At 63.5% G+C, this 112183-nt stretch carries 113 protein-coding genes, 1 tRNA gene and 3 pseudogenes (2 of these 117 cut by a window edge); 55 read left to right on the top strand and 62 right to left on the bottom strand.

The window, feature by feature from the left end:
* Positions 1-1683 carry the 3' portion of an ATP-dependent DNA ligase gene (locus tag QN084_RS12140; RefSeq protein ID WP_069696042.1) on the top strand. Its footprint begins 837 nt before the window's first position, so 1683 of the gene's 2520 nt are visible here — the last part of the coding sequence; its start codon lies off the left edge, out of view; its stop codon occupies positions 1681-1683.
* Positions 1684-1754: 71 nt separating this feature from the next.
* Here the strand turns inward: QN084_RS12140 and QN084_RS12135 are convergent, their stop codons facing one another.
* Both QN084_RS12135 and QN084_RS12130 read right to left on the bottom strand, forming a co-directional pair.
* Positions 1755-2015: a hypothetical protein gene (locus QN084_RS12135; protein ID WP_021471247.1), complete on the bottom strand. Its 261-nt coding sequence runs from the start codon at positions 2013-2015 to the stop codon at positions 1755-1757.
* A gap of 45 nt (positions 2016-2060) precedes the next feature.
* Positions 2061-2258: a hypothetical protein gene (locus QN084_RS12130; protein WP_069696041.1), complete on the bottom strand. Its 198-nt coding sequence runs from the start codon at positions 2256-2258 to the stop codon at positions 2061-2063.
* Positions 2259-2527: 269 nt separating this feature from the next.
* Here QN084_RS12130 and QN084_RS12125 point away from each other — a divergent pair, with 269 nt between their 5' ends.
* Both QN084_RS12125 and QN084_RS12120 read left to right on the top strand, forming a co-directional pair.
* Positions 2528-3298 carry a putative protein N(5)-glutamine methyltransferase gene (locus QN084_RS12125; RefSeq protein WP_021471249.1) on the top strand — a complete coding sequence of 257 codons (771 nt, stop codon included), beginning with the start codon at positions 2528-2530 and terminating at the stop codon, positions 3296-3298.
* A 275-nt stretch (positions 3299-3573) separates the two neighbouring features.
* Entirely contained in the window at positions 3574-5196 is a 1623-nt protein-coding gene (locus QN084_RS12120) for an MFS transporter (RefSeq protein ID WP_182264026.1), read from the top strand.
* A 116-nt stretch (positions 5197-5312) separates the two neighbouring features.
* Here the strand turns inward: QN084_RS12120 and QN084_RS12115 are convergent, their stop codons facing one another.
* The 6 genes from QN084_RS12115 to QN084_RS12090 all read right to left on the bottom strand — a co-directional run bounded on the left by QN084_RS12115 (position 5313) and on the right by QN084_RS12090 (position 12287).
* Positions 5313-6467 carry a fumarylacetoacetate hydrolase family protein gene (locus QN084_RS12115; protein WP_062094690.1) on the bottom strand — a complete coding sequence of 385 codons (1155 nt, stop codon included), beginning with the start codon at positions 6465-6467 and terminating at the stop codon, positions 5313-5315.
* Between the two features lie 7 nt (positions 6468-6474).
* Positions 6475-7965 carry an aldehyde dehydrogenase (NADP(+)) gene (locus QN084_RS12110; protein ID WP_021471252.1) on the bottom strand — a complete coding sequence of 497 codons (1491 nt, stop codon included), beginning with the start codon at positions 7963-7965 and terminating at the stop codon, positions 6475-6477.
* Between the two features lie 51 nt (positions 7966-8016).
* Positions 8017-9204 carry a mandelate racemase/muconate lactonizing enzyme family protein gene (locus QN084_RS12105; RefSeq protein ID WP_062094688.1) on the bottom strand — a complete coding sequence of 396 codons (1188 nt, stop codon included), beginning with the start codon at positions 9202-9204 and terminating at the stop codon, positions 8017-8019.
* A 10-nt stretch (positions 9205-9214) separates the two neighbouring features.
* On the bottom strand, positions 9215-10048 hold the full coding sequence (locus QN084_RS12100) for a carbohydrate ABC transporter permease (protein ID WP_069696039.1): 834 nt from the start codon (positions 10046-10048) through the stop codon (positions 9215-9217).
* Positions 10045-10920 (bottom strand): carbohydrate ABC transporter permease, encoded by an 876-nt coding sequence (locus QN084_RS12095; RefSeq protein ID WP_062094684.1) that lies wholly within the window; start codon positions 10918-10920, stop codon positions 10045-10047. Before QN084_RS12095 ends, QN084_RS12100 begins: the two co-directional genes overlap by 4 nt.
* Positions 10921-11027: 107 nt before the next feature.
* Positions 11028-12287, bottom strand: coding sequence for an ABC transporter substrate-binding protein (locus tag QN084_RS12090; protein ID WP_021471256.1), 1260 nt, complete (start codon positions 12285-12287; stop codon positions 11028-11030).
* A gap of 110 nt (positions 12288-12397) precedes the next feature.
* On the opposite strand from QN084_RS12090, the gene QN084_RS12085 reads away from it, so the two are divergent.
* Entirely contained in the window at positions 12398-13138 is a 741-nt protein-coding gene (locus QN084_RS12085; RefSeq protein ID WP_021471257.1) for a FadR/GntR family transcriptional regulator, read from the top strand.
* 17 nt (positions 13139-13155) lie between these two features.
* Here QN084_RS12085 and QN084_RS12080 read toward each other — a convergent pair whose 3' ends face one another.
* Positions 13156-14565: an aminotransferase-like domain-containing protein gene (locus tag QN084_RS12080; RefSeq protein WP_069696038.1), complete on the bottom strand. Its 1410-nt coding sequence runs from the start codon at positions 14563-14565 to the stop codon at positions 13156-13158.
* Here QN084_RS12080 and QN084_RS12075 point away from each other — a divergent pair.
* Together QN084_RS12075 and QN084_RS12070 are read left to right on the top strand one after the other, a co-directional pair.
* Complete coding sequence (locus QN084_RS12075) at positions 14564-15496, top strand: DMT family transporter (protein WP_069696037.1); 933 nt, start codon at positions 14564-14566, stop codon at positions 15494-15496. The genes QN084_RS12080 and QN084_RS12075 overlap by 2 nt on opposite strands.
* Before the next feature lie 22 nt (positions 15497-15518).
* Positions 15519-16142, top strand: a complete 624-nt coding sequence (locus QN084_RS12070; protein WP_021471260.1) for an FMN-binding negative transcriptional regulator — start codon at positions 15519-15521, stop codon at positions 16140-16142.
* Positions 16143-16199: 57 nt separating this feature from the next.
* Here the strand turns inward: QN084_RS12070 and QN084_RS12065 are convergent, their stop codons facing one another.
* Complete coding sequence (locus QN084_RS12065; RefSeq protein ID WP_225740067.1) at positions 16200-16748, bottom strand: GNAT family N-acetyltransferase; 549 nt, start codon at positions 16746-16748, stop codon at positions 16200-16202.
* Positions 16749-16926: 178 nt separating this feature from the next.
* On the opposite strand from QN084_RS12065, the gene QN084_RS12060 reads away from it, so the two are divergent.
* A complete protein-coding gene (locus tag QN084_RS12060) occupies positions 16927-17970 on the top strand; it encodes an FUSC family protein (protein ID WP_021471262.1) in 1044 nt (347 codons plus the stop codon).
* A gap of 135 nt (positions 17971-18105) precedes the next feature.
* On the opposite strand, the gene QN084_RS12055 is transcribed toward QN084_RS12060, so the two are convergent.
* The 8 genes from QN084_RS12055 to QN084_RS12020 form a co-directional block, all read right to left on the bottom strand.
* On the bottom strand, positions 18106-18891 hold the full coding sequence (locus tag QN084_RS12055) for an SDR family NAD(P)-dependent oxidoreductase (RefSeq protein ID WP_069696036.1): 786 nt from the start codon (positions 18889-18891) through the stop codon (positions 18106-18108).
* A 124-nt stretch (positions 18892-19015) separates the two neighbouring features.
* Entirely contained in the window at positions 19016-20851 is a 1836-nt protein-coding gene (locus QN084_RS12050) for an IucA/IucC family protein (RefSeq protein ID WP_069696035.1), read from the bottom strand.
* Complete coding sequence (locus QN084_RS12045; RefSeq protein ID WP_069696034.1) at positions 20848-21438, bottom strand: GNAT family N-acetyltransferase; 591 nt, start codon at positions 21436-21438, stop codon at positions 20848-20850. Before QN084_RS12045 ends, QN084_RS12050 begins: the two co-directional genes overlap by 4 nt.
* Positions 21435-22769, bottom strand: a complete 1335-nt coding sequence (locus tag QN084_RS12040; protein WP_069696033.1) for a lysine N(6)-hydroxylase/L-ornithine N(5)-oxygenase family protein — start codon at positions 22767-22769, stop codon at positions 21435-21437. Before QN084_RS12040 ends, QN084_RS12045 begins: the two co-directional genes overlap by 4 nt.
* Complete coding sequence (locus tag QN084_RS12035; RefSeq protein WP_069696032.1) at positions 22766-24328, bottom strand: pyridoxal phosphate-dependent decarboxylase family protein; 1563 nt, start codon at positions 24326-24328, stop codon at positions 22766-22768. The genes QN084_RS12040 and QN084_RS12035 overlap by 4 nt, the downstream gene beginning before the upstream one ends.
* A 187-nt stretch (positions 24329-24515) precedes the next feature.
* Positions 24516-24935, bottom strand: a complete 420-nt coding sequence (locus QN084_RS12030) for a hypothetical protein (RefSeq protein WP_069696031.1) — start codon at positions 24933-24935, stop codon at positions 24516-24518.
* The gene (locus QN084_RS12025) at positions 24932-28471 is read right to left on the bottom strand and encodes a CLIPPER-2 domain-containing protein (RefSeq protein WP_264398792.1); all 3540 of its coding nucleotides are present in this window, start codon (positions 28469-28471) and stop codon (positions 24932-24934) included. The genes QN084_RS12030 and QN084_RS12025 overlap by 4 nt, the downstream gene beginning before the upstream one ends.
* A gap of 381 nt (positions 28472-28852) precedes the next feature.
* Entirely contained in the window at positions 28853-30466 is a 1614-nt protein-coding gene (locus QN084_RS12020) for a sigma-70 family RNA polymerase sigma factor (RefSeq protein ID WP_069696053.1), read from the bottom strand.
* 139 nt (positions 30467-30605) lie between these two features.
* Between QN084_RS12020 and QN084_RS12015 the strand changes: the two genes are divergently transcribed.
* On the top strand, positions 30606-31208 hold the full coding sequence (locus tag QN084_RS12015; RefSeq protein WP_069696029.1) for a hypothetical protein: 603 nt from the start codon (positions 30606-30608) through the stop codon (positions 31206-31208).
* A 3-nt stretch (positions 31209-31211) separates the two neighbouring features.
* Here the strand turns inward: QN084_RS12015 and QN084_RS12010 are convergent, their stop codons facing one another.
* Complete coding sequence (locus QN084_RS12010; RefSeq protein ID WP_021471272.1) at positions 31212-31568, bottom strand: GNAT family N-acetyltransferase; 357 nt, start codon at positions 31566-31568, stop codon at positions 31212-31214.
* Positions 31565-32905, bottom strand: a complete 1341-nt coding sequence (locus QN084_RS12005; protein WP_069696028.1) for an acyltransferase family protein — start codon at positions 32903-32905, stop codon at positions 31565-31567. The genes QN084_RS12010 and QN084_RS12005 overlap by 4 nt, the downstream gene beginning before the upstream one ends.
* Positions 32906-33074: 169 nt before the next feature.
* Between QN084_RS12005 and QN084_RS12000 the strand changes: the two genes are divergently transcribed.
* Positions 33075-33494, top strand: coding sequence for a VOC family protein (locus QN084_RS12000; RefSeq protein WP_031216166.1), 420 nt, complete (start codon positions 33075-33077; stop codon positions 33492-33494).
* Between the two features lie 14 nt (positions 33495-33508).
* Here the strand turns inward: QN084_RS12000 and QN084_RS11995 are convergent, their stop codons facing one another.
* From QN084_RS11995 to QN084_RS11975, 5 genes are all read right to left on the bottom strand, one after another.
* Positions 33509-33901 (bottom strand): DUF1304 domain-containing protein, encoded by a 393-nt coding sequence (locus tag QN084_RS11995; protein ID WP_069696027.1) that lies wholly within the window; start codon positions 33899-33901, stop codon positions 33509-33511.
* Between the two features lie 55 nt (positions 33902-33956).
* Positions 33957-34832: a class II fructose-bisphosphate aldolase gene (locus QN084_RS11990; RefSeq protein WP_021471276.1), complete on the bottom strand. Its 876-nt coding sequence runs from the start codon at positions 34830-34832 to the stop codon at positions 33957-33959.
* Positions 34832-36301 carry a GntP family transporter gene (locus QN084_RS11985; protein WP_021471277.1) on the bottom strand — a complete coding sequence of 490 codons (1470 nt, stop codon included), beginning with the start codon at positions 36299-36301 and terminating at the stop codon, positions 34832-34834. The genes QN084_RS11990 and QN084_RS11985 overlap by 1 nt, the downstream gene beginning before the upstream one ends.
* 141 nt (positions 36302-36442) lie before the next feature.
* Entirely contained in the window at positions 36443-37342 is a 900-nt protein-coding gene (locus QN084_RS11980) for an NAD(P)-dependent oxidoreductase (protein WP_069696026.1), read from the bottom strand.
* A gap of 23 nt (positions 37343-37365) precedes the next feature.
* Entirely contained in the window at positions 37366-38880 is a 1515-nt protein-coding gene (locus QN084_RS11975) for a four-carbon acid sugar kinase family protein (RefSeq protein ID WP_069696025.1), read from the bottom strand.
* 120 nt (positions 38881-39000) lie between these two features.
* On the opposite strand from QN084_RS11975, the gene QN084_RS11970 reads away from it, so the two are divergent.
* On the top strand, positions 39001-39804 hold the full coding sequence (locus QN084_RS11970) for an alpha/beta fold hydrolase (RefSeq protein WP_021471280.1): 804 nt from the start codon (positions 39001-39003) through the stop codon (positions 39802-39804).
* 71 nt (positions 39805-39875) lie between these two features.
* On the top strand, positions 39876-40577 hold the full coding sequence (locus QN084_RS11965; protein ID WP_069696024.1) for a FadR/GntR family transcriptional regulator: 702 nt from the start codon (positions 39876-39878) through the stop codon (positions 40575-40577).
* A gap of 73 nt (positions 40578-40650) precedes the next feature.
* Here QN084_RS11965 and QN084_RS11960 read toward each other — a convergent pair whose 3' ends face one another.
* Positions 40651-41622: an AraC family transcriptional regulator gene (locus QN084_RS11960; protein ID WP_259362786.1), complete on the bottom strand. Its 972-nt coding sequence runs from the start codon at positions 41620-41622 to the stop codon at positions 40651-40653.
* A 161-nt stretch (positions 41623-41783) separates the two neighbouring features.
* On the opposite strand from QN084_RS11960, the gene QN084_RS11955 reads away from it, so the two are divergent.
* From QN084_RS11955 to QN084_RS11930, 6 genes are all read left to right on the top strand, one after another.
* Positions 41784-41939, top strand: coding sequence for a hypothetical protein (locus tag QN084_RS11955; RefSeq protein ID WP_021471283.1), 156 nt, complete (start codon positions 41784-41786; stop codon positions 41937-41939).
* Positions 41940-42084: 145 nt separating this feature from the next.
* Entirely contained in the window at positions 42085-42873 is a 789-nt protein-coding gene (locus tag QN084_RS11950) for an SDR family oxidoreductase (RefSeq protein WP_069696022.1), read from the top strand.
* Between the two features lie 58 nt (positions 42874-42931).
* Complete coding sequence (locus tag QN084_RS11945) at positions 42932-44170, top strand: styrene monooxygenase/indole monooxygenase family protein (RefSeq protein ID WP_069696021.1); 1239 nt, start codon at positions 42932-42934, stop codon at positions 44168-44170.
* Positions 44171-44212: 42 nt separating this feature from the next.
* Positions 44213-45931 carry a flavin reductase gene (locus tag QN084_RS11940; protein ID WP_069696020.1) on the top strand — a complete coding sequence of 573 codons (1719 nt, stop codon included), beginning with the start codon at positions 44213-44215 and terminating at the stop codon, positions 45929-45931.
* Positions 45932-45944: 13 nt separating this feature from the next.
* Positions 45945-47549, top strand: coding sequence for a phytoene desaturase family protein (locus QN084_RS11935; protein ID WP_069696019.1), 1605 nt, complete (start codon positions 45945-45947; stop codon positions 47547-47549).
* Positions 47550-47556: 7 nt separating this feature from the next.
* Positions 47557-48348, top strand: a complete 792-nt coding sequence (locus QN084_RS11930) for a cyclase family protein (RefSeq protein ID WP_069696018.1) — start codon at positions 47557-47559, stop codon at positions 48346-48348.
* Between the two features lie 68 nt (positions 48349-48416).
* On the opposite strand, the gene QN084_RS11925 is transcribed toward QN084_RS11930, so the two are convergent.
* On the bottom strand, positions 48417-48848 hold the full coding sequence (locus QN084_RS11925; protein ID WP_062094639.1) for a universal stress protein: 432 nt from the start codon (positions 48846-48848) through the stop codon (positions 48417-48419).
* 154 nt (positions 48849-49002) lie between these two features.
* On the opposite strand from QN084_RS11925, the gene QN084_RS11920 reads away from it, so the two are divergent.
* Together QN084_RS11920 and QN084_RS11915 are read left to right on the top strand one after the other, a co-directional pair.
* Positions 49003-49809, top strand: coding sequence for an SDR family oxidoreductase (locus QN084_RS11920; RefSeq protein ID WP_069696017.1), 807 nt, complete (start codon positions 49003-49005; stop codon positions 49807-49809).
* Between the two features lie 94 nt (positions 49810-49903).
* The gene (locus tag QN084_RS11915; RefSeq protein ID WP_031216171.1) at positions 49904-50113 is read left to right on the top strand and encodes a dodecin; all 210 of its coding nucleotides are present in this window, start codon (positions 49904-49906) and stop codon (positions 50111-50113) included.
* 67 nt (positions 50114-50180) lie between these two features.
* Here the strand turns inward: QN084_RS11915 and QN084_RS11910 are convergent, their stop codons facing one another.
* Positions 50181-51062: a helix-turn-helix transcriptional regulator gene (locus QN084_RS11910; protein ID WP_069696016.1), complete on the bottom strand. Its 882-nt coding sequence runs from the start codon at positions 51060-51062 to the stop codon at positions 50181-50183.
* A gap of 185 nt (positions 51063-51247) precedes the next feature.
* On the opposite strand from QN084_RS11910, the gene QN084_RS11905 reads away from it, so the two are divergent.
* The 5 genes from QN084_RS11905 to QN084_RS11885 all read left to right on the top strand — a co-directional run bounded on the left by QN084_RS11905 (position 51248) and on the right by QN084_RS11885 (position 56058).
* Positions 51248-52069, top strand: a complete 822-nt coding sequence (locus tag QN084_RS11905) for an aldo/keto reductase (RefSeq protein ID WP_069696015.1) — start codon at positions 51248-51250, stop codon at positions 52067-52069.
* Positions 52070-52095: 26 nt separating this feature from the next.
* On the top strand, positions 52096-53067 hold the full coding sequence (locus QN084_RS11900; protein WP_021471294.1) for an aldo/keto reductase: 972 nt from the start codon (positions 52096-52098) through the stop codon (positions 53065-53067).
* Positions 53064-54050: an SDR family oxidoreductase gene (locus tag QN084_RS11895; protein WP_374978456.1), complete on the top strand. Its 987-nt coding sequence runs from the start codon at positions 53064-53066 to the stop codon at positions 54048-54050. The genes QN084_RS11900 and QN084_RS11895 overlap by 4 nt, the downstream gene beginning before the upstream one ends.
* 128 nt (positions 54051-54178) lie before the next feature.
* Entirely contained in the window at positions 54179-55009 is an 831-nt protein-coding gene (locus QN084_RS11890) for an aldo/keto reductase (RefSeq protein WP_069696014.1), read from the top strand.
* Positions 55010-55032: 23 nt separating this feature from the next.
* Positions 55033-56058, top strand: a complete 1026-nt coding sequence (locus QN084_RS11885; protein ID WP_170828576.1) for a lactonase family protein — start codon at positions 55033-55035, stop codon at positions 56056-56058.
* Positions 56059-56130: 72 nt separating this feature from the next.
* On the opposite strand, the gene QN084_RS11880 is transcribed toward QN084_RS11885, so the two are convergent.
* The 12 genes from QN084_RS11880 to QN084_RS11825 all read right to left on the bottom strand — a co-directional run bounded on the left by QN084_RS11880 (position 56131) and on the right by QN084_RS11825 (position 64392).
* Positions 56131-56361, bottom strand: a complete 231-nt coding sequence (locus QN084_RS11880) for a hypothetical protein (RefSeq protein ID WP_069696013.1) — start codon at positions 56359-56361, stop codon at positions 56131-56133.
* On the bottom strand, positions 56358-56546 hold the full coding sequence (locus QN084_RS11875) for a hypothetical protein (protein WP_079941604.1): 189 nt from the start codon (positions 56544-56546) through the stop codon (positions 56358-56360). The genes QN084_RS11880 and QN084_RS11875 overlap by 4 nt, the downstream gene beginning before the upstream one ends.
* Positions 56547-56685: 139 nt before the next feature.
* The gene (locus QN084_RS11870; protein ID WP_021471299.1) at positions 56686-57708 is read right to left on the bottom strand and encodes a hypothetical protein; all 1023 of its coding nucleotides are present in this window, start codon (positions 57706-57708) and stop codon (positions 56686-56688) included.
* A gap of 5 nt (positions 57709-57713) precedes the next feature.
* Positions 57714-58223, bottom strand: a complete 510-nt coding sequence (locus tag QN084_RS11865; RefSeq protein WP_021471300.1) for an RNA polymerase sigma factor — start codon at positions 58221-58223, stop codon at positions 57714-57716.
* 69 nt (positions 58224-58292) lie between these two features.
* A complete protein-coding gene (locus tag QN084_RS11860) occupies positions 58293-59348 on the bottom strand; it encodes a HoxN/HupN/NixA family nickel/cobalt transporter (protein WP_069696012.1) in 1056 nt (351 codons plus the stop codon).
* Entirely contained in the window at positions 59348-60226 is an 879-nt protein-coding gene (locus QN084_RS11855) for an urease accessory protein UreD (protein ID WP_069696011.1), read from the bottom strand. The genes QN084_RS11860 and QN084_RS11855 overlap by 1 nt, the downstream gene beginning before the upstream one ends.
* Complete coding sequence (ureG, locus tag QN084_RS11850) at positions 60223-60840, bottom strand: urease accessory protein UreG (protein WP_069696010.1); 618 nt, start codon at positions 60838-60840, stop codon at positions 60223-60225. Before ureG ends, QN084_RS11855 begins: the two co-directional genes overlap by 4 nt.
* 14 nt (positions 60841-60854) lie before the next feature.
* The gene (locus QN084_RS11845; protein ID WP_021471304.1) at positions 60855-61535 is read right to left on the bottom strand and encodes an urease accessory protein UreF; all 681 of its coding nucleotides are present in this window, start codon (positions 61533-61535) and stop codon (positions 60855-60857) included.
* The gene (gene ureE / locus QN084_RS11840) at positions 61516-61992 is read right to left on the bottom strand and encodes an urease accessory protein UreE (RefSeq protein WP_021471305.1); all 477 of its coding nucleotides are present in this window, start codon (positions 61990-61992) and stop codon (positions 61516-61518) included. The genes QN084_RS11845 and ureE overlap by 20 nt, the downstream gene beginning before the upstream one ends.
* Before the next feature lie 7 nt (positions 61993-61999).
* On the bottom strand, positions 62000-63730 hold the full coding sequence (gene ureC, locus QN084_RS11835) for an urease subunit alpha (protein WP_069696009.1): 1731 nt from the start codon (positions 63728-63730) through the stop codon (positions 62000-62002).
* Entirely contained in the window at positions 63727-64080 is a 354-nt protein-coding gene (locus tag QN084_RS11830) for an urease subunit beta (protein ID WP_069696008.1), read from the bottom strand. Before QN084_RS11830 ends, ureC begins: the two co-directional genes overlap by 4 nt.
* 9 nt (positions 64081-64089) lie before the next feature.
* Entirely contained in the window at positions 64090-64392 is a 303-nt protein-coding gene (locus QN084_RS11825) for an urease subunit gamma (RefSeq protein WP_031216174.1), read from the bottom strand.
* Positions 64393-64630: 238 nt separating this feature from the next.
* Here QN084_RS11825 and QN084_RS11820 point away from each other — a divergent pair, with 238 nt between their 5' ends.
* The 4 genes from QN084_RS11820 to QN084_RS11805 all read left to right on the top strand — a co-directional run bounded on the left by QN084_RS11820 (position 64631) and on the right by QN084_RS11805 (position 67711).
* Positions 64631-65830, top strand: a complete 1200-nt coding sequence (locus QN084_RS11820; protein WP_069696007.1) for a pyridoxal phosphate-dependent aminotransferase — start codon at positions 64631-64633, stop codon at positions 65828-65830.
* The gene (locus QN084_RS11815) at positions 65827-66789 is read left to right on the top strand and encodes a 2-hydroxyacid dehydrogenase (RefSeq protein ID WP_021471310.1); all 963 of its coding nucleotides are present in this window, start codon (positions 65827-65829) and stop codon (positions 66787-66789) included. The genes QN084_RS11820 and QN084_RS11815 overlap by 4 nt, the downstream gene beginning before the upstream one ends.
* A gap of 167 nt (positions 66790-66956) precedes the next feature.
* Positions 66957-67241, top strand: coding sequence for a hypothetical protein (locus tag QN084_RS11810; RefSeq protein WP_062098934.1), 285 nt, complete (start codon positions 66957-66959; stop codon positions 67239-67241).
* Positions 67242-67342: 101 nt separating this feature from the next.
* Positions 67343-67711 (top strand): hypothetical protein, encoded by a 369-nt coding sequence (locus tag QN084_RS11805; RefSeq protein ID WP_069696006.1) that lies wholly within the window; start codon positions 67343-67345, stop codon positions 67709-67711.
* Between the two features lie 53 nt (positions 67712-67764).
* On the opposite strand, the gene QN084_RS11800 is transcribed toward QN084_RS11805, so the two are convergent.
* Positions 67765-67837: transfer RNA gene (locus QN084_RS11800), tRNA-Lys, on the bottom strand.
* A gap of 238 nt (positions 67838-68075) precedes the next feature.
* Between QN084_RS11800 and QN084_RS11795 the strand changes: the two genes are divergently transcribed.
* Positions 68076-68735 carry a hypothetical protein gene (locus QN084_RS11795; protein ID WP_021471313.1) on the top strand — a complete coding sequence of 220 codons (660 nt, stop codon included), beginning with the start codon at positions 68076-68078 and terminating at the stop codon, positions 68733-68735.
* Positions 68736-68937: 202 nt separating this feature from the next.
* Here QN084_RS11795 and QN084_RS11790 read toward each other — a convergent pair whose 3' ends face one another.
* Entirely contained in the window at positions 68938-69663 is a 726-nt protein-coding gene (locus tag QN084_RS11790; RefSeq protein ID WP_021471314.1) for a hypothetical protein, read from the bottom strand.
* Between the two features lie 196 nt (positions 69664-69859).
* Here QN084_RS11790 and QN084_RS11785 point away from each other — a divergent pair, with 196 nt between their 5' ends.
* Together QN084_RS11785 and QN084_RS11780 are read left to right on the top strand one after the other, a co-directional pair.
* The gene (locus tag QN084_RS11785; RefSeq protein ID WP_021471315.1) at positions 69860-70477 is read left to right on the top strand and encodes a DUF47 domain-containing protein; all 618 of its coding nucleotides are present in this window, start codon (positions 69860-69862) and stop codon (positions 70475-70477) included.
* A 1-nt stretch (position 70478) separates the two neighbouring features.
* Positions 70479-71501: an inorganic phosphate transporter gene (locus QN084_RS11780; protein WP_069696005.1), complete on the top strand. Its 1023-nt coding sequence runs from the start codon at positions 70479-70481 to the stop codon at positions 71499-71501.
* A gap of 160 nt (positions 71502-71661) precedes the next feature.
* Here the strand turns inward: QN084_RS11780 and pstB are convergent, their stop codons facing one another.
* The 4 genes from pstB to pstS form a co-directional block, all read right to left on the bottom strand.
* Entirely contained in the window at positions 71662-72441 is a 780-nt protein-coding gene (gene pstB / locus QN084_RS11775) for a phosphate ABC transporter ATP-binding protein PstB (protein WP_021471317.1), read from the bottom strand.
* Positions 72442-72501: 60 nt separating this feature from the next.
* Positions 72502-73605, bottom strand: coding sequence for a phosphate ABC transporter permease PstA (gene pstA / locus QN084_RS11770; RefSeq protein ID WP_021471318.1), 1104 nt, complete (start codon positions 73603-73605; stop codon positions 72502-72504).
* Positions 73606-74538, bottom strand: a complete 933-nt coding sequence (gene pstC, locus QN084_RS11765; RefSeq protein WP_069696004.1) for a phosphate ABC transporter permease subunit PstC — start codon at positions 74536-74538, stop codon at positions 73606-73608. It abuts the gene before it with no gap.
* Positions 74539-74675: 137 nt separating this feature from the next.
* Positions 74676-75797, bottom strand: coding sequence for a phosphate ABC transporter substrate-binding protein PstS (gene pstS / locus QN084_RS11760; protein WP_062094596.1), 1122 nt, complete (start codon positions 75795-75797; stop codon positions 74676-74678).
* A gap of 217 nt (positions 75798-76014) precedes the next feature.
* Between pstS and QN084_RS11755 the strand changes: the two genes are divergently transcribed.
* Entirely contained in the window at positions 76015-77142 is a 1128-nt protein-coding gene (locus QN084_RS11755) for an FUSC family protein (protein WP_069696003.1), read from the top strand.
* A 59-nt stretch (positions 77143-77201) separates the two neighbouring features.
* Complete coding sequence (locus QN084_RS11750) at positions 77202-77909, top strand: phosphatase PAP2 family protein (protein ID WP_031216176.1); 708 nt, start codon at positions 77202-77204, stop codon at positions 77907-77909.
* A 306-nt stretch (positions 77910-78215) separates the two neighbouring features.
* Here the strand turns inward: QN084_RS11750 and QN084_RS11745 are convergent, their stop codons facing one another.
* The 4 genes from QN084_RS11745 to QN084_RS11730 form a co-directional block, all read right to left on the bottom strand.
* A complete protein-coding gene (locus tag QN084_RS11745) occupies positions 78216-79613 on the bottom strand; it encodes an FAD-dependent oxidoreductase (protein ID WP_069696002.1) in 1398 nt (465 codons plus the stop codon).
* Positions 79614-79706: 93 nt separating this feature from the next.
* Positions 79707-80684, bottom strand: coding sequence for a thioredoxin-disulfide reductase (gene trxB / locus QN084_RS11740; RefSeq protein ID WP_021471324.1), 978 nt, complete (start codon positions 80682-80684; stop codon positions 79707-79709).
* Between the two features lie 36 nt (positions 80685-80720).
* Positions 80721-81143, bottom strand: a complete 423-nt coding sequence (locus QN084_RS11735; RefSeq protein ID WP_021471325.1) for an arsenate reductase ArsC — start codon at positions 81141-81143, stop codon at positions 80721-80723.
* A gap of 181 nt (positions 81144-81324) precedes the next feature.
* Entirely contained in the window at positions 81325-81999 is a 675-nt protein-coding gene (locus tag QN084_RS11730; RefSeq protein ID WP_021471326.1) for an arsenate reductase/protein-tyrosine-phosphatase family protein, read from the bottom strand.
* Positions 82000-82044: 45 nt separating this feature from the next.
* On the opposite strand from QN084_RS11730, the gene QN084_RS11725 reads away from it, so the two are divergent.
* The 6 genes from QN084_RS11725 (at position 82045) to QN084_RS11700 (ending at position 85745) form a co-directional block, all read left to right on the top strand.
* On the top strand, positions 82045-82782 hold the full coding sequence (locus QN084_RS11725) for an aquaporin (RefSeq protein WP_031216178.1): 738 nt from the start codon (positions 82045-82047) through the stop codon (positions 82780-82782).
* A gap of 47 nt (positions 82783-82829) precedes the next feature.
* A complete protein-coding gene (locus QN084_RS11720) occupies positions 82830-83183 on the top strand; it encodes an ArsR/SmtB family transcription factor (protein ID WP_021471328.1) in 354 nt (117 codons plus the stop codon).
* A 23-nt stretch (positions 83184-83206) separates the two neighbouring features.
* A complete protein-coding gene (locus QN084_RS11715; RefSeq protein ID WP_031216179.1) occupies positions 83207-83692 on the top strand; it encodes a GNAT family N-acetyltransferase in 486 nt (161 codons plus the stop codon).
* Positions 83693-83923: 231 nt separating this feature from the next.
* Positions 83924-84250, top strand: coding sequence for an ArsR/SmtB family transcription factor (locus QN084_RS11710; RefSeq protein ID WP_069696050.1), 327 nt, complete (start codon positions 83924-83926; stop codon positions 84248-84250).
* Complete coding sequence (locus tag QN084_RS11705; RefSeq protein WP_069696000.1) at positions 84247-85080, top strand: cation diffusion facilitator family transporter; 834 nt, start codon at positions 84247-84249, stop codon at positions 85078-85080. The genes QN084_RS11710 and QN084_RS11705 overlap by 4 nt, the downstream gene beginning before the upstream one ends.
* Complete coding sequence (locus QN084_RS11700; RefSeq protein ID WP_069695999.1) at positions 85077-85745, top strand: DsbA family protein; 669 nt, start codon at positions 85077-85079, stop codon at positions 85743-85745. The genes QN084_RS11705 and QN084_RS11700 overlap by 4 nt, the downstream gene beginning before the upstream one ends.
* Before the next feature lie 198 nt (positions 85746-85943).
* Here QN084_RS11700 and QN084_RS11695 read toward each other — a convergent pair whose 3' ends face one another.
* From QN084_RS11695 to QN084_RS11680, 4 genes are all read right to left on the bottom strand, one after another.
* Complete coding sequence (locus QN084_RS11695) at positions 85944-86255, bottom strand: alkylmercury lyase (RefSeq protein ID WP_069695998.1); 312 nt, start codon at positions 86253-86255, stop codon at positions 85944-85946.
* A gap of 67 nt (positions 86256-86322) precedes the next feature.
* Positions 86323-87921, bottom strand: coding sequence for a site-specific integrase (locus tag QN084_RS11690; RefSeq protein ID WP_139128019.1), 1599 nt, complete (start codon positions 87919-87921; stop codon positions 86323-86325).
* Between the two features lie 155 nt (positions 87922-88076).
* Positions 88077-88430, bottom strand: coding sequence for a helix-turn-helix domain-containing protein (locus tag QN084_RS11685; protein WP_069695995.1), 354 nt, complete (start codon positions 88428-88430; stop codon positions 88077-88079).
* Complete coding sequence (locus QN084_RS11680; RefSeq protein WP_206599699.1) at positions 88427-89467, bottom strand: tyrosine-type recombinase/integrase; 1041 nt, start codon at positions 89465-89467, stop codon at positions 88427-88429. Before QN084_RS11680 ends, QN084_RS11685 begins: the two co-directional genes overlap by 4 nt.
* 292 nt (positions 89468-89759) lie before the next feature.
* On the opposite strand from QN084_RS11680, the gene QN084_RS11675 reads away from it, so the two are divergent.
* Together QN084_RS11675 and QN084_RS24065 are read left to right on the top strand one after the other, a co-directional pair.
* Positions 89760-90191 (top strand): LexA family protein, encoded by a 432-nt coding sequence (locus QN084_RS11675; protein ID WP_031216180.1) that lies wholly within the window; start codon positions 89760-89762, stop codon positions 90189-90191.
* Positions 90184-90312 (top strand): annotated as a pseudogene (locus QN084_RS24065) (Y-family DNA polymerase); the annotation flags it as partial. The gene QN084_RS11675 and the pseudogene QN084_RS24065, both read left to right, overlap by 8 nt.
* A 112-nt stretch (positions 90313-90424) precedes the next feature.
* On the opposite strand, the gene QN084_RS11670 reads toward QN084_RS24065, so the two are convergent.
* Genes QN084_RS11670 through QN084_RS11660 form a run of 3 tightly spaced genes read right to left on the bottom strand, consistent with a single transcriptional unit; the run spans position 90425 to position 93653 of the window.
* Positions 90425-91435, bottom strand: coding sequence for a tyrosine-type recombinase/integrase (locus tag QN084_RS11670; RefSeq protein ID WP_069695994.1), 1011 nt, complete (start codon positions 91433-91435; stop codon positions 90425-90427).
* Positions 91432-92394 (bottom strand): tyrosine-type recombinase/integrase, encoded by a 963-nt coding sequence (locus tag QN084_RS11665; protein ID WP_069695993.1) that lies wholly within the window; start codon positions 92392-92394, stop codon positions 91432-91434. Before QN084_RS11665 ends, QN084_RS11670 begins: the two co-directional genes overlap by 4 nt.
* The gene (locus tag QN084_RS11660) at positions 92391-93653 is read right to left on the bottom strand and encodes a site-specific integrase (RefSeq protein WP_069695992.1); all 1263 of its coding nucleotides are present in this window, start codon (positions 93651-93653) and stop codon (positions 92391-92393) included. Before QN084_RS11660 ends, QN084_RS11665 begins: the two co-directional genes overlap by 4 nt.
* A 139-nt stretch (positions 93654-93792) precedes the next feature.
* Here QN084_RS11660 and QN084_RS11655 point away from each other — a divergent pair.
* The 3 genes and pseudogenes from QN084_RS11655 to radA form a co-directional block, all read left to right on the top strand.
* A pseudogene (locus QN084_RS11655) lies at positions 93793-94968 on the top strand (Y-family DNA polymerase); the annotation flags it as partial.
* Positions 94969-94996: 28 nt separating this feature from the next.
* Positions 94997-95278: a hypothetical protein gene (locus QN084_RS11650; protein ID WP_021471332.1), complete on the top strand. Its 282-nt coding sequence runs from the start codon at positions 94997-94999 to the stop codon at positions 95276-95278.
* A gap of 94 nt (positions 95279-95372) precedes the next feature.
* Positions 95373-96746 (top strand): DNA repair protein RadA, encoded by a 1374-nt coding sequence (gene radA / locus QN084_RS11645; protein ID WP_021471333.1) that lies wholly within the window; start codon positions 95373-95375, stop codon positions 96744-96746.
* An 86-nt stretch (positions 96747-96832) separates the two neighbouring features.
* On the opposite strand, the gene QN084_RS11640 is transcribed toward radA, so the two are convergent.
* The 3 genes and pseudogenes from QN084_RS11640 to nhaA all read right to left on the bottom strand — a co-directional run bounded on the left by QN084_RS11640 (position 96833) and on the right by nhaA (position 99579).
* A complete protein-coding gene (locus tag QN084_RS11640) occupies positions 96833-97678 on the bottom strand; it encodes an efflux permease Rv1217c-related protein (protein ID WP_139126864.1) in 846 nt (281 codons plus the stop codon).
* Between the two features lie 154 nt (positions 97679-97832).
* A pseudogene (locus tag QN084_RS11635) lies at positions 97833-98039 on the bottom strand (ATP-binding cassette domain-containing protein); the annotation flags it as partial.
* Between the two features lie 163 nt (positions 98040-98202).
* Positions 98203-99579, bottom strand: coding sequence for a Na+/H+ antiporter NhaA (gene nhaA, locus QN084_RS11630; protein ID WP_021471335.1), 1377 nt, complete (start codon positions 99577-99579; stop codon positions 98203-98205).
* A gap of 345 nt (positions 99580-99924) precedes the next feature.
* Here nhaA and QN084_RS24060 point away from each other — a divergent pair, with 345 nt between their 5' ends.
* From QN084_RS24060 to disA, 4 genes are all read left to right on the top strand, one after another.
* The gene (locus tag QN084_RS24060; protein WP_310649517.1) at positions 99925-100233 is read left to right on the top strand and encodes a hypothetical protein; all 309 of its coding nucleotides are present in this window, start codon (positions 99925-99927) and stop codon (positions 100231-100233) included.
* A gap of 35 nt (positions 100234-100268) precedes the next feature.
* Positions 100269-100769: a potassium transporter TrkG gene (locus QN084_RS24055; RefSeq protein WP_310649516.1), complete on the top strand. Its 501-nt coding sequence runs from the start codon at positions 100269-100271 to the stop codon at positions 100767-100769.
* Between the two features lie 39 nt (positions 100770-100808).
* Positions 100809-101345, top strand: a complete 537-nt coding sequence (locus tag QN084_RS24050) for a potassium transporter TrkG (RefSeq protein ID WP_310649515.1) — start codon at positions 100809-100811, stop codon at positions 101343-101345.
* Positions 101346-101592: 247 nt separating this feature from the next.
* Positions 101593-102669, top strand: coding sequence for a DNA integrity scanning diadenylate cyclase DisA (gene disA, locus QN084_RS11620; RefSeq protein WP_021471338.1), 1077 nt, complete (start codon positions 101593-101595; stop codon positions 102667-102669).
* Between the two features lie 16 nt (positions 102670-102685).
* Here disA and QN084_RS11615 read toward each other — a convergent pair whose 3' ends face one another.
* Complete coding sequence (locus QN084_RS11615; protein WP_021471339.1) at positions 102686-103354, bottom strand: hypothetical protein; 669 nt, start codon at positions 103352-103354, stop codon at positions 102686-102688.
* Between the two features lie 127 nt (positions 103355-103481).
* Between QN084_RS11615 and QN084_RS11610 the strand changes: the two genes are divergently transcribed.
* The 7 genes from QN084_RS11610 (at position 103482) to QN084_RS11580 (ending at position 111882) form a co-directional block, all read left to right on the top strand.
* Positions 103482-104432 (top strand): iron-sulfur binding domain-containing protein, encoded by a 951-nt coding sequence (locus tag QN084_RS11610; RefSeq protein ID WP_062094576.1) that lies wholly within the window; start codon positions 103482-103484, stop codon positions 104430-104432.
* 32 nt (positions 104433-104464) lie between these two features.
* A complete protein-coding gene (locus tag QN084_RS11605) occupies positions 104465-104947 on the top strand; it encodes a hypothetical protein (protein ID WP_021471341.1) in 483 nt (160 codons plus the stop codon).
* 95 nt (positions 104948-105042) lie between these two features.
* The gene (locus QN084_RS11600; RefSeq protein ID WP_069695991.1) at positions 105043-105534 is read left to right on the top strand and encodes a hypothetical protein; all 492 of its coding nucleotides are present in this window, start codon (positions 105043-105045) and stop codon (positions 105532-105534) included.
* Between the two features lie 148 nt (positions 105535-105682).
* On the top strand, positions 105683-108193 hold the full coding sequence (locus tag QN084_RS11595) for a DUF4118 domain-containing protein (protein WP_285751746.1): 2511 nt from the start codon (positions 105683-105685) through the stop codon (positions 108191-108193).
* Complete coding sequence (locus tag QN084_RS11590) at positions 108190-108870, top strand: response regulator (RefSeq protein WP_069695989.1); 681 nt, start codon at positions 108190-108192, stop codon at positions 108868-108870. Before QN084_RS11595 ends, QN084_RS11590 begins: the two co-directional genes overlap by 4 nt.
* 149 nt (positions 108871-109019) lie before the next feature.
* Entirely contained in the window at positions 109020-110996 is a 1977-nt protein-coding gene (locus QN084_RS11585) for an APC family permease (RefSeq protein WP_069695988.1), read from the top strand.
* An 88-nt stretch (positions 110997-111084) separates the two neighbouring features.
* Positions 111085-111882, top strand: coding sequence for an SDR family NAD(P)-dependent oxidoreductase (locus QN084_RS11580; RefSeq protein ID WP_069695987.1), 798 nt, complete (start codon positions 111085-111087; stop codon positions 111880-111882).
* Between the two features lie 6 nt (positions 111883-111888).
* On the opposite strand, the gene QN084_RS11575 is transcribed toward QN084_RS11580, so the two are convergent.
* Positions 111889-112183 carry the 3' portion of a VOC family protein gene (locus QN084_RS11575; RefSeq protein WP_069695986.1) on the bottom strand. Its footprint extends 68 nt past the window's final position, so the window shows 295 of its 363 coding nt (coding positions 69-363); the start codon falls outside the window, past its right edge; it ends in the stop codon at positions 111889-111891.

Below are 112183 nucleotides of genomic sequence, written 5' to 3'. Positions count from 1 at the left end.
GTGATGGAACGGGTCAGCACTGGCGAGGACTTCTTCGCGCCGATTTCCGGCCGGCACCTCCCGCCGCACGGTGAAAACGACGACGTCGGAAGGCCGGGTTCCGCGTCATCGGATGCGAACCCGGGTGGTCGGGAGAAGCTGACGGTGGAGGGCCGCCTGTCCAAGTACGTAGGAATGCGTGATCCGGGCAAGACCCCGGAACCTTTCCCGTCGTCGTCCGGTCCTTCCGCAGGCGACGCGTCCCGGAGGTCGTCCGAACAGCCCAAGCCCGGAGACCCTGCCCCGCCCGGCGGTATCTTCGTCATCCAGGAACACCACGCCCGGCGATACCACCTGGACCTGCGCCTGGAGCGGGACGGAGTACTGGCCTCATGGGCGCTGCCGCGCGGCGTCCCGGAAACGCCGGACCGGAACAACCTTGCCGTGCATACCGAAGACCACCCCATGGAGTACGCCGATTTTGCGGGTGTCATCCCCAAAGGCGAGTACGGTGCAGGGACCATGACCATCTGGGACCGCGGCGAATACACGTGCGAAAAATGGCGCGAAGGCAAGGAAGTGATCGCCACCCTCACGGGGGAACCAGGCGGTGGCTTGGGCGGAACAAAGCGGCTCGCCCTCATCAACACCGGCGACCGTTGGCTCATCCACCTCATGAAGGAACAGCCCGGAGGCCGCAGGGCGCCCAAAGCGGCACCAGAACCACCCAAACCCGGACCGATGCAGGACTATGCGCCGATGCTGGCGACGTCGGGCACCACCGATGATCTGCACGGAGGTGACTGGCTCTACGAACTCAAATGGGATGGCATCCGCGCCATCATCACCGGAACCGAAGGCAAAATCCGGCTGATGAGCCGCAACGGCAACGACCTCACGGCCACCTACCCTGAGCTGACGGACCGGTCCTGTTGGCCCGACGGCGACTTCGTGGCGGACGGCGAAATAGTTGCCCTCGGGAAGGGTTCGCGGCCCGACTTCGGCTTGCTCCAGCAGCGCATGAACCTCGTCAAAGCCGGGGACATTGAGCGGGCCCGGGCTTCGGTTCCCGTGCAACTGATGCTTTTCGACCTTTTGTACGACGACGGCGCGGACCTCACCGGGCTGCCCTTCCGCGGTCGGAGGGAGCGGCTCGCAGCCTTTGCCGAACGCCTGACTGGCGGTTGCCCGCTTCATTTGTCCGAGGTACTGGACCATGATGTGGACGACCTCCTGCATGTGGCGTCCGATCTCAAACTGGAAGGCGTGATGGCCAAGAAGGCCGGGAGCCGCTACTCCCCCGGGCGGCGCAGCCGGGCGTGGATCAAGCTGAAGCTCGAACAGAGCCAGGAGGTAGTGGTTGGCGGCTGGCGTCCGGGCGCCGGAGCCCGGAGCGGAACGTTCGGCTCGCTCCTCCTGGGGGTCCCCCGTGACGGGAAGCTGCATTACGTGGGACGCGTGGGCACCGGCTTCAAGGACTGGCAGCTGAAGGAGATCATGGGCAAGCTCGAGTCCCGTGCTGCGGAGGAATCGCCCTTCCTGGATATTCCGCGCGAGGATGCCGCGGGCGCACGGTGGGTGGATCCGGAGCTGGTGGCTGAGGTGACTTTCGGGGAGTGGACCGGCCCGGGCCGTTTGCGGCACCCGGTGTGGCGGGGTTGGCGGCCGGACAAGTCTCCTGAGGACGTGAACCAGCCCAACTGACTGGCAATAGGGGTTGTTCTGAGCGCTCAGAGCAACCACAAATGCCAGTCAGTTGGGCTGGAAAGTGGTGATTAGGAGGAGTGCGGCATCTGCGGTCGGCTGGTCCGGTGGATCGCTGTCACAGCTGCGCCTTGTCCCATCCGGCCGTGGGCCTGGTTGCGGTCCTTGGGATGACGTTTCTTGCCGTTTCCGTCCGGCCACTGCCTCGTTTGTCCGGTGCCGAGGGTTGCCGCGATGGCGGTCGGCTCAGGCATGGGGGCCATGTCCATGGACTCCACCAAATGGCTTGCTACCTCGGGGTTGATGCTGCCGGATTCTTGATTGGCGGTCATGGTTCTTCCTTTCTCCAATGAAACGAAGGGACTTCAATTTTAGGCCTACCAGCGGACCTTTTTCATGGTCTTGGCCGGCTTTCCGATGGCGTGCGTTGGCTTGTGGCCCTTGCCGGTGCTTTTCCAGCCATCGGGGGTGCCGCCGCCGGATTTGCTGGCGAGCATGGCCCTCTGGGCGTCGGTCAGTTTGGACTTGATGCCGCCCGAGGCGGCTTGGTTGTTGTCGGGGGTGTTGGCAGTCATTAGTGAACTCCTCAAAGGTTTTTACAAGCCTGGAGAGGCGCACGAACCACAGCGTCACGGTGCGATCATGATGCAAGAGAGGCGACAACGGGAACGGCATGGAGGCAGGGCCTCAACAGGCGTGGATTTTTGTCGGGTGAAACTCGGCGGCGCACAAAGGCACAGGCCGGTTTACTCAAAAATCAGTGTTCCCATGCGTCACACCTTAGCTACCTTGCCCGGTGTTTGTGAACCCCTCCGGGCACCGTGATTTTGTTAGCATGACCCCAATGTCTCCGGATCCCGCCGTCGTCCAAGCGCTTCGTGCCGCCGGCTGCGTCTTCGCTGAAGAGGAAGCCGGGCTGCTCATGGAAGCCGCCCGGAGCGATGAAGACTTCGCGTCGATGGTGCAGCAGCGCATCAGCGGGATACCCCTTGAACACATCCTGGGGTGGGCCGAATTCTGCGGACGCCGCATGGTGGTGGAGACGGGCGTTTTCGTGCCGCGGCGTCGCACGGAGTTCCTGGTGCGTCAGGCGGCCTTGGTCGCCGAGCCGGGCGCCGTCGTCGTCGATCTTTGCTGCGGTTCGGGCGCTATTGGCGCTGCCTTGGGCGACCTGCTGGGCAGTTGCCAGCTGTACGGCGCGGACATCGACCCCCTGGCTGCCGCATGCGCCGCCCGGAACATCGGCCCGCGTGGCGGCCAGGTATTCCAGGGTGACCTGTTCGAGCCACTGCCCCCGGAACTTCGGGGCCGCGTGGACGTCCTGATGGTCAACGCCCCTTATGTTCCCACAGGCTCGATCGCCATGATGCCGTCTGAGGCCCGCCTTCACGAACCGATGGTAGCGCTCGACGGCGGAGGTGACGGTTTGGACGTCCAGCGTCGCGTCGTGAGGGACTCTCCGGAGTGGTTGTCGCCCGGTGGAGCACTGCTGATTGAGACCTCGGACGTACAGGCGTCGGCGACCGCCGCGTTGATGGTCGGCGTGGGGCTCCGGGCGAGCGTCCTTTTCGATGGGGATCTTGGGGCAACGGTGGTCCTCGGACGGTGGCCCTAAGGGTGCAATAGGTTAGCTTTCGCGGTGAAAAAGCTGCCGTTTGATGTACTTCACTAAACAATTTGATAACGGCATGCGGCCGGCACCTACTTCCCTGTTATGACGGGGCAAAACCGGGCAAAGAGAAGTAAGTTTGCTTAGCAATACGTACCCCGAAGTGGCCCCAAAACCCGATCCCAACTCGGATTGGTGGGCAAAACCGCGTAAAATTGAACACCTGCCCAGAGCGGGGCAGCAGAAGTCGCAAGCAAATGACCTCCCTAGGAGAAGCCCAAATGCCCATAGACCAAAGCAACACCGTCTCTCCGGACGGCGCAAGGAACGCCACCGGAAACAAGGTAGCGGCAGGCCACGAACCGGCCGCTGCGAAAGTTGGTAAAAGCACCAAAATGCCGAAGCTTCGGACGAAGCGCCGGTTGAAGGAATCCGACGTGAACGTCGTGAACCAGCCGATGCTGAAGAAAGCACTCGGCGGCACTATCGTCGGCAACACTATGGAATGGTACGACGTAGGTGTCTTCGGCTACCTGATCACCACCATGGGACCCGTTTTCCTCCCGGAAGCTGATCCGTCCGTCCAGACCCTCTTCCTTCTGGGTACGTTCGCCGCCACCTTCATCGCCCGCCCGCTCGGCGGTGTGGTCTTCGGTTGGCTCGGCGACAAAATCGGCCGCCAGAAGGTACTCGCAGCAACACTGATGCTGATGGCGGCAAGTACGTTCGCCGTCGGACTCCTGCCCGGCTATGCGCAGATCGGTATCTGGGCAGCCGCGCTCCTGGTGATCCTCAAGCTCGTCCAGGGCTTCTCGACCGGCGGTGAATACGCCGGGGCAACCACGTTCGTGAGCGAATACGCACCGGACAAGCGCCGCGGCTTCTTCGCGAGCTTCCTGGACATGGGCAGCTACATCGGCTTCGCGCTCGGTGCCGCCCTGGTGTCAGTCCTGCAGCTCACGCTGGGACAGGCAGCCATGGAGGAATGGGGCTGGAGGATTCCGTTCCTGGTAGCCGGCCCCCTGGGCATCATCGCCGTGTACTTCCGGACGAAGATCGAGGAATCCCCGCAGTTCCAGGCAACCCTGGACGCCCAGGAAGCCCTCGCAAAGGACGCTGCTTCGCATGACGTGCACGTGGCCAAGGGCCCGATCGGCATCATCAAGGCCTACTGGCGCCAGATCCTGCTGGCCATGATTCTTGCCGCAGCAGCCAACACCGTTGGCTACGCACTGACCTCGTACATGCCCACATACCTGACGGACTCCAAGGGCTACGACCCCGTCCACGGCACCTTGCTGACCATCCCGGTCCTGGTGATCATGGCCCTCTGCATTCCGCTGACCGGCAAGCTTTCCGACCGCATCGGTCGCCGCCCCGTGCTGTGGATCGGCGCAGGCAGCACGGTCGTCTTCTCCATTCCTGCCTTCATGCTCATTGGCATCGGAGACGTATGGTCAACGCTGTTCGGCCTCGCCCTGATCGCCTTCCCCGTGACGTTCTACGTATCCAACCTGGCCTCGGCTCTGCCGGCCCTGTTCCCCACGTCCAGCCGTTACGGCGGAATGGGCATTGCCTACAACTTCTCGGTAGCGATCTTCGGCGGCACCACCCCGTTCATCGTGCAGGGCCTGATCGAAGGTACCGGTGACGACATGATGCCGGCGTACTACCTGATGGCAACGTCCATTGTTGGCGGGATCGCGATCTTCTTCCTGCGTGAATCCGCGAAGCGTCCGCTTCCGGGCTCCATGCCCAGCGTGGATACCGAGGCCGAAGCCCGTGAACTCGTGGAAACCCAGGACAGCAACCCGCTCATCAACCTGAACGAGATGCCGTTCGATGGCCAGCCCGTCAGCGATGTGGCCTTTGGCCGGGACAAGAAGGACCTGACACCTGCTTAGGACTTACTTGCCTGCGACTTCTGCGCGCGTACCCGATAGTTCGCGGTAACCGAACCGCCCACCGTAGCCACCAACCACAAGGCGCTCTCCTTGAGGTTGGTGGCTACGGCTGTTAACTAAACCTTTTTCACTCCAGCCAGATAGCTAAACAAAGCCCCGATCCCAAAAGTCCACGGCTCCATGTCTTCCGTGGCATGGACCTGGTTCACCAGCGTTCCAAGCTGCGCACTGCTAATGGTTACAACATCAGCGTTCTTATGGGTGAAGCCGAGCCCTTCCGCGTCGCGGTCCTGTGTGGGGGCGAAAAGCGTTCCGGTAAAAAGGGCAAAACCGTCCGGGTATTGGTGGTGCCGGCCGTGCGCAGCAGTTACGAGTTCCTCGAAGGGACGGCTGATCCGGCTAAGGCTGTTCCGGCCCTCAAGACGGTAACCGTCCACCCCTTCCACAGTCAGGGCTATCTCTTCGGTGCGAAGGGACTCCAACGTGAATCCGCCATGGAACAGCCGGATGAACGGGCCAACCGCGCACGAGGCATTGTTGTCCTTGGCCATTCCCAACAGGAGGGCACTTCGCCCTTCCACGTCCCGGAGATTCACATCATTGCCGAGCGCAGCGCCCTTGACCCTGCCTGCGGAATCGACCATGAGGACGAGTTCCGGTTCGGGATTGTTCCACGAAGAAAACGCGGGAATACCAACGCCGGAACCGTAACCCACGGCTGACAACACAGGAGCTTTAGTAAATACCTCCGGATCCGGGCCAAGCCCCACCTCCAAGTACTGGGACCACATGCCTTGGGCGGCCAGGATTTTCTTGGCCTCCAGGGCCTGTTTGGATCCGGGACGGACAGAAGCCAAACCGCCGTCGAGGGCTTTGTTGACGCTCTTCCTTACTTCCGCAGCACGGTTGAAGTCACCTTCGCACCGTTCCTCGATGACACGTTCCACCATGCTCTCCACGAAGGTCACGCCGCAGGCTTTAATCACCTGCAGGTCCAAGGGCGCCAGAAGGAAAGGGAGGTTGCGGTCCCCTGTCGCGGAGTTTTGGACCACCTCTTCCAGTGCCCATGGAAGAACATTCGAGCCACTGCTGAGAACCAGGTCCGCGGGATCGTCGTTTTCCAGGAGTTCCGAGACAGTGCCGAACATCGGGGTCAGGTCCACAAGTTCCTCACCCCGGACCGCCACTACCCGCGGGCCTTGGCTATTCGGATCCCAGATTCGCCCAACCAGCACGGAGTCCGCGCCGTCCGATGGCAGGATGTCCGGCATGTTTGACTTATTCACTGACTTTTCCTTCCGGGATTGGTGAATCCCAAGCTCCATCCACCCGGCGCCGGATCCGCCACGGATTGTCATCACGCAACGGTGCCGGCAGTTGGGACGGCGGGAAGGAATCGTAGGCCACAGCCCGCATGAACCGAGCGATCGCCGCCGTTCCCACGGACGTGGTGGTTGCCGTGGTGGCCGGGTAGGGTCCGCCATGGTGCTGTGCATAGCTCACCGTCACACCTGTGGGCCAGGCGTTCCACAGCAACCGGCCGCAGCGTTCCCGCAGAGTGGACAGCAGATCCGAGACGTCTTCGTGGGGTTCGGCATGAACGGTGCCGGTCAGTTGCCCCACCATTAATCCTGCCAGGGAGACCAGGTCATCACCTGGGTGATACTCCACTACTACCGCAGCCGGTCCGAACATCTCCTGTTCAAGGATTCCGGGATGTTTGCGGACGTGATCAGCCGTGGTCTTCAGGATAGTAGGGTGGGGCGCCTCGGAATCGTCCCCTGCCAACAGCACGTCTACGCCGGGTGCGGCCCGCACGGTTTCCACGGCCCGATCGAAGCCTTCCCGCAGTCTGGGGCTAAGGAGCGGGCGGCGCGGCTTGCCTGCGACTTCCCGATTGAGAATGTCAGAGACGTCATCACCGTTGCCGGTTAAGGCGGAGGAGTACCCCGGGACAAAGAGAAGCCCAGGTTTGGTGCAGAATTGGCCCATCCCCATAGTGAACGACGACGCGAAACCGGCCAGGATCTCATCGCGGCGCAACTTCCAAGCAGCTTCAGTGACGAACACAGGGTTGATGCTGCCCAGTTCTCCGTAGAAAGGGATGGGTGTGGAACGTCGTGCCGCCCGGTCGAACAGCGCCCTTCCTCCGGCGGTGGAACCAGTGAAGCCAATAGCCTTTACCAACGGGTGGTCCACCAGGCATTCAGCTGCCGCCCGTCCGATGATGGTGGAGAAAAGCCCCTGCGGAGCACCCACCGATTCCAACGCTTCCTCCACGATCGCACCTGTGCGCAGGGCAAGCTGCAGGTGGCCTTCGTGGATCTTATGCACCACTGCACACCCGGCGGCGAGCGCAGATGCACTGTCTCCACCCATGACGCTGAACGCGAAGGGGAAGTTGGAGGCCCCGAATACGCCTACGACGCCCAGAGGCACGGAGACGCGACGGATATCCGGCCGCGGACCCATCCCCCACGTCGGATCGGCGTGGTCGATGGTTGCGTCCAGGTGTTCTCCCCGGACGACCTCCTCCGCGAACAACCGTAGTTGGAAGACGGACCTCTTGAGCTCGAAGGAAAGCCTTCCCTCGTCCAAGTGGGTTTCTTCTTGTCCCAGGGCCACCAGCTCATCTGCATTCGCTTCCAATGCAGCGGCGATGCCCCTTAACCATGCGGCACGCGTGCCCGGGTCGATGTCCCTTGCTTGTTCGTAGGCCGCGTGGGCGGCGGTGGTCCTGGTGTTTGTTTCCTCGACTGTGGTGAACATTGTCCCTCCTTCCACGATTTCTTTTTGGGCTTGCATGTAATCGCTTGCCACCTAGCCCACCGGGGTGGTTTCGAGGTTGAAGAAAGACCTCGCGTCCGGAGGACGGATGTCCGCAACCGCATCGGTGAAAATGCGCATGGGGTGTGGTGTGTAAGGGTGTTCCGCGATGGCGTCGAAGTCGAGTTCGATGCCCAGACCAGGTCCTTCCGGGATGAGGACGTCGCCGTCCTCAGTCAGCGTCAGCCGTTCACTGGAAATTTCGCTTCGCCACGGCACGTCAGTGGCCATGATTTCCAAGTAGCGGAAGTTCGGCACCATGGCGCCGAGCTGCAACGTGGCGGCCGTGCTGAGAGGTCCGCTGGGGTTGTGCGGGGCGAAGGGAATGTACTGGGAGGCAGCAAGCGTGGCGATGAATTGCAGTTCCATCAGTCCACCGGCATGCGTGACGTCCGGCTGTACGTAGTCAACGGCGTGCCGGCCCAATGCCGGCACGAACGTGCTCCGTCCGATCCAACGTTCCCCCGCAGCGATGGGCACGGGAGACTTGGAACGGATCTCCACGAGGGAATCGATCCCGTCAGGCGGGCACGGTTCTTCGAAGAACACGGGGTTGAATTGTTCGAGTTCGCGGGCCACCCTGATAGCGGTCGGAACGTCGAACCTGCCGTGCCCCTCGATGAACAGTTCGACGTCGTCTCCCACCGCCGCCCGTACGGCGGCCACTGGTTCCAGCATCCGTTTCAGGTCCCGGGGTTCGAGGGTGAGATCTGCTGCTTCAAACGGATCCCATTTGAGGCCCCGGAACCCTTGTCCGATGGTCTGCACGGCGGCCTCGGCAAAGTCTTCCGGGGTGCGGGCTCCGGAAAACCACCCGTTGGCATAGGCCCGTACCCTATCGCGGACCTGGCCGCCGAGCATGCGATGAACCGGCACCCCGAGTGCACGGGCAGAGACATCCCACATTGCCATTTCCAATGCGCTCAAGGCGGTCATGGAAACGGGCCCGCCCCGCCAGTAGGCATCTCTGTTGAGCTGGTAGATCGTTTCCGTGATGCGGGTTGGATCTTTGCCTCGAACCGCATCCGCGAGGACAGCCACGGCACCCACCACGGCGTGCTCCTGTCCTTCAAGGGTCGCCTCGGCTACTCCAGTAATTCCTTCGTCGGTGCTGAGCCTGACGAAAATAAGGTTTGTCCGATAAAAATCGACAACTACGGTATCGAGGTTGGTTATTTTCATAAGTGAGTCTTTATCCCTTAACCGCGCCGGCAGTCATGCCGCTGACGACGTATCTCTGTGCAAAAAGGTAAAAAGCGACTGCGGGCAGCGTGAACAGCAGACCGACCGCCATGATGCTTTGGATAGAGGTGTCCTGCTCCCCGATGAAGCCGGCCACGCCAACCGAGGCCGGTTGCAATGACTTGTCGAAGACGAACGTGACCGCAAAGACGTATTCGTTCCAGGCGCTGAAGAACGCGATGACGGCAGCGGCGGCGATTGCCGGCGCGATGAGCGGCAGGATGATGCGGAACAGTACCGTGGGCGGGTTGCTTCCATCCACGCGTGCAGCCTCGTCGAGATCCCGCGGAACTCCGTCAATGGCTCCCTTCAGAATCAAAGCCACCACTGGCAGGGCGAAGGCTGTGTCCGCAAGGATAAGACCGTGCAAGGAATTCAGCAGGTCAAATCTGCGGAATACGGCGAACAGTGGAACCACCAACAGCGCTTCCGGAAGCATCTGCGTGAAAAGCAAGGCGAGGCCAACAGTTGCTTTCCCCCTGAAGCCAAACCGGGACAGCGCATAGCCCAAGGGCACACCCAAGGCGATGGACAGTACGGTAGTGCCCGCGGCAACGACGAGGCTGTTGGTGAGCCATCCGACAACCTGGCCGTCAGCCAGGGCTTCGCTGAAAACGTTGAGTCGGGAGAAGTCCGGAAGCAGGTTGATCGATGGGCCGAACAGGTCTTGATCAGATGTCAGTGCCGTGACGAACATCCAGTAGACCGGGAAGATAGCGAGCCCCAAGACAACCAGGACGGCCAGCATGCGTGCAGTCACGCCAAGGTGTAAGCGGCGCATCATGCCTCCTTAGCGGCCGCACGTGCGACCAGTCGACTACCGATAATGACGATGAGGGAGATGACGATGCCCACCATCCCGATCGCGGCGGCTGTGCCGAGTTGCTTTGACTCGAATGCCTGCGAATAGAGGTCGATAACAAGGGTCCGGGTGGAACCCAGGGGCCCACCGCGCGTCATGAGCCAGATCAGCTCGAATCGCCGCAGAGACCAGATGGTCATAAGTACGGCCACCAAGCCGATGGTCGGTTTCAGCACCTGCCAGGTGACCACGCGGAAGATCATCCAGCGCCCTGCGCCGTCAACTTGCGCTGCTTCGACGAGTTCCTGCGGCACACTTTGCAGCGCAGAGAGCAGGACGACGGCAACAAACGGGACCAACTGCCAGATAGTGGTCATGAGAATGGCCGCGAGAGCCAGGCTGGGATTATCCAGGACGCCGTTCTCGCCTGTGTCTATCCCCAAGCCTTTCAACACCCGGGTAAGGAGGCCGAATTGCGGGTTGAACATCCACACCGCTATCAGCGCCACGGCGATTCCGGGAGCAGCCCACGGCACGGTGACCAAGGACCGGGCCACTGCCCGGCCCGGGAACCTGCCGTTCAACAGGAGAGCCACTACCAACCCCAGTCCCACCGACCCGACAACGCAAGCGGTGACATACAGAAGGGTGGTGAGCAGGGTCTGCCGGAACGACGGGTCCCCGAGAACGGACTGGTAGTTCGCCAGGCCGACCCAAACGTTCAGGGTCGGGTTAAGCAGCGTTGTCCGGGTGAAACTTAGCCAGACTTCCTGCAGGAGCGGGAAGAGCTGGAAGATGCCGATGTAGAGGACAGCCGGGGCAAGGAAAAGATACGGTGTCCACGGACTGCCCACCGCGCTCCTGCGCCGGCGCTTGCGTGGGGACGGGGAAGCGGGTTTGGAAGTGTTCCCGGGCCCCGGGGACCGCGACAGCAGACGCGGTCCCCCTTTTTGGCCGCTCATTACCTAACCAGCTCCTCGGCCTGCTTCTGGGCCTTCTCCATGGCGGTCTTCATGTCCTGCTGGCCCTGAAGGGAAGAAAGCACCTCAGTGACAACAATGCGGCGGATGTCCGCGGTCTGGGGACCGAAGCCGTTGACGATCTGCGGAACACCGGACTCGGTCAGCTTGTCCAATTCGGGGAGGAACGGGTATTTCTCCAGGCTCTCGGCGCTGCGTTCGGTGGGCGTGGCCACGCTGCTGGCACCCAGCACTTCCTGAAGCTTGACCTGCTGCTCGGGCTTCAGGATCCACTGGATGAAGTCGAGGGCGGCGTCCTTGTGCTTGCTGTTCGCGTTGATGACGATCGGGGCCAGCAGGGAACCCTGTTTCTTCTCAGGGAACGGGATCCGGGCAACGCTGAAATTCAGTGCCGGGTTGGCTGACTTGGTAGCGGTCACGTAGCCGCCGTTGTTGAGCTCCATTCCAACCTTGCCGTTGGCGAACATCTTGCGGAAGGTGGCCGCATCCGCGCCCTTGGGAATGACGTTGGCGTCGTAAAGCTCCTTGTATTTTTCCAGTCCTTCAATCACCTTGGGCGAATCCAGGGTGAGCTTCCCGCCGTCGGACCAGTCACCGCCGAAACCGAGCACGTAGTTGTAGATGTCCTGCCACACACCTGCTTCTTCTGCCTGAGTCTGACGGAAGGCGAGGCCGTACACGTCACCCTTGGTGGTGGCCTTGGCCGTTTGCATGAACTCGTCAAAGGTTTTGGGAGCCTCGGGGATGAGGTCCTTGTTGTAGAACATGCCGTAGTTGGAGTTCTCGAAGACAACGCCGTAGCGGTGGCCGTCGACGTTCAGGTACTTGTCCGGCCCGGCAATCAAGTTGAGCTTGGACGCGTCGATCTTGTCGTCCAGGGGCTCGAGCAGGGCAGAAGCTGCTGCCGTGGAGAACTCGGGCATATCAAAACGCACCAAGTCCGGACCTTCTCCACCGCCCATTTGTGTCAGGACGGTCTGGCCGAAGGTCGGGTAAGGGACCGAAGCAGCCTGGACGGTTACCGTACTCTGGCTCGCGTTGTACTCATCGATGAGCTTTTGCAAGCCCGGTCCGCGGCCCGGGTCCCCGAGGGTGGAGGCGGCGAAGGTGATGGTCGCCGGCTGCGGGGAGCCGGAGTTATTCTCCTGGGATGGCGAGCAACCGACAAGAACGGTGGCTCCCACTGCAACGGTGGCGAGGACAGAGAGGGTCTTCGCGCGGCGGTTGGGTCGAAATGGCATAGCTACTCCTTCGTATGCATCTTTCCGTGAGACGCAGCCCACATATTTGAGTATTATTACTAATAATAGGTATAAAGGCAATAGTCAGGTTAAAGGGGTAGGGTACCGCTATGACAAACCTGCACACCGAGCTGGTAGACATGCTCGGGCTACGCATCGTGCGCGGAGACTACCCTCCGGGTACGCGCATCGATGTGGACTCTCTGGAGCCGGAATTCGGAGTCAGCAAAACGGCGATGCGGGAAGCGCTGCGAGTGATCCGGGAAAAGGGCTTGATCGATTCGTGGCCGCGCCGCGGAACAATCGTCAATGACCGGAAGTCATGGAAGCTGCTGGACAGCGACGTGATTAAATGGCGCCGCGCAGCCCGGCGCGATGACGACCGCCTCCTGGCCGAACTCTCCCAGTTGAGGGATGTCATAGAGCCGGCCGCGGCAAAGCTTGCTGCACGGTTCAGGAAACCTGAGGACCTGGAAGCCCTTGAGAAGGCATTTGCCGAATTCGAAGCCTCAGGCCGCGATGTTGAACGGCTCGCCGCAGCGGACCATGACTTTCACCTGAGCCTGCTTCGGGCAACCCACAATGAACTGATGATGCGCCTCGACGTTGTGATCGTGCACGCACTGAGCGCCCGGAACCGCATCCAGCATCACCCGGGAGGTCACTGGCTGGACCCGGTACCGGACCACAGGTCCATCCTGGATGCCATCAAAAAGGGTGATCCGGAAGCGGCCGAGGCCGCAATGCGGTACGCGATCCGCGAATCCGACGTTGATTTGAGGAGCGGCGAACCGGAGTTCGAATCGCCCTTGGATTTTCCTGGCCTGGATACAGACCTGCATACCCGATAGCGCGAAACAACCCCAAACTACCTCTGCCGCTTCAGCGCCCCACCGATAATTCGCACCCCTTCCGGGAACGCTCCCGGGTTGGGCCCGGCATAGTTGAGCCGGACATACGGCCCTTCGGGTTCGGCAGGGAACCACTCGGTACCTGCGGCGATCAGGACACCGGCTGCCTCGCAATCCTTGGTGAGGCGTTCGGCGTCGACCCCGTCCGGAAGCCGCAACCAGAGGTTCAGGCCGCCCTTGGGCAGGTGCGTCAGATGGGCCTCCGGGATGTGCTCGCTGAGGCTGGTGGCCAGAAGATCCCGCCGCGACTGCAGCTGGGCCGAGACTCCCCGGAGGTGGGTTTGCCACCCGGGCTGGGTGACGACGTCGAGCGCGGCCGCCTGCAGGAGGCCGCTGACGTACATCGACTCAGCGGCCTGCGCGGTAAGGATCCGCTCCCGGGCCGGGCCGCGGGCGACCACCGCCGCCACGCGGATGGACGGGGACACGCTTTTGGTCAGCGAGCGGATGTAGAGAACGTGCCCTGAGTCGTCCTTCGCGGCTACCGGTACGGATGGGGCGGTGATCCCGAAGTCGTGGGCCCAGTCGTCCTCCACAAGGAAAGCGCCATGGGCCCGCACCACGTCCAGGACTTCCTCGCCGCGCCGAACCGACCACTGGGCACCGGTTGGGTTCGCGAAGTTGGGTTGGGCGTAGAACATGCGGGCGCCCGTCTCTTCGAAAGCACGGGACAGCTGTGCGGGGTCAGGACCGTCCGGCCCGCTCGGTACCGGGACCACGCGGACACCCGCCTGCGCGGCCGCAAGCAACGCGCCCCAATAGCTGGGCGACTCCACCAGCAGCGGCTGGCCGTGACCCACCAGGCCGCGGAAGATCGAGCTCAGGCCGCTTTGGCTTCCGGGAAGCACGACGACGTCGCCGGGCTGGGGCGGCGTCACGCCAACCGGCGTTGAGGTACTAAGCTCCTGCGCGAACCACGACTGCAGCTCCGGCAGACCCGCGACGGGCGGCCTGGACAACGCGGCCTCGCCACGCGCCGCACGCGTCAGTGCCGAACGAACCAGCCTCTCTGGGAGGAGCTCACGCGCCGGGTACCCGGAGTGGAAAGCAATCACATCATTGGACGCACTGCGCATCGCAGCGGTGTTGGTTAGCCTGGGTGCCTGGAGCGCGCCAAGGGCAGCCGTCTGCCACGCATAATCCACCGGACGCGCGGTGCGGTAGGCGCGGACGAACGTTCCAACGCCGGGACGGCTCTCGATAAGCCCTTGGGCGGTGAGTGTCCTCAGTGCCTTTTGTACTGTCACAGGGCTCGCTTGGTACTCCGCCACGAGTTGGCGGGTAGAAGGCATTCGGGCCCCGGGGGCGGCTGCGGCAATCCACTCTTTCAGTCGCGAGACTATCCGTGAACTGCTATCGTTGTTCATGAACCATAATAGTAGCGCTACTCTCATTCAGTCGCCAGCGTTACCCAAGCCAACCGCATCCGGAATTTGGTGGGGGCTTGTGGGCGTGTTCGCCTTCTCCTTCACGGTTCCCTTCACACGGGTGGCCGTGGATGGGATGTCGCCCCTGTTCATTGGAGCCGGCCGGGCAGTCATAGCCGCCGTCCTTGCTGCCGCTGCCTTGGCAATCACCAAGCAACGCTTTCCCCAAGGCATGCAGTGGTTGCGCCTGGCAGTAGTAGCCGGCGGAATCGTGGCCGGGTTCCCGCTACTCACCACCTTTTCCCTGACCAGCACTTCCGCGAGCCACGGCGCGGTGGTCATTGCCCTTCTCCCGGCAGCAACAGCGACCGTGGCCGTCATGCGGGGACGCGAACGTCCGAGGCCCCTGTTCTGGGTGCTCACGGGGGTGGGCGTGGTGGCCGCAGTGGTTTTCGCCCTGGCGCAGTCGGGCGGCTTTGAGTCACTTCACTGGGCTGACCTTCTCCTGCTCGGAGCCGTTGTAGCCGCCGCTATCGGCTACGCGGAAGGCGGCCTGTTGGCCCGCGAACTGGGTTCGTGGCAGACCATCTCCTGGGCCCTGGTGGTGGCGTCCCCGGTCATGATCCTGTTGACAGCCATGTCGCTGGCGTCTGGCTTCCCTTCCACGACGCCGGCCGGATGGGCGGCCTTTGCCTATTTAGGCGTGGTCAGCATGTTCCTCGGCTTCTTCGCCTGGTACCGCGGGCTTGCCATCGGGCCCATGGCCCAAGTCAGCCAGATCCAGTTGGTACAGCCCGTCATGACCATCGCGTGGGCAGCTCTCCTGCTCGGCGAGTCCCTCACCCTGACCACCGTCATCGGCGGTCTCATGGTGATCCTCTGCGCAGGTGCCGCCGTGCGCGTGAGGCTCGCGCCGCCGTCGCGCCCCTAACCCAAGCCGAAAGGACACTTCCATGTACACCCCCGCCCACTTCGCCGCTTCCGAAGAGGCCATTGAGGCGCTGCTCCGCAACTCCGGGGCCGCGAACCTCGTGACCATGACACCGGACGGCCTGCTCGCCACGCTCCTGCCTTTCATCTACGACCCCTCCGTTGGGGACCACGGCGCCCTGCAAACCCACATGGCGCGCAACAATCCCCAATGGTCAACGCCGGTGACGGGTGAGGCGTTGATGATCCTTCAAGGTCCGGACGCCTACATCTCCCCCTCCTGGTACGCCTCCAAGGCCGAGCATGGACGGGTGGTTCCCACGTGGAACTACTCCACCGCCCACGTCTACGGCCGGCTGGTGATCCATGACGACGGCGAGTGGCCGGGAAAGCACGTCCGGCAGCTTTCGGATCACCACGAGTCGGCGATGGCACGTCCCTGGTCGGTGGACGAAGCACCGCAGCGCTTCATTGCCGGGCAGCTGAAGGCGATAGTCGGCGTCGAACTTGTGATGACGCGCGTGGAGGCGAAAGCGAAACTCAGCCAAAACCGGACGCCGGCTGATGTGGAAGGCGTCATCGCCGGACTCCGGTCGGTAGGCGACGCTGCCAGCGCAGCCGACGTTGAGCGGGCACGGAACTCATAGACTCGGCAATGAGGCGTCCAGGAGTGGCCAAGGCGCATTCGCCTGCGGTGGCGGAGCCTACGCGGGCGGGACCACCGGGCGCCACATCGCCACCCGCGGCCAGCGCGTCAGTCCCAACTCCGCCTCATGCTCCATCAGGCGGGTGAGCTCCGGGCCCCACAGTCCGGCGTCGAACACCTCAAAACCGAGGCGGCGATAGTACGGCGCGTTCCAAGGAACGTCCCGGAAGGTGCTGAGGGTCTGCCGGTGCATGCCGTGGCCCCTCGCCCAAACCCGGGCGGCATGGAGCAGTTCCCGGCCGATGCCTTGGTGGGCCTGGTCCGGGTGAACACTCACCTGTTCCACATGGGCGTTTCCGTCCACCACGTCCACAAGGATGTAGGCCACGGGGTAGTCGAGGCCGTCGACGTAAACCCAGGCCCGTCCCGCAGAGACATACTCCTGCAACACGTCCACGGGAAAGGGTTCGTCGTCGGCAATCTGGTCCATGCCCAAGGAACGGAAGGCCTCCCCCGCGGCGCGCTCAATGGTCTGCAGCTGCCCGAGGTCATCCGAATGCGCCAGCCGGATCATCGGCCCGGATCCGGTGTTGCAGGGGCCTGCCACGACATGGTGGAGCGGGTTCTGCAGACGAAAGCTACGGGCATATCTCGATCTTTCCAGATTCCTCTGACAGTCCTTGCTACGCGTTGTGACCGGGCTTATGGCAGCTCGCGCGGCAATCCTGATAATTTTCGGACGTGAGCCTTTAGCCCACAAGCCCTTGATGATTGGTGGTGTTCCCATGTCCGTGTTCATGACGCACGCCCGGGAACTTCACCGGATCGGTCCGGCGAACAACGACAGGCTATCGGCCGTACGCGTCGGGCTCAGCGTGGTTGTGCCTGGACTCTTCCTCATTGCCATCGGCCGGCCCGAGCTCATGATGTACGCGGTGTTCGGTGCCTTGACAGGCATGTACGGACGCAATGAATCGCACCAACTTCGGCTCAGGCACCAAGCACAGGCGGCGCTCTTGCTGGTGGGCGGGTTGTCCATCGGCACCTTCCTGTCCGTCAACCATATTCATTCGTGGTGGCTCGTGCTCGTGGCTACGCTTTTCGCGGGGGCCGGCTCTTTCTTCTGTGATGCCGCGAAGCTAAGGCCCGTAGGACCGTTCTTCGGAATCCTTGCCTTGGGCGCCTGCGCCTCGGTGCCGACCAGCGTTCCATTTACGACGGCGGTGCTCATCGGTGCTGCCTCGGCAGCGTTCTCGATCGTGGTTGGCTTTGCGGGGTGGTTGCGAACCCGCTCATGGGAACGGGGTGCGGTCCGGGACGTACCACTGTTGCGCGGGCCTCTACGGCAGTCAGCCCTGGTCCATGCGACGCGCTACGTCCTTGCAGTCAGCGCGGCCGGGGTTTGCGGCGTACTCAGTGGCAGCGGCCACCCGCACTGGGCCATGGCAGCAGCGGCCGTCCCGCTGGCCGGTGCCGATCTGCCAAGCCGGGTCCACCGGGGCATCCACAGGATCGTGGGGACGTTCCTCGGCTTGGGGGTGGTCGCCGTCGTGCTTTTCCCGAGTCCGGTGTCGCCGCTTCAGTACTTCCCAAGCCACGGCCCGGTGGTACTCGCGGTGATCGTGATGTTATGCCAGTTCCCCACCGAGCTGTTCATGGCCAGGCACTACGGCTGGGCCATGGTGTTCTTCACCCCCGTAATCCTGCTGATCGCGCAGCTGGCGGCACCCATGGATCCGGGAGTGCTGGTGCTGGAGCGGGCCGTTGAGACGTTCGTGGGAGCGGTCATCGGAATTGCCGTTGCCGTGGTGGTGCAGCGGCGGCGCTAAACCGACTCCGTTGTCAGTCACGTCACGGACGTCTGGCACTGTTCCCTGCTCAAGCGCTGCAGAAATCGCGACCACTTCAAGGGGCGATGCCCAAAATGTCCCACTTCATGTGGGGCATTTACCAGCTTTGGGCCGTTAGCCCTCCGTCTTCGCCGGGCGCCTCGGCGGGCCTGCGGTCAGCTTTGCCGGGAGGACGCGCGCGAAGAAGGTGACCACCTTGTACCTCCGCGTCGGGATGGACACAGCTTTGCCTTTGGCGTTGTCCTCGAGGCCTTCACGAACCACCCGCTCGGCCTTCAGCCAGAGGAATCGCGGCGCCACGGACTTATCCATGCCCATGCGATCGTGAAACTCCGTGTGGGTGAACCCCGGGCAGACTGCGGTGACCTGTACGCCTGACTTTGCATAAGCGGTGTTCGCCCAGCGGCTGAATGTCACCTGCCAGGCTTTGGCCGCGGAATAGCTGCCCCGGTTGGCGAAGGCCGCCACGCTGGCCACGTTGATGATCCGGCCCTTGCCCCGCGCCAACATGACCTCAAGGACGGCGTGGCATAGCTCCATGGGAGTCTGGACGTGGAGGCGCAAGTGCGCCCGCTCTTCCTCAAGATCGTTGTCCTCGAACGACTTCAAGAGCCCGATCCCCGCGTTGTTCACCAGCACGTCCACGGGCCTGCTTGCGTCCCGCAGGCGGTCCGCCACTGCGGAAACCCCGACGTCGGAGGTCAGGTCCGCCGGCAACACCTCCACCGAGATACTGAAGTCGCGCTCGAGTTCCTCGGCCTTGGCTTTGAGTCGCTCTTCATCGCGGGCAACCAGGACCAGATGGTGCCCGGCTTCGGCAAGCTCGCGGGCGAACTCCGCGCCCAGGCCGGCGGTGGCTCCGGTGACAAGGGCAGTAAGTTCGTTGGCTCGAGTGGTCATGGCCCTACCCTAGCGTCCCGCAACTCCTCCGCCACCCCACCGAGTTGACACTTAATGACAATGTTGGCGCGGCGGATTGTCATTAAGTGTCAACTCGGCTCAGGGCGAGGGGACGAAACGAGGGTCAGGCGAACTTTGCCAGAGGATTGGCCAAACGTCCCGCCATTTGGAGGCCCCCGGAGGGATCGGAGATATCCAGCATGTGCTGGTTGTTCCGCAACTGCAGCCTGTTGAGGCAGGACAACTCGAAGTCCGGGGCGAAGAGGTCGTGCCTGTCGAACTGATCGGCGAGTTCGGGGTGGCGGGCCTGGTATTCCCGCAGCACCAATGCAGCAGTCCCCCAGAACTCGTCTTCGCGCATCGTTCCGTCCTCAACGAGGATCGCGGAAAGGAAGCGGAAGATGCAGTCGAAGACGTCCGTAAAGATTGCCAACACCATCTGTTCGGCCGGGATCTCTGCCTTGATGCGGGAAACTTCCCCGGGCAGTTCCAGCCTGTCCCCCATCACCACGATTTCCTCGGCAATGTCCTTCATGATCGCCCGCACCGGTACGCCGTCCTCAAGGATCAGGATCACGTTCTCGCCGTGCGGCATGAATGCGAGCTCGTAGTTGTAGAGGCAGTGCACCAATGGCACAAGGTACGCGTCGAAATAGCGGCGCAACCATTGCGTGGGCTCCAGCCCGGAGCGCGCAATCAGCGACGAAACCATCGAGGCGCCGGAAGCATCGACGTGCAGCAGGGATGCCATGGTTGCCAACTGCTGGCCATCCTTAAGCAATGGCAGGGGACTTTCCCTCCACAGGGCAGAGAGCATCTTCCGGTACGGCGAATCCTTGGCCGACGCAGCCTCGAAATAGTCGTTGCGGTAGCCGATCGCCGCACTTTCCTTGATCATGGCCAAGCCCCGGTCCTGGAGCTCCTGGTCTTTGGTGATCAGTTCCTGCAGCCAGTCGTTGATGGCCGGCGTGGCCTTCATGTACTGCGGCGACAACCCTCGCATGAAGCCCATGTTCAGCACGGACATCGCGGTCTTCACGTAGGCCTTCCCGGGCGAGGTGGCGTTGAAGAACGTCCGGATGGACTGTTGGGCCTGGTAAGAATCCTCGCCATGGCCAAGGTGCACGATGTGTTGCTGTGCGATTTCCGCAGCAAAAGTCACAGTGAGTTTGTTGTCCCATTGCCAGGGGTGTACCGGCATGAAGAAGTAGTCCTCGGGATCCAGCCCTGAGGCGGAGAGCCCCGCGTTGAACCAAGCCACGGTAGCCGGGCCCAATTCCGCTTCAAAGTGCGCCTTGTAGTCCAAACCGGCACTCGACGTGAACACGGCCTTGGACCGATGGACCGCGATCCACTGCAGCTGGACGGTAGCCCCGGCCTCGGGTGCAAAAGCGTGGTAATCCTCAATACCAAAACCCAACCGCCCGTTGTTGGCCACGAAACAGGGGTGGCCCTCGGCCATGCTGTGCTCGATTGCCTGGAAGTCAGCCGCAACATCCGAGCCACCCGTCACGCCGGCGGCCAGTTCAACGGACCCGAAGGGTTTGCCCTGCTTGTACGCGTGGCCGGCCAGGGTGCTGCTGATCTCTTCCAGATACACCGGCAGCATGTCCATCCCGATGCCGAGCGTTTGGTGGAACTCGGCAATGAAATCCAAGGCATCCAGCGGCAGCTTCCCGCCATCCCCGTGCCGGCCGATCGAGTCCGGGAGCACGGACCAGTGCTCCAGTTCCAAGACCCGGGCGCGGAAGCGGTACTCCACTGAACCGTCGTCGCTCACCACCTTGTAGAGACCAATTCCGTCCGCCTCTTCGCGGATGAGTTCGGGAACAAGGATGCGTTCATGCGAGAACTCTGCGAGCGCTTTGCGGACCAGGTGCCTGTTGGCAACGGCCCAACGCTCCGGCGTCAGGTGGGCAACCGGCGACTGTGCTGTTGCGGCCTCGGCTGTGCTTGTCACTGGGTTTCTCCTTTGGTCGCCGCGGCGGGCACGGCCGGAATCGGGGTCAGGGTGGCGAGAAAGTCCTCGCGGGTACAGAAGCTAAGGAGCCCCTGCTTGTGGTCCTCAGCAGGGTCGACGGCCGGAAGAGTCACCACGCCGTGCGGGCGGAAGCCCACCTTCTGGTTGAGGAGATGGATCTTGTGGTTCCGGGCATCAGGCTCGACGACGACCCGCCGGGTTGCGGGATCATCGAAGAGTTCTGTCATCACGGCTTGCATGACGGACGTGGTGAAGCCGGATTGAGGGGTTCCGCTCGGCGGCGATACCAGCAGGTGCATTCCCACGTCCCCGGGCTGTACTTCGTAGACGTCCGCCAACGGGGACGCTTCCGGAAGGTACCGTTCCATGAGGAAGGCGGGCACACCGCCGTCGAGCCCCAGGAATGCCTGGTGGTGTCCGGAGGCGGCGATGCCTGAGTACTCCTCAACAACGTCCTGTTCCGTGCATCCGGCCATGCCCCAGAACCGCGCGTACTCCCGGCTCACCCAGCTGTGGAGGACGGGTGCATCGGCTACCGGATCGACGGGACGGAACGTGAACCTCATACACGTGCCCCTACGGTTTCGGCCTGCACTGCGGCAGGTGCGCCAAACTGCTGGAAAGCGATGCTGCGCTCGATCGGGTAGATCTCCCGGCCCGTGATTTCACGCAGGATGCAGGAATTGCGGTACGCGGCCATGCCGAGGTCCGGGGTAACGAAGCCGTGGGTGTGGAGTTCCGCATTCTGTACAAAGATTTCGCCGGGTTCGACGCCGGTCCCGTAGTTACGGTCGACGTCGAACCGCCCTTTGTGGTCACGGCGGAGGCGGTCTTTGATGCCGGCCAGGAATGCCGGTTCCCTGTAGGCATAACCGGTGGCCAGCACCACGGTTTCGGACTCCAGCTGGTAGTCGCGTCCGTGTTCCTCGTGGCGGAGCTGGAGTGTATGGGTCCTCCTGCCCGCATCCCATTCGGCAGCGTTCAGTGCAGAATGCGTATGCAGCCGGGTGTCCACCATCCCGGAAAGGCTCTTGGTGTACAGGAGGTCATAGATATCGTCGATCAGGTCCGAGTTGATGCCTTTGTAGAGGTTTTTCTGGTTCCTGATCAATGAGTCACGCTGCTCGGACGGCAGGGAGTGGAAGTAGTCCACGTACTCCGGGGACGTCATTTCGAGCGTTAGCTTGGTGTACTCCAAGGGGAAGAAGCGCCCGGACCGCGTGACCCAGTTGAGTTGATAGCCGTGGACGTCGATTTCCTGGAGCAGTTCGTAGTAGATCTCGGCCGCGCTCTGTCCGCTGCCCACGATCGTAATGCTCCGTTTGGATTGCACCTCACTCTTCCTCGACAGGTACTCGGCGTTGTGGAGGACGAGTCCCCCGCCGTCGACTATCCCTGCACAGGACGCTGGAATGTACGGCGAGGTACCCGTGCCGAGGACCAGCCGTCGGGAGCGAAGCACCTCAGCGCCATCCGGGCCCTGCACCGAAAGCCGGTACACGCCGTCGTCGTAGGCCACATCCAGCACATCCTTGCCAAAACGGACGGAATCGAGCTGGCCGGCTACCCACTGGCAGTACTGGTTGTACTCGGCGCGGAGCGGGTAGAAGTTCTCCCTGATATAGAAGCGGTACAGGCGTCCGGACTGTTTCAGGAAGTTCAGGAACGAATACGGCGACGTCGGATCGGCCAAGGTTACGAGGTCGGCCATGAAGGGGACCTGCAGGTGTGCAGGCTCGAGCATCATGCCTGGATGCCAGTCGAACGAGTCCCGACGCTCAAGGAACACGCAGTCCAGCTCCTCCACGGGTTCACTCAGCGCGGCCAGACCCAGGTTGAAGGGCCCGACGCCGATTCCCGCGACGTCGTAGATCCTGCCTTTGTCCGGGGTGCTCATGCAGCGGCCTCCGTCGTGTTCGCGAGCAGGCCGGCGCCCGTCCGGCGGATGAGTTCGATGATTTCCTGGATATCCCCCAGGGATGCTTCAGCATTGAGCAGGGTGAATTTGAGGTAGTGATGCCCTGCCACCTTGGTGCCGGCCACTACGGCTTCACCCGACGCGAAGATTGCTGCGCGGATGGCCGGGTTGAGAAGGTCCGCGGCATCGTCGTTCACGGCGACTCCATCCACGAACGGGCGGTAGCGGAACACCAGGGTGCTGAGCTGCGGTGCGGCAGCCAGTTCGAATTCTGCATCCTCAGCCAGCAGTGTGCCCACGCGGCCAGCGAGCTCGATCGCCTCGTCGAACAGCACGCCGATAGCGTCCGCCCCCATGATCCGGAGTGTCAGCCAAAGCTTCAACGCATCGAAGCGGCGGGTGGTCTGGATGCTCTTGTCCACCTGGTTGGGAATGTCGGCTTTGGCCGCACTTTCCGGATTCAGGTAGTCGGCGTAGTAGGTGACATGGCCGAGCATGGCACCGCGCCGGACCAGCACCGCGCTGGAACTGACCGGCTGGAAGAACGTTTTATGGAAATCGACGGTCACCGAGTCGGCCACGTGGATGCCGTCAAGAAGATGCCGGTACCTGCGCGAGACGAGCAATCCTCCGCCGTAGGCAGCGTCGACGTGGAGCCACGAATCGTAGGCCCGGACGAGCGCCGACACCTCGGCAAGAGGATCCACCGAACCGAAGTCGGTGGTCCCCGCAGTGGCCACAACCGCCATGGGCACCAGCCCGGCATCGTGCGCTTCCGCCAGGGCTGCCGCCAGCGCAGCGGGATCCATGCGGTGGTCTTCGGAGGTGGGAACCGCGATCACCGCGTCGAATCCGAGGCCGAGCATGGAGGCCGACTTCTGGATGCTGAAGTGACTGTCTGCGGAGGTGAAAATGCGGAGGCGATCCAGCAGGTGCGGCAGGCGCACTTCGGGGCTGGTCGCACGGAGTTTGGCCACCGCCTGGTTGCGCGCGATCAACAGCGCCTGGAAATTGGACTGGCTTCCACCGGAGGTAAACACGCCGTCGGCCTCTGCGGAGAAACCAATCCGCTCAGCAGTCCAATCGATGAGGCGGCGTTCGATCATGGTGGCCCCGGCACTTTGGTCCCAGGTGTCCATGGACGAGTTCACGGCAGAAAGGACTGCTTCGCCCACAAGTGCCGGAATGACCACGGGGCAATTCAGGTGGGCCGCGTATCGGGCGTCGTGGAAGTAGATGGCGTCCTTGAGGTAGAGGTCGTCGAGCTCGTCGAGGGCTGCAGCCGTATCCGGCAGGGGACGGTCCAGGTCCACGGCTTCCACTTTCGCCTTCAGCGCTGAAGGTGCGACGCCGGTGAACGGCCGGGCGGTTCTCTGCACTTTTGTGGAAACAGCGTTGACGCCCTGCAGAACCTGCGCCACATAATTGGGCGAATTTCGCGCGTTGAACAGCTGGCTGGTGGCAGCGAGAGCCAGCTCCACTTTGGAGCCGAAATCCTGCTCCTGAGCTATCCGCTCCTCGACAGTTGGTGACGTCACGTCAGCTTCCTTCCGTTGCACTAGTTAGCATAGGCAAACCTTACTTAGGTTTACCTTAACGTCAAACTCTTGTGACCTAATTGCTTCAGAAGTCAAAGAAAAGCGGCTGCCCGGAGGGTGATCCGGACAGCCGCTTCCAGCGCCGCACAGGCCCCACTGCAAGAGCCCGCGCTTTTGAGCAGCGCGGCTACAGCACGCTGGCTCCGAGGACGCACTTGGCCTCTGTCCCTGGCTTGGCGATTTCAGCTTCAACCGACCAATCCAAAGCCTTCCCCGGCTGCGCACCCGTGAACGATCGCTCGCCGCGTGCCAGTACTGCCGAGGTTGCCGGGTCCACCCAACTCACCGAGACCTTGACGGTGCCCTTGATTCCGTCCGGCGGAGTCACTATCCCCTTGGCTGTCACTTTGCCGGTGGCGGTATCACAGGAAGTCATCTTGGCGGCTTCGATGATCCCGGTGCCCGGGTTCGCCGGCTTTGCCTCACCAGTAGTAGCCGCTTGCGTTGTAGTGTTCGACGGCGACTGGCCGCCGCTTCCAGACGACGAACAGCCGGCAAGCACTGCCGACATGAGTAGCGCTGTCATGCACGCGACTGACTTCTTCATGGACGTGCTGCCTGCTTCTTACGGCGTCCCACAAGGAACAGGACCAAGCCAGCGCCAACTATCAGAACACTGATGGGTAGCACGGTGAGGACAACACCTGTGAAGGCCAGCGGTTCTTCAGCCCGGTCCGGACCCGTCGCCTCCGTCGTCGGGAAGTTGATCACAACGTTTGCCGGCGGCGTTGACACCAGACTTCCCGTTGTCGAACCTGCCGACGCCGTGGCCGTATTGAACACTTGGCCGGCATTAATGTCCGCTTGGGTGATCGCATAAGTCGCCTTGGCAGTGACCGTCTCACCCGGGTTCAGCACGCCGGGAGTTCCAGGCCAGCGGTGATCCAGCGCGGACAAACCGGGCATCGCGTCCCGGATGGCGACGTCCGTCAGGACAACGTTGCCGGTGTTCTTCGCCGTGAAGTTGAAGGTGATAATGTCACCGACCTTCGCGGGATCTCCGATGGCGGAACCGTCAGCGGTCTTGAAGAACGCAAAACCCGCGTCTGGAGACAACGGAGTGTCGGTGCCGGCAGCTGGCGGTGCAACTACGGGACCCGTAGGTGGCGTTCCCGTGGTGGTCGCCAGGTTGGCGACGTGACCGGCGTCGATATCCCCCTGCGTGACCGTGTACGTTGCCTCTGCCGTGACCGACTCGCCCGGGAGCAACTCCCCCGGGGTGCCCGGCCAGACGTAGGTCAGAGCCGACAATCCTTCCATTTGGTCATCAATCGACACTTTGTTCAGCTTCACGTTGCCGTTGTTCTTGGCCGTGAACCGGTAGACGATGTGATCGCCCACGCGGGACGGTCCATCAGATGCCGCGGCCGTGGCTGTCTTGCTGAATTCCATCGCCGGGGCAGAGGTCAACGGGGTATCCGTTACTCCCGGAGGAGGCGTCACCGGAGGACCTGCGGGCGGAGCACCAGTGATCGTGGCCGAGTTGACCACGTGGCCAGCGTCGATGTCCGCTTGGGTGATCGCGTATGTGGCCTTCGCCGTGACCGACTCGCCCGGGAACAACTCCCCCGGGTTGCCCGGCCAGCTGAAAACCAGCGGGGACAGCCCAGCCAGCGGATCATCGATCGTCACATCCGTCAGCTTCACGTTTCCGGTGTTCTTCGCCGCAAACGAGTACGTGATGACGTCACCGACCTTGGCCGGATCCTGAACGCTGCTCGAATCAGCCGTCTTCGTAAGCTGCAGCCCCGGGGCCGGAGTCAGCGGAGTGTCCGTCGTTCCCGGAGGCGGCGTCACAGCAGGACCTGTGGGCGGAGCGCCTGTGACCGTCGCCGAGTTGACCACGTGACCGGCGCTGATATCGGCCTGAGTGATCGCGTACGTGGCCTTCGCCGTGACCGACTCGCCCGGCAACAGCTCACCGGGAGTTCCCGGCCAGCTGTAAACCAACGGTGAAAGGCCTGCCAGGGGATCGTCGATCGACACGTTGGTCAGCTTCACGTTGCCCGTGTTCCTTGCGGTGAACGTGTACGTGATGACGTCACCAACAACGGCCGGTTTGTGGATCGCCGAAGTATCCGCCATCTTGCTGAACTGCAACGCCGGAGCCTTGGTCAACGGAGTATCCGTACCCGACGGCGGCGTCGTTAACGGAGGCCCGGTAGGAGGATTACCAGTAGCTACCGCTGAGTTGGCAACGTGACCGGCGTCGACGTCGGCCTGTGTGATCGCATACGTTGCCGTCGCTGTGACAGTCTCGCCCGGAAGCAGCGTTCCGGGAGTTCCGGGCCAAGTGTAAACCAACGGCGAAAGGCCGGCCAGGGGGTCGTCAATGACTACGCCCGATAGCGCGACGTTACCGTTGTTCGCGGCCGTGAACGTGTAGCTAATCACGTCACCAACCTGCGACGGGGACTGTATCCCGGACGGGTTGGCCATCTTGGTAAACGTCAACTGAGGGGCCTGAACGGCTGTGTTGGTCAGCACGCAACTGATATCCGCCCCGGCCACCGGAACCAACTCCAACGAACCACCGAAGGCTGCCCGGCGAGGCAGGCCTGTCTGCAAACCGTTGGCATCCGTGCAACTAATGGCCTTGGCGTATCCCGACAGGTTGGGGCCCGACTCGGTGAGATAGTACGTACTACCGGCGTTGGCCACATACTGACCCGTAACCCCGGTACCAGCCGAGACGGCAGCGCCCGAGCCGGTGGTGGTTGAGTTAGCTGTGTTATTGACCACCGTTCCCGTGGCGGAGCCCTCACGGATTTCAACCGTGAACTGGTCTGCGGCTGCCGTTCGTTCAGCGCCCAGTGCTTTGCTCAGTGCCAGGCGGGGAGCGCGGACCACCAGACTGGCGTCCGCCGGCGGGTTCAGGTTGGTCGCGATGTTGGCAGGACCGTTGACGTACGTGCCTTCGGCCGCGGCGGTGACATCCACCGTGATAGTGCAGGACACCATTCGGGAGGCCAGATCTCCGCCGGTCACCGTTATGACGTTGCCGCCGGGATTGGCCGTCGTCAGGAACGGGTCGGTTCCCGGCGCCTGGACGCAGGTTCCGCCGAGGTTCGGCACATCGGCCACGACGACGCCGGCCGGGAGCGCGTCCGTGATGGTCCAGTCGCTCTTGGCATTGAGTTCATCGGTGTTGGTGACTGTCAGGGTGAGGGTGGACGTCCCGCCCGGACCGATAAGGCCCGGGGTAAAGGACTTGTCCAACTGCGGCGTGACATCAACCAAGCGCACGTTGTCAAAGGCACCGTCGTTGCCGTCGGTGGTTCCATTCGTATTCCACATCTCCAGGCCCAGCGACTCGGTGGTTGCCTGGAAGGCAACGTCGGAGGTCATGGAATTGATGCGGACCGACTTGGTCACAGTGCCGAAGACGCCGCCGACGTTGCTGGTTACTTCTTGCTCGGATGAGGTGACATTGGGATCCGTTGTCGATTGGCAGCCGTTGAGGGGAGCGCCGATTAGTGTCACGTTTCCGAGTTCGTCGCTCCGTGCGAATTGATAGGAGGGGTCCCCCGCCGGCAAGCCACAGTTCATGTACGCCGTATCCACACCGAGCGTGTAGTAGTGACCGGGAGCCACTGCGATAGGCGCCGCTGTTTTGAACATGAGACCGTCGGTGGGCCCCGTGGGGAGGGTATCGCACGTGCCACTCGATGTGCTGGTGGACCGGCACTCGCTGTACGAGCTGTTTACATGGTTCGTGGCGGGCGAGTTGGGCGTGAATTCCTGGCCCATGGCCAGCGCCAGCATGCGCAGGAACTGGTAGCTGCGAACACCGCTGGAATCGGCACAACGGTTGTTCGTGGCTGTACCGGCGCTTCCGGAGACGGCCCAGGCGGGTGTGGTGGTGTTGTCATGGCTCAGGATGACGCCGTTGCATCGAATCCCGTTGATCCATTGAGGCGACCCCGTGTACGTCTGTCCTGAGGCCCCGGTGTAGGCGGTTGATCCGGAGGCGGAATAGGACTGGGCTCCAAGCGCGGTGTCATCCGTCCCATTTTCGAAGTCCTCGTTGAAGACAACGGTGCCGGATTGTGCGACACCCGGCGCCCCTGGGGTTGTTGCCAAGGCTGATGACGCTAATGCACCACCCAGCCCCATCGAAAAGACAGCTGTGGCGAGCACACTTGCCAGCAGCTTCATGGGTAAGGAATGTCTCATGGGCTCGCTTACTTCTCCCGGCCATGAGAAGTCCTCTCCGCTGGGTCGGAGCGGACTTCACGGCTCCGGCATTGCGGTGGTTGCACACTACCTGGCAAGCGCCGGTTTCGGGAGACTCGTGTCGCCGAAAGCTGCGGCATACTTCAGCAGTAGAGACCGACAGTCGGCTCACCACTTATCTGTGGGCGCAAGACAGCTTTCGTGTCGCGAATTTCGAAGTTTTTTTGGTTAATTCAGCCAACCCACGAGGTGATGGCATGTCTGGCGGCCGGATTCGCGAGGCACTGGCTAATGAAAGGCGTTGCTGAATGTCTTGGTGACGATGCCCTGGCCGCCGAACTGGTAATGCAGGGTGCCCCGGTCCGCGGCTACCGGCATGGCGACCACAAGTTTGAAATCAAGGCCGTGAGGATCAAGAGCAGGAGTTGCGCACCGGATCTGCCGGCTGTTTTCCGCCGCGCTGGAACATGTCCACCCCGCGGGGCTGGTGGTCTTGCCGGCAACAAACGTGGCTTGGTCCGGCAGGCTGAAGATTGCCTCGGCGGATTCCTCAGCCCCGTTGTCCATCAGCGAGAACACGAGGTTCAGTTCCCTTTCCGTGGGATTGGAACCGCGAACCGCGGTGAAAGTCGCGTCAACGGTTCGGGCAGCCGCGGCTGAGGCCGCGTTCGAAGGTGCGGGCCTCGATGTCGAAAGAACAACCGGTGAGTCTACAACCGATGCCGCCCTTGGAGCAGCGGGCGCAATCGGGACCACGACGACGGCGGGCCGCGGAGCCGGGGACGCCGCAGGTTCCGTGGGGGCCGCCGCAGGAGGGACCGACGTCGGGGTGGCAGCCGGCGGTTCGGCGCGGCCGGAAGGCGTGGCGGAAGGCTCGACGACCGCGGGCGGTGCTTCTGTCGCGGAGTCCGGTGCGGCCGTCGTCTCGGAACCGGTGGGGACCAGCGCAGCAGCCAGCCCGGCAATAGCGAGGGCTCCCGCCACCACCGCGGCGGTGATCTTTCCCGGGCTCCCGGACCTCCGGGCATCACTGGAAGCCGCTGCTACAGACGTCCCTCCGGGAAGGGGTGCTGTCCCCGACAAGTAGGCCGCCACGACGTCGGGAGTGAAGGCAACACCCGTGAGCAGCGGGAACAGGAGCGTGCGCATGCCGCTTTGAATGTCGTTGAGTTCCACGAGCAAGGCGGTGCATTTGGCACAGCCGGCCAAGTGCGCGTCCACTTTTTCGCGGGTAGTGCGCTTCAAGGCGTTCCGCGCATACTTCCCCAACTGGCTGGAGAACTCTGCGCACCCGTCGTCGGGTGATCCGCCGATGTGGAACTGAAGGTACGCCTGCCGCAGGCCCTCCCGCGCCCTGAGGGCAAGTGACGACACGCCGTTCGGGCTCAACCCGATGAAAGGAGCCGCAGCCGCCGGTTTCAAGCCTTCAATGTCGACGTGCCACAGGACTGCCTGCCAGCGCTCGGGCAATGACCTGAACGCCTTGGCCATGACGGCTGACTCGAATTCATTGATGATGCGGTCTTCATCGATAACGACGGAGTCCAGAACGCCGTTGTCACCCGCAACCGGCACCCGCCGCGACTTGCGGTTCCGGTCGTGGGCTGTGCGCCGAACGACGGTGAGCAGATAGGATCGGAAGTACTCTTTGGGGCCTTTGCCCTCAGTCAACGACTGGTAAATGGAAGCGAAGGCCTCTGCCACGACGTCGTCCGCATCGCTGAAATTGTCAGCCTGCGTCCGCGCGACATAGAGGGCTGCGTTCAAGTGGCGCCGGTACAGGACATCGAAGGCTTCCTGGCTGCCTTCCCGCACCAGGGCGATCGCCTGGGGGTCGGTGTAATCATCCAACGCCAAGGTCGGGGCACCACCGTCACCCCCGACCTCCGATACTTGATCCACAAACAATAGTGTTACATCAGATTGCGGGCCACTTGAAACAAGATGCGTAACTGGATAATACGATCGCGTCATCTGCGTCACGATTCGCCCCTAAGGCCCACTAAGGGGAATATCACGCCCCCAAGTGGATCGAGGATCAATGGACCTCCGCGGTAACCGCCACACGCTGAAGCTCGTCCGCGCCCTGAATCAAGGCACGCCGGGACGGCCGGAAAAGGTTGCGAGAGGCCTGCCCGGACGGCGTTCCGGAGCCTTGATCCGCAAGAAGCATGCCGGCCGGGTGGCGCTCATTTACAGGGCTGACAGGACGCACGCCGTCCCGGGCGATACGGTCATCTTCACCGCATGGGTCACCAATGACTCACGCAGCCACCTAAGGCAAGTGCGCCTCATTCCGCGATCCTTCACCAACGAGGGCATGGACTCGCTCAACTACACCTCGAACCCCGGATCCGAGGAGTTGGAGGTACCAAGCCTGGAGCCGGGCCAGACCATGATGAGGACTTTCTCGTACAGGGTCACTGATGCGGACCACCTCCACGGAGGCAGCCTGATCAGTGCGATGCAGGTGCAAGCCACGTGCCGCGGCGAAATTATCGCCGACGAACACGACGCGATCGTTTCGCTCAACGGAGCGCCTACGGGATGGATGTCCGGTCCAGCGCGCCCGGAGGTGGCCTATCGCCCTTCCAGCCGCAGTTCTTCCTTAAAGCCCCGTCGACGTCCCGGGCGGTTGGGTTAGGGCCTACTCGTTGTCCGGTTCCCCCACCGGCTTCTCCGCCGGCCAGTCGACGTCCAGCTCGTAACCCTCGTGCTTCTGCAGGTAGGCAGCGATATACGGGCAGTGGGGAATGATGCGCTTTCCGGATGCCACCACGTCGTCCAGTGCAAAGTGCGCCAGAACCTTGGCCAGCCCCTGGCCCTTGAACTGGGGCTTGGTCTCCGTGTGCGTGAAATCGATGTGACCGGGCCGGTTGATGAACTGGGCAATCACAGCCAGTTCACCGTCGACACGCAGCTCGTAGCGGTGGAATTGGTCGTTGCGCACTGTGGTCACGCCAGCGCGGAACGAGTCTGCCAAGGAGTCGGTTTGCTCGGTCATGATTCGAGATTGGCACGTAAACCCTGCTCTGGCAATGCGGAGAGTTGGTGGTTCCGCTCGCCGGAAGCTCCCACCGGAGCCGGCGGCAGCACCGGCGTCGGGACCCTGCCAAGCAGCAGGACCGCGAGCGCGAAGCAGGCAGCTCCGCCACCCAGCAGCGCCAGCGTCAGGCCGTTGAACGCGGCGTCAGCGACGGGAACAAAAACGACGACGGCGGCAGTTACCACTGCGATCCTGGAGGGGCCCCGGGCGTGACTGGCCGCCGTCGGACGGTCCTCAAGGCGTCCAAGAAGCGCGACGGTAGGTAGCAAGAGGCCCACGACCACGCAGAACACGGGGATCCGCGCCCACCACCATTCGGCAGTGCCGGCTGAAGGCTTTGGAAAGTCGGTCAGCAACAGGAGCGCGGACATGCCCACAAGGAGGGGAAGATGCCACAGGTAGACCGTCATGGAACGGCGACCGGCAACAGCAACGACCCGCTGCACCCAGCGTACGGAGCCGAGCCAGCGCACACCGGGCCGGAGCAGCTGAAGCGTTGCCGCCTGGGATACGCCCAGGAGCAGCAGGCACAGGTTGGGCGGGTTGATGTTCACCACCATATTGCCTGGATAGAGGCCCACCCCGGTGGCAAGCCCGAGCAGGAGGTTGCTGAAGACCGCCATCCCGAGCAACCACGGACGGCTGCGATGCTCAAAATAGCCGTCCACCATGAAGAAGCCCAGTTGCTGCACCGCGCACCAGACAAAAATCAGGTTGGTGAAGGCCAGCAAGGGGATGGCGCCCCTCAAGGAATCGACGGCGATGATCAGGGCAACGAGCGCCCCGAAGGTCGCCAGCGGGTGCCGGTCATGGAGACGGGCCAGCAGGGGGATGCTGAGCTGCGCGGTCAGGAACGCCGCAAGGAACCAGAGCGGCATTGCGGCGCCTGTAGTCATCAGCTGGATCACTTGCGGATGGACGCCCAGCAGCAGTGCCGCCCACAGCCCCGCCCACATTAGGGCCAGCAAAGCCATGGCAGGCCGGACCAGCCGCAGGAGCCGGAGCTGTGCGAAGTCAAAGCCTGTGCCACCCCGCGCTTTCAAGCGCCGCCATGACTGCAGCCCGGTGACGCCGCCCAGGACGAAGAACAGAGGAACAATCATCAGGAGCCACACCACCGGCGTGAACCACGCTTGCTCCATGAGGGTGTTCTCAGTGGTGACTGTTCCGTCCCGGTGCAGTACCGGGCTGACCATCATGCAATGGGCCACTACCACCAAGAGCAGGCAGACAAAGCGCACAAGGTCGATTGCCGGGTCGCGCTGCGCAGGTTGACTCTGCCTTGCCCTTTCCATGGCTCTCCCTAGGATGCATGCTCTGTGGTGCTACACCATTGTCCGCCCGAGCGGTTGGTGGGACCAGAGTCCGGGGGGCTGCCGTTGTGGAGGGACGGCTCATGATCCTTGTCCACAAAACGTGGACCAAGTCTGGACGGAGCCACCTGCAACCGGCAGGATCAAAGCCATGACAACTTCCATTTTTGTGAACCTGCCTGTCAGCGACCTCGAGGCGTCCAAGGCCTTCTACACCGCACTCGGATACACCATCAACCCGAACTTCACGGATGAAACCGCAGCCTGCGTGGTTTTCAGCGACACGATTTACACCATGCTCCTGACGCACGACAAGTTCTCCCAGTTCACCAAGCAACCCATCGCCGACACTCACAACTCGACGGCGGCCATCGTTGCGCTTTCGGCCGACAGCCGTGAAGCTGTGGATGCGCTTGCCACCAAAGCATTGGAAGCGGGCGGTACCGAAACCTATGACGCCCAGGACCTCGGGTTCATGTACAGCCGCGCATTCCGGGACCTCGACGGCCACCACTGGGAAGTCTTTTGGATGGACCAAGCCGCAGCCCAGGATGGTCCGCCCGCGTCCTAGCGGCAAGGACTTCTCTACGGCAGCAGGAGGGCCACAATCCCGAGCACGACGGCGAGCAGCGGGGTTGTGCCTTGAAGCACCGCGGCGCGGAGGTACTTCCGCCCGCTGGCCGCGAGGATCAGGGCCGCCAGCAGCATGGATCCGCACGAGCTGAACACGAGGGTCCAGCCAACCTGCGGAGCCCCGGCCCAGACGGCAACAATGCCTGCCAGAGCCCCGACTGCGAGGAAGAGGTTGTAGAAGCCCTGGTTGTACGCGAGCGGTTTGGTGGTTTCGGCGTCCGCCTGCGATGTGAGGCTGAAGCGTTTCCAAGTGGCCGGCTTGGTCCAGGTGATGGACTCCATGGTGAAGATGTAGACGTGCAACAACGCTGCCACCAGGGCAAAAATCAGGGAGGCCAGGATCATGAGTTGATCCTAGCCTCCCCTCGTCCCCGTTTGAGGACTGTTGGTGCGCTTGCCGTCAGGCGTTCAACATCGCCAGCGTGGCACCGGCGAACGACCATGCCGAGCCGTTCCAACGCGCCAGCAAGCCTTGCAGGTTCTCGCCGTCCGCACGGTGCGCCGCGGTCTCAGCCTCGAGCGTGGCGAGGATCCCGGTGCGGAGCTCGGTGTTGAAGTTCACCTTGCCCACCTGCATGGCGGACGCTTTGGAGAGCTCACTGGCTGGAATGCCGGACGCGCCATGGAGCACCAACGGAACATCGGTCCGGGCGGCGACGTCCTGCAGGACGTCCCAGCGGATGTTGGGCTCGCCCGTGTACTTTCCGTGCACGTTACCCACCGCAATTGCCAGCAACTGCGCGCCGGTTCGCCCGACGAAGTCGCTCACCTGCTCCGGATCCGTCAAACCCGCAACGGAAGGACCGGCGTCGGGGGCTTCACCCGAGGCGCCGAACGCCCGGTCCTCGTCCCCTGCCAAGCCACCCAGCTCCGCTTCAATGACGACGTCGGCATGGCCGTCGGCGTCGAGCATGGCACGGACTTCGCGAACCAGGGCGATGTTGTCCTCGTAGGCCAGGGACGAACCATCGGCCAGGACGGCGTCTGCACCGGCATTCACGGAGTCACGGATGACCTGCAGGTCGGAGGCGTGGTCCAACTGCACGGAGACCGGAACACCGGCATTGTCTGCCAGTCCCCGCAAGGCTGTAATGAGCCGCAGCCCGTTGGGCGTTGCCGCGGTTTTCGGGGCTACCAGCAGGATCACGCCTGACCGTGCTTCCTCGGCCGCCGAAACCACGGCCATGGCGGTGGTGAAGTCGTAGCACGTGAAAGCGGGAACGGCGGATCTGGCGGCCAGGGCAGAGCTGACCAGCTGGTCGAGTTGGGCACGCATCAGTGGCCCAGCCCGCCCACGAGGATCCACGCCACGTACGTCAGGGCGAAGCCGGCCAAGCCCAGGATGGTGGTGAGGACGGTCCAGGTCTTGAGTCCGTCGGACACGGTGAGGCCGTAGTAGCGGACCACGGTCCAGAAGCCAGCATCCGTAACGTGGGACAAGCCGAGCGAACCGAACCCGATGGCGATCACGATCACGGCGATCTGGGCCGGCGAGTAGCCGCCTTCCATGACCGCGGAGGTGAGCAGGCCCGTCGTCGTGACGATTGCGACGGTTGCCGAGCCCTGCGCGGCGCGGAGGGCGAGGGAGATGATGAAGCCGAGCACAATCACCGGCAGGCCAAGGCTGTCCAGGGTGTGGGACAGTGCGGCACCGATGCCGGACGTGCGGAGGACTTCGCCAAACACGCCACCGGCTGCAACAACCATGAGGATGGATGCGACGGGAGGAAGTGCGCCTTCGAAGATCTCTCCTGTTTCCTTCAGGGACCAGTGGCGGCGGACCGCCAGCAGGAAGAAGGACAAAGCAACGGCAACCAGAAGAGCGAAGAACGGGTTGCCGATGAACGACGCCACTCCGTACCAGTAGTTGTCCTTGGGGATGGTCAGCGTGCCGACGGTGCCAAGGAGGATCTGGACGATGGGAGCGGCGATCAGGAACATGATCAGGCCGGGACGCGGAGGAGCGATGGCGCGGGCTCCGGGCCCGTCGTGGCCTACGTGAACCAGGGTTTCGGCCGAGCCGAACTCTTCCACCTGTGCTTTGACGCCGGGGAGCAACTCGTACTCCTTGCGGTTCATGATGCTGGCAACCCAGTAGGACAGGAAGCCGAGCGGGACACAGATGATGAGCGAAATAAGCGTGATGAGTCCGATGTCGGCGCCGAAGACGCCGGCGCCGGCAACGATGCCCGGGTGCGGCGGGACGGCCACATGGATGGACAGCATGATGCCGGCCATGGGCAGGCCGAACTTAATCGGGTGCACGTTCGCGATCTTGGCGAAGGCGTAGACGATCGGGACGAGGACGATGACGCCCACTTCAAAGAACACGGGAATGGCAACAAGGAAGCCGACCGCGGTCAGCGCGATGGCTACCCGCTTGGCGCCAAGCTTCTCCGTGAAGTGCGTGGCCAGCGACTGCACGCCGCCGGAGACCTCGATCATGCGGCCAAGGATGGCACCGAGGGCGATCAGTAGCGCAACCTTGCCCATGGTGCTGCCCACACCCGTGGTCACCACCGTGAAGATGTCCTTCAGCGGGATCTGCGCCGCGACGCCTACAAGGATGCTGACGGCCAGGAGTGCGACGAATGCCTGGATCTTGAAGCGGATGATCAGCACCAGCAGCAGTGCGATGCCTGCAGCGGCGATGGTCAGCAGCAGCGGAGTACCCAGCTCCACTGCGGGTTTGATGGCGGGCGCGTCGGCCGCGCGAACCATCAAGGAGTTAATGAGGGGGTTCATTGGGGGAAATGTCTCCTATGACATACCGGTCCGGGGACCGGCGAAAGGTGGCGACGACGACGGAGGGGGGACCGCCGTCGTCGCGGGTTTTACTGAGGTGCTGAAGCGCCCATGCGGACGCTGGCGGGGTTGCGGCTCCGCTTAGGCGGTGCGCTTGGCGGGTGCCACAACCTTGATGACGGCGGAGTCGTCGGCAGCGGCGAGGCCCTGGGCCTGGCCGAGGAGGTAGAGCTGTTCGGCGGCGGCTGCGACGGGAGCAGCCAGGCCGGCGGCGCGGGTGGCCTTGCCGACGATTCCCATGTCCTTGACGAAGATGTCCAGGCGGCTGAGGACTTCGGCGCCTTCTTCAGTGTAGGCCTCCAGGATGCGCGGGCCGCGGTTGGAGAGCATGAAGGATCCCGCAGCGCCGGCTTCGAGCGCGGCGAGGGTCTTGGCTTGGTCAAGGCCAAGCGCGTCGGCCAGGGCCATGGCCTCGGCAGCAGCGGCAATATGGACGCCGCACAGGAGCTGGTTGACGGTCTTGAGGGCCTGGCCGTCACCGGGCTTGTCGCCAACGATGCTGAGGGTGGAGGCAAGGAGCTCAAGGGCAGGACGGGCCTTCCCGAGCGCCTCGGGCTCAGCGCCGACGACGATCAGGAGGTCGCCTTCCCCGGCGCGCTTCGGGCCACCGGACAGCGGGGCGTCAACAAGTGACACACCGTATTCGGCAAGCTTGGCCACCGTTCCCGGAATGGCCTCGGTGCCCACGGTGCTGCCGAGGATCACGACGGCGCCCGGCTTCAGGACGGGAGCCACGCCGTTCTCACCGAACAGGACGTCGTTCAGCTGCTCGCCGTTGCGGACCGCCAGGAGCAGGGCGTCCGCGCCTTCGGAGGCTTCGCGGGCAGTGCTGAAGGTCTTGATGCCTGCCGCGGCGGCGAGATCCAGGCGGGCTTCGGCGATGTCGAAGCCGTGGACGGTCAGCTCGGATGCAAGGCGGGTTGCCATCGGCAGGCCCATGGCACCCAGGCCGAGGACGGTAACGGTGTAGTTGCTGGTCATGATGTTCTCCGTTGAAGGTGTTTCTAGAAAGTGCTGCTGAGTTTGCGGGTGACGTGGGCCAGTGACTGGTCGTCGCCCACGTTGCCGGCGAAGACGATGTACGGGATGCCCTTCGCGGGGCCGTCCACGGGTTCCCAGAGGGAGACGATTCCGGGAAGCATCGGCCCCCGGACAATCGCGTGGCGGATTTCCAGGCCGTGCGCTGCAACGTCGGAGGAAGTGATGCCGCCCTTTGCGATGACGAAGCGCGGCGGGAAGGTCTTCAGGGTCCGGTTCACGACCGATACGACGGCGGCAGAAACAGTGCGGGCGATCTTCAGGCTCGCTGCGGGATCGTCGGTCTTGATGAGCAGGCGGCTGGTGTGGACAATGACGTCGCCTTCCCGGAGGGCATCGACGACGTCGCTGACCACTGTTGCGATGTACTGCTCAGCTTCCGCTGCTGTTTTGGTTTCGGCAACGAGTCTTTCCACGTCGATCTCGATGATGCGGGCGCTGCTGTGTTCGCTGGTGAGGACGTTGAGTTGGCGGGTAGTCAGGCCAACGTGTGAGCCGACCACAATCAGGCCCCCGGCGGTGGAGGGTGTGTTGCCGGCGTAGGCCTCTTCTCCAGTGAGGGCCTCGCGGATCTCCTGGCCGATGCGGCCACGGACGAACGGCGGGCCAACGCGGTAAAGGAGCTTCTTGCCGCGGCGTTCCGCTTCTTCCAGACCGAGGGCCAGCGCACGGAAGTCATTCTCGGTGACGATGTCCGCCACAATCGGGGTGGAGTCGGTGGCCGGCTCGATGGCGTCGGCGATCGCCTTGGCTGAGATGGCGGGATCCTGTGCCGAGGCACCGGCGCGGATGATGTTCAGGTCCAGGACAATCACGTCCTCCGCGGGGAAGCGTCCCTGTGACTTCTCCTCCACATACTTGGCCATCCGGGAATTCGAGAACCCGAACGTGGCGTCCTTGGCGAATTCGGTCTCAGCAACCGGGGTGAGTGAGCCGGCGTCGTCCCCGGAGCCGCGCATGTAGTGCACGCCGCCGATGGTGACGCGGCCGGCGTCGGGGAAGGCGGGAACAATCGCGACGCCGTCCGTGGCGCCGCCCGTTTCTGCGGCCACGGTTGCGGCGATGACGTCGGGCTCCAACGGGTAGTGGCCGCGCAGGGTGGAGTCGCTGCGGCTCACGAAGCCGAGCGTCACGTCGCCGGCAGCTGCGGCAAGGGCGTTGCGGACGATTTCCTCGTTACGCGCCGCCGCCTCGGCCGGGTCCAGGCTGCGGGTATTCGTCAGGACGTAGACGGCGGGCTTGGTCTGGTTCCTGCGGATGTGATCGAAGGCCCACGTGAAATCTTCCACGTCCCAGCGGGTCAGCACCGCGAGGTCGGCAACGGACTGGGTACCCGTGGGGTCGTCGTCCAGGACAACCAGGATGCGGGGGCTGTTCGCCGAGGACGCTGCAACGGCGTCGGCCACCAGCTGCGCAGGGATCTGAACTTCCGCCGGGAAGGCGGCCAGGACTTCGGCTTCTGGGATCACGGAACACTCCATCGTGGGAAATCTAAGCGGCAATGATGTGAATGTAAGATGTCAGACATCTAACATTTCAATGCCAGTGTGACACAGCGCTCCTTACCGCGCAAGGCGATCACGCTGGCTAGGCTAGGGACCATGGCTGACATCGGGGTCCCGCCCTGCTTTGTTGACGTTCGCGAGCCCTCCGAGGCCCCGAACAACCAGCCCCCTGCAGTCCTGATCCATGGCTGGGCATCCGGCTCGGCTTACTGGGAGCCCTTGGCCTCGAAGCTTGTGGAGCGCGGTCAGACCGTGTGGATCCTGGACCTCCCCGGTTACCACGCCGGCCAGGAACTTCCGCAGGACTTTGAGTGGACCTTGGAGACGGCTGCAGCATCGGTTGGAGCCACGATCGGGCGAATGACTTCCGGCCCCGTACACCTGGTGGGTCACTCCATGGGAGGCAGCGTCGCCCTGACGTTGGCCGCAGCACGGCCGGACCTCGTGGCTACGCTGACGCTCGTGGGAATGGTGCCCGCGCCGCCCAACGCCGGTTTCCGCAACCTGATCCGGGAGCAGCTGGAGCAAGGACACTTCGATGCAGGGTTCGTCGGGAAGTGCATGAGAGCCTGGTACGGGGATCTGCCTGCGGAGGATGAAGAGAAGCTCAGAAAAGGCTTTGACCTGCCCTTTCGGGTTCTTGCCCCGAGCGCATTGGCGGCCATGACCGGCGTCGGGCCTTCAATACCCGGGCGCGTCCTGGCGCCCCTGCTGGTCATCGCCGGAGTGGGCGACCGCGTGCGTTCCATCGACCAGATGACTGACTTTGCAGCGGCTGCTCCAGGCAGGCAGCTCAAAGCGGTGGAGAACGCGGGGCACAGCGTCCACTGGGAACAGCCGGAGGCATGCGCTGTGACGCTGATGGAGTTTTGGAAAACAAGCCGGCCACTGCCAGCGTAAGATGTCTGACAACCATCCTGTCCAAGGGGGAACCGCGGGATGGGAGATCGGAAGCAAGGAAAGGGGGACCCATGGCACGCAAGTCGCTGGTCGGCGTCGTTGCTGATGAGCTGCTGGACAGGATCGTCGCCGGCGAGTTTCCGCCCGGCACTGTAGTCCCGGGCGAGCTGGAGCTCAGCGCGCGCCACGAGGTGAGCCGCATGACGGTCCGCGAAGCCATGAAAACCCTTGAAGCCCAGAAGATCCTGAGTGTTGAACGCGGCCGGGGAACGTTCGTGAACCCCCTGAATCAGTGGACTTCGCTCGAGGCCGTGCTGCGTGCGGCGTCCGAAGGTACCAAGGACGCGGCGGCCGCCATCCAGCTCATCGAACTCCGGCGCATGCTGGAGACCGGCGCTTGTGAGCTCGCCGCCGGCCGCATTTCGGACGAGGACCTCGAGGTCCTCAAGGATCACGTGGAGCAGATGCAGTCCGCCCATGAGATCAACGATGTTGCAGCGTTCGTCGAGGCCGACCTCGCCTTCCACGACGTCATTCTGCACGCCTCCGGCAACGTGTTCGTAGCCGTACTGTTCGAGCCGTTGCATCGCGTGCTCGAGGCCCGCCGCACGCAGACATCCGCGGTTCCCGAGATTCAGGAACACGCCATCAAGCACCACCGCAGCATCACCACGGCTCTGGAGTCCCGCAACGCCAACGACGCCCGGCTGGCCATGGATGAGCACATGCAGCAGACCCTGGACGATCTGAAGACGTACGTGCTGGAGGCCTAGCGCGTCACCGATCTGACTGGCAGTAGGGGTTGTTCTGAGGGCTCAGAGCAACCCCTAATGCCAGTCAGTTGGGCTAGCGGCGCAGGCTCTCCGACGGCAACTCGCCGAATGTCTGCAGGTACAGCGCCGAGAACCGTCCTTGGTGGGTAAACCCGCACAGCTCGGCCACTGCGGTCACCGTTTGCTCCCTCGGATCGGCCTCCAAGAGCATCTCGCGGGCGCGGTCCAGACGGATCGACCGCAACAACTCCGACGGCGTAGCACCGCATTCCGCCCGGAGCGCCGTCTGCAGCGTGCGCACCGATACACCAAGGCACTCCGCGATGTCCGGCACTGTGAGTTCCTCGAAGGCATGCCGCTCCAACAGCTCGCGGCATTCCCTGACCAAGCGACTCTCCGTTTCCACATCCCGCATCCCTGGCTCCGGAGCTTCCATGGCCATCAGCAGCCGCGACATCATGCTGTCCGCCAGCAATCCCTGCACGAACGCAGGCGTGGCCGATTGCGGCTTGCTGATCAGGTCATGGTGAAGTTCGACGACGGACCTCAGGAACGCCCTGCCGGCTGCGGTTGTGAGGTCCATGCCGTAGCCGAGCCCGCCTTTGGGTTCCAGGCCACCGTTGAGTGATGTGGCCACCCGTTCAAGCGCAGTCCGGCGAACATACACAATCAGGTGCGGGCTGCCCGCATCCCACGACATGCTGAAGGGGCGGTCAACAGGCGGGACGGAAGCCATACGCGGGGTTGAATCAACGCTGACTGACCCCACCTGCATGGAGGCGTGGCCCGCCAATGGGATCTGGACCAGATGGAAATCCTGCAGGCCCTCCGGCTCAATCCGCACATCGGCCCCGTAATCCAGGAACTCGATCCCTACATCCCCGCGGTGCAGCGAACGCAGCTTCATGTCCACGGCAGCCTTGCTGGCACGGGGCGCAAGTTCATGGCCACAGAACAGCTCGGCAATTTTCGCGTGCGCCTCGTCAACATCCCTGGTGGCAGTCGTCGGCCGCCCACGCAAGACGTCGCGGGGAAGGATCCTCACCACATGGCACCTACCTAGGGTCTGGCTACGGCATTTCGCTTTCCGGATGATCCTTACGCCTGGCGGATATTCCGAACCTGAGCAGCTGCCTAAAGTCGCTCTTAGACCAAGTATGACGTACGTCATATTTCCGCAACAGCACTGAAGGGAGGTGAAACTCCGTGAAGAACATCAAGCTGGTACACGACCGCCGCCATGAGTGGGAGCGGCACTTTGAGGCCTGGGAAAAGCAGCTGCGCACGCCGGAGGCAACGGTGACGTCCGCACCTTGGGTTGGGTGGCTCGAGGAAGACGACGACCAGTACCCCGGCGATTGATTCCGCCTCCGTTGCGCATTCCGGATGACGTCCGCGCCAAGTGGATATTCCGGGAGGCCGGCGGCTACCTAGAGTCACTTCACAGCGAATATGAAGCACGCCACATTCGCTCATCAGCAGAATCCACAAAGGAGAGGGTTTGGCCATGTCAGGACTCGAAGGCAGGACCGCAGTGGTCACGGGCGGAGCAACCAAAGTGGGCCAAGGCGTTGTCACTGCGTTGCGCGACGCAGGAGCCACTGTGGTGGTAGCCGACATTGACCCCGACGGCGGTACGGTCTCCAAAGCGCTCGGGGAAGGGATCCACTACTCCCACACGGATATCACGGACGACTCCGCCCTCAACGAGTTGATCGAGGAGACAGTGGCCCGTAACGGCGGCCTGGACATCCTGGTGAACCTGGCCTGCACCTACAAGGACGAAGGCGCAGGCTCCGGCCGGGCGGACTGGCTCGAGGCCCTCAACGTCAACCTGGTCAGCGCAGTAATGGCCGCCAATGCGGCCAAGCCTCATCTGGCAAAGTCCGGACACGGTGTGATCATCAACTTCACCTCCATTTCCAGTTCCGTTGCCCAGACCGGCCGCTGGCTCTACCCCTCCAGCAAAGCTGCGCTGGTCCAGGTCACCCGCAGCATGGCCGTCGACTTCGCCCCGGACAACATCCGGGTCAATTCGGTGAGCCCCGGCTGGGTATGGAGCAACATCATGGATTCCCTCAGCAACGGAAACCTCGACAAGACGGACGCTGTTGCCGCGCCTTTCCACGCCCTCAAAAGAGTGGGCCGGCCACGCGAAGTGGGTGACGTCGTCGCCTTCCTGGCGAGCGACCAGGCCAGTTTCGTGACCGGCGCAGACTGGGCCGTGGATGGCGGCTATTCGGCACTGGGCCCGGAACGCGCCGAAGAGACCATCCCCCTCCTGGCCGCCAACTAACCTCCAAAAATCCACCCGACCGCTTCGAAAACGTCCCCACCATAGAAGGGCAAGAACCATGACGCAACGCCACATTACGATCGTCGGCGCAGGCCAGTCCGGCCTTCAGCTGGGCATCGGCCTGCTGGACGCCGGCTACCAGGTAACCACCATTTCCAACCGGACGCCGGAAGAGATCCGGGACGGAAAAGTTGCCTCCAGCCAGTGCATCTTCCACAATGCCCTGGAGCACGAGCGCGCGTTGGGACTTGATTTCTGGCCCGACGCACCCACCGTGGACGGGATCTCATTCACCATCCCGCACCCCGAACTTCCGGGCGAGAAGGCCATCAGCTGGGCCTCGAGGCTGGACAACCACGCCCAGTCCATCGACCAGCGCGTCAAGTTCCCCAGGTTCATGGAGGAGTTCATCAAACGCGGCGGCGAGCTGGTGTTCGAGGATGCAGGCGTTGATGAGCTGGAACGCTACGCACTGAGCTCGGACCTGGTGATCGTGGCCGCGGGCAAGGGCGAGATCGCCCAACTCTTCACGCGGGACGCTGAACGCAGCACTTATGACACACCCCAGCGCGCTCTGGCCCTCACCTACGTCACAGGCTTGAAGCCCCGCGAAGAGTACTCGGCGGTCTCCTTCAACCTCATCCCGGGCGTGGGCGAGTACTTCGTTTTTCCAGCCCTGACCACCACCGGCCCCTGCGAAATCATGGTCTTCGAAGGCGTCCCGGGCGGTCCCATGGACGTGTGGAAGGGCCTTACTCCGGACGAGCACCTGGAAACATCCAAGAACATCCTTGAGACCTTCCTTCCGTGGGAAGCCGAACGGGCTACTGACGTCCAACTGACCGACCCCAACGGCATCCTGCAGGGCCGCTTCGCCCCCACCGTCCGCAACCCGATTGCCGCGCTCCCCAGCGGAAGGCAGGTACTTGGCCTTGCCGACGTCGTGGTTTTGAACGATCCCATCACCGGCCAGGGCTCCAACAACGCCAGCAAGTGCGCGGCGTCCTACCTGCAAAGCATCATTGAACACGGCGACCGCAGCTACGACCCGGCATTCATGCAGGCCACGTTCGAACGCTATTGGGATTACGCCCGACACGTTGCACACTGGACCAACGCCCTGCTGGCTCCTCCCCCGCCGCACGTCCTTGAGTTGCTGGGCGCAGCAAACCAGGTTCCGGAAATCGCGCACCGCTTTGCCAACGGCTTCAACCACCCGCCGGAATTCCAGGAGTGGTTCATGTACCCGGACAAAGCCGAGGAGTACCTCGCAGCCCTGGGTGCCAAGGTTTCCTGACCCCGGATTTTCATAGCACGCCCCTGCTAATAAGGATTTACCATGCGCACAATCGCAATCATCGGAGCCGGCGAATCCGGCGCCCAGCTGGCCTTGGGCCTGCAACGGGAGGGCTACGCCGTCACGCTGTTCTCGGACCGCTCAGCAGCCCAAATCAGGTCCGGAAAAGTCATGTCCAGCCAGTGCATGTTCGCACCCGCCTTGGACGCCGAAGCACAAATGGGAACCGCGATTCCCGACTCAGGAGCTGCCCCCGCCATCGGCTCCATCCACCTGCGCGTTGAGGGCCAGGAACCGATTGAGTGGGAAGCCCCCCTGGACGGCCCGGCAAGGTCCGTTGACCAGCGGCTCAAGAGCGCGCACTGGATCGAACGGTTCGTCGCGAATGGCGGCGACTTCCGGATCGAGAAAGTCACTCCCCGCCTCCTGGAAGAACTGGCCCGGGACTACGAGTTGGTGATCGTCAGCACCGGAAAGGGCGAAATCGGGCAGGTGTTCCCCCGGGACAAGGCCAAGTCGCCGTTCGACCGTCCCCAGCGGGTGCTGGCGCTCAATTACGTCACCGCTACCGGAACGGACGACGGCGGGGCTGCCGCCATCCGGATGTCCATGGCGCCGGGAGTGGGTGAGTTTTTCACTTTCCCGGGGCTCACCGCGTCCGGCCCCTGCCGCATGATGGTGTTCGAGGGAGTGGTGGGCGGCCCCATGGACTGTTGGTCCGGCGTCGTAAGTCCCGAAGACCAGCTGGAGCGTTCGCTGCAGCTGCTCCGGGACCATTTCCCGCACGAGGCCGCCGCTTTCGAAGGCGCCGCTCTGACCGACGACGGCGCCACGCTCCTGGGACGCATCACTCCGACGGTGCGGTCCGCGGTAGGGGAACTGGCGAACGGCAGCCTGGTCTTCGGGCTCGGCGACGCCGTGGTCCTGAACGATCCACTGACCGGCCAGGGGTCAAACAACGCGACGCTGGCAGCCAAGTACTACCTCGATGCGATCGTGCGCCGTGGCCGGCAACCGTTCAACAGGGAATGGATGGAGCGCACGTTCGACGAGTTCTGGCGCGGGTGGGGCCAGTGGTCGGTGGCGTGGACGAATGACCTGCTCAAGCCGCGTCGGGACCATCAGGCCACCCTCCTGCGCGAAGCCGCCGAGCATCCGGCCCTGGCCGCAAGCATCGTGGCCGGGTTCGACGATCCGCGGACTTCCTACCCGTGGTGGTTCGACCCGACGGCGGCTGCGGACTTCATGCAGGCGCGCAAGGAAGAGGACTCCGCCGTCTTCGATGTGCGTGATTTCCGCAGCGCATTGGGCCAATACGCAACCGGCGTCACGGTAGTCACCACCGTCTCCCCGGATGGCCGGAAGGTGGGCATGACGGCGAACTCCTTCACGTCAGTGTCCATGGAACCGCCCTTGGTCCTGTGGTGCCCCAGCAAGCGGGCCCCGAGCCTGACGGATTTCGAGGAATCGACGCACTTCGCCATCAACGTCCTGGCCAGCGATCAGCACGTGCTGTCCCGCCAGTTCGCTACGCCGGCCTCGGACAAGTTCCAAGGTGCCGAAACCACCGAAGGCATTGCCGGGGTGCCTCTGCTGGACGGCGCGGTAGCTACCTTCCAGTGCCGCACAGTGTCGCGCCATGACGCAGGCGACCATGTGATCTACGTTGGCGAAGTGGAGAAGTACAGCAACGACGGCGGTTCTCCCCTTGTGTTCCATAGCGGCAAGTACCACGCGACAGCCAGCCACCCCGACTTCTGAGAGGGCGTCATCCATGAACGACGTTGCCGTCATCGGCTCCGGTATCAACTCCCTGGTTGCCGCTGCGGAGCTTGCCCTCGCCGGACAACAGGTCTGCCTGATCGAGCAATCCGACCGGCTGGGCGGCTTCATCCACTCGGGTGAACGGACTCTGCCGGGGTTTATCCACGATTCGTTTTCGTCGTGGCATCCGCTCTTTGTTTCCGGGGGCGCGTACGCCGTGCTGGGCAGTGAACTGCACAAGAGGGGCCTGGAGTACTGCAACACGGACGGCGCCGTCACCGCGTCAGTGGCTGCGGACCCTGTGACCGGCGAGCACAGGGTGGCCCTTGCCCACCGGGATCCTGCGGAGACGGCGAAGACCTTCAAGCACCCGGCGGATCAACAGGCCTACCTCACCATGCTCGATGACCTGGGCCGTCACGCCGGGACCGTCTTCGGGGCGTTCGGGGCGGAATTGCGGTCCCCCAAAGAGCTCGCACGGCTGGGCTTTGGCGCTGTGCGGACCGGCAAGGTGAAGGCCACCGAGGCCTTTCTCAGGGACGCCGTGATGAGCGGCCGCAACTATCTCCGCAGCCGCTTCGATGGTTGGGAAACGGACCAGCTGTGGTCGCCCTGGCTCCTGCACGCAGGCCTCGGCCCGGACCAGGCAACAGGTGGCGTGATGCTGCCCGTGATGGCCATGAGCATGCACACTTTCGGCTTGCCGGTGGTCAAGGGCGGAGCCGCACGCTTTGTTGCGGCCTTTGAATCGCTGCTCCGGGACAACGGGGTGCGGATCATGCTTGGCACCGAAGTCCGGGAAATCCTTTCGGTGTCCGGCTCGGTGACCGGGGTCCGCACCTCCGAGGGGATCGTCCAAGCGGACACCGTGCTGGCCAACGTCTCGCCCCAGGCCCTCTACACCCGCTTGCTGCCTGATGCCCCGGCACACCTGGCCGACGCCGCCCGCAGGTATCAAAACGGCCGCGGCGCCATGCAGGTCCACCTTGCCCTGGACAAGCCGGTCCAATGGTTGGATCCCCGCCTCAACAAGGTTCCGCTGGTCCATATCAGCAACGGATCGGACAGCACGGGCATCGCGTGCGCCCAGGCTGAGGCAGGACTCTTGCCGGTGGAACCAACCATCGTGGTGGGACAGCAGTGCGTCCTGGATCCCTCCAGGGCACCGGAAGGCAAAGCGACGCTGTGGCTGCAGCTCCAGGAGGTTCCGTTCGAGCCGGTAGGGGACGCTGCGGGTGAGCTGTCCGTGGCCGAGGGTTGGTCGGAGAAGCTGAAGCAGGCCTACCTGCACCGTGTCCTTGAGCGGCTTGAGCAGTTCGCGCCGGGAACGCAGGCTACCGTTCTGGCCTCGGACATCATCGCCCCCACGGACCTTGCCGCAATCAACCCGAACGCTGTTGGCGGTGACCCGTACGGGGGCTCGGCCGAGCTCTTCCAGAACCTGCTCTGGCGGCCGTTTCCACAAGCTGCCGGGCACCACACGACCGTCAAAGGACTTTGGCACATCGGGGCTTCCACCCACCCCGGCCCGGGCCTCTCCGGCGGTTCAGGCCACCTCGTGGCACAGCGTCTGACAACCAGGAAATCCAACCCTTTCAAGCGAAACCAGCGATAGGAGAACAATGTCTGTTCTGGCCGGGCTCACTGCAGCCCTTTCCAACGGCTCGGTGAAAGTCATCGACCTCACTACCCCGCTCAGCCCCGAAACCCCCATCCTGAACCTGCCGCAGCCTTTTGCGAACACGGTTGGGTTGTCGGTCTCTCCGGTCAGCAACTTCGACGACGCCGGCCCGGCGTGGGCGTGGAACGACGTCACGGTGGGCGAGCACGCCGGAACGCACTTGGATGCTCCGGTCCACTGGATCACGGGCAAGGACGGCAAGTCCGTGGACAAGATCGAACCGCACCGCCTGGTGGGTCCGCTGGTCGTGCTCGACAAGACTGCGGAAGCCTCCGCAGACCCGGACTTCCTCCTGGAACCGGAACATTTTGAGCAGTGGCAGGAAGAGCATGGCCCTTTCCCGGAGAACTGCTGGGTGATCTTCCGGACCGGCTGGGCAGCCCGGGGCGCCGATGCTGCGGCTTTCGTGAACGCGGACGACGCCGGCCCGCACACTCCCGGGGTCTCTGCGGCAGGTGCCAAATGGCTTGCCAGCAACGCCTCCATCAGCGGCTTCGGCGTTGAAACCGTGGGGATCGACGCCGGCCAGGCGGGCTCCCTGGACCCGATGTTCCCCGTCCACTCCTTCCTCCTGGGTGCGGACAAGTACGGCGTGACCTCGCTCCGGAACGTGGACCGGCTGCCGGTTACGGGCGCCACCCTGGTTGTTGCTCCCCTGCCGATCGTCGGCGGCACAGGCAGCCCCAGCCGCGTCTACGCGCTGGTGGAAAGTGGTCCCGTGGAAGAGCGGTAGCCCATCTGACTGGCAGCAGGGGTTGTTCTGAGCCCTCAGAACAACCCCTGCTGCCAGCTACTTGGGTCTTAGGCGTCCACTTCCGTGTTCACGATGTAGACATCGCACGGGGCGCCGTGGGCCACGCTGTTGGCGATGCTGCCCAGCACGCGGCCAAGGCCCTTCATGCGCTTGTTGCCCACAACGATCAGGGATGCCTTGTTGGACTCGGCGTAATTGATGAGGGCGTTGGCCGGCGTACCGCGGGCAGCGTAGTACTTCACGCTGTTGTCCGGGATGTCCAGTTCCTCGGCCACCTTGCGCGCAACGTACTCGGCGGAGTCCGCCGAGGAGACCGTAATGCGATCGCTGCCACTGCCGAACTCTTCGATCCGGTCATCAGAAAAGCCGCTGATGACGTGCAGTTCCGCGCCGAGTGCTTTGGCCATCTTGGCTGCCGCCACGGCTGCCCGCTTGGCCGTTTCGCTGGCGTCAACGCCGACGACGATCACTTCTGACATGAGTTCTCCTCATTGATGGATTCATGGGTGGTGGTCCGGTGGTACTTCAAAGAAATTTACACGCGATCACCAGTTGCCGCTGCTCCTTGTTTACGGCCGTGTCCCAACGGGTAGGGATACGGTATCGGCTCGATCACAACCGAAAGGCAGGATCATGGCACAGCAAGCTTTCAACCCGACGACGGCGATCGTCACGGGTTCGGATTCCGGCATTGGCCGCGCCGCGGCGGTCGCGCTGGCCAAAGCAGGCATGGACGTGGGAATCACATGGCACTCGGATGAGCAGGGCGCCCAGGAGACGGCCGAAGAAGTCAGGGGCCTGGGCCGCAAGGCAGTAGTGCAGCAGCTGGATACCACCAGGATTCAGGAGACGGCGGCGACGATCGATCGGCTGGCCGACGAACTTGGCGGCGTGGATGTGTTCGTCAACAACTCAGGAACCGGAGACGGAACCAAGTTCCTGGAGCTGGACTTTGAGACGTGGATGCAGACGTTGGACACCAATCTCAACGGTGCTTTCGTAGCCATGCAGGCGGCAGCCAAGCGCATGGTGGACGCAGGCCGCGGCGGGCGCATCATCGCGATCACCAGCGTGCACGAGTTCCAGCCGCGGGTAGGCGCATCAGCGTACGACGCTTCAAAGCATGGACTCGGTGGCCTCATCAAGACCATGGCACTGGAGCTGGCGCAGTACGGCATCACGGCCAACAACGTGGCACCCGGTGAGATCGCCACCCCCATGACGGGCCAAACGGACGAGGACCCGCACCGGGAAGAACGTCCCGGAGTACCCGTGGGCCGCCCCGGCGACGCACGCGAGATTGCCGCCGTCGTAGCTTTCCTGGCGTCCCCCGAATCCAGCTACGTCAATGGCGCCTCCTGGCCCGTGGACGGCGGGATGCTGCAAATGGGACCACAAGCGGGTTCGCACATCACCAGCAACGATTGGCGCGAAAACTAGCTCTGGCCGCACGAACTTCCGTGGGCTAGTCTGCATGGACGGCCTGCGCGCAGGCCCGATTTCCAGGATTCGTAACACGATGATGAGGAGCACCATGGCTGACCACACATACAGCGTTTCCGAGATTGTAGGAACTTCCACCGAGGGCGTCGACGACGCCATCAAGAACGCCATCGGCACAGCGTCGCAGACCTTGCGCAACCTTGATTGGTTCGAGGTCAAGGAAATCCGCGGCCACCTCGAGGATGGTGCGGTTGCCGATTGGCAGGTCACCATCAAGCTTGGCTTCCGCCTGGAGCGCTAGGCGCCAGCCACGGCCAACCGCTCGCCGAATTGACAGTTAATGCCAATAATCACCGCGAACATTGGCATTAACTGTCATCTCGGCGGGCGGGTTCTGGAACCTCAGTAACCGTGTCCGACTCGCCGAAGCTGCTCAGCAGCGTCAAAGCGTCCGACGACGGCGAACCGGCCTTTGCGGAATAGACCCGCAGGTGCTGGTCGGCGTCGTCCGGGAGACTCAGGGTTTCGAAGTTCAGTTCAAGGTCGCCCACCACGGCATGGTGCAATCGGACTGTTCCGGCGGACCGCGAAGCTACCCTGTGCCCGGCCCACCATTGGCGGAATTGCTCGCTGTGAACGGCGAGTTCGCCTACCAGCTGGTTGGTTTGGGGATCGTTCGGGTGGCGGCCCACATCCATGCGCAGCGCTCCAACGGCCTCGGCGGCAACGGTCTTCCAGTCCCGGAACAGCGTTTCTGCGCTGGCATCCAGGATGAGCCAACGGGTCAGGTTCCTTTCCGCGGCGGGCAAGGAGGTGAAGTCGGTAAACAGCAGGTTGGCCATGCGGTTGGCGGCCAGGACGTCAGTCCTGCGTCCAAGGACCATCGCCGGCACGTCGCCCACTGCGTCCAGCAACTGCCGCACGGCCGGACGCACTTTCTGAACCGGCCCCGGCCCCGCGGCCGAGTTGGCGCAGTGCGCAAGAAGGTCCATCATGTGGGCCCGCTCCCCCGCATCCAGGCGGAGTGCCCTCGCCACGGAGTCCAGCACCGCCTTGGACGGATGGATGTTCCGCCCCTGCTCCAGGCGGGTGTAGTAGTCGGTGCTTACTCCGGACAGCCTGGCCACTTCCTCCCGGCGAAGCCCCGGGACCCGGCGGGAGCCGGTTGAACCGAGCGTGCCGGCGTCTTCCGGGGAAAGGCGCGCACGCATGACCTTGAGGAACTTTCCGAACTCAGCGCTTTGACCCATCCATCCATTCTGCCGGTGCAACAGCCGGCGCCACCACCTCTTTGGGTAGGACTGGCAGACCTAGGAAAAACAGGATCACGCACTTCTGCTGACGTAGTGGCCAAAACTGAATAGGCTCAAAGCAGAGCCTCCGAAAACGTTTTCCGGAGATCCGACAACGCACACCACTTTCGAAGGAGACCCTCATGCCAGAGTTGACATTGAACAACGGCGTCACCATTCCGCAGCTTGGATTCGGTGTCTTCCAAGTGCCTCCGGAAGAGACCCGGAAGGTAGTGGAAGACGCCCTCGAGGCCGGTTACCGTCATATCGACACCGCCGCGGCTTACCGCAATGAAGCCGGCGTTGGCGCCGCAATTGCAGCTTCCGGACTTTCCCGGGACGAGGTCTTCATCACCACCAAGCTGCGCAACGGCGAGCAGGGCGAGGCCTACGACGCTTTCCAACGCAGCCGCGACGCGTTGGGCCTGGACTTCCTGGACCTCTACCTGATCCATTGGCCCGTCCCGTCCCAAGGGCTGTACACCAAGGCATGGAAGGAAATGGAGAAGCTCTACCATGACAAGCAGATCCGCGCGATCGGTATCTCCAACTTCCTCGCCGACCACGTGGACACCCTCCTGCGCGAGTCCGAGGTAGTGCCGGCCGTCAACCAGATCGAACTGCACCCCACCTACCAACAGGCCGACCTGGCCGCCAAATGCCGCGACCTCACCATCGCCGTCGAGGCTTACAGCCCGCTCGGCCAGGGCAAGGACCTCAACGCCGAGCAGGTGGCGCTCGTCGCAGCGGCACACGGAACCACTCCCGCCCAGGTGATCCTCGCCTGGCACCTGGCCCAGGGAACCATCGTGATCCCCAAGTCCGCGGACTCCAGCCGCATGCGCGAGAACTTCGGCGCTGCGGACCTGAGCCTTACCGAGTCCGAACTTGCGGCCATCACCGCCCTTGAGGCGGGCGCGCGCATCGGTTCCGATCCCGCCGTCGCCTCCTTCACCCAGATGTAAGCCCGGCACTAACAAAGGACAACAGCATGCAGTACACGCATCTTGGCCGCTCCGGCCTGAAAGTCTCCCGCCTCTGCCTGGGCACCATGAACTTCGGCCCTAAGACCGAGGAAGAGACGTCCCATTCGATCATGGACTCCGCGCTGGATTCCGGGATCAATTTCTTCGATACCGCCAACGTCTACGGCGGCACGGAACATCGCGGCTGGACCGAGGAAATCATCGGCCGCTGGTTCGCCAAGGGCGGCGAGCGCCGGGAACGCACGGTGATCGCCACCAAGCTCTACGGCACCATGACGGACCGCCCGAATGAGTCCAAGTTGTCCGCCCTGAACATCCGGCGCGCCTTGGATGCCAGCCTGAAGCGGCTGCAGACGGATTACATCGACATCTACCAGTTTCACCACATCGACCGGGACACTCCGTGGGACGAGATCTGGCAGGCCATCGAGGTGGCCGTCCAGCAGGGCAAGATCCTTTACTCGGGCAGCAGCAACTTTGCCGGGTGGCACATCGCCCAGGCCCAGGAGGCAGCACACCGGCGGAACTACACGGGCTTGGTGAGCGAGCAGTCCATCTACAACCTGTTCCGCCGCGAGCTGGAACTCGAAGTGATTCCGGCAGCGCAGCAGTACGGCCTGGGCCTGATCCCGTGGTCTCCCCTGCAGGGCGGCCTGCTGGGAGGCGTGCTCAAAAAGGAAGAAGAGGGCGTCCGACGCACCGAAGGACGCGCCTTGGAGACCCTGCGCCAGCACGAAGACCAGATCCGCCAGTACGAGGACTTTGCTGACGAACTGGGCCATGCACCCGGCGACGTGGCTCTCGCCTGGCTGCTGCACCAGCCCGCGGTGACGGCACCGATTGTGGGTCCCCGCACCCAGGAGCAGCTGGACTCCGCCATCCGCGCCCTGGACGTCACTCTCAGTGACGACGCCCTCAAGCGGCTGGATGACATCTTCCCGGGCCATCGCCCCGCTCCCGAGGATTACGCCTGGTGACCGACCTTCACACAGGCATCCTTGGAAAAGCAGCGGACACCGTCTCGCCGCGGAACATCCTGTTCATCGGCGGGACCGGCGTCATCAGCACCTCGGCGGCTGAACGCGCCGTGGCGCTGGGCCACCGGCTGACCATCCTTAATCGGGGACGGTCAGCCGGGCGGCCGGTCCCGGACGGCGCCGAAGTGTTGCATGCGGACATCCGGGAACCGGCAGCGGTGCGTGAGGTACTTGGCGGCAGGGAGTTCGACGCCGTCGCGGACTTTATCTCCTACACTCCGGACCAGGCCCGGACTGCAATGGAGTTGTTCCGTGGACGCACGGGCCAGTATGTGTTCATCAGTTCAGCGTCGGCTTACCAAAAGCCGCCTACCACCCTGCCCATCAGGGAATCCACGCCCCTGAAGAATCCGTTCTGGCAGTACTCGCGGGACAAGATCGCCTGTGAGGAACTCCTGTGGGAGGCGTACCGTGAACAGGATTTCCCCGTGACGGTGGTGCGCCCGTCCCATACTTACGATCGCACCAAGATCGCGATGGTGGGTGGTTGGACGGACATCCACCGGATGCGTGCAGGACTGCCTGTGCTGGTCCACGGCGATGGAACGTCGCTATGGACGCTGACGCACAGCCGCGACTTTGCCAAGGCATTCGTCGGGCTCCTCGGGCGTCCGCAGGCAATCGGCGAGAGCTACACCATCACCTCGGATGAGTTCCTGCCGTGGAACCAGATCTATGGGCTTTTCGCCAGGGCCGCGGGTGTTGCGGAGCCGGAGTTGTTCCACGTGTCCTCGGAGACCATTGCGGCCCACAGCGCGGAACTGGGTCCCAACCTGCTGGGCGATCGTTCCCACTCGGTTGTGTTCGACAACTCAAAGATCAAAGCCCTTGTACCGGATTTCACTGCCACTATTCCTTTTGCCGATGGTGCCCGGGAAATCGTGGAGTGGCACGACCGGCATCCTGAACTGCAGGTGGTGTAGGATGACTACATGGAGTTGACTGACCAGCTCTACGACTGGTCGCGGCGGACACTGTTGCCAAGCACCACGTCCGCGGCGTAGAAAAGCAAGGAATCTGTCTTTTTCGTTCAGCAAAGGAGATCGTGCCCATGGCGTCAGCCCCGCTCATAGAACTCAATGACGGATACAAGATCCCGCAACTGGGCCTTGGCACGTGGCCGCTGGATGACACCCAGGTTGCGAAGGCCGTTGAGGAAGCCGTGTCGCTCGGCTACCGGCACATCGACACCGCGGTGAAGTACGGCAACGAGGCCGGGGTGGGCGAAGGAATCCGGAACAGCGGGGTGGACCGCAGCGAACTGTTCATCACCACCAAGCTCGACGGTGAGTTCCAAGGCTCCGGCAAGGCCGTCGCCGGCCTGGACGGCTCCTTGAAGCGTCTTGGCCTTGAGTACGTGGACCTGCTGCTCATCCACTGGCCGCTCCCCCGGCGCGATGAGTTCGTTTCCACCTGGAAGACGTTCGAAGAACTGCAGGCATCGGGCAAGGTCCGTTCCATTGGAGTTTCCAACTTCAAGCCCGCCCACCTGGACCGGCTCTTTGCGGAGACGGACGTGGTTCCCGCCGTCAACCAGATCCAGATCAGCCCGGCCATTCCGCGGACAGCCGCCCGCGCCTTCAACGAACGCAACGGCATCGTCACGGAGTCGTACAGCCCGCTCGGCGCAAGAAGCGATCTCCTGAACGCCCCTATTTTGGCCAGTCTCGCCGAAAAGCACGGAAAGACCCCCGGCCAGGTGGTACTTCGCTGGCACGTCCAGCAGGGCCTGGTTGCCATCCCCAAGACGGCCAACCCGAAGCGCATGCAGGAGAACCTCGACGTCTTCGATTTCGAACTGGACAGAGAGGACCTGGACCGCCTGCAAACCCTCGACGCCGGGCCAGACGCGGGAGTCGATTCCGACGTCCAAGGACACTAGGGGAGGAACTGAGCGTGGAATCAATGATCTGGACCGGATCCTACACGGCAGACCGCAACGCCAAGGGCGAAGGCATCGGCGCCATCTCCATCGACGGGCAGGGAAACCTCACCTCCCTGGGCCTGGCCGTCTCCGCCGATTCGCCCTCATTCCTGGCACCGCACCCCACACTGCCCATCCTTTATGCGGTAGCCGAGGAGGCCGGCACGGTGCAGGCCTACCGCCGCACCACAGTGGCCGAACTGGAACCCTTCGGCAAGCCCTGGCCCACGGGTGAGGCCACGTGCCACGTGGCAGCAGACCCGCAGGGCCGCTTCATCATCGCCACCTGTTGGGGCGATGGGCAGGTCATTCTCTTTGAACTGGACGACGACGGCGCCATCACCTCGCGCTTCAGCGCGGAAGCCGCCGTCGACCCTCACCACAACGGACCCACCGACCAGCCGCGGCCAAGCCGTGCGCATTCCAGCCTGATGCTCCCCGACGGCCGGATCCTGACGGCGGACCTGGGGAACGACTTGGTTCGCGTCTGGACCTACCAGCCCGGCAGTGGCCTGCAGGCGGACCACCACGTGGTCCTCCCCAAAGGCAGCGGACCCCGGCACATGGTCCGGCATTCCAGCGGGACAGTATTCGTGGACACGGAATACTCCCTAGAGGTGGCCGCCATCCGCTCCGAACCGCAAGGCGTCTTCGAGCTCACGGCCATGGTTCCCGTGAGCGTGAACAAGCCGTTCGACGGCGATGCCGCGGCTGAAATCGCGCTCTCACCGGACGGGCGCTTCGCCTACGTGGGGGTTCGCGGTTCCAACCGGATGTGCATCCTGAAGGTGAGCGCCGAAGGAACCAGCCTCGAACCCCTGGCGGACGTTTCCACCGGTGGCGACTGGCCACGTCACCACTTGGTTCGCGACGGCTGGCTGCTGGTAGCGCACGAGGGGTCCAACGACGTCGTGAGCTACAAGCTGGACCCCGCCTCCGGCCTGCCCGACGGCCCTGTCAGCCGCGTGGAAACCGGCTCGCCGAGCGTGCTGGTGCCTGCCTCTTAAAGACGCCGAGATGACATTAGGTGCCAATGCTCCGCTCAAACATTGGCACCAAATGCCATCTCGGTGTTGGTCTTAGGCAGCCCAGACTTCGACGTCGTCCGTGCCGCAGATGAGCCTTCGGCCGCCCGGCTCGAGGATCACCCACAGGAGTTCCTGGTGCTGGGAAACATCGTCCACGCGCCCGGTACCCACACCCCACGCGACGTCATAGATCCACACGCGGTCGCCGGACTGGAGACCGGTCCACTCCGACGCCGGAACATGCCGGTAGCCTTCAGGCCGGTTGAGAAGGCTCGCCGTCATGACGCTGCCGGGCGACGACGCCACACAGTGGGTACGCCGTTGTGGGCCGGGAGGACGTGGCCCTCAGTAAAGACGTGCACCGTTTCCGGATCGGAGTCCGGGCTCCACAAACCAGAAGCCGGGCAGTGGGAACCGGTAGGCATGACGCGGGTGGCTCGTTCGCGCAGGAGGGCGATGCTCTTCATCGTTGAAACTCGTCCTTGGGTAGGTCTGGCTCTGCCTATGTGAAGCAGATCTCCTCCAGCCTATGAAACTTAGGGGACGTTTGTTATGGGCAACTGCACAACCTTCTTTAGTGACGGCGTGCAATTGCCCATAGGGTTTTTACTTGTAGCTCAAACTAAGCAGCATGGCCTTGAGCCGGGCGTACTGCTGGGTTCCTATCCATGCCTTTGCGGCGGCGGGGGTGGCGAAGGTTGGCTGCTTGGTGGAATCGAACACTACGTAGGCGCTCATGATCCCATTCGGCACCCTCACCTGATTGGTTCCCGAGGTCGTAGCTCCCGCCTGCAACTCCGAGGAGATCCTGACATCCATGATGTAAACAGGCGGATCGTTTACCGGGGCCGTTGGCGCGGTTGGCATTCCCTCGTAGGCCGGCCCGTCGTAGGGAACGTATCGGGACTGAGTCGAGGAGAAACCAAATTCGACCTTCTCACCGGAGTTGTCCCTGACTCCCGCAACCACGGCGCGGTCCAGAATCGTCCTCTCCACTGGACCCGCTGTGCCATCGCCGTAGTTTCCGTTGAACACCCGGGCAACTTCGGATCCTGCACCGTCGGAGACACGGGCAATGACTGAGTTCGCTTGGTCCTCCGGCGCAGCGTATGGCCCCTGTTCGGTTCGGATAGTCCAGTCAGCCGGGTATTCGAAGGACAAGTGGCCGTCCGGGAAGGTGAAAGTCTTGAGCGTGGGTGCTTGGACCGGGGGCGTCACCGGTGCTGTCGTGGCCACAGCGGGAGCGGTGGGGGTTGCCGATTGGGTGGGTACCGCCGTCGGGGTGGCCGAAGGCGTTGCGGTAGCGCTGGGTGATGGCGTGGCTGAAGTGCTCGGTGTCGGCGCTGCAGCCTCGGACGATATTGCCGGCGCGGGTGCCGGGCTTACCGTGCCAAAGTTCGATGCCACCAGGACTCCGGCGGTGACGGCAGCTGCACCCAAAAGCAGGCCGCCGGCAATCCGGGCTTTCCGGCGTCGTTTGTCCTCGAGCGAAGAAACGTTCCGCAGCGGGTTGGTGTCGCTGTAGACGGTGGAGCCGGAAAGCATCCTGTGGAGGGCTTCTTCACCGCTTGGTTCCGTCCCGGGTTCGAACGGGTCGATTGCGGCTATCTGGTTCTTGATCGGATCCATGATGTTCAGACCCCCAACTTTTCTGTAGCGGATGCGGAACCTGCAGGCAGTTGTTTCCGGAATGCTGTGCGTGCACGGTGGAGCCGGACCTTGGCTGCGGATTCGCTGCACTGGAGCACTTGGGCGATTTCGGCGGGGCCGAGCCCGTCCCAGTACGCCAACTGGAGGATGTCGCGTTCCTTGTCGCGGAGGCGGGACATTGCATCCTGTACCGCAACGTTGCCGGAGTCGTTTCCGACACGCTCCACCGCCGTCGTACGCAGCTTCTCCTGGAGCGCCCGCTGGCGGTCCCGGCTGCGGTAAGCGTTACCCACCAGATTGCGGGCGATGCTCAGCAAATAGGGCAACTCCGGATGTGAATCGTCGGCCCATTTCTGCCAGACCACCCGGAAGACATCGGCGGCTATTTCTTCTGCCGCTTCGGCCGACTCGACGCGTCGGCCAACAAACCTAAAAACCGCTGGATAGCTGTCTTTGTGAATGGCGATAAACGCCAGTTCGCGCTCGGAAAGCACGATTTCCCCCTGATTGTAGAGCCCGGAACCTGCAGGATACCCGTATAGTTTCCGGCTCAACCGCGGGGGTTACAGGTGGCCGGAAATATTTGGTTTATTCTTGCCGCGCCATGCGGAAAATCCCCACGCCACCACGAAGAGCCCAACCAGGATCAGTCCGGCGTCACCGAGGTCCATCCCGACGAGCCAGGTGGTTATGGGATCTTCCAAGTCAAACGCCTCGTTCAGGAACCCGCCCAAAGTGATGACGGAGATGAACAACGCCGAGACCGCCGAAATGCCGGTGATGACGGCGTTGAACCCGAGCTTCCGTTGGGGATCGTGAATGGCCGACGCGTACATCTTCATCATGACCACGCCGTTGGCTGAGTCGCAGAGGGTCATGGCTGCAGTGAACGCGAGGGGCAGCGCCATGAGTGCAAGGGGTGAGACTCCGGCCAGCGAGGCTGTGGTGGTGATGACCAGGAGCCCGATGGTCGTGGCGGTGTCGAACCCCAAGCCGAAGAGGAAGCCAATGACGTAGATGTTCCGCGGCCTTTCCACCCTTGCTAGCGGCTTGGCGAGCAGCCTCGCAACGAAACCTTTCGTCTCCAGATCCTCGGATTGGACCTCGCCGCCTGCTCGGACCTCCCGGTACACCTGCGCTGCACGGATGAACGCCGAGCCGTTGAACAACCCCATGATCAGCAGGAACAGCCCAGCAACGCCGCTTCCGATCAATCCAAGGATCTTGTTCCCGGCGGTGCCATCCTCCATGAACTGTCCGATCACCGTAACGCCCAGGACCACCAGCATCCCGGCCAATACCACCACCGAACTGTGCCCCAGGCTAAAGGCGAATCCGACGCTCACCGGGTCTTTGCGTTGTGCAACAAACTTCCGCGTGGAGTTGTCGATCGCAGCAATGTGGTCCCAGTCGTAGCTGTGTTTGATGCCCGCAACGTACACCGTGACCACCAGGCCAAGCGCCAGAGGTTCGGCGCCGCCGGTGGTCCCCACCAGCAGAAGTACGACGGCGGCAAGATGCAAGGCGGCCACCGCACCGAAGGTGAAAAAGAGCCGGGTGCCCAGGGACAGCGTTTCACGGTCCCGGTACAGGGCAGCAAACCCGGTGAGCGTCGTCATCAGTACTTCCTTAAATTCAAGGGTTCTTGCCCGTACCAGCGTCCCCTGAGGAATCCGATACAGGCGTCGAGCAGGCCGTTGAGTTCCCCGGTGCTGTTCGACAGCGAACGCAGGACAAGCCCGCACGTCCCGCCCACGCTCTGGGTCAATGAAACACCCGAATGCGCACCGTAGTCACGGGTAATTCGGTCCAACTCATCCGTGAGCGCTTGGTCCACCCGCGGGTCCACCACCACGAGGGAGCCCACATGGCTGAATCCCTCCATGAAGCCCACGCCTGTCACATCGTCCAATGGCGGCCGGATCACGAGGTTGTCAAGGACCAGGAGCCGGGAACCGCCTTCCGTCTCCACGTGGATCTGATTCCGAAGCCCCAGCTCCCGGAACGCGAACGACGCTCCGTCCGGCGACCACCCGGGAGTGATGACTTCCGCCATGACAAGGCTCGACGACGGGTGGAGACTGGCGTGCGAAACCTGCCTGTAGCGGGCCTCCCTGTAGGCGATGAGCTGGTCGGGAACCAGCTCCAACCTGGCCCCCTCCCCCAGGCGTATGGTCATGCGCTGCTCGGCCCATGACCGCGGCGTCCGGTAAATCTTGGTGGCCGATTGCGTGGTCAACAACAACTCCGCCCCGTCCCCGACCTCCACGTCGATGACGAACAGATCGGCGCCCAAATAGGCCCCGCCAGGATTGACCACGACATAGCAAACCTGGCCGCTCCCATCCAGATAGTGCGGTCGCAACACCCTCAATGCGCCCTCATGGAATTGATGCGAGGCAACGGACCTGCCGGCCCACATAGTGATGCCAAGCTCCAACCGCCCCCGCACGGGGCGATCCGGGAAAGCCGCCGGAGCCGCGACAGCGCTACTCACGACGCCAAGTCGAGCATCAGGACGTGCCGTTTGATCCAGCCAAGGACTCCTTCAAGCCCGTGGTCGGTTTTGAGGTTGGTGAAGCAGAAGGGCTTGTTCCCGCGGAACTCCTTCGAATCCCGCTCCATGACAGCCAGGTTCGCCCCGACGTGCGGCGCCAAATCCGTCTTGTTGATGACAAAGAGGTCGGACTTGATCATGCCCTGGCCGGCTTTCCTGGGGATCTTCTCGCCTTGGGCCACGTCGATGATGTAGATGGAGAAGTCCACGAGTTCCGGGCTGAATGTGGCGGAGAGGTTGTCGCCGCCGGATTCCACGAAGATCACCTGCAGGTCAGGATGCCGGGCTTTGAGCTCCTCGATGGCGGCTGTGTTCATGGAGGTGTCTTCGCGGATGGCGGTGTGCGGGCATCCTCCGGTTTCGACGCCGATGATGCGGTCTTCGGGCAGGACCCCGTTGGCGGCCAGGATCTTGGCGTCTTCGATGGTGTAGATGTCGTTGGTGATGGCGGCCATGGAGATGTCACCGCTCATGTGGCGGGTGATGCGTTCCACGAGCTGGGTCTTTCCTGCTCCGACGGGTCCGCCGACTCCGATGATGATGGGCTCTGTCATGTGTCCTCCTTGGTTTAGCTCATGAACATGCGGGCACGCTGCCGCTCGTGCCGCATTTGTGAAATTTCCAGGCCCGGGGCAACCGCCCCAAAGTCGTCCCAGCACAGCCGTGCTACATCCTGGACGGCGGCAGCAACGGCGTCGTGCGCGTTTCGGAGGACGCGCTGCCCGGCGTTCTGGCCGAGCGGAACCGCGCGGACGGCGTTTTGCGTCAGGGAGGTGATGGCGGCGAAGAAGTAGGCGGCGAGCGCTTCCGGAAGGGGAACCCCCAGTGAACGCGCGACGACGGCGAATGCCAGGGGTTGATGCCCCGCCGCTGCGCCCTCCCGCACCTGGTTGCGGTACCCGGAAAGTTCAGCGGACGGAAACACCTCCGCCCCGATATCCAATAGCCGGCCACCCATCTTCAGCGAGGCCTCCCGGACTTCCCGGGCCAGGAGGCAGGCGGAGAGCCTGCCGTCCAAGTCCTCAAGGCCGGCGCCCTCGTACAGGAACCGGATGGCGAGCCCGTCGGAGTAGGTGAGCTGCTGGGCCAGGTAGGCATGGAGCCAGATGCTGAAGGTACGGTGATCGCGCACTACCCCGCGTTCGATGTACCCCTCAAAACCCAGGGAGTGTGCGAACGCACCTGTGGGCAAGGCGGAATCGGTGAGTTGCTGGAGAGCCAGCTGGTAGTCAGTGCGTGTGTTCGGCATGGCGGAATGGCACCGGCATCACCCGTTCCTGCCTCTGATAGGGCACGCCCACATGCTTGAGGTAGTCCTCCACCGTGTGGTCATACTGGCACACCATGACGTCGGCTTGATATTCGGAGGCGGCATCGAAGAACTGTGCCTGCAGGTGCCTGTTGCCGAGGGAGTGCGCCACGACGCCCATTTCATGGATGGTCCCGGGGGCGATCACCAGGACGTCGGTGGGAAGCACGGAGACGACAATCAGGTTGGCCTCGTCTGCAGCGAGGATGTCGCCGTCGCGAAGGTGGCCGGAGCCGGAGGGGAGCCGGATTCCCAGCTCCTTGCCGTGGTCGGTGGTGACGCGTTGGATGCGTTTCACCAGCAACGAACCGGGAAGGACCACCCGCTCTTGGTGGCGGCCCGCGTAAGCGTCCCGGGGCAGCTCGTGGAGGTTGCCAAGGATTTCTTCAATGATCATGTGAGTCCTAGAAGAGGAAGTACCGCTGGGCCATGGGCAGCACGTCGGAGGGTTCGGAGGTGATTTCCTGGCCGTCAACGGTGACGGTATAGGTTTCGGGGTCGACGGAGATGTCCGGAGTTTCGCCGTTGAATTTCAGGTCCGCTTTGCTCAGCGTGCGGATACCGGATACGGGTTTGATGATCCGCTCGAGTCCCAGTTCTTCCGGAACACCGGCTTGGATCGCGGCTTTGGACAGGAACGTGATGGACGTCTGCCGAAGTGCTTTTCCATAGGCCGCGAACATGGGGCGCATGGTGCGCGGCTGGGGCGTGGGGATGGAAGCATTGGAGTCGCCCATGAGCGCATAGGCAATCTGGCCTCCCTTGATCACCAGTTCGGGCTTTACCCCGAAGAAGGCCGGATCCCACAGCACCAGGTCGGCAAACTTACCGGCTTCCACCGAGCCGACCACGTCCGCCATGCCCTGTGCGATGGCAGGGTTGATGGTGTATTTGGCAACGTACCTTTTGATCCGGAAGTTATCGTTGTCCGGGGATCCGTGGGCGGCGCCGGACGGGTCCCGCAGCACACCACGCTGCCTCTTCATGGCATCGGCTACTTGCCACGTACGGGTCACCACTTCGCCGACGCGTCCCATGGCCTGGGAATCGGACGAGGTGATGGAGAAGATGCCAAGATCGTGCAGGACATCCTCTGCGGCGATGGTTTCAGCACGGATGCGGGAGTCCGCGAACGCCACATCTTCCGGAATGTCAGGGTTGAGGTGATGGCACACCATCAGCATGTCCAGGTGCTCTTCCAGCGTGTTCCGCGTGTACGGAAGAGTCGGGTTGGTGGAGGCTGGAAGCACGTTCGGCATCCCGGCGATCTTGATGATGTCCGGCGCATGCCCGCCGCCGGCGCCTTCGGTGTGGAAGGTGTGGATGACCCGGCCATCGATCGCCCGGATGGTGTCCTCCACAAAGCCGCACTCATTGAGCGTGTCGGTGTGAATGGCAACCTGGACGTCGAATTCGTCGGCGACGCGCAGGGACATGTCAATCGAGGAGGTGGTTGAGCCCCAGTCTTCATGGACTTTCAGTCCGACGGCACCGGCGCGGATCTGCTCCGCGAGGGGCTCGACGGCGGATGCGTGGCCCTTGCCGAACAAGCCGATGTTGACGGGGAGGCCTTCAGCCGCTTGGAGCATGCGTGAGATGTGCCATGCCCCGGGCGTAACGGTGGTCGCCTTGGTGCCCTCGGCCGGGCCGGTTCCACCGCCCACCATAGTAGTGATGCCGTTGCAGAGTGCTGCGGGCACCTGTTCCGGAGAGATGAAGTGGATGTGGGTATCGATGCCTCCTGCAGTGAGGATCTTCCGTTCCCCGGCGATGATCTCCGTGCTTGATCCAATCACAATGTCCACGCCGTGGGTAATCTGCGGATTACCGGCCTTGCCGATTCTGAAGATGTGGCCGTCTTTAAGGGCCACATCAGCTTTGTAGATGCCGCTGTAGTCCACAACGACCACGTTGGTGATGACGGTGTCCGGGATGTCTTCCGAGCGGGTCAGCTGCCCGTTTTGGCCCATGCCGTCGCGGATCACCTTGCCGCCGCCGAAGACCACTTCTTCGCCGTAGGCCGTGAAATCTTTCTCGATTTCCAGGAACAGCTCCGTGTCAGCCAAGCGGATCGCGTCGCCGGTGGTGGGGCCGTACAACTCTGCGTATTGCCGGCGAGGAATCTCGAAGCTCACTGGGCAGCCTCCCCGGCGACGTCGGCCGGTGCCGGAGTGCCGCCGTCGAGCCTTCCATTCACGGCGTTGCTGAGTCCGAAGACCTGCCGCTTGCCTGCAAGGAGGATCAACCGGACCGTCTTCCGGTCCCCCGGCTCGAACCGCGCAGCGGTGCCCGCCGGGATGTCGAGGCGACGGCCGTAGGCGGCCTCGCGATCGAACTCAAGGGCGCTGTTGGCTTCGGCGAAGTGATAGTGCGAGCCAACCTGGACCGGGCGGTCGCCGCGGTTCACGACGTCGACGGCGATCGACTCGCGTCCGCTGTTGCACACGACCACACCCTCCTGAAGCCGGTACTCTCCGGGAATCATGGCAGCCTCCTAACGGATGGGGTTGTGGACGGTGACGAGCTTGGTTCCGTCGGGGAACGTGGCCTCCACCTGGACGTCGTGGATCATCTCCGGCACGCCTTCCATCACGTCTTCGCGGCCGAGCAGGGTGGTTCCGTAGCTCATGAGTTCTGCCACGGTCCTGCCATCGCGTGCGCCCTCGACGAGTTCGTAGCTGATGATGGCGATTGCCTCCGGATAATTCAGCTTCAGCCCCCGGGCCTGCCTGCGCCGGGCGAGATCGGCGGCGACCACGATCATGAACTTTTCCTGCTCACGCGGTAAAAGATGCATGGGTTTCCTCTGGCTTCGGCATCATCCGGACGTTGATTGCCAGCCTAGGGAGCGGAGGTTTCAGCTGTATTTCCGGAATGTCTCAGGCGGGGGTCGGATGCTCAGCGGCGTCGGGGACCCAGGTCCCGGACAACGGCGTTGGTTCCCGAAAACCGTAGACAGGCTAATACATCTCTAATATATTAGTTGCGTACTTCAAGCTACCGCTTTGATCAGCTCGATGAGGAGTTACCAGCACATGCAGAAACTCGCACGCCGGCTTGAGCGCCTGGGCACTGAAACTGCTTTCAGCGTTGCGCAGGCAGCCGCCGCTTGGAAGGCGAAGGGCAACCTCGTTTACCCCTTCCACCTTGGCGACATCAACATCCCCACCGCCCCGCACATTATTGAGGCGATGAACAAGGCCATTGCCGATGGATACACCGGCTACTGCCCCGGCCCCGGCATCCCCCAGCTGCGCGAAGCGTTGGCCGAAGACATCGGATCCCGCCGCGGCATCGAATTTTCTCCCGAGAACGTGGTGGTCATGACCGGCGGCAAGCCCGTGATCACCAAGTTCCTCCAGGCCGTGATGAACCCGGGCGAGGAAGTCCTCTACCCCAACCCCGGTTTCCCGATCTACGAATCCCAGATCGAATACCTTGGCGGCACCGCCGTGCCTTACCGCTACGTGCCCACGTCCAAGGGTTTCGCGATCGACCTGGACCAGGTCCGGGCCTCGATCACCCCGAACACCACCGCGATCATCTACAACGATCTGCAGAACCCCATCTCGGCCGAGTCCACTGCGGCCGAACGCGAAGCAATCGCACAGATCGCGATCGAGCACGACCTGTGGGTCCTCTCCGACGAGGCCTACTTCGAAACCCGGTACGAAGGCGTCTCCTCCTCGATCACCTCCATCCCGGGCATGGCCGAACGGACCGTGATGCTCTACACGTTCTCCAAGAAGTTCGCCATGACCGGTTCACGCCTGGGCTGTGCCGTGGCCCCGCGCGACATCGCGCAGGTTCTGTCCACCCTGAACACCAACGATGAATCCTGCACCACCCACTACGTGCAGTGGGCCGGCATCGAAGCGCTCCGCGGACCCCAGGAACCCGTCCAGGACATGCTGGACATCCTCAAGGACCGCCGCGATGCTGCCTGCGGGATCGTCAACAGCATCCCCGGCATGAGCGTGGCTGTTCCGCAATCCACGTTCTACCTGTTCCCGGATGTCACCGAGGCCATGCAGAAACTCGGGTACACCGCCGTCGGCGACTTCGCCTCCGACGCCCTCTACAAAACCGGCGTGTCCTTCTGCACCCGTGAACACTTCGGCCGGCGCCTGCCCGGCGAAGACCGCCAATACATCCGCCTGGCCTACTCCGGCATCGAAACCCCCGCCATCGAAGAAGGCCTGGGCCGGCTGCGTGAATGGATCGAGAACGCATGAGCCGCGTCGTCGTCACGGGACGCATCCCCGAAACCGCCCTCGAAAACCTCCGCGCCAACCACGACGTCATCGCCTGGGAAAGCGAAGGGTCCATCAGCCGCGAGGAACTCCTCCGCCGCGTGGCCGGAGCCGACGCGATCGTCAGCCTCCTCACCGAACGCGTCGATGCTGAACTGCTCGACGCCGCCGGGCCCCAGCTGAAGGTCGTCTCCAACGTCGCCGTGGGCTACGACAACATCGACGTCCCGGCCTGCACAGAACGCGGCATCATCGCCACGAACACCCCCGGCGTGCTCACCGAAGCCACCGCCGACATCGCGTTCGGGCTCATCCTCATGGCCACCCGCAGGCTCGGCGAGGGCGAACGGCTCATCCGCGCCGGACAGCCCTGGAAATGGGGCATGTTCTTCCTCCTCGGATCCAGCCTGCAAGGCAAAACCCTCGGCATCGTCGGCATGGGCGGCATCGGTATCGCCACCGCACGTCGCGCCAAGGCCTTCGGCATGGAGATCGTCTACCAATCCCGCAGCGAAATCGACCCCGCGATCGCCGATGAACTCGGCGCCCGCCGCGTGGAACTCGACGAGCTCCTGGCGGTCTCCGACGTCGTTTCCCTCCACTGCCCCTACGGGCCGAACACCCATCACCTGATCGGCGCCGAACAACTCGCTGCCATGAAGGACACCGCCTACCTGGTCAACACCGCCCGCGGACCCATCATCGACGAAGCCGCCCTCGCCCTGGCCCTGCGCGAAAACCAGATCGCCGGCGCCGGACTGGACGTCTTCGAACAAGAACCCAAGGTCCACCCCTGGCTCCTCGAGTTGGAAAACGTAGCCCTCGTCCCGCACCTCGGCTCCGCAACCGTCGAAACCCGCACCGCCATGGCAGTCCTCGCCGCCACCAACACCCTCGCCGTTCTGGGCGGCGAACAACCACCAACACCCATCAACGGCTAACTCCGCCACCCACGACGGCGGACGTACGCCCCACGGTCACGCGTCCGCCGTCGTTGGCATATCCGCAGCCGGAAGCTATAGGCCTTGAGGGGCATAAGGGATAGTCTGGTAGAAATGCCCGGGAGCTAGCGATTCTCGGGTAGCCGGCTACCCAAAGGCCACAGGACATGGGCTTCGACCGCAACGAACCAGAGCAGAGTCGGGGGCTCCAGGAAGTACTGACAGCAGGACACATCAGTACTGAGTCGTTATGGCTCCACTACGTAAGCATCGGCGGGATGCTGGGGGTAGTGGAAGTCGAAGCCTACGTGAAGGGCTTGTTGTCCGTGCCGACCTTCCAGCGGGACGTCCTTGCGGCGGCCGCCAACGAACTATCGGATGGCCCCTTCGCGCTTCGCGCTCCCTTTGCCATCGATTTTGACCCGCCGGCTACGACTCCGGTTCTCCCCTGACCCCGCATCTTCACACGCAGAACATCACCCCGCAATGAGCCTGCAACACGGATGCGGGAGGCTGGCTCCATAGCCAAAGAAGCCAGCTGAGGGGAGCGACCATGGGCATCGCACATACAGACCTGTTCCAAGCATTGAAGACTCAAGCCAGTTTGGCCCAGGCCTTCGGCACGCTGCCGGGCAGCGATGAGGAACCGCATCCGCTGACCGAGGGCGAACACATCGAGGCCTGGCACAACGGCCGGCTCTACCATCGCGGAACCGTGGTCAAGACGATTTCCGGAACCGGGTTGTTCTGGCTCCAGGACGACGGCGGCAACCGGCGGCTCCTGGACGTGGAATCGCTGGACATCATCCGCGAGGGGCTGCCTCCCGCACCTGCGCCGGCTGCGGAACCTGCCGCCGTCGCAACGGTTACGCCGCTTTCGCTGTATCCGATCTTCCACGATGGCACCCAAGCCATCGCCTGATGGGCCACAAAGAAACCCCCGGAACCGTGTGGTTCCGGGGGTTTCTGCGAGGGTGGGCCCTGTGGGGCTCGAACCCACGACCCACGGATTAAAAGTCCGATGCTCTACCAACTGAGCTAAAGGCCCTCCAGCTGTAGAAACAGCCATGAATACTGTACCTCACTGATTGCGGGGCAGTAGAACGCAGTAACTCGCGTGCGGCTACGACCCCCTTTGGGCAGATAACGACGGCGGAGCGCAGCCAATGCGGCGTGTCGGCCGGCCGACGGCGGCAAAGTGGGTCGTGACGGCACACCGTCTGAACGCGTTCCGGCCGGGACAACCGTTACTCGACCCCGTCAGGGCACAGGAGTACGGTGAACACATGAGCGAACAGCCAGGATCACGTGCGTACGGCGGAGCAAACCGGCACCACAAGCCGAAGCCCTTCGCCCCCATCGACTTTGAGCCGTTTGCGGGCGGCGCGGACCCGGCCAGGGTCTCCGAGGCTGCCCACTTGGCGGCCCAAGCACTGGTCCGCCGCGGCAGGGACAGCGATGATCCCACGGTCACCCGTCGCCTGGTGAAGCTCGCTGACGAACAAGGCTTGGACGCCATCGCCGAGATGTGGGCCGAGAGCCCTGCCCGCTCCCTGCCCGGTGCACTGTGGCGGCTCTACGCACTCCGCGCAGCCACCATCCAGAACCCGGAGCGGATCTCCGTCTACTTCCGCGCAGGCCGCGACACCGCCCAGGTCTCCAATGTGGTGGCAGGAGCCGCTGAGCCACCGGGCGCCGACGAGATGAAGACCATGGCGGACGCCATCCTCTCAGGAGCTTTCGACGGCGATTTCGACGTCGCGCTGGAACGTTCGGCGGCCTTCTGCCGGGTTGTGGCACTCGGCCAGGCGACACTCGCCGACGGCGCCGAACACGCCAACGAGGGCCACGCCAGCAAGCTCACGCGGAACTCGCACCAGCTGGTGAAAACTGCCGAAGACCTTGAGCATGCCGCGAACGCGTGGCGCCTGGGCGAGTTGGACTAACCCTCCGGACCCACCCAAACGCAGGCAACAGAAAGGCCGGAAGTTACCCACTTCCGGCCTTAACTGTCAATGTTGACTTAGCTTCCACGACGTAGAACACTGAAACTGGTGTCGAACCGCGAAACCCCCGGGCTTCAACTTATAGCCGCTTCGAGCGGCCTACCGCCGAGAGGCGTATCCGGTTCGGCACCATTTTTATGCCCTACTTCAGGGTGATGGTCGTTTCGGCCTGTTCCTTCTTGTCGTGGTCGAGCTTGCCGTCGGCACCCTGCGGCGTCAGCGTTGCCTTCACTTCCGCTTCCTTGCCTGCGGTGTAGGCGAAGTTTTCGGCGATGTTGAAGGACTCACCCGGGCCCAGCTTGAAGGGAGCCTCTTCCTTGAGCTTGGTTCCGCGGCTGGTGAGCCCGTGCTTTTCGAACTGGTCGCTGCTGGAGTCGGAGGGCATGCCGCCAAGGTACTTCCAGTCCGTGTACTTTGCGCTCGGCGAGACCAAGGAGTGGCTCAGCGGAATCTCAGCGGACGAAGTGTTGGTCACCACGTAGTTCAGGTACACCACGGGATCGCCCTTCTTGAGCAGGTTCTCCTTGGTTTCCTTGTCCACGAACATGCTGTCCTTGCTGGCAACGTCGGTAGCCACCTGGAAGATGTCCACGTTGAAGCTCTCGCCCTTGATGCTGCCCAGCTTCTGGCCGGCATCAGTGATGGGTAGGGCCCAGGAGGCGGCTTTGTAAGCGCCGGAGGAGGTGCCTGCGTCCCCGGATTCCGAAGCAGAGGCAGACGGCGAGGCTGACGAAGAAGCCGACGCAGAGGAGGACGGCGACGACTCGGAACCGGCCGCCGTCGTGCTTTCGTTGGAACCACAGGCAGTCAGCGCGAGCAGGCCGGCGAGCGCAACACCGGTGAACTTCACTACATTGTTGATACGCACAATTCCCCCATTGAGTTGATTTATTGAATGGCGCCCTCAGCCTTTCATAAAAGTAAGCGGGCTTTCCATGGGGAGAACTTCCCACGCCCGCACCGCCCTGCCGTCAACGGGCCTGCAGCTGCCGGTAAAGTTATGACGGAAAGGGCAGCATCACGTCGAGCAGCCCACTCCCCATCCGCCCCGAACCGGAAGCGTCATGAAGCTGCGTCTTTTTCCCCAAGAGCCCGCCGGACTTGCCCTGCTCTCGCAGATGGCCGGCGTGATCGTGGCTGCCACCGGGACGCTGTCCGAAATCCTCGGCGCTCCGGCGAGCGAACATGAACGGCTCAGCGAGGAACTGCACGAGCACGAGTCGAAGTCCCTGGACCTGCACTTTGCCCTCCTGACACACATGCGCACGAGCTTCGTCAATCCGCTCCCCCGCGAAGACATGTACACCCTGTCCCGGTTCCTGAACGAGGCCATGGAAAAGCTGGATGCGGCAGGCGAACTGGTGGCCCTCTACAAACTGGACCGCTTGCCAAAGCGCGCGGCGGACCAGCTGGAGATCATCAGCCGCCAAGCCGAGCTCACCGTCGATGCCATGCGCAAGCTCGAGGACCTCGACGAGCTCGAGGACTACTGGATCGAGATACTGCGGCTCGCCAAACGCGCGGAGCGGACGCACCGCATATGGGTGGCGGAGATGCTGCAGGACATGAAGTCCGCACAGTACGCCCGGAACAGGGACATCGCCAACCAGTTGGTGGAAGTCACCAAGGACATGCGCCGGATCGCCACCCAGGTAGGCAGCATCATCGTCAAGGAATCCTGACGTGACCACTGCCGTCCTGGTCCTGGTGGTGGGGTTGGCCGCGGGATTCGCGTTCCTCAACGGTTTCCGCGATGTCTCCAACGCCGTCGCACTGTCCACGCGGACCCGCGCCCTGACGCCCTCTGTTGCCGTACTGCTGGCGGTCATCTTCAACTTTGTTGGTGCGATGCTGAGCGGCGGCTTCGTGCTCGCCTTCACGCAATCCTGGATCACGCTGCCGTCCGGAACGGGCGGGCTGACCATGCTTGCCTCCGCGCTGTCTGCTGCGATCCTGTGGGGCGTGTACTCGTGGTGGCGGGGCATACCGCTTTCCTCCACCAACTCCCTCATGGGCGGACTGATCGGGGCAGGCGGTGCAAGCGTCCTGGTGGGCGGAAACTTTGTGGACGGCGTGGATTCGGTCCTGCTGACCCAGGTGGTCCTGCCTTTGGTGGTCTCCCCGGTGGTGGCTTTCGTCGCCGCGTACCTGCTGGTCTGGCCCGTCACGTGGGCTGCGCGGTATGCCCAGCCGGACGTCATCAACCGGCGCTTCCGCCGGGCCCAGGCAGTGTCCTCGGCGGCGGTTGCGTTCGGTCACGGCCTGCAGGACGGCCAACGCACGACGGCGGTGCTCCTCCTGGCGCTGGTGGCGGCCGGACTGGAATCCGGGGGAAGCGTACCTTTCTGGATCCTCCTGCTCACCGCCGTCATGTTGACCGGGGGCACGCTTTTTGGGGGCTGGCGTATTTCGCACAACCTCGGGTACAGAATGATCCGGATCGATCCGTTACGCGGCTTCGTTGCCCAGACACTGACGTCGGTGATGCTGTTCGTGGGCGCGATCGGCCTGCAGTTCCCGCTCTCCACCACCCACACGTTGACGGCGTCGGCGCTGGGCGCGGGCACCAATCAACGGTTCCATGTGACCAACCGCCGGCTGGTCGGGAGGATTCTCCTGTTCTGGGTGCTCACGCCCTTGGTGACCGCCGCCGTCGCCTTTGTCCTGGAGCTGGCGCTGTCCCCCCTCGCGACCCTGCCCAACTAGGTCGCATTTGTGCGCGTTTAGAGCGGTCAAAACGCGCACAAATGCGACCTAGTTGGGTGCGGGGGCGGGTACGGAAAAGACGACGGCGGCCGTACCCCCAAGGCGACGGCCGCCGTCGTGATCCGCCGGTCCCCTACGGAAACCGGAGCCTGGACAACCCTTATCCGAAGCGGCCGGACACGTAGTCCTCGGTGGCCTTCTGGGACGGGTTGTTGAAGATGGTGGTGGTGTCCGCGAACTCGATGAGCTTGCCCGGCTTGCCCGTACCGGCAATGTTGAAGAACGCCGTCTTGTCCGAAACGCGGGCGGCCTGCTGCATGTTGTGGGTCACGATCACCACGGTGTACTGGTCCTTGAGCTCGTTGATGAGGTCCTCCACGGCGAGGGTGGAGATCGGGTCCAGCGCGGAGCACGGTTCGTCCATCAGGATCACCTGCGGCTCCACCGCAATGGCGCGGGCAATGCACAGACGCTGCTGCTGGCCGCCGGAAAGGCCGGAACCGGGCTTGTCCAGGCGGTCCTTGACCTCGTTCCACAGGTTGGCGCCCACCAGGGACTTCTCCACGAGTGCGTCGGCTGCGCCCTTGGAGATCTTCTTGTTGTTCAGCTTCACGCCCGCCAGCACGTTGTCACGGATGGACATGGTGGGGAACGGGTTGGGGCGCTGGAAGACCATGCCAACCTGCGTGCGCACGGTCACGGGGTCCACGCCGGGGCCATAGAGGTTATCGCCGTCGAGCAGGACCTCACCCTCGACACGGGCGCCGGGAAGGACCTCGTGCATGCGGTTCAAGGTGCGGAGGAAGGTGGACTTGCCGCAGCCTGACGGGCCAATGAAGGCCGTGACGGACTTGGCTTCGATGTTGATGTTGACGTCCTCAACGGCCAGGAAGTTGCCGTAGTAGACATTCAAGTCTTTGACGTCGATGCGCTTGGACATGGTGTTCCTTTGTTCCTTGGGGGTCTGGAAGTTTTGGGGCGGGACGGGCCGTGGGCCCGGTCAGCGGCCTGTTTTCGGAGCGAAGAGACGGGCGATCAGGCGTGCTCCGAGGTTCAGGAGCATCACCAGGATGATCAGGACCAGGGCCGCACCCCACGCACGCTGGTCCGAGGGGCCGGGGTTGGACGGCGACGTCGGATTCAGGATCTGCGTGTAAATGAACGTGGGCAGGGAGGCCATCCAGCCGCCGAACACGTTGTTGTTGATGGTGGTAGCGAAACCGGCCGTCACCAGGATCGGCGCGGTTTCGCCGATGACCCGGGCGATTGCCAAGGTGACGCCCGAAGCAATACCGGAGATCGCCGTCGGAATAACAACCTTCAGGATGGTGCGCCATTTCCGGACACCGAGCGCGTAGGACGCCTCGCGAAGCTCGTTCGGGACAATCTTGAGCATTTCCTCGCTGGAGCGGACAACCACCGGAATCATCAGGACTGAAAGCGCGACGGCGGCCACCGCACCGGTCTTGGTGCCGGGGCCCACGACTGCGAAGAAGAACGCAGCCGCAAACAGGCCGGCCACGATGGACGGGATGCCGGTCATGACGTCCACGAAGAAGGTGATCGCCTTGGCCAATGGACGGTCGGCACCGTACTCCACCAGGTAGATGGCGGTGAGGAGCCCGACGGGCACGGAAATGACGGTGGCCAGGAGCGTGATCTGTACGGTGCCCAGCAGTGCGTGGTAGATACCGCCGAAGACCGCGCCGCCTTCCTCGACTGCTTTGTTGTCGTAGGCGCCAGTGACCCCGTTCATTGACGTGCTCAGGAAGCCCGGCGTGACAAGCCCGGGGATGCCGTTCACCAGGACGGTCCAAATCACGGAAACCAGGGGCAGGAGCGCCACCAGGAAGGCCCCGACCACCAGGCAGGTGGCCAGCTTGTCCTTGGCTTTGCGGGCACCTTCAACAACACCGCTCCATGCCACCAGGCCGACGGTGAAGAGGATCGCGGAGACAAGCCCCCAGCCGAAGGCGTTGAAGCCGATCAAGGCCAGGATGGCCGCGCCAACGATCAGCGCGACGGCCAGGACTACGTAGGGCGCGAACTTCGGCAGTTGGCCCCTGGTGAGCGCGGAGCGCTTGCGGACTGCTGTGGCGGTCATTTAGTTGGCTCCCGAGAATTCTTTGTGCTTGGTGATGATCCAACGGGCGATCATGTTCACGCCAAGGGTGATGACGAACAGCACCAGGCCTGCGGCGATCAGCGTGTTGACCTTGAGGCCGCTTGCTTCCGGGAAGTTCAGGGCAATTTCGGCGGCGATGGTCTGGTTGCCGGACTGGATCAGGCTCGCAGTCAGGGCGCCGGAGGAGAGCACCAGAGCGACGGCCATGGTCTCGCCGAGCGCGCGGCCCAGGCCCAGCATGATGGCGCTGATGATGCCCGGACGGCCGAACGGGAAGACGGCCATGCGGATCATTTCCCAACGGGTCGCTCCCAGGGCCAGCGCGGCTTCCTCGTGCAGCTTGGGGGTCTGCAGGAAGATTTCGCGGGACAGGGACGTGATGATGGGAAGGACCATGACGGACAGGACGATGCCTGCGGTGAGGATGGTCTTGCCGGTAGCGGAGGCCGGGCCTTGGAAGATCGGGACCCAGCCCAGGTTGTTGGCCAGCCAGTCGTAGGCCGGGGAGATCTCCTTGGCGAGGAACGCCGCGCCCCACGCACCGTAAACAACGGAAGGGATGGCGGCAAGGAGGTCCACCACGTAGCCCAGGCCTGCGGCAAGCCGGCGGGGTGCGTAGTGCGAGATGAACAGTGCGACGCCGATTGCCACAGGCGTGGCGATGACGAGGGCGATCACGGCGGCAATGAGCGTACCCACCACGATCGGGGCGATGTAGGCAAAGAAGCCGTGCCCGCCTTGGATGTCCTCCGGAGGTGCGACCAGTGCCGGGATGGCCTGGACTACCAGGAACAGCGCGACTCCGAAGAGAACCGCGAGAATCAGGCACCCTGCGGCCAAGGCGGCCCCGGAGAAAACCTTGTCCCCGGTGCGTCCTGCGCCTTGGGAGGTTGTCAGGGAGTTGGTGGTCACTTCACGATCCTTAAGTCTGGAGTGAACTGGTCTTGCATGGCTAAGTTCCCTGCCCCGGAACGGTGGCTTCTGGCCACCGGCATCCGGGACAGGGAACTTCAGTGTTCAGCCGGTCCGGGCAAGCCCGCCGGGAAACCTTAGGCTTTGGCCTTGATTGTGTCGATGGCGGCCTTGGCCTTGTCCTGCAGCGCCTTGGAAAGCGGTGCGGACTTTGCGGCGTCAGCTGCGGTCTTCTGGCCCTCGTCGGAGACGACGTAGGTTTCGAAGGCCTTGACCAGGTCAGCCACGTCCTTGGTTTCATACGTGGTGCACACAACGTGGTAGGAGACGAGCACTACCGGGTAAGCGCCGGAAGCGGTGGTCTTGCGGTCCAGCTTGATGGCAACGTCGTTGGTGGCGCGGCCTTCAACGGGCTTGCCTGCTTCAACAGCCTTGGCAGCGGCCTCAGCGGAGATCTTGACGAACTCCTCGCCGACCTTGATGGATGCGGTGCCCAGCTTGCCGGAGACGGCGGAGTCATCAGCGTAGGTCACGGCACCGGGGGTGTCGGTGACGGTCTTGACGACGCCGGAGGTGCCCTTGGCGTTCTCGCCCTTCAGGGATGCGGGCCAAACGCCTGCAGCCTTATCCGTCCAAACCTCGGGAGCAGCAGCTGCCAGGTAGTCGGTGAAGTTGGAGGTGGTACCGGAGTCGTCAGAGCGGTTGACCGGGGTGACCTTGAGGTCCGGCAGGCTGACGCCTTCGTTGAGGGCGGCAATAGCGGGATCGTTCCAGTTGGTGATCTCGCCGCGGAAGATTTTGGCTACGGTGGTGGCGTCAAGCTTCAGTTCAGTGATGCCCGGAACGTTGAAAGCAACAGCGATCGGGGAGATGTACACCGGGATGTTGATTGCGCCATCGGGACCGCACTTGGCCTTGGAGGCTTCCAGCTCCTCATCCTTCAGGTAGGCGTCGGAACCGGCGAACTGGGCCGAACCGTCGACGATGGCCTTGCGGCCTGCACCGGAACCATCCGGAGAGTACTGAACCGTGGCGCCCTGGTTGGCGGCAGAGAAGCCGGCCTTCCATGCGTCCATGGCGGCGCCGGTGGAGGAGGCGCCGATGCCCGTGAGGGTGCCGGTGACCTTGGTACCGGATGCGGCGGACTGCGTGCCGGCGGAGGTGCCGGTTGCGTTGTCGGAACCACAAGCGGTGAGCGCGAGTGCGCCAGCTGCGATGACCGCGATGGCCGCGGTACGGCCGAAGTGAGTTGCCTTCACTTGTATGTGCCCCTTCCAGGGATTTCAGATGCTGCCGAACGGAGATTTCGGCGCGGGTGATCTGTGGACCTTTTGTGCCTTAACTGAAGGTATGGAGCGCAGGTAACGGGACCTGTGGCGGAAAGTGAACGGAAAGTGAACGACGGCGGACCATTGGGTTATGTGGCGCGTGCCACCTTGAGGTTGGTGGCAGGTTTCCGCAAATAGACTGGAAGGCATGGCCGCCACGAAGGGACTCTCCGCAAGCAAGAGGTTTGTGCGTACCCGGCTGAGGACCGGCCTGGTGCGGAGCCGGAACTCACTGGTGCCCGCCATCCAGATGACCGTGTGCGCGGTGGGTGCTTACGCGTTTGCCGAATACGTCCTCGGCCACCAAGGCCCCCTGTTCGCCGCAACGTCATCCTTGATTGCGCTGGGGTTCTCCCGCGATCCACGCCTGCGTCGCGTGATCGAGGTCGGTTTGGGCTGTACGCTCGGCATCGTTGTAGGCGACCTCCTGCTCCACTGGCTGGGCGCCGGGATCTGGCAGGCCGCCGTCGTACTTCTTTTCTCCATCCTGCTGGCCAGGTTCCTGGACAGCGGCACCATCTTCACCACCCAGCTGGGCCTGCAGTCGCTCTTGGTGGTGCTGCTGCCGGCGCCGGCCGGCGGGCCGTTCACGCGCAGCCTGGACGCAGTGGTGGGCGGACTGTTCGCGCTCCTGGTGACCGTCCTCATGCCGAAGGACCCACGCCGGGAGCCGCGGAAGGACATCCGGAAGATCTTGGACGAGCTCGCGGAAATCCTGCGCGACTGCGCGAAGGCGATGATCGACAGTGACTCCACCGCCGCGTGGCATGCGCTGATCCGCGGCCGCAACTGCCAGGCGCTGGTGGATCGTATGCGGCAGACGCTGCGGGCATCCGGGGAGGTGGCAACGCTCGCTCCCGCGCATCGACGGCACAGGGATGAACTGGCCGGGCTGGAGCATTCCCTGGAGTACATCGACCTCGCGCTGCGTAACAGCCGGGTCTTTGCCCGCAGGCTGACCAGCGCGATCAACCACGCGGCGCTCTCCGATGAGGCGATCGACAACATCGCCGAAGTCCTGCAGGAGACCGCCGCAGCAATCGATGAGTTGACCCTCGGTTTGGCGGAGCAGAACGACGGCGCCCGACGGGCCCACATGCGGCGTGCCCGCACCGAGCTGACCATGGTGGCCTCGCGCGTGCACCCGAAAATGCTCGATGTGCAGCGGTTGGAGGGGGAGGCCGTGGTGATGCTGTTCAGGCCGCTCCTGGTGGACCTGCTTGAAGCCAGCGGCCTGGATCCGGAAGAGGCGCGCTCGGTTTTGCCGCGGCTCTGACTTGGGCCTTGCGCGCCCGCTCCCAGCGAAGGCCCAAGTCCGCTGTGGATAATGGAGCGATGCTCCCTGCGTCATCAATGCGTTCCCCGGCGCGATTCCGGCCCGGCCCTCCCCTGCGGCCGCGCCAGCGTGTGCTGTTCCTTTGGGCCGGCGCCCTGTTCGTGGCCGGAGATGCCATCTTCTGGTTGATGTTTGCCGCTGTCCTGTCCTCCAGCGGGCTGGCAACCCTTGACGGAACAGTCCACACGTTGGTCGTGGATTCGCGCAGTCCCCAGGTAAACGGCTTCCTCGCGGCGGTTTCCGGACTGACTTCGCCAACGGTCACGTCGATCGCCGCGGGAGTGATTGCCGTGGTCTGGGCTGTATGGAAGCGGGAGCTGTGGCGTCCTGCCGTGCTGTTGGGAGCCATGCTTGTCTCAGTGGTGCTTGCCACCGTGGTCAAACTGGAAGTGACCCGCTCCCGGCCGCCTTCCACGGATTTCCTGCTTGGGCCCGACGACGCCCTGTCCTTCCCCTCCGGCCACACCCTCGGCGCCTCGGTACTGGCGTTCGTCCTCGCCTACCTGCTGTGCTCCCGTTCCTGGACGCGTACGACGGCGGTCCTGGCGTATGGTGCCGCCGCTGTCCTGACGCTGCTGGTCGCCTACAGCCGGCTCTACCTGGGATATCACTGGCTCACCGATGTTGTAGCTTCACTGGGAGTTGCGCTTGGCGTCTTGGGCCTGGCGGTGTTCGTGGACGCCGCGAGGAACGGGCGGGGCGGGTAGGTTCTTGCGGCCGACGAGTAGGACCAAGTAGTGGGCCCCTGTGAGGCACCGATATAACGAGTACCGACTACTGGTGTCCCCGGTTCCGCCGGACGGTTAACTGTTTCTTGGAAGGCCGGACAAGCCCCAAGCATCGCCGGAATTCTACTTCGCAACACCGCATCGGTGGTCTCCGCAACCGGTGCTCCGGCCGCCGCAGGGCGGTCCGGCCCATGACGAAGCCGGCGGCGACAGAGTCTTCTGAGACCGAGACTCTCCCCCCAGCCGCCGCCGGCTTCAAGGCCGGCTGGCCGTCACTTCATCACTTTAATTGGGCTGGTTTTGGCCCGGACGCCCGTGCGCCAGCCCGGTCGGGAACCCGACGAACGCCGGCTCCGGAGCCGAGCAGCAACCTTGGGACTCTTGCTCTTCGGTCGCGGGGGTCGTGTTGGCGGGGACGTCGCAGCTGGCGCCGATATCGGCGGAGCAAACACCCGTTTCGGGCAGATCCAGATGGACAGTGTCGGCGGCTTCGTGGTCTCCGGCAAGGGCGGCCGCGACGGAGCGGACTTGCTCGTAGCCGGTGGCAAGCAGAAACGTCGGGGCCCGGCCGTACGACTTCATCCCGACAATGTAGAAGTCCTTTTCCGGATGGGCGAGAAGCTTCGCGCCGTGGGGTGGGACGGTCCCGCAGGAGTGGAATTCGGGGTCGATGAGGGGGCCGAGTTCGGTGGGTGCTTCAACGGCCGGGTCCAGGTTCAGGCGCAGTTCCCGCAGGATATCCAGATCGGGCCGGAAACCGGTGCACGGGACGATGACGTCGGCCTCGAGGGTGCGCCCGTCCACGGCCTCGACCGTGACACCCGTGTTGAGGGTTTTGATGGTGCTGATCCCGTACCCGGTATGCAGTTCGATGGTGCCTGCCTCGACAAGGCGGCGCAGCCGGGAGCCGAGCTGGCCGCGGGCCGGGAGCCCGTCGGCGTCACCGCCACCGTAAACCTTCTCAGCGCTCGCGCCGCGGACGGCCCAGAGGATCCGGGTGGTGGGCTCTGTTTTGGCCAGGTCGTTCAGGTTAATCAGGGTATTCGCCGCCGAGTGGCCGGCACCGACAACCAGTACACGGCGGCCGGCGAATGCTTCGCGGTCCCGGCCGGTGACGTCGGGCAGGGGCGATGAGATCCGCGCACCGGCTTGTTCTTCGCCGATGGCGGACAGGCCGGACGTGCCCAGCGGGTTGCGCGTGGACCAGGTTCCGGAGGCGTCGATGACCGCGGCTACGGTGTGGTCCCGGATCTCCCCGTTGCCGTGGTCAACGCGGACGGTGAATGCGGTGGTGTCCCGGTTCTTGCTGTGGGTTTTGTCCAGGCCCTGCCGGGTGACGGCAATGACTCGTGCGTTGGTGTGGAGGCGGGACGCGATCGGTTCCGTGGCGGCCAGCGGGGTGAGGTAGTTGTCTATGAGTTCGCCGCCGTAGGGCAGGGCGGTGGGGCGCGGGTGCTCCCAACCGGTTTGTTCGAGCAGCCGCACGGCTGCGGCGTCGGTGTTGAACCGCCACGGGGAGAACAGCCGGGTGTGCCTCCAGTGCTCGATCGCGGAGCCCGCGGTGGGGCCCGCTTCGAAGATGACCGGGTCCAGGCCCTGTTCGAGCAGGTGCGCCGCGGCGGCGAGCCCTACCGGGCCTGCACCGATCACGGCGATGGGAAGGGCGCTGGTGGCTGTATCCATGACTGTCCTCTGTTCTCTGTGTCCGTTGGTGCGGCGGTTTCGGGGTGCCTGCCGGTCCGGCGGGGGCATCCAGTTCACCCCCTGATCGTGTGCTTAGGCGTGGGTGGGTTCTTCGACCAGGGCGGTGGCGATGCTGTCTGCGTCCTCCAGCGCGGCGAGGTAGCGTTCGGCGTCCAATGCTGCCGCGCATCCTGTGCCGGCGGCGGTGATGGCCTGCCGGTAGCGGTGGTCCACGGCGTCCCCGCAGGCGAAAACACCGGAGAGGTTGGTGAGCGTGGTGGGTGAGTCAACCTTGATGTAGCCCTCGTTGTCCAGCTCGACCTGTCCGGTGACCAGTTCGGTGCGGGGCAGGTGACCGATCGCGACGAAGATCCCGGTCGCGTCCTGGTGGCGGGTTTCCCCGGTGCGGGTGTCTGTCAAGGTGACACCGGTGACCTTGGTGTCGCCGTGGATGGCGGTGATGGCGGAATTGAAGGCGAAACTGATCTTGGGGTTGTCCTTGGCGCGCTGGGCCATAATCCGGGAGGCCCGGAGTTCGTCCTTGCGGACCACGACGGTGACGGACTTGGCGAAGCGGGTCAGGAATGTCGCTTCTTCCATGGCCGAGTCCCCGCCCCCGACGACGATGATGTCCTGGTCCTTGAAGAAGAACCCGTCGCAGGTGGCGCACCAGGACACCCCGTGACCGGACAGTTTCTTCTCTTCGGCCAGGCCGAGTTCCTTATAAGCCGAGCCAGTCGCGAGGATGACAGCCGGGGCCTCATGCGTCTCGCCGGCGCCCGTGACCACGCGCTTAAGGTGACCGGTGAGATCAACTTCGGTGACGTCGTCGAACACCACCTGCGCACCAAACTTCTCAGCCTGTTCCTGCAGACCGTCCATCAGTTCGGGGCCTTGGATCCCGCCTGGGAAGCCCGGGAAGTTCTCCACCTCGGTGGTGTTCATCAGCGCCCCGCCGGCGGTGACGGACCCGGCCAGGACCAAAGGCTTGAGGCCGGCGCGGGCGGCGTAAATGGCTGCGGTGTACCCGGCAGGGCCGGAGCCGATGATGATCAGTTGTTCGGTGCTCACGAAACTGCTCCTAAGAGAGAGACTGGAAGGGCCGGGTTATTTGGCGGCTGGGATCAGGGAAGCGATCAGGTCCTCGATGCGGCTCTTGATCTCGTCCCGGATCGGACGGACCGCCTCCACACCCTGCCCTGCCGGGTCTTCCAGGACCCAGTCCTCGTAGCGCTTGCCGGGGAAGTACGGGCATTCGTCCCCGCAGCCCATCGTGATCACAACGTCCGAGGCCTGCACGGCCTCGGTGGTCAGGACCTTCGGGATCTCGGCGGACATGTCGATGCCGAGTTCGGCCATGGCCTCGACGGCTGCGGGATTGACCTTGTCCGCAGGCTGGGAACCGGCGGAGCGGACCTCGATCGCGCCGTGCGCCAGAGTGGTCAGGAACGCTGCGGCCATCTGGGACCGGCCGGCGTTGTGGACGCAGACGAACAGAACGGACGGCTTCTTGACGGTTTCGGTGCTCATAAGGAGTTCTCCTGGGTTTGGGTTGGGTGAGCTGTTCGGCTTGGCTATTCGGGGCCGCAACCCACACCCTCCAGATATTGATGTTCGTCGATGTAGGGAGTATTTCCCAAAACATTGATGATTGTCAATATTTAGATGAGGCGAGGTTTGGCCCCGGCGTTTGGGTGGTTGGCGTGGGTGTTCAGGCGGCGTGCAAACGTGGGGCGAGGTCGCTGATTCGGCGGGTGATGTCCTGGTAGGCGTGCTCGAAAGCGGCGGGGGTGCCGGACCGGACGGGGTCCGGAACGGACCAGTGAATATTGCTTGGCGGGGCGGCGAGCTCTTCGTGGGCACTGTCGCAAACGGTGATGATGAAGTCGCGCCCGTCGGCGACGTCATCCAGGTGCTGCGGAGCACGGTGGCCGAGGTCCAGCCCATGCCGGGCCGCGATCTCGATGGCCCCGGGAGCGATGCGTTCGGCGGGGTGGGTACCCGCGGAAGCGGCCGGGATATCGCTGGCCTGCCGCCAGAGGGCGGTAGCCAGTTGGGAGCGGGCACTGTTGTGGGTGCACACGAACAACACCCGGCGCACGGCATGCCCGACACCGGGAGTAAGACCATCCAGGGAGCCAGGGGTGAGCCTGAGGTAGCTGCGGCGCTTGTCTGCTTCGGAGCGGTGCCGCCCGACCAGGCCTGCAACCTCGAGGGTGCGCAGGTGGTGGGAGAGCAGGTTGGAGGGGATGCGAAGCTCGGCCTGCAGTTCGCTGGGCGAGTAGTCACCCAAGGTGAGCAGATCCACGATCCGCAGCCGGGCAGCGTCGGCCAGGGCCGCATGCTTCGCTAGCCGAACGTCAAAGGTGGTTCGCTCAGTTTCCATTGGTTCAATTTTGACTGAGATAATTTTCCGGGTCAAGCTTGTGGCATGACTTCACAGCAGCCGCCATTGTGGCGCCGCGCCTTGGCCGAACTGATCGGCACCTGCCTGCTTGTCGCCGTCGTGGTCGGGTCCGGGATCGCCGCGCAGCAGTTGTCCCCGAACGACGTCGGCCTGCAGTTGCTGGAAAACAGCACCGCCACGGTGCTGGGGCTCACGGTGCTGATCCTGGTGTTCGGCCCCGTCAGCGGGGGGCACTTCAACCCGGTCGTTTCCGCGGCGGACTGGTTCCTGGGCCGGCGCCATGGCACCGGACTGAACCTGACCGAACTCGGCACCTACGCAGTGGCGCAAGTCGCTGGTGCGATCGGCGGCAGCGTCCTGGCCAACGTGATGTTCGACCTCGGGACCTCGATCTCAACCAAGGACCGCACCACGCCGGGGCACCTGGTTGCCGAAGCCGTCGCCACTGCCGGGCTCGTCCTTCTCATCTTCTCCCTGGCCCGCACAAACCGCGGACTGCTGGCCGCCCCGGCGGTCGGGGCATACATCGGGGCCGCATACTGGTTCACGTCCTCGACCTCGTTCGCGAACCCAGCCGTGACCATCGGCCGGATTTTCACAGATACCTTCGCAGGCATCGCCCCGGTCTCCGTTCCCGGCTTCATCCTCGCCCAGATCGCTGGCGCCGCACTGGGCCTGGGCCTACTACTGGCCCTGTTCCCCGCGGCTGGGAGTGCCGCGGACGACGTCGTCGTTCCGCACCGCGCCAAAGAGACGGCCTGACCGCAACTTGATATTGATGCTTGTCAATATTAGGGCATAATGGGGAGATGACTTCTCCGCTGACCCTCGAACCGGCTACTACCGCCGACCGTGGCTGCTGCGCCCCCGACGCTGCTACCCTCGATGCGGAGGACGCCAAGCAGCGGGCCCTGGTCTTCAAGGCCCTGGCCGACCCGAACCGGCTCCGGCTGCTCTCCATCGTCAAGGCCTCATCCACCGGCGAAGCGTGCGTGTGCGACCTCCCCGGGCCGCTGGAACTGAGCCAACCGACCGTGTCCCACCACCTCAAAGTGCTGGTAGAGGCCGGGCTGCTGCACCGGGAGAAGCGCGGCACGTGGGCTTACTTCTCCCTCGTCCCCGGCGCCCTCGATGAGGTCGCCGCGACGCTCGCCACGCTGTGAGCCCCGCAGCGCCGATCAGGGCAATGCAGCCCGGGGACTGGCCCGCGGTGCGAAGGATCTACCAGGAAGGGATCGACGGCGGCCACGCCACGTTCGAATCCACCGCCCCCGACTGGGAGGCGTTCAACACCACGCGGCTCCCCGGCCACCGCCACGTCGCCGGCCTACCCGGCCGGGCCGCCCTGGGCTGGGCAGCCGTCACGCCGGTGTCTTCCCGGACCGCATACGCCGGAGTGGTCGAACACTCCATCTACGTCAGCACGGACGCCCACGGTCAGGGCATCGGCGCCGCCCTGCTCCAGGCACTGATCGCCTCCACCGAGAGCGCAGGGATCTGGACTATTCAATCCAGCGTCTTCCCCGAAAACGAACCCAGCCTCAAACTCCACCAGGCCCACGGCTTCACAGTAGTCGGACGCCGCAATCGCATCGCCCGCATGCCGCACGGTCCACTCGCCGGGCAATGGCGCGACACACTCCTCATCGAACGGCGTTCCGCACTGATCTGATGGCCTCGTAGCACTGGCGGCCGGGCCACGGCGAAGAGTCGCCTCGGATGCGTTCGATTAAGAATACTGGCGGACCTCCATGTAGCTTTCCACCAAATAGGGCCAGGTTTTTCATCCATGGGTGTTCGTCTGACTGGGCGTTGTAAGCGTGAAGACTGGCAGCCCGGGGCGGGGTCGAAGAAGCTCAAGTACAGAATTGCGTGAATACAGTCATCGATGTACTTTGTTCGTATGGAGACGCTCACTCACGCACCTGTGCTGGCCCGGTTCGGGTATGCGGTGTCAGACCCAACCCGCGCCCGGATCCTTCTGGCACTCTCTGACGCCCCGTCATATCCCTCGGATCTGGCAGATTCGTTGGGGGTCTCGAGGCAGAGCATGTCCAACCATCTGACGTGTCTGCGGGGTTGTGGGCTCGTTGTGGCCGTCCCTGATGGGCGGCGGAGCCGGTATGAACTGGCAGATGCCAGGCTTGGTCACGCCATCAAAGATCTGATCGGTGTTGTCCTCGCGGTCGATCCGGCCTGCTGCGCGCCGGACGGGACGTGCCTGGTATGAGCGCGGTCCTTGAAGCTCCTGCCTCTGAGCGCCGGCTTGTCCTGAGGCGTCGCATCCGCCTGTTCGCGGCCGCAACCATCACTTATAACGTCATCGAGGCGGTCGTGGCGCTCTGGGCCGGAGGGGTTGCTGACTCTTCGGCGCTGATCGGATTCGGGCTCGATTCAGTCATCGAGGTTACTTCGGCTCTGGCGTTGTCCTGGCAGTTCTCCGCCAAGGACCCGGAGAAGCGTGAGCACCTGACATTGCGGATCATTGCCATCTCCTTCTTCGCCCTGGCCGCGTTCGTGGCTGTGGACGCTGTCCGCTCACTAACAGGCGCGGGAGAGGCCCAGCACTCAACCCCGGGCATCGTTATCGCTGCGTTGAGTTTGGCGATCATGCCCGTGCTGTCGTGGGCCCAACGCCGTGCCGGGCGGGAGCTCGGTTCCAGGACCGCCGTCGCCGATTCCAAACAAACCCTGCTCTGCACCTACCTCTCCGCCGTTCTGCTGATCGGTCTGATCCTGAACAGCACCCTGGGCTGGTGGTGGGCCGATGCCGGCGCGGCACTGGTCATTGCCGGTATCGCCGTCCGCGAAGGCATCAACGCCTGGAAAGGCGAAGCTTGCTGCGCTGTCCCGCATGCCGATCACGGCCACGCTGACGAAGATGATGACGACTGCTGCGCGCCCACTTCTGAGGCGTCACCAGTGTCCGCTCCGGTAGTCGTCGAACTCGCGCGGCCAGCCGCCGCAGAGCCAGCGGATACTTGCTGCGCAGGCTGCGGATCGGATGCCGTGGCGGAGCCTGTCAGTGTGAAGCTTGGATCAAAGCCGGCTGATCGATGAGCGCAGTCATTTCCGGCCGAAGGGTCCGCATCGCGATTTGGATCCTTCTCGGCGCGATAGTCGGTGCCGGCGTGATCTGGTACGCAGTGCTTACCGCCAACAAGCCGGCTCCGGCCGCCCCACTCGCGGCCACTGACGCCCAGCTCGTCAGGGAGAACAGTCACCGGGTCACGGGCCCGGCCACCGAGAAGGCCCAGCTGGTCGAGTTCCTGGACTTCGAGTGTGAATCATGCCGCGCCGCTGAACCCTTGGTGGAGGAACTGAAGAAGGAATACGGGGACCGGATCACGTTCGTCCACCGCTACTTCCCGTTGCCCGGCCACCGGAACTCCGGGACCGCCGCGTTGGCTGTGGAAGCCGCCGCCCAGCAGGGAAAGTACCAGGAGATGGCCTCCAAACTCTTCGCAACCCAACCCGATTGGGGCGAAAAACGCGACTCCCAAGCGGCTCTGTTCAGGACGTTCGCCCAGGAACTCGGTTTGGACCTGGCGCAGTACGATGCCGCGGTCGCAGACCAAAGCACCAAGGACCGGATCAGCCAGGACGTCGCCGACGGCAAAGCCCTCGGCGTGACCGGCACCCCTACGTTCTTCCTGAACGGAAAGAAACTCACCCTGAACACCGAAGCCCAATTCCGGCAGCTCCTCGACGAGGCCGCGCGTTAAGGCCGCGGTCGGAAACACCAGCCGGCGGCGAAGCTAAGGGCTGAGGGGCTGTGACATCAGCGTTGGTTGGGGATGTCCCGTCGGAGCCGTAGCGCGACCCATAGACCGCAGCGACGGCATATGTAGGTGGGTTCGGAGCCGAGAGCGTGGAGTTTGCTGCGTTGCATCGTTCTGCCGCAGCACGAGCAGGTCGCGGTGTCAGATTCCACTGCTCGTCAGCGCTTCTGCTAGCTGATCAACAGTCGGTAGGCCGTCAAAGCCATCCGGAGTCATGTAGATACGGCAGGCCAGCTCGCTTGCGGGCGCGCCCGCTGGGAAGATGTCGGTTCCGTTCAGAGTGATCGTCGGCGAGCCGGCGAACCCGGTGTTCTCGATATCTGTCGCTGACTTGAGTACCCGAAGATGAACTTCAACGTCGCCGCGGCCCACGCAGCTCAGGGCCTCTTTGAGACGCTCGTAGGCTTTGACTGTGTTGGGGCACCCATCAATGTGCAGCAGTTCCAGTCTCATAGGACCATTGTCCCCATCATGCCGCGTGCTGCGGTAGGACCGCTTTGGACCCGTCCGTTGCCGGGGGTCAAGGGTTCCCCGGGTTGGGGTGCTGGACGTTTGTGGGCAGGTTTCTGGCGGTGCCCGCCGATACGGTCGCGTACCAGCGGGTGGCTGTCAGTCTGTGAAGCCCGGTAAGACGGGCAAGGACGGCTGGCGGGAGTTGCAGCGCGAGTTGTCCAAGTGCCGCGCCGCGAACTGTTTTCGCAGATATTCCGATGGCCGCGAGTCTGCTCGAGAGTGTGTGCGGGACGATCGGCCGTCCGTGGAGATGCCCTGGGTAGAGCCAGTAGTTCTCTTCGCCATCCCCGCCAAAGCGTTTTATGACTCTGTCGGCTTTGGCTTGACGTGCGTACTCTGTGAGCTGAACGGGTAGCTGCAGCGGGTCCGGGCCGAACCGGATCATGGCGTGTCCGTTGTGGAAAGTGATGTCCTCTACGCGCAGTGCGGCGATCTGGTGGGGCCGGAACCCGTAGAGGATCACCAGGATGGCGGCCAGGCGCAGCCCAGGGTCCTCAATTCCATCCGGATCCATCGACCTGCGCAAGAGCTGGGCTCGTTCGCTTTCTGCCGATGCTGAGGGGATCGCCAGAGGCGTCGGCTGCGGGTATTGGGCCTCGAGCCCGGTATTGATCCCGGTCGCCCTGCACCATTTGAGGAACATTCGCACATTGCCGCGATAGGTGTTCCCTCGCACGATCCACTGGTCGACGTCTCGCTGTCGTGCGGAACGAATCCCGAGGTTTTGTTCGTGAAGGAACCCGAGGAATGCATGCACCATCTTCAGTTCCTTTCGCCTCCACGCCCATTTGGCGGGGCTAAGGACACCGTTCCTGGCTTGGCGGAGGTGCCGCCAGCGCGCATATCTGATGAACGCCATCCGGTCACCCGGGTCGCCGATGGACGCGGCTTGGTCATCGACCCAGGCCTCGAAGCTGAGGAGATCTTCGTTGCGTTCAGGCAGCGCCCCGTGGGCCACGAGGAAGGACCGCAGCCGCCGGGTGGCCGCGTCCTGGCCGAGCGAATCCAGCCCATCATGGGTCACCGTTGCCCGTCCTTCCTTGAGTTCGCGCAACAGCAGCGGCAGTTTTCCGCGGGCGAGCGAGGCGTGAACGTGGAGTCCGTCTGCTGCGAGCAGGACGTCAGTGGCTACTTTGAGGACCGGCCAGCTCTGGGCGATGTCCGTGAGGGCATCGTCCAAAGCGTCCTTGGCACGGCATTCCCTGCATGGCTTCTCTTTGTTGAGGTACTCCCAGACCGGGCATCGGGCGCACGGGCGCACAATCTCCGGGTGTTTGCGTCGGCATTCTGCGCACAACGCCTGCCCATGGGTTCTTCCAGCCATGGTCCTCAGCTCACCGCAATGGTCACAGGTGATCTGGGCGCCATGGGTCCCCGGCAAGTGCCGCTGGCCGAAGACCTTGTGCGGGATATCGAGCTCACGCAGTTCATCGGTGAGGGCGAGCAGCAACGGGCTCCGTCTGCCGGCGGCCCGGGACGAGGCAAGTCCTCGGACCTTGAGATCGAACCACACCCGCAGGCGGTCACTGCGGTCCGGTAAAGACCAGGCGACGGCACGGGAAACATCCATGGGGTGGGGCTGATAGCCGGCCAACAGTTCGATCAACCGATCACACAGCCTGGTCGTCGAGGTCCGCAGCAGCGAATCCCAGCAGCGCCGGCAGACAGCCCCACCCGGCACAAGCTCGGCATGAGGATCGTCCTTCCCGCACTCAATGCAACCTTTCCGGGACTCGCCACGGACCGAAAGCGGCCGCGGTGTCACCCGGCGTTCGGCGGCAGGATGCCTGCCCGTCGGGGCCGGTAGCCCTTGTGCTTCAAGACCTCCAGACCGGGCTCGGTGGTTCCTGCCTCCGTGCCGTTCGCGTCTCTGCGCGCCGCCGGCATCTGGATCTTGCCGATCAGGTCATCGGCGGAGCACTCAAGGGCGTCCATCAGCGCTACCAAGACCTGCAGGTTCAGCCGTTCCGGTTTCTCGGTAGCAAGCCGGTAGACCTGGGAAGCGGACAGATGCACTCCCCGTTCGTTCAACAACGGGATCAACTTGGTCGTCGTGAACAACCCCCGGGTGGCCATCACTTCCCGAAGCCGCCACTCATAATCCAACGAATTCATTCCTCCACCTTCCCCGCACCGGCTGCCTTCAGGATCCCTGACACAGCATTGCGCATCATTTGGTTGGCGAAATCGCCGCTGACCGCGGTGTAGATCGCCGTTGTCGATAGGTAAGCGTGTCCGACCTGCCGCTGGATGAACATCGGATCCACACCGTCCTCCGTCAGATGAGTGACATAACTGTGCCGCAAAGCGTGCGGGGAAAGCACTCGGTCAAGACCAAGCTCGTCCCGGTACTCAGCAAACCTGCGGCTCACTTCATCGGCCCGCAACCGGCGCCCGCGTTCAGAAACCCACAACGCATTCGACTCATCAGCACGCACAAGCGGCCAGATGTTCTCCACATAATCCTGCACCGCGTCCACCGCCCACTGATGCAGCGTCGCCACCGAACGCCGCTTCGGAGCCCCGCCCCGTGACGACTTGCCGTTCCGAACCATCAGCATCCCGAACGAACCAAACTCGGGAGCGTGCGGATTCCGGTAGAAATCAGTCACATCCAGGCCAGCGACCTCACTAGCCCGAAGCCCCCACGCATAGGCGACCTTGAACAAGGTCGCATCACGGTAGGCAATGAACGTCCCCTTCCGCCCCGACTCCAAGCGCACCCCGACTTGCTCATCGGCATAATCAAACAACCGCTGAAGCTCCGCCCTGGTCAGCGGACGGCGGCGCGGGCGACCCTCATAATCCTGCAAATGACGGGTCGTGTTCCACTCCGTGCAGACCTGCACCGGATGCGTGCCGAAACGGACCTCGCACTCGCCCACCCACTCATAATGAGGCGAGCAAATGAAGTCACAGAACTGGGCCACCACATTCTGATAATTCCGGATCGTCGATGGAGCCAAACGCCGGACCCCGATCAGGTCCTCCATCCACTCATCGAATAAAGCCGCCGTCCAATGCCAGGGAAACACACCAGCCGATGCCCTGAAGCGTTGCACCGTGCCCAGATCCGTCCGCACGCCGGCAACCCTCAAGTTCCGGCCGCCAACCCGCTGCGCCCGCCGCCCTTCAAGCATCGCCGCGAACACGGCCTCTTCCTCGTCCAGATACGAGACACCCGGAGCAAGGTACAACGACGCCAACCCAAAAGGGCCATTCCCGGAACCCACAATCAAGCCCCCTGATGCATCATTCCTGCATTAAACGCATGAACAAGAACAGGAGTCAATCAACGTAAGCCCCAAATGCCACGACCCGGACGAACCTGCAGGGCTACCACCCCTGCACATCCTGCATCAGGTGCAACTTGGTGGAGTCGCTATTTTGTCGGCCGCCTGCAGTACAGTTAATTCGAACATAAATTCGAATAAAAGGTGTGTTGTGGGCGTGATAGTTGGCCCCCGCGTGATAGATGCGGGACTGTCTCTGGTGAGGATCCTGGTGGCGCCGGTCGCGGTGGCCGCCGGTTACCCCTCGCCGGCGCAGGACTACTTTGAGGGCCGGATCGACCTCAACGAGCACCTGATCAAAGATGTGACCAGCACATTCATCGTCCGGGTCACCGGGCAGTCGATGGAGCAGGCCGGGATCAGTGACGGGGACGAGCTGATCGTCAACCGTGCCTTGGAACCGAAGGACGGCTCCGTGGTGATCGCGGTGCTTGACGGGGAATTGACCATCAAGCGGCTCCGGATCACTCCCACGGCCGTGATTTTGCAGGCGGACAATCCCCGTTTTCCGGACATCGTGGTTCCGGCGCTGTCCGAACTCACCATCTGGGGCGTGGCCACGAGGTGCCTGCACCATGTCTAGGCCAGCACTGATGCGCCGGATGCAGGAAATCGCGCACGTGGACGTTAACTGCTTCTACGCTTCGGCCGAGCGCGCCTTCAACCCTTCCCTGGAAGGCAAACCGGTAATAGTGCTCTCCAATTATGTTCCGCGGAACATAATTCGATTTCTGTTGCCGGGGTGGTTATGTGGCCCTGTCCGGGAGAGCGGGGTTTGGTCCGTTGGTTTTGGGCGGTTGCAGGGCCACATAATCTTCATAGGTTTGAGAGCCAGTTCAGAAGGGTTTCGTCGGATCGCCAGACGGGGGTGGGGCGGTGTGCCGCTGAAGCGTCGGACGGTTCGGTTACTCGCAGGGCTTCCAGTTTGGTTCTGGTGTTGATTTCCGCGTAGCGGTTGGTGGTTGTCAGGTCGGCGTGGCCGAGCCAGTCGCTGATGACGTTGATTTCTACTCCGGATTCCAGCAGGTGCATCGCTGCGGTATGGCGGAAGATGTGAGGGCTTACGGTTCGGTGGGTTCCGGGTTTATCGAGATGTCCGGCGAGCCGCCGCACGACTTTGTAGATACCGAAGCGCGTGAGCGCTTCGCCGGTGGCCGAACAGAAGACCGGGGCGTCGGCTGCGGGTGGATGTCCTGATTTGGCCAGCAGTGCGGTGAGCAGTTTCGCGGTCTGGTCCCATAGCGGACAGGTCCGCCATTTGTCTCCCTTGCCGTGGAGCCTGACGAGGGCCCGGTCGCCGAGCTCGAGATTCCCGGCGCGAAGTTCGGCGACTTCCTGGACCCGGGCTCCGGTGTTGTAGAGGAAAAGGATCAGGGCGTGGTCCCGTTGGGCGAAGCGGCCGCTGGCTGGCAGGTGGTGCAGCAGCGACTCCATCTCGTCCCGTTCCAGGAAGTGTGTCTGCGCTGGTGGGACGCGTTTGGTAGGGATGGCGGCAACCCGTTGGCAGGTTTGGAGCATTGCGGGTTCCCGGCTGGCGATGTATTCGAAGAAAGTGTGCAGGGCGGCCAGTCGTTGGTTGCGGGTTCGGGTGTGGTTGTGGCGGTCCTCTTCCAAATATCGGAGAAAGCCGAGGACGTGCTCGAAGCTCATATCCTCGAGAGTGAGTTTGGTGATTTTGGTGCCCTTTTGCTGGGCCGCGAAGCACAGCAACAGACGGATGGTGTCGCTGTAGCTGCGCATTGACGAGGGCCGTAAGCCCTTGACGGTGGTGAGCTGGTCGATAAAGAAGGAGTGGACCAGTTGTCCTAGTTGTTGGTTTCCGGTCATGGTTTTTCCTCCGACCAGACGGGTTTGGCGAATGCTTCGAATCTGCGGCTGGCTTCTGAGAGAAGTTCCGGGGTGATGGTCAGGTAGACAGCGGTGGATGCGGGACTGACGTGTCCCATGAATGTTGAGAGCTGGATGAGCATGGCCGACGGGTCCAGGCCTTCGCGATACCAGCGCAGCAGGCATCCAACGGCGAAGGAGTGACGTAGGCAGTGCAGGCGGGGTGCGCTGGTTCCCGCGGGAACGGGAAACGCGAGTTCCTCGGTGAGGTGTCTGAACGTTTCGCTCACGCCGCATGAGGTGACGCTGTGTCGGCCGTCGAAAGTGAACAACGGATCCGGTCCGGTGCCTCCTTTCTCGTTCCGGCGCTGGAGTTGAAGAGCGAGCAGCTCTCCGATGCGGGGACCATAAGGGACCAAGCGGCTCTTGCCGAATTTTCCGCCATGGACGATGAGTAGCTGCTTGCCGGTATCAATGTCCTCCAGGCGCAGGCTGCAGGCCTCCCCGACCCTGAGCCCGAGCCCGTAGCACAGGGCGAAGATCGCGTGATAGGTCGGGCCGCGGCCCCTGCCGCGGGAGTAGTCGGGAAGGGCCGCGGCGGCGTTGAGGAGCTGGTGGGCCTGGGCTGGATCAAACAGGAACGGCAGTCGCCGGTCCGTCTCGTGACGGCGTTTGCCTTGCCACTGAACTGCGTCCATCCGCTGCTGGGCGATGGCCCAGGCAAGGAAAGTGCTGGTAACGCCGATGAGATGGTTGAAACTACGCGACCGCTCTCTCGGCCGGGAGGCCACAAACTCATCGAGCAGCCCCGGCGTGAGTCCGGCCAGGTCCGTTACTGCGTGCTCTTCGGTGAAGTCGATAAGCAGGTCCAAGGTGGCTTCCTCAGACAAGTACTTCCTGCCCAGTGCCCGCTTATAGGCCAGGAAGTCGGCGACGGTCGAGGCAAGGTTCGCGTTCATTTCAGCACCGTCTCGCCATCACCTAGTGCGACTTCGCGGAGCGCTTCGACTGCGACCTTGGCGTAGACCTCGGTGGAACGGGGCGAGCGGTGTCCGACGAAGTCGCCGATGGATTTCAGTGTGAAGTTCGCATCGACCAGTCGTTGCACTGCTGAATGGCGCAAAGTGTGAGACCCCGGCCGGCGGACCTCGATGCCGGCATTGAGCAGGTGAAAGCGGGCGCAGGACGAAACTGCGGCAGCGCTCAGGGGCCGACGAGGGGCGATCGCTCGCATGAAGACATGCCGGTCATTGGTTGTGGGGCGTCCATGCTGAAGGTAGTCAACGAGAGCCTCGCCGACCACGGCGGAAAGGGGAAACGCTGTTGAGTGACCGGCCTTGCGTTCGGGAATGGCCAAGCGCTCATGCTTCCAGTCGATGTCATCAAGGGTCAGGGCAGCGATTTCCCGGCCGCGCAGCCCGTAGGTGACCAGCAACAACAAAATGGCATAATCGCGTCGGCCGGTCTCAGTCCGGCGGTCAACACCAGCCAGAACCTGGTTGACCTCAGCCCAGGAGATAGACCTTGGAATGTCCGATAACCGGTAAACCTGAGGCCATCCGACTGTCGGGCTCAGGTCCGCGGAAAGCAGTCCCTGACGGTGCGCGTACCGCAGGAAAACCTTCAATGAAACCGCTTCATCCCGCATCGTGGTTTTCGCCAGTCCTGTCCCGGCGCGCTCCACCAGGAAGGCACTCAGGATCGCCGGGGAGAGCTCCTGCACGGACTTCACACCGATCTGGCTCAGGTAGGTTTCAAAGTGATCCAGGTGGATACGGTAACCGCGTATCGTGAGCGGGCGGATGCCTCGCTCCTGGACAAGGTAGTCGAAGAAGCCCGGGACAGTGTCGGCGAACGGGTGCAGATTCCGCCTCCGGCCGGTCTGTTCATAACCGTCCAGGACAACCGAAAGCATGTGCTCCACGGGGCCCCGGACCTCATTGGCCATCGAACGGCTCGAGCCCGTGTGCTCCTCGTGAAGGCCCACCCGATATTCAACGAACGCGTCTACCTGCGCTGGCAACTCCTCAATCTGGGTGACGCCACGAGCGGCCGCGAACTCACCAAAAGCAAAGACAATCGGAACCCGCGACCAGACATACCTTTCCTTGTAGTCGTGCGCGGCCAGCCAAACAACATAGTCCTCGATCGCCGCGCCCATCCACGAGCTCCGCAGCCGATCAACAGTGGACGGCTTCGCGAAATACTCTTCCAACATGGCAACTTCCCTTCTCACAGAAGAAATGAAGTAACCACCATCCGCCCGCCGGCAATTATGTGCCATGGAACAACGACGCAGAGCCGGAAGAACGCACCATCATGCGTCCGCCGCCACATAACCACCCCGGCAACAGAACTCCAACAATGACGGCTGCGCGGTCACCCGCTCCCCTGAAGCCAAGAAGCTGGGAATCGGCCTCGGCGAGCCGTGGTTCAAACTCCGGCCCCGCGCCAAGGAATGGGGTCTGGTGGCCCTCTCCAGCAACTACGAACTCTACGGCGACATCTCCGCCCGGGTCATGGAATTGCTGGGCCGCTACTCGGCCTGGTTGGAGGTCTACTCAATCGACGAAGCATTCCTGGGCGTCAAAGGCGAACCGGAGCAACTGCTGGAGTTGGGCCGGACCATTCGTACGGCCTGCCGGCGGCACGTCGGCGTGCCCGTCTGTGTCGGCATAGCCCCCACCAAGACCCTGGCCAAGCTGTGCAACAAATGGGCCAAGCACAATCCGGCCTTCCGCGGCGTATGCAGGTGGGAATCAGTACCCGCGGAACAGCGCGAGGCGCTGATGGGGCGGCTTTCCGTGATCGAAATTTGGGGAGTCGCCACCCGGCTCACCAAGCGCCTGAACGCGATGGGCATCTTTTCGATTCTGGATCTGGCCCGGGCGAACCCCGTGGCGATCCGGGACAGATTCTCCATCGTCATGATGCGCACCGTCCTGGAACTGCAAGGCACACCATGCATCCCCATGGAAGAGGAACGCGTCGGCAGGGACCAACTGATCTTCTCCCGTTCCTTCTCCACGCCGATCACCACGGCGGCAGGGTTGCGGCAGGTCATGAGCGTCTACGCCCAGATGGCCTCTGCACGCCTGGCCAAACACGACCTGCAGGCCAAGGTCCTGACCGCGTTCGCCGCTACGTCCCACTTCAACCCCAACGAGAAATCCTTCCCGTCGGTCTGCCTGACCCTGCCCGCACCAACCGCCGACCCCGTGCTGCTCACCAGGGCCGCCCATGCACTGCTCCCCCAGATCCACGAAAACGTGAAGTACGTGCGGGCGGGAATCATGGTCACCGACCTGCGTCCCACCGGGAACCAGAAGCCGCTGGAACTGTTCCAAAATCCCCACGAAGAACGCGGCATCGGGACCCTGCTCGAGGACATCTCCAAACGCTATGGACGCGGAACAATCGGCCTCGGGCACGCAGGCATCCGCGGCGGACCCGACTGGACCATGAAACGCGACATGCTCTCCCCCAGATACACCACCCACTGGGACGAACTCCCCCTCGTCAAAGCCGCCTGACCCTGCTGACAAGTAGAAAGAAGCCCCCATGACCCTGGCTCCCGAACACCCGAACTGCACACTCCATGAGGTCGCTGTCCGGTTCAGCCCCGGCGGCACCCCGATGGCCATCCGCCATGACGGAGTGATCTGGATGGTGGACCCGGACATCCACGCCGACCACTGGTTTACGCAGGACTCCGCAGGTGACACCCCGCGCGAGCACTGGCAAGTCCAAGCCAAACTCCCCACGGCAGGGGCGGAACTGCGGACTTTCACACTTCGCCGGGAGCCGCTGGACGTCGCTTGGCGGCTCGAATCAATCAGCTGATGCCCTATGATCCGTGCCGCGCCGCCGTGCCGGAACAACCCCGGGAACAGATCGCTGCCTTATCCTGTCAGTCCCCCCGGCTAACCTTGAACGCATGGCTTCCAAGACGTCCCGTGCTTCCAAGACACCCGCTTACAAATGCGCCGAATGTGGTTGGACGGCCATCAAATGGGTGGGTCGGTGCGGCGAGTGCCAGGCCTGGGGAACCGTCGAGGAGTACGGCGCCACGGTTGCGCGTACGACGGCGGCGGCTACAGTGCTGGAGCCGGCCCGCCGGATCGCTGAGGTAGACGGGACAACCGCAGCGTTCCTGCCCACAGGCGTGGACGAACTCGACCGCGTCCTGGGAGGAGGGCTGGTCCCCGGCGCCGTCATCCTGCTCGCCGGGGAACCCGGCGTCGGGAAGTCCACCCTCCTGCTGGACGTCGCCGCGAAGTTTGCCCGCACCGGGCAGGACGTCCTCTACATCACGGGTGAAGAGTCCGCTGCACAGGTGAAGTTGAGGGCCGAGCGGATCGATGCGGTGGCGCACACCCTTTACCTGTCGGCAGAGACGGATCTGGGCCAGGCGCTTGGCCAGGTGGAAAAGCTGGAACCCAAACTCCTCATCGTGGACTCGGTGCAGACGTTGAGCAGTGCCGACGTCGAAGGCAGCGCTGGCGGTGTTTCCCAGGTGCGCGAAGTCGCGGCTTCAATCATCGCCGCTGCCAAACGCCGCAACATGACCACTCTCTTGGTCGGCCACGTCACCAAGGACGGAAACATTGCCGGGCCGCGGCTCCTTGAACACCTGGTGGATGTTGTGTGCCAGTTCGAAGGCGAGCGCCACTCACGGCTTCGCTTGCTTCGCGCCGTCAAGAACCGCTACGGCGCCACGGACGACGTCGGCTGCTTCGACCTGAACGAGGCCGGAATCGAAGGACTGGCTGATCCGAGCGGGCTGTTCGTTTCGCGGACCCGCGAACCCGTCTCGGGTACCTGCATCACGGTCACTATGGAGGGGCGCCGCCCTCTCCTTGCAGAGGTGCAGTCGCTCTTGGCGGACAGCGCCAACGCCCAACCGCGGCGGGCCACCAGCGGCTTGGAGAGTTCCCGTGTTGCCATGCTGCTGGCAGTGCTCCAGCAGCGGGCAGGATGCATGCTGCACAAGGACGATTCCTATGTGGCGACCGTGGGCGGGGTGAAACTGAGCGAACCCGCAACGGACCTGGCGGTGGCCCTCGCTGTCGCATCTGCCAAGTCCCGCAAGGCCCTTCCGCAGCGCCTGATCGCGTTTGGCGAAGTGGGGCTGGCAGGTGAAGTCCGTCCGGTGCCCGGGATCAATCAACGGATCCAGGAAGCCCATCGGCTCGGCTTCACGCACGCGATCGTTCCGGCCAGTCCTGCGGGAGCCGGGGTCATCCCCGAAGGCTTCTCCGTGCGTGAGGTAGGGCATCTTGCGGAGGCGCTGGAACTGCTGATCACCTAAGCTGTGCCATCCAGCTGCGCGGTACGGCCTTGAGCGCGCCACAGTGCAGCCCGCCCGAGGACAAACACAGCGAACAATAAAGCCTTTTATGGGACGGTGAGGTCTCTGCGGTAGATAGCGCGGCCCGCGAGCGCAGCCACTATGAGGGCCGTACCGGACATTAGCAGGGCGCCTTGGAGGTTGAAAGTTTCGACCGGCATGGCCGAGGAATGCCGGAACGGGCTAAGGTCCCGGAGCCAGGCGGGCAGCCCGAGAAGTTCGCCGAACTGTGCGAGGACGAGCGCGGCCCCCAGTGCCGCCCACCCGACGGGGCTGGATAAGCGGGGCGTGAAGGCGAACACGAGCGCGGTGAGCGCTGGGAACACCAGTGCTGCAGGGACGTGCGCCAGGGACGCGGCCACCACTATGTCCGGGCTGCTCCCGCCTGCTTGTGAGACCGCAAGCACTGTGGCAGCCACAGCCCCGGTGATGACAGGAATGGCGGCAGTGGAGAGCGCTGCGACGGCCAAGGTGCCTGTAAGCCAGCGGATGCGTGGTGTGGGCACTGACAGCAGCAGTTCGGCCCGCCCTTCGACTTCTTCAACCCGAAGCCGGAGCACGGCCTGGATACCGGCGGCAGCTGCCATCACACCACCAAGGCCAAGCATGGCGGTGGTGAACAGGTCGATCATGTTGGCTTTGACGGGGACTAGCCGGGATATCAGCTCGGCGATTGAGGGGTTTCCTACGAGGGCGTCCCTGATCACCGGCCCCAGCGCTCCGGCCACCAGGCCCAGCACGGCCGCCGTGAAGCACCACCCAACCAGTGTTCCCCGCTGGAGCCGCCATGCAAGGCCCATCACGGACCTTATGCCCGGCCCTGCGCGTTCGGGACCGTTATCTCGTGCGTGGATGTAGCTGTCCCCCAGGTCCCTGCCTTTTCTGAGTGTCACGGCAACTGCCGCCAAAACCAGTGCGGAGCCAGTGAGAACTAGCAAGGGAGACAGGTCTTTATCCGTATAAGGACGGATACGTTGGCCCCAGCCGATGGGTGAGAACAGCGAGGGCCACCCTGGGACAACGCGCAACATGGACTGATCCGGGGTGCCAAGGGCGTCCCCCGCACCACGCATCAGATCGGATCAACCCGAGGAGGATGCGAAGGGTCGTCGATTTTCCCGCGCCGTTGGGACCGAGGAAGCCGTGAACCTCGCCGGCACGGACGGACAGCTCCAGCCCTGAAAGGGCAACGGTACTGCCGAAGTTCTTGACGAGACGGGAAATCTGGATGACAGAAGAGGGATGTGTGCGCATGGCCGGACACGTTCCTTTGGGTCGCAGTGATCACGCCCCGGCGGTAGCCGCAGCGAACCGCACGCCGTCACGCGTGTGGGCCGACCAGGCTTCCCGGCTCTCCAAGCGACATACTACAATCGCCGTACAACGCGCGGAAGAGCCGGCCCAGGCACTAAAAAGGTCACGGTTTTGGCTGGTTAGCGGCGCCACCAACGTTGTTCTGTGGTTTGTCTTGCTGGTAGACGTCGGGGATGCCGTCATTGTTGGCGTCAGCTGTTTCTTCGGCTTCAGCCATGCGGTAGTGGCGGTTTCTGGTGCTGAGCACTGCCGCAGCGAGCAGCGCTGCCACGAGGGATGCGGCAAGGATCGCAACTTTCGCGTGGTCATCATGGGGATTGCCCTGCCCGAAGCTTAGCTCTGCAACCAGTAAGGAGACAGTGAACCCAATCCCCGCCAGCATCGACACGCCCAGCACATCGATCCACGCCAGTGACTTGTCCAGTGCGGCCCGGGTGGCTTTGGTCAGGAGCCATGTAGTCGTCAGGATCCCGACGGGTTTTCCGACCACCAAGGCGATTATGATGCCCGCAGCGACCGGGTCAGTCATGGCCGATGCCAGTCCGTCCCATCCGCCCAGGGCCACCCCTGCGGAGAAGAAAGCGAAGACCGGCACAGCGATACCGGCGGAGATGGGCCGGAAGCGGTGTTCGAAGATCTCGGACAACCCCGGACCGGCGGTTGGGCCGCCGCTTGCTTTGGAGCGGATGACCGGTACGGCCAAGCCCAGCAAAACACCAGCGACTGTGGCGTGGATTCCCGAGGCATGGACAAGCGCCCAAGTCACAACGCCCAGAGGCAGCAGGATCAGCCACGCAGCGGCAGCTCTGGTGCCGAAGAATCGACGGTACTTCTGCGCCAGGAACGCGTAGACCCCAAGTGGTATGAGTGCCATAAACAACGGGGCCGGTTGGATGTCGGTGGAGTAAAAGACAGCGATGATGGTGATGGCGATCAGGTCATCGACCACGGCCAAGGTCAGCAGGAATATCCGCAAAGCGCCGGGAAGGTGGGAACCGATGATCGCCAAGACGGCGACCGCAAAGGCGATGTCTGTTGCCGTTGGGATCGCCCATCCACGCAGCGTTTCCGGGCTGGCTGCGTTGACGAGGGCATAGATAAGAGCTGGTACCACCACGCCGCCGACCGCCGCAGTGATCGGGACGACGGACTTACTGAACTCCCGCAGGTCGCCGGCAACAAACTCGCGCTTAAGCTCAAGACCGACCAAGAAGAAGAAGATCGCCAGCAACCCATCGGCCGCCCAGGCGCCCAGGCTCAACTCAAGATGCCACGGTTCGTAACCGATCTTGAAGTCGCGCAGTGCAAAGTAACTCTCCGACGCCGGCGAATTTGCCCACACCAACGCGATCACGGTGGCAACGACCAACAGTGCGCCGCCGACGGTCTCTTTCCGGAGGATCGCACCGATACGCAACGATTCCGAATAACTGCCACGACCAAGGATTGAGGGCCGGGCACCGGCAGGTGGCAAAGGCATGGGATGCTCCTAAAGCAAGACGACAAGTAACCATGCCGACCAGACTTCCCGGCTCACCTGGATCCAAGTCTACGGGACACAGTTGCCGGGTTCACGGCTGCCAGTGCGCGGAGCACGTTCCGTTGCCGCCATCCTTTGGCCTTCCCTACCCAAGGCGTTAAGGATTCGTAAAGGCTGCGGACTTTTCCCCCGAATGCCGCCAAGCCCGCTGCTACGCTGCTCAGGCCCAGAGCGGAACGACAACGAGGCGACGCCCGAATGCACGCACACGACACCTTGCACGACCATAGGCTTTCTCCCGCCGGACAGTTCCCGGTGCCTACGCGGCACGTCAGCTGAAGCGACATGAGGTTGCGTAAGGTAACACCGAAACCAGGAGCCGCTGGCATAAGCACTGATGAGTGGTGGAAGGAAGCAGGACGGCACAGCGGTAAGCTGGCCCGCGCCACTCTTCACCCGGTCCGGTCCGTTCCCCTGGCCTTCCTCGCCGTCATCCTTCTCGGGACAGGGCTGCTCACTCTTCCCATATCCAGGACAGCTACAGGTGATGACGCCGGGCTCCCGGCCCTGTTCACGTCAGTGTCGGCGGTGTGCGTCACGGGCCTGATCACCGTTGACACCCCCAGCTACTGGACGCCTTTCGGCATGTCGTGATCCTGGGACTAATTCAGGTTGGCGGGTTCGGGATCATGACTCTGGCGACTCTGCTCTCACTGCTGGTCCGCAAGACAATCGGCCTCAGGGGACAACTGGTAGCCCAGACAGAAACGCACACCCTGAACTTCGGTGATGTCCGCTCCGTCCTCTTCCGTGTGGCACGGATTATGCTGACCGTCGAAGCGGTCACCGCACTGGTCCTGGCCGGCAGGTTCTGGCTCGCCTACGACGCAGACGCCGGCACTGCCCTTTGGCATGGGGTTTTCCACGCGATCTCCGCCTTCAACAACGCCGGCTTCGCCCTCTACAGCGACAACCCCATGGGATTTGCCTCAGATCCTTGGATCATCGTCCCCATCTGCCTCGCTGTGATCACAGGCGGACTCGGGTTCCCGGTGCTTATCGCCCTCTACAAGGACGGGTTCCGACCCAAAGCCTGGTCCGTGCACCTACGCCTGACCATCTACGGCACCATAGGCCTACTCATACTCGGTGCAGTACTCTTCGGCACCTTTGAATGGAACCGCGATTAGACCATTGGCCAGTTGCCCACTGGAGGAAAGCTACTCGCCGTGTTCGCCGGAACTGTGTTCCCGCGCACCGCCGGGTTCAACACCATCGACTACGGCGTCGCATCACCCGAAACACTCATGGTCACTAACATCCTGATGTTCATCGGCGGCGGCAGCGCCGGGACCGCCGGCGGCATCAAAGTCACCACTTTCCTTCTCCTGGCCTTCGCCATTTGGAACGAAATCCGCGGACGCGAGCACGTCACCATCGCCCACCGCTCCATCAGCTCATCGGCGCAACGCCAGGCCTTATCGGTGGCGCTGCTCGGCGTCGGCGCCGTCATCACAGGCACCCTGCTCCTGCTCATCTTCACCGACCACAGCCTGGACCGGGTCCTTTTCGAAGCGATCTCGGCATTCGCCACCGTCGGCGTCAGCACCGGAATCACCTACGACCTGCCCGCGGACGCCCAATGGGTCCTCATCACACTCATGTTCGCCGGACGCATCGGGACCATCACAGTTGCCTCCGCCCTCGCACTCTCCAACCGGCCCCGTCTCTACCAACTCCCCGAAGAAAGACCGATCATCGGCTGACGTGGCATCAGCCGATGTCCAGACTCTTGGGCAGGAAGTGCGCTCCCCAAACAACGCCGGCCATCCACTTTCGGAGCCATCCCAAACATAACGAAATGGCCCACTTTGGGGCTTGTTGGTGCGGTTAAGGGTGTCCGGAAGCCATATCATGGTGCTAGCCGTCATCAGGGCATTTTTGTTCCATGCCGCCGGATGCCGGATTCAGCTTGTCTGTGAGCCGTGGCTTGCACCTTCGAAGGGAAACCCTATGGCCCGGAGCCCGGAAGAATCGCTCAAGGCGACTCTGGCCAGAGTCGCACCCGGAACTCCCCTGCGTGACGGTTTGGAACGCATCCTCCGTGGCCGTACCGGCGCGTTGATCGTACTGGGCTCGGACCGCACCATCGATTCGATCTGCTCGGGCGGGTTTGAGATCGGCATTGAGTTCTCTCCCACCCGCCTCCGTGAGCTCGCCAAGATGGACGGCGCAATCGTCTGTGACAAGGACGCCAGCAACATCATCAAGGCCGCTGTCCAGCTGGTTCCGGATTCAAGCATCGAGACCCAGGAATCAGGCACCAGGCACCGCACGGCCGAGCGCGTGGCCATCCAGACCGGTGTACCGGTCATTTCGGTCAGCCAGTCAATGCAGATCATCGCCCTCTACGTGAACGGTTTGCGCCACGTTCTGGAGGGTTCGGAAAAAGTTCTGGCCCGCGCCAACCAGGCCCTCGCCACGCTGGAACGCTACAGCGCCCGCCTGGACCAGGTCACCAGCTCGCTTTCGGCCCTGGAAATTGAAGCCTTGGTCACGGTCAGGGATGTTGCGGTGACGCTGCAGCGCCAGGAAATGGTCCGCCGGATCTCCGAGGAAATCGCCCAGTACGTGTTGGAACTGGGCGAGGACGGCCGCCTTCTGTCCCTCCAGGTGGAGGAACTCACCATGGGCCGCGGCCCGGGCATCGACGTCATCATCCGCGATTATGCCGATCCGGACGCAACGCCCGAAGACATTGAGGCCTCCGTTCAAGCGCTTCTGAACCTCGGCCCCACCGAACTCATCGACCTCAGCAAGATCGCCCACATCATCGGCTTCGCCGGTGGCGTTGAGCAGCTGGACGCCGTGGTCCAGCCGCGCGGCTACAGGCTTCTGTCCGGTTTGAAGTCCGTTCCCAAGGCCGTGGCCGACAGGTTGGTGGATTACTTCGGCGGCCTCCAGAACCTCATGGCAGCCACCATTGAGGACCTCATGACCGTGGACGGCATCGGAGACCAGCGCGCCCGCACCGTCCGTGAAGGCTTGAGCCGCATGGCAGAGGCAAGCCTGCTGGACAGGTTCCTCTAAACAACCGGAGACGGGCCTAGTTCAGCTGGAACACGGCCTTCGGGCTGGTCTTGTTTCCCAGCCGCGCCTCGAACGTGTAGTACGCACCGCCCCCGCCCGGCTTGGCGTTGATCGCACCGCAGCCTTCCAGTGTCCGGTTGCGTTGCCAGGGGAAGTTCGCGGTTTCGCTCTTGCCTGGCTGGATGGTCTTGATGAGGTCCACGCCGCCTGTCTGGCAGTCCTTGGAGGAGAAGATGCGGTCCGATCCGCTCATCACCAGGTACTCCATTTGGGACGTGCCCACGTTCACCTCGCAGGGCGCGGATCCGCCGTTGGTGATGGTCATGGTGAGCAACGGCATTTCCTCAGGCCCGTATGCCGGCTTGTCGGTTTTTGCCGCCACCGTCATGCCGTTGAAGTCGCAAACGGGCGTTGGGGAGGCAGAAGGCGTGGCGGTCGCGCCGGACGGAGCAGCAGCCGGGGACGGCGGCGTGGTTTGGAAGGGTGTAGCCACAGCCTCGGGCTCGGAACCGCTGGCAAGCGCACGGGTGATGGCTGAAATACCAGCAACGAGCAAGGCGACCACCACCAGCAGGCCGATGAGGACAACAAGACGCCGACGTCGGTACACGGCCGGGCTTGGGCGCCGCTTTTGCGTCGGCGCAGAAGAGCGCGCTGACGACTGCTGCTTACCCTGGGTGGCCATATTTCTAGGCTAGGCGGCTGACCCTCAAGGGACCTCACCACCACGCCGCCTGCGGGCAATGTGACGTCCGCCATGGTGCCCCGGCCGCCAAACGGGAGGCCTCGGGTCAACTACAGTAGAGGGCAGCATGACACCGAAAAATACCGGCCATCTGTGGCTGCTCCACGAGGCTTTGGACCAGTGGTTTGACGCCAATGCCCGCGACCTTCCCTGGCGTGAGCCTGACTGCAGCCCGTGGGGAATCCTGGTCAGCGAAGTCATGCTCCAACAAACCCCTGTGGTCCGCGTGCTCCCTGTCTGGCGCGACTGGATGGAGCGTTGGCCAACTCCCGCGGATCTCGCGGGCCACCCGTCGGGCGACGCCGTCCGCCACTGGGGCCGGCTCGGCTACCCGCGCCGGGCCCTCCGACTGCACGCCGCCGCCGTCGCCATCCGGGACCAGCACAAAGGTGCGGTGCCGGACAACTACGCGGAACTGCTGGGCTTGCCCGGCGTGGGTTCCTACACCGCAGCCGCCGTCGCGGCTTTTGCATTCGGTCGACGGGAAACTGTGGTGGACACCAACATCCGGCGGGTGCATGCCCGCCTCATCTCCGGGCAGGCCCTCCCGGCACCGGCCCTGACGGCGGCGGAAATGCGCCTCGCGGAGGCGCTGCTACCCGAGGACCGTGGGCTGTCCGTCCGCTGGAACGCGTCCGCCATGGAGCTTGGCGCGATGGTTTGCACGGCCCGCAATCCCAAGTGCGTGGACTGCCCGGTCCGCGCCGGCTGCGCGTGGCTCGCGGCAGGTGAGCCGCCGCCGTCGTACACCCCCAAGGGCCAGGCGTGGCACGGCACCGACCGGCAGGTCCGCGGTGCCGTGATGGCCGTCCTCCGCGAAGCCGCGGGTCCCGTTCCGCGCGAGATGTTCGAGCAGGCGCCTGCAGATCTCGGGTTCGCGCCCAGCGGCGTCGGAGTCCCGCTGGCCGCGCTGCACCGGCTCAATTCAGCCCCCGAACAACTTGAGCGCGCCCTGGACGGGCTGTTGAAGGACGGTCTGGCAGAAATGCACGACGGCGGTTTGCGGCTTCCGGCCTAGTCCTCGCCGGGGTGTGCGCCTACCCTGAAGCCATGGGCAGGATGACATTGGCGTTGACGCTGGCGGGAACCGTGGGATTGCTGCACGGTTGCTGGGAAGGCCCTGTTGCCTGCCCTGCCATGGCGCAAGTTGCCGGAGTATCAGTGGCGGTGTCGTCCGGGTACTCGGCTTCAGTGGGCAAGCTCCACCTCAAAGCCTGCCAGGACGGGGTGTGTACGGAAGGCGACGTGGCGCTGTACCCCGGCTCCGTGTCCGTCGATCAGGGCTGCACGCCGGAGGGCGTGTGCTCCGCGAAGTCCTCCCCTGACGGGACCATGCGTGGATTCCTCGAGTTGCCGGCGTTGGCTGAATCCCCCCTGGACGCGACGGTGAGCGGCACCGCGCCGGCAGGAACTGCCCTTCCGTCACGGACGCTGACCTTCACCCCCAAGGGTGGATTCCCCTTCGGTGAGCAGTGCCAGAGAGTCGTGACGGCCAGCCTCGTCCTGGATGAAACGGGACTACGGCAGGAATAGTGGCATGGCTCTGGCTAATTAATTCCCCGCCGGGTAGTCTCGCTCCTGCGTGTAGGTAACGGTTGGGAGGCGTCGTGCGCAGTATGGAAAAAGCCATGGATACGCGCGTTGCCTCCGCAACGGAATTGGCCGCCCGCATACAGCGCGCCCATGGGCCGGAGCTGAAGAGTCTCCTGACAGATCTCACATCGCCCAGTGACCACCGCTCCGGTCGCCGCCTCCACCGACTGGGACCAGTCCCTTCCATGGAGGACGCCACCATCAAACTGACGCTGGTTGCAGAAGTTGTGGAGCTTGGCTGGTTCGCCCCTGGACCCGCGCCGTCCGGGACCTGCGTCACGCTTTCCCTGGCCGCCCACCACGAGGAAACCGGGCTGCACGCTGAGATTCCGGCGGACGAGTGCGAAGCCTGGGTGCGGGCGCTGGTCGGTCATGCCTGGATGCGTTTCGTTTACAGGTGCGAGTGCTCAGCCGGGCCCGCGAGCGCCAGCGTAGACTCCTACAGACTGTATTTGGATTCCTTCCACAGGCCTGCCGGCAAGCCCGTGGAAGTGCCGGCCGAGGGCTGTCGACCGCTGGACGGATAGGGCCTGCCCCCGAACACCCGGGTTTCTTGACCCGAAGACTCCGGCGTCCTACGCCGGCAGCGTTTGATGGTGCAAGACTGTGAGTGTGGCAAGAGGTACTCTTCGCGTTTTTCTGGGCTCGGCGCCTGGTGTGGGCAAGACTTTCGCCATGCTCCAGGAAGCCCGTCAGCTTGCGGCGCTGGGCCGGGATGTTGTTGTCGGCATCATCGATGATCACGGGAGGAAAGACATCCAGGGCCTCGTCTTGGGTCTCGAGGCCATCGGGCACCGTCAAGGCGACCTTTCCGGCGGCCCGGATCCGGAATGGGATGTGGACGCAGTGGTAAGCCGGCACCCGGACATTGTTGTTGTGGACGACATCGCCCATTCCAACTCCCCGGGGAGCCGGTTCGCGCATAGGTGGCAGGACATCGAACTGCTGCTCGCGTCCGGGATTGATGTGCTGTCGACCGCCAGTATCCAGCACTTGGCTTCGCTGAGCGACGTCGTCTCCTCAATAACGGGACTGTCGCCCGCGGAAACCATCCCGGATGACATTGTGCGCCGCGCGGACCACATTGAACTCGTTGATATTGCGCCGGAGCTACTCCAGGAACGGCTGTTGGCCGGGAACATCTACCCGCAGGACATGGTGGACGCTGCCCTAGCCAATGAATTCCGGCTTGGCAACCTCACTGCTCTTCGCGAGATCGCCTTGATCTGGCTGGCGGACAGGGTGGACGAGGGATTGGCTGAATACCGGGCCAATGAAGGCATCACTGCGACGTGGCCTGCCCGCGAGCGCGTTGTGGTGGCGCTAGGCAACGGCCCGGACGACGAGGCGTTGATCCGGCGGGCTTTCCGTATCCTGTCCCGGATCAATGGCGGGGACTTGCTGGCTGTCCATGTAGCCCGCCCCGGAGAGAACCCGACGGCGGACTCCCGCTTGTTGGTTGAGCAGCGCCGGCTGGTTGAGGAGTTGGGCGGCAGCTATCACACGCTTGTCGGAAAGGACGTTGCAAAGTCCTTGCTGGAGTTTGCCCGGAGCGTGAATGCTACGCAGATCGTGGTGGGCGTACCGCACCGCCGGCTCCCCGGCCGTGTGTTGGGCGGCAACGTGGGCTACAGGGTCGTGAGCGGATCGGGAGATATTGACGTTCACATGGTCTCCCGTTCGGCCGGGCCGAGGACCCTCCCGCAGCTCCCGTCCGGCTCATTGGGGCGGACCAGGACAATCGCGGGATTCATCCTGGCGTTCCTCCTGCCGGCCCTGAGTACCGCTGTGTTGGCCGTTGTCCCGGATCTGAACCTCGCCACGCACGTACTCATCCACTTGACCGGGGTAGTGACCGTAGCGTTCGTTGGTGGCCTGTGGCCGGCAGTGCTGGCAGCCCTTCTGGATTCGTTGCTGTTGAATTACTTCGAGACGGAGCCGGTAGGGACGCTGGGCATCAGCAACCCCCAGAACTTCTTTGCGTTACTGGTATTCCTCTGCGCAGCAGTATCGGTGTCACTGCTCGTGGACATCTCGACGCGCAGGACCCGTGAAGCCGCCCGGGCCCAAGCCGAGGCCGGGACCCTGGCCGGCTTGGCCAGGGACGCCTTGATATCAGACGATTCCGTGGAAGCCTTCCTCGGCAAGACCCGGGAGACCTTCCAGGTGCAATCTGCAGGCCTTTTCACCAGGCCGTCCGATGCGAACGACCGGCCCTGGCAGCTGCAAGCCTTTTCCGGAAGCAGGCCACCCTCGCCGGACGCAGCAACGCCAGGTACTGACGCCGTCGAGCTGGCTGATCCCCATACTGCGCTGGTGCTGTCCGGCCGGACCTTAACGGCGGGCGACCGGCGGCTCCTGTCCGCCCACGGCGCCCATCTTCTCCTGCTGCGCCAGCGGGAGCTGCTTCACAACAGACTCAGAAGCACCAGGAAACTGGCTGAGGGCAACAGCATCCGCACGTCCATCCTGCGGGCCGTCAGCCACGACCTGCGGACTCCCCTGGCCGGCATCAAACTGGCCGTCACGGCCTTGCAGCGGCAAAAAGGGCGGCTGCCCCAAGCCTTGGAGACGGAGATGCTGGACACCATCGATTCCTATGCCGACCGGCTCGACTCACTGATTGCCAGACTGCTGGACATGTCCCGCATATCCAGCGGTTCGGCCACTCCGTTGTCCGCCCCGGTGACGTGGCGCGATGCCATTGAGGACGCCTTGCGGGGCCTGCCTTCAGGAGGGATCCGGGTAGAGCTCGCCCCCAACATGCCGGTGATCGAGGCCGACATCGGCATGCTTGAACGGGTGATAGCCAACATCGTTGAGAACGCGCTGAAATATGCACCCGGGTCCGACGTCGTCATTGTTGGCGCGTCCGGCGCAGCCGGGGTTGCCATGGTGAATGGCCGGCCCTGCGGCGAGCTCCGGATTGTCGATCACGGCCAAGGCGTCGCGGAGGGCGGCGTGGTGGCGATGTTCCACCCTTTTCAACGGCTCGATGATGCCCCGGAAGGCTCGGGCATAGGTTTGGGTTTGGCTGTGGCGAAAGGCTTCACCGAAGCGATGGGCGGTGAGCTGATTGCCCAGCCGACGCCGGGTGGCGGCCTGACGATGGTGATCCGGTTGCCGCTCTCCACAGGCCCGGGCAGCACCGGTCCGTCCAAGAGGGCCGTGGGGAGCGCATCGTGAGGACCGTTCTGGTGGTGGATGACGAACCGCAGCTCCTTCGGGCCCTGCAAATCAACCTGCAGGCCGAGGGCTACCGGGTCTTGACGGCGTTGGACGGACTGTCAGCTTTGAACCACGCCAAAACCAGCGCGCCCGATGTCATCGTCCTGGATCTCGGGCTGCCGGACATCAACGGCGTGGACGTCATCGCCAGGATCCGCCGCACCAGCATCACGCCGATCATCGTCCTTTCCGCCCGCCACGGGTCCGTCGACAAGGTGCGGGCGCTGGATGCCGGTGCCGACGACTACGTCACGAAGCCGTTCGGCCTCGATGAGCTTCTGGCGCGGCTCCGCGTCGCTGGGCGCCGTTTGGCCCCCGACGTCGGGGCGCACGGCCCGACGGTCGACGTAGGGGATTTTGAGGTCGACCTGGCCAACCGGAAGGTGCTTCGGAACGGAGCCGCGGTCCGTTTGACGCCCCGGGAGTGGGCGATCCTTGAACTGCTGGTGCGGAACCCCGGCAAGCTCATCACCCAACAGCAGATGCTGGCGAAAGTGTGGGGCCCGGGCTATGCCGACGAGACCCATTATCTGCGCGTCTACATGGGGCAGCTGCGCCGGAAGCTTGAGAGCGACCCGGCCCGGCCCAAACATCTGCTCACCGAGGCCGGGATGGGGTACCGCTTCGAGCCCTGAAACCGGCCGCGCGCGTGCCCGCGGAGACTCCGAAGTGGCGGGCGTAAAAGATTTATCAAGAAAAACTCCTTTCCCGATCCGCAGTTCATGGCCGGTGTTAGCTTCGCACTGAACGCGGTGCCGACGTCTTGCAGCGCGGAAAGGAATCCATGACCACGTTGAGCAGGCCCCCGGCAGATCCGTCTGCACTCCGCCCAAAAGGCGGGGAGGCCCTGAAGAACTGGCTGCTGTTCGGGCTGCAGGACAGTAAAGGCCTCCACCAGGGCCCGGGTGCTGTGGGCGATGCCCATACCAGGAAGCATGCGTGGTGGCAGGTCATGTGCCTGACGGGTGTGGACTACTTCTCTACCTTGGGCTACCAGCCGGCCATCGCTGCCCTCGCTGCCGGCGTCATCTCGCCGCTGGCTACCTTGGTGCTGGTCGCCGTGACACTTCTCGGTGCCCTGCCGGTCTACCGGCGCGTGGCCGGTGAAAGCCACCGGGGCGAAGGGTCCATCGCCATGCTCGAACGTTTGCTGCCCCGCTGGCGCGGCAAGCTACTGGTCCTGGTCCTGCTTGGCTTCGCCGCAACAGACTTCATGATCACCATGACGCTTTCCGCTGCCGACGCCACTGCGCACCTGATTGAGAATCCTGTTGTTCCCGGCTGGTTGCACGGGCAGAACGTGCTGATCACCCTGTTCCTGCTGGCACTCCTGGGCGCTGTCTTCCTGCGGGGATTCAGGGAAGCAATCGGGGTCGCCGTCGTTCTGGTTGCCTTGTATCTTGCACTCAATGCCGTGGTGGTGGCCGTGACCCTGGTCCAGGTCTTCACGCATCCGCTGGCCGTCAACGGTTGGTGGAACACCTTGGTGACCTCCCATGGGAACCCGCTCATGGCCGTGGCGGTCGCGTTGGTTGTTTTCCCGAAACTGGCCCTTGGCCTGTCCGGATTCGAAACCGGCGTTGCGGTGATGCCCCAGGTCCGCGGCGATGCCAGGGACTCCGAAGCCAACCCGGCAGGCCGCATCAGGGGAACCCGGCGCATGCTCACCACTGCCGCGCTGATCATGAGCGGCTTTCTCCTCACCACCAGCTTCATCACCGTGGTCCTCATCCCGGAGCACGAATTCCAAGCAGGAGGAGAGGCGAACGGCCGCGCCATGGCCTACCTCGCCCACGAGTACCTGGGGACCGGTTTCGGCAGCGTCTACGACATCAGCACCATCGCGATCCTGTGGTTCGCCGGCGCCTCCGCCATGGCCGGTCTGCTGAACCTGGTACCGAGGTACCTTCCCCGGTACGGCATGGCCCCGGACTGGGCAAAAGCCGTCCGACCGTTGGTGCTCGTTTTCACGTTCGTGGCGTTCTTCATCACGGTCATCTTCGACGCCGACGTCGACGCCCAGGGCGGTGCCTACGCCACCGGCGTCCTGGTCCTCATGACCTCCGCCGCCGTCGCCGTCACGCTGTCGGCCCGTCGGAAGCAACAACCCAAACGAACCGTGGGCTTTGGTGCCATCGCCGCTGTTTTCATCTACACCACCATCACCAATGTTATTGAGCGCCCGGAGGGCATCAGGATCGCGGCAATCTTCATCCTGGGCATCGTGGTGATTTCCCTGCTCTCCCGCGTCCGGCGCTCTTTTGAACTTCATGCCACCCGGGTTCACCTCGACGAGCAGGCACTGGAGTTCATGTCCACCACCTGGGAAGGCCCCATCGCCCTCATCGCCCACGAGCCGCTGCGTGTTTCTGCTGCGGCCTACCGGGATAAGCTCGCTTCGGCCATCGAGGTGAGCCACCTTCCCCTCGCTCACGATCCCCTCTTCCTCGAAGTGATCGTGGACGATTCATCCGATTTCGAAACAGAACTCCACGTTCGCGGCGTCACCCGCCACGGCTACAAGATCCTCGAAGTCCATGGCCCGGTGGTTCCAAACACCATTGCCTCCGTCCTTCTCCACATCAGGGACGCCACCGGGCTCATGCCGCACATTTACTTCCGTTGGACCGAAGGCAATCCCTTGACGAATCTCTTCAGGTTCCTGGTCCTCGGCGAGGGCGAAATTGCACCCGTTACCCGGGAAGTCCTTCGCGAAGCAGTTCCCGATGTCACCAAGCGCCCGTGGGTCCACGTCGGCTGAACGGGAACCGGTCAGAAGCCTCCACCGCTGCAAAAAAGGGCCGGCTCCACCCGTGCCATTCCACCAAATACTAAGTACCCTTAGAATCATGGAAACCAGCGACAATCCCCTGGCCTTGGTCACAGGAGCTTCCTCCGGCATCGGCTACGAGCTTGCGAAGCAGTTCCTCAGCAACGGCTTCGACACCATCATGGTGGCCGACGGAGAGGACATCCGCAGCGCGGCCGAAAGCCTGGCTGGCTTGGGCGGAACACCGACTCCGCTTCAGATAGACCTGGCCGAGAGGTCCGGTTCCGGAACCCTGCAGACAGCGGTCAGTGCGTTCGGCAAACCCCTCGAAGCCGCTGCCATCAACGCCGGCATCGGCGTCGGCGGGCCCTTCATCGAGACGGACCTCGCCCAGGAGCTGAGGATCATCGACCTCAATGTCGCCGCCACCGTCAGCATCGCGAAGTGGGTGGCCAGGGACATGGCCGCCCGCAGCAGCGGCCGGATCCTGTTCACGTCGTCGATCATTGCCCGCACACCCGCGCCCTTCCAAGCGATCTACGGGGCTTCCAAGTCGTTCGTTCAATCCTTCGGACAGGCGCTGCGAAATGAACTGAAGGACACAGGCGTCAGCGTCACAACGCTCCTGCCGGGGCCAACGGAGACGCCGTTCTTCGAGAAGGCAGGCCTCCTGGACACCAAAGTGGGAAGCGAAGAGAAGGACGACGCGGCGCAGGTGGCGGAGCAAGGTTTCAGGGCCCTCATGAAGGGTGAGGGAACGGCCCTGGGAGGCTCCGTCAAGTCCCGCACCATGGGTTTGGGTTCCAACATCCTGCCCGACGCCGCCGGCGCCGCCTTTGGCCGCCGGCTCAGCGAACCCGGTTCGGCAAAGGACTAATTCCGGCTAGGAGAGGCAGAGGCAGAACGGATGCCCGGCCGGATCGAGGAACACCCGGAACGTCTCGCCCGGTTGATGGTCGGCCTTGCTGGCTCCCAGCGCCAGGACGGCTTTTTCAGCCTCGTCGAGATCCTCCACCACCACATCGAAGTGCATCTGCTGCGGAATGGTCTGGCCGGGCCACACCGGTGCCTGGTAGGCGTCTACTTGCTGGAAGGAAATACAGTTGCTGCCGTCGGCGGGACGGATGTCCATCCAGTCGCCCTCTTCGTTGGACACTTCCCAACCCAGCAGCTCGCCA

Source organism: Paenarthrobacter sp. R1, from assembly GCF_030264015.1.
Taxonomy (GTDB): Bacteria; Actinomycetota; Actinomycetes; order Actinomycetales; family Micrococcaceae; genus Arthrobacter; species Arthrobacter ureafaciens.
This window is presented reverse-complemented; position numbering and strand designations above follow the sequence as displayed.

What these genes read in the sequence shown, in the direction of transcription:
- QN084_RS12110 (WP_021471252.1), bottom strand. Translation starts at nt 7,965, where the DNA reads ATGTTCACCACAGTCGAGGAAACAAACACCAGGACCACCGCCGCCCAC.
- QN084_RS11805 (WP_069696006.1), top strand. Translation starts at nt 67,343, where the DNA reads ATGGGCATCGCACATACAGACCTGTTCCAAGCATTGAAGACTCAAGCC.
- QN084_RS12045 (WP_069696034.1), bottom strand. Translation starts at nt 21,438, where the DNA reads ATGAGGTTCACGTTCCGTCCCGTCGATCCGGTAGCCGATGCACCCGTC.
- QN084_RS11990 (WP_021471276.1), bottom strand. Translation starts at nt 34,832, where the DNA reads ATGCGTGCCCAACTCGACCAGCTGGTCAGCTCTGCCCTGGCCGCCAGA.
- disA (WP_021471338.1), top strand. Translation starts at nt 101,593, where the DNA reads ATGGCCCGGAGCCCGGAAGAATCGCTCAAGGCGACTCTGGCCAGAGTC.
- QN084_RS12030 (WP_069696031.1), bottom strand. Translation starts at nt 24,935, where the DNA reads ATGAAGAAGTCAGTCGCGTGCATGACAGCGCTACTCATGTCGGCAGTG.
- QN084_RS11940 (WP_069696020.1), top strand. Translation starts at nt 44,213, where the DNA reads ATGCGCACAATCGCAATCATCGGAGCCGGCGAATCCGGCGCCCAGCTG.
- nhaA (WP_021471335.1), bottom strand. Translation starts at nt 99,579, where the DNA reads ATGCCTTTGCCACCTGCCGGTGCCCGGCCCTCAATCCTTGGTCGTGGC.
- QN084_RS11745 (WP_069696002.1), bottom strand. Translation starts at nt 79,613, where the DNA reads ATGGATACAGCCACCAGCGCCCTTCCCATCGCCGTGATCGGTGCAGGC.
- QN084_RS12125 (WP_021471249.1), top strand. Translation starts at nt 2,528, where the DNA reads ATGTCTCCGGATCCCGCCGTCGTCCAAGCGCTTCGTGCCGCCGGCTGC.
- QN084_RS11905 (WP_069696015.1), top strand. Translation starts at nt 51,248, where the DNA reads ATGCCAGAGTTGACATTGAACAACGGCGTCACCATTCCGCAGCTTGGA.
- QN084_RS11670 (WP_069695994.1), bottom strand. Translation starts at nt 91,435, where the DNA reads ATGACCGGAAACCAACAACTAGGACAACTGGTCCACTCCTTCTTTATC.
- QN084_RS11710 (WP_069696050.1), top strand. Translation starts at nt 83,924, where the DNA reads ATGGAGACGCTCACTCACGCACCTGTGCTGGCCCGGTTCGGGTATGCG.
- QN084_RS11665 (WP_069695993.1), bottom strand. Translation starts at nt 92,394, where the DNA reads ATGAACGCGAACCTTGCCTCGACCGTCGCCGACTTCCTGGCCTATAAG.
- QN084_RS11820 (WP_069696007.1), top strand. Translation starts at nt 64,631, where the DNA reads ATGCAGAAACTCGCACGCCGGCTTGAGCGCCTGGGCACTGAAACTGCT.
- QN084_RS11885 (WP_170828576.1), top strand. Translation starts at nt 55,033, where the DNA reads ATGATCTGGACCGGATCCTACACGGCAGACCGCAACGCCAAGGGCGAA.
- radA (WP_021471333.1), top strand. Translation starts at nt 95,373, where the DNA reads ATGGCTTCCAAGACGTCCCGTGCTTCCAAGACACCCGCTTACAAATGC.
- QN084_RS12115 (WP_062094690.1), bottom strand. Translation starts at nt 6,467, where the DNA reads ATGCCGGACATCCTGCCATCGGACGGCGCGGACTCCGTGCTGGTTGGG.
- QN084_RS11725 (WP_031216178.1), top strand. Translation starts at nt 82,045, where the DNA reads ATGACTTCACAGCAGCCGCCATTGTGGCGCCGCGCCTTGGCCGAACTG.
- QN084_RS11980 (WP_069696026.1), bottom strand. Translation starts at nt 37,342, where the DNA reads ATGACCAGCAACTACACCGTTACCGTCCTCGGCCTGGGTGCCATGGGC.
- QN084_RS12010 (WP_021471272.1), bottom strand. Translation starts at nt 31,568, where the DNA reads ATGACCGAGCAAACCGACTCCTTGGCAGACTCGTTCCGCGCTGGCGTG.
- QN084_RS11845 (WP_021471304.1), bottom strand. Translation starts at nt 61,535, where the DNA reads ATGCCGAACACACGCACTGACTACCAGCTGGCTCTCCAGCAACTCACC.
- QN084_RS11970 (WP_021471280.1), top strand. Translation starts at nt 39,001, where the DNA reads ATGGCTGACATCGGGGTCCCGCCCTGCTTTGTTGACGTTCGCGAGCCC.
- QN084_RS11585 (WP_069695988.1), top strand. Translation starts at nt 109,020, where the DNA reads ATGACCACGTTGAGCAGGCCCCCGGCAGATCCGTCTGCACTCCGCCCA.
- QN084_RS12130 (WP_069696041.1), bottom strand. Translation starts at nt 2,258, where the DNA reads ATGACTGCCAACACCCCCGACAACAACCAAGCCGCCTCGGGCGGCATC.
- QN084_RS12000 (WP_031216166.1), top strand. Translation starts at nt 33,075, where the DNA reads ATGACAACTTCCATTTTTGTGAACCTGCCTGTCAGCGACCTCGAGGCG.
- QN084_RS11735 (WP_021471325.1), bottom strand. Translation starts at nt 81,143, where the DNA reads ATGAGCACCGAAACCGTCAAGAAGCCGTCCGTTCTGTTCGTCTGCGTC.
- QN084_RS11600 (WP_069695991.1), top strand. Translation starts at nt 105,043, where the DNA reads ATGGATACGCGCGTTGCCTCCGCAACGGAATTGGCCGCCCGCATACAG.
- QN084_RS12060 (WP_021471262.1), top strand. Translation starts at nt 16,927, where the DNA reads ATGTCCGTGTTCATGACGCACGCCCGGGAACTTCACCGGATCGGTCCG.
- QN084_RS11935 (WP_069696019.1), top strand. Translation starts at nt 45,945, where the DNA reads ATGAACGACGTTGCCGTCATCGGCTCCGGTATCAACTCCCTGGTTGCC.
- QN084_RS11650 (WP_021471332.1), top strand. Translation starts at nt 94,997, where the DNA reads ATGACCCTGGCTCCCGAACACCCGAACTGCACACTCCATGAGGTCGCT.
- QN084_RS11580 (WP_069695987.1), top strand. Translation starts at nt 111,085, where the DNA reads ATGGAAACCAGCGACAATCCCCTGGCCTTGGTCACAGGAGCTTCCTCC.
- QN084_RS12100 (WP_069696039.1), bottom strand. Translation starts at nt 10,048, where the DNA reads ATGATGCGCCGCTTACACCTTGGCGTGACTGCACGCATGCTGGCCGTC.
- QN084_RS11825 (WP_031216174.1), bottom strand. Translation starts at nt 64,392, where the DNA reads ATGCATCTTTTACCGCGTGAGCAGGAAAAGTTCATGATCGTGGTCGCC.
- QN084_RS11715 (WP_031216179.1), top strand. Translation starts at nt 83,207, where the DNA reads ATGCAGCCCGGGGACTGGCCCGCGGTGCGAAGGATCTACCAGGAAGGG.
- QN084_RS11830 (WP_069696008.1), bottom strand. Translation starts at nt 64,080, where the DNA reads ATGATTCCCGGAGAGTACCGGCTTCAGGAGGGTGTGGTCGTGTGCAAC.
- QN084_RS11945 (WP_069696021.1), top strand. Translation starts at nt 42,932, where the DNA reads ATGACGCAACGCCACATTACGATCGTCGGCGCAGGCCAGTCCGGCCTT.
- QN084_RS11925 (WP_062094639.1), bottom strand. Translation starts at nt 48,848, where the DNA reads ATGTCAGAAGTGATCGTCGTCGGCGTTGACGCCAGCGAAACGGCCAAG.
- QN084_RS11810 (WP_062098934.1), top strand. Translation starts at nt 66,957, where the DNA reads ATGGGCTTCGACCGCAACGAACCAGAGCAGAGTCGGGGGCTCCAGGAA.
- QN084_RS11795 (WP_021471313.1), top strand. Translation starts at nt 68,076, where the DNA reads ATGAGCGAACAGCCAGGATCACGTGCGTACGGCGGAGCAAACCGGCAC.
- QN084_RS12105 (WP_062094688.1), bottom strand. Translation starts at nt 9,204, where the DNA reads ATGAAAATAACCAACCTCGATACCGTAGTTGTCGATTTTTATCGGACA.
- QN084_RS11920 (WP_069696017.1), top strand. Translation starts at nt 49,003, where the DNA reads ATGGCACAGCAAGCTTTCAACCCGACGACGGCGATCGTCACGGGTTCG.
- ureG (WP_069696010.1), bottom strand. Translation starts at nt 60,840, where the DNA reads ATGACAGAGCCCATCATCATCGGAGTCGGCGGACCCGTCGGAGCAGGA.
- QN084_RS11595 (WP_285751746.1), top strand. Translation starts at nt 105,683, where the DNA reads ATGCTCCAGGAAGCCCGTCAGCTTGCGGCGCTGGGCCGGGATGTTGTT.
- QN084_RS12080 (WP_069696038.1), bottom strand. Translation starts at nt 14,565, where the DNA reads ATGAACAACGATAGCAGTTCACGGATAGTCTCGCGACTGAAAGAGTGG.
- QN084_RS12040 (WP_069696033.1), bottom strand. Translation starts at nt 22,769, where the DNA reads ATGAGCACCCCGGACAAAGGCAGGATCTACGACGTCGCGGGAATCGGC.
- QN084_RS12015 (WP_069696029.1), top strand. Translation starts at nt 30,606, where the DNA reads ATGGACCTCCGCGGTAACCGCCACACGCTGAAGCTCGTCCGCGCCCTG.
- QN084_RS11605 (WP_021471341.1), top strand. Translation starts at nt 104,465, where the DNA reads ATGGGCAGGATGACATTGGCGTTGACGCTGGCGGGAACCGTGGGATTG.
- QN084_RS12120 (WP_182264026.1), top strand. Translation starts at nt 3,574, where the DNA reads ATGCCCATAGACCAAAGCAACACCGTCTCTCCGGACGGCGCAAGGAAC.
- ureE (WP_021471305.1), bottom strand. Translation starts at nt 61,992, where the DNA reads ATGATCATTGAAGAAATCCTTGGCAACCTCCACGAGCTGCCCCGGGAC.
- QN084_RS11860 (WP_069696012.1), bottom strand. Translation starts at nt 59,348, where the DNA reads ATGACGACGCTCACCGGGTTTGCTGCCCTGTACCGGGACCGTGAAACG.
- QN084_RS12075 (WP_069696037.1), top strand. Translation starts at nt 14,564, where the DNA reads ATGAACCATAATAGTAGCGCTACTCTCATTCAGTCGCCAGCGTTACCC.
- QN084_RS24055 (WP_310649516.1), top strand. Translation starts at nt 100,269, where the DNA reads ATGACTCTGGCGACTCTGCTCTCACTGCTGGTCCGCAAGACAATCGGC.
- QN084_RS11930 (WP_069696018.1), top strand. Translation starts at nt 47,557, where the DNA reads ATGTCTGTTCTGGCCGGGCTCACTGCAGCCCTTTCCAACGGCTCGGTG.
- QN084_RS11995 (WP_069696027.1), bottom strand. Translation starts at nt 33,901, where the DNA reads ATGATCCTGGCCTCCCTGATTTTTGCCCTGGTGGCAGCGTTGTTGCAC.
- QN084_RS11610 (WP_062094576.1), top strand. Translation starts at nt 103,482, where the DNA reads ATGACACCGAAAAATACCGGCCATCTGTGGCTGCTCCACGAGGCTTTG.
- QN084_RS11910 (WP_069696016.1), bottom strand. Translation starts at nt 51,062, where the DNA reads ATGGGTCAAAGCGCTGAGTTCGGAAAGTTCCTCAAGGTCATGCGTGCG.
- QN084_RS12090 (WP_021471256.1), bottom strand. Translation starts at nt 12,287, where the DNA reads ATGCCATTTCGACCCAACCGCCGCGCGAAGACCCTCTCTGTCCTCGCC.
- QN084_RS11720 (WP_021471328.1), top strand. Translation starts at nt 82,830, where the DNA reads ATGACTTCTCCGCTGACCCTCGAACCGGCTACTACCGCCGACCGTGGC.
- QN084_RS11705 (WP_069696000.1), top strand. Translation starts at nt 84,247, where the DNA reads ATGAGCGCGGTCCTTGAAGCTCCTGCCTCTGAGCGCCGGCTTGTCCTG.
- QN084_RS11785 (WP_021471315.1), top strand. Translation starts at nt 69,860, where the DNA reads ATGAAGCTGCGTCTTTTTCCCCAAGAGCCCGCCGGACTTGCCCTGCTC.
- QN084_RS11965 (WP_069696024.1), top strand. Translation starts at nt 39,876, where the DNA reads ATGGCACGCAAGTCGCTGGTCGGCGTCGTTGCTGATGAGCTGCTGGAC.
- QN084_RS11985 (WP_021471277.1), bottom strand. Translation starts at nt 36,301, where the DNA reads ATGAACCCCCTCATTAACTCCTTGATGGTTCGCGCGGCCGACGCGCCC.
- QN084_RS11755 (WP_069696003.1), top strand. Translation starts at nt 76,015, where the DNA reads ATGGCCGCCACGAAGGGACTCTCCGCAAGCAAGAGGTTTGTGCGTACC.
- QN084_RS12055 (WP_069696036.1), bottom strand. Translation starts at nt 18,891, where the DNA reads ATGACCACTCGAGCCAACGAACTTACTGCCCTTGTCACCGGAGCCACC.
- QN084_RS11695 (WP_069695998.1), bottom strand. Translation starts at nt 86,255, where the DNA reads ATGAGACTGGAACTGCTGCACATTGATGGGTGCCCCAACACAGTCAAA.
- QN084_RS11615 (WP_021471339.1), bottom strand. Translation starts at nt 103,354, where the DNA reads ATGGCCACCCAGGGTAAGCAGCAGTCGTCAGCGCGCTCTTCTGCGCCG.
- QN084_RS12135 (WP_021471247.1), bottom strand. Translation starts at nt 2,015, where the DNA reads ATGACCGCCAATCAAGAATCCGGCAGCATCAACCCCGAGGTAGCAAGC.
- QN084_RS12005 (WP_069696028.1), bottom strand. Translation starts at nt 32,905, where the DNA reads ATGGAAAGGGCAAGGCAGAGTCAACCTGCGCAGCGCGACCCGGCAATC.
- QN084_RS11750 (WP_031216176.1), top strand. Translation starts at nt 77,202, where the DNA reads ATGCTCCCTGCGTCATCAATGCGTTCCCCGGCGCGATTCCGGCCCGGC.
- QN084_RS12085 (WP_021471257.1), top strand. Translation starts at nt 12,398, where the DNA reads ATGACAAACCTGCACACCGAGCTGGTAGACATGCTCGGGCTACGCATC.
- QN084_RS11975 (WP_069696025.1), bottom strand. Translation starts at nt 38,880, where the DNA reads ATGGAGTGTTCCGTGATCCCAGAAGCCGAAGTCCTGGCCGCCTTCCCG.
- QN084_RS11880 (WP_069696013.1), bottom strand. Translation starts at nt 56,361, where the DNA reads ATGACGGCGAGCCTTCTCAACCGGCCTGAAGGCTACCGGCATGTTCCG.
- QN084_RS11900 (WP_021471294.1), top strand. Translation starts at nt 52,096, where the DNA reads ATGCAGTACACGCATCTTGGCCGCTCCGGCCTGAAAGTCTCCCGCCTC.
- QN084_RS11915 (WP_031216171.1), top strand. Translation starts at nt 49,904, where the DNA reads ATGGCTGACCACACATACAGCGTTTCCGAGATTGTAGGAACTTCCACC.
- QN084_RS11700 (WP_069695999.1), top strand. Translation starts at nt 85,077, where the DNA reads ATGAGCGCAGTCATTTCCGGCCGAAGGGTCCGCATCGCGATTTGGATC.
- QN084_RS11660 (WP_069695992.1), bottom strand. Translation starts at nt 93,653, where the DNA reads ATGTTGGAAGAGTATTTCGCGAAGCCGTCCACTGTTGATCGGCTGCGG.
- pstA (WP_021471318.1), bottom strand. Translation starts at nt 73,605, where the DNA reads ATGACCGCCACAGCAGTCCGCAAGCGCTCCGCGCTCACCAGGGGCCAA.
- QN084_RS11870 (WP_021471299.1), bottom strand. Translation starts at nt 57,708, where the DNA reads ATGGATCCGATCAAGAACCAGATAGCCGCAATCGACCCGTTCGAACCC.
- QN084_RS11815 (WP_021471310.1), top strand. Translation starts at nt 65,827, where the DNA reads ATGAGCCGCGTCGTCGTCACGGGACGCATCCCCGAAACCGCCCTCGAA.
- QN084_RS24060 (WP_310649517.1), top strand. Translation starts at nt 99,925, where the DNA reads ATGAGGTTGCGTAAGGTAACACCGAAACCAGGAGCCGCTGGCATAAGC.
- QN084_RS11730 (WP_021471326.1), bottom strand. Translation starts at nt 81,999, where the DNA reads ATGGAAACTGAGCGAACCACCTTTGACGTTCGGCTAGCGAAGCATGCG.
- pstB (WP_021471317.1), bottom strand. Translation starts at nt 72,441, where the DNA reads ATGTCCAAGCGCATCGACGTCAAAGACTTGAATGTCTACTACGGCAAC.
- QN084_RS11950 (WP_069696022.1), top strand. Translation starts at nt 42,085, where the DNA reads ATGTCAGGACTCGAAGGCAGGACCGCAGTGGTCACGGGCGGAGCAACC.
- QN084_RS12070 (WP_021471260.1), top strand. Translation starts at nt 15,519, where the DNA reads ATGTACACCCCCGCCCACTTCGCCGCTTCCGAAGAGGCCATTGAGGCG.
- QN084_RS11890 (WP_069696014.1), top strand. Translation starts at nt 54,179, where the DNA reads ATGGCGTCAGCCCCGCTCATAGAACTCAATGACGGATACAAGATCCCG.
- QN084_RS11875 (WP_079941604.1), bottom strand. Translation starts at nt 56,546, where the DNA reads ATGAAGAGCATCGCCCTCCTGCGCGAACGAGCCACCCGCGTCATGCCT.
- QN084_RS11685 (WP_069695995.1), bottom strand. Translation starts at nt 88,430, where the DNA reads ATGAATTCGTTGGATTATGAGTGGCGGCTTCGGGAAGTGATGGCCACC.